Source organism: Streptomyces sp. NPDC045967 (genome assembly GCF_056430495.1).
This window is the reverse complement of record NZ_JBWKLE010000001.1, coordinates 483,503-596,232: the sequence shown is the minus strand read 5'-3', so window position 1 is coordinate 596,232 and position 112,730 is coordinate 483,503. Positions and strand designations below refer to the sequence as shown.

The 112,730-nt window shown below is 72.8% G+C and carries 106 protein-coding genes, 1 pseudogene and 2 riboswitches (1 of these 109 cut by a window edge); of the genes and pseudogenes, 43 read left to right on the top strand and 64 right to left on the bottom strand.

From position 1 onward, the window contains the following. Positions 1-804 carry the 5' portion of an ATP-binding cassette domain-containing protein gene (locus AC07FY_RS02900; protein WP_478999461.1) on the bottom strand. The gene continues 123 nt to the left of window position 1, outside the view, so only the first 804 of its 927 coding nucleotides appear in the window; the start codon lies at positions 802-804; the stop codon falls past the left edge of the window. Between the two features lie 172 nt (positions 805-976). On the opposite strand from AC07FY_RS02900, the gene AC07FY_RS02895 reads away from it, so the two are divergent. The 5 genes from AC07FY_RS02895 (at position 977) to AC07FY_RS02875 (ending at position 5,201) form a co-directional block, all read left to right on the top strand. After that, positions 977-1,459 (top strand): SAV_6107 family HEPN domain-containing protein, encoded by a 483-nt coding sequence (locus AC07FY_RS02895; RefSeq protein ID WP_478999459.1) that lies wholly within the window; start codon positions 977-979, stop codon positions 1,457-1,459. A gap of 118 nt (positions 1,460-1,577) precedes the next feature. Then, complete coding sequence (locus AC07FY_RS02890) at positions 1,578-2,336, top strand: methyltransferase (protein ID WP_478999457.1); 759 nt, start codon at positions 1,578-1,580, stop codon at positions 2,334-2,336. Positions 2,337-2,636: 300 nt separating this feature from the next. After that, positions 2,637-3,038: a DUF3040 domain-containing protein gene (locus AC07FY_RS02885; protein ID WP_478999455.1), complete on the top strand. Its 402-nt coding sequence runs from the start codon at positions 2,637-2,639 to the stop codon at positions 3,036-3,038. A gap of 88 nt (positions 3,039-3,126) precedes the next feature. Continuing rightward, positions 3,127-3,753 (top strand): DUF4126 domain-containing protein, encoded by a 627-nt coding sequence (locus AC07FY_RS02880; protein ID WP_478999453.1) that lies wholly within the window; start codon positions 3,127-3,129, stop codon positions 3,751-3,753. Between the two features lie 23 nt (positions 3,754-3,776). After that, entirely contained in the window at positions 3,777-5,201 is a 1,425-nt protein-coding gene (locus tag AC07FY_RS02875; RefSeq protein ID WP_478999451.1) for a phytoene desaturase family protein, read from the top strand. A 58-nt stretch (positions 5,202-5,259) separates the two neighbouring features. On the opposite strand, the gene AC07FY_RS02870 is transcribed toward AC07FY_RS02875, so the two are convergent. The 5 genes from AC07FY_RS02870 to AC07FY_RS02850 all read right to left on the bottom strand — a co-directional run bounded on the left by AC07FY_RS02870 (position 5,260) and on the right by AC07FY_RS02850 (position 9,614). After that, positions 5,260-6,156 carry a hypothetical protein gene (locus AC07FY_RS02870; protein ID WP_478999450.1) on the bottom strand — a complete coding sequence of 299 codons (897 nt, stop codon included), beginning with the start codon at positions 6,154-6,156 and terminating at the stop codon, positions 5,260-5,262. Between the two features lie 52 nt (positions 6,157-6,208). After that, complete coding sequence (gene metF / locus AC07FY_RS02865; protein WP_478999448.1) at positions 6,209-7,123, bottom strand: methylenetetrahydrofolate reductase [NAD(P)H]; 915 nt, start codon at positions 7,121-7,123, stop codon at positions 6,209-6,211. A 105-nt stretch (positions 7,124-7,228) separates the two neighbouring features. After that, the gene (gene thiE, locus AC07FY_RS02860) at positions 7,229-7,870 is read right to left on the bottom strand and encodes a thiamine phosphate synthase (protein ID WP_478999446.1); all 642 of its coding nucleotides are present in this window, start codon (positions 7,868-7,870) and stop codon (positions 7,229-7,231) included. A gap of 77 nt (positions 7,871-7,947) precedes the next feature. Then, a complete protein-coding gene (locus tag AC07FY_RS02855; RefSeq protein WP_478999444.1) occupies positions 7,948-8,313 on the bottom strand; it encodes an Rv2175c family DNA-binding protein in 366 nt (121 codons plus the stop codon). Between the two features lie 80 nt (positions 8,314-8,393). Continuing rightward, a complete protein-coding gene (locus tag AC07FY_RS02850; RefSeq protein ID WP_478999442.1) occupies positions 8,394-9,614 on the bottom strand; it encodes an NAD(P)/FAD-dependent oxidoreductase in 1,221 nt (406 codons plus the stop codon). An 80-nt stretch (positions 9,615-9,694) separates the two neighbouring features. Continuing rightward, positions 9,695-9,807, top strand: a riboswitch (TPP riboswitch). Here AC07FY_RS02850 and thiO point away from each other — a divergent pair. The 5 genes from thiO (at position 9,805) to AC07FY_RS02825 (ending at position 14,894) form a co-directional block, all read left to right on the top strand. Beyond that, positions 9,805-10,974, top strand: coding sequence for a glycine oxidase ThiO (gene thiO / locus AC07FY_RS02845; RefSeq protein ID WP_478999440.1), 1,170 nt, complete (start codon positions 9,805-9,807; stop codon positions 10,972-10,974). Its footprint overlaps the riboswitch before it by 3 nt. Beyond that, a complete protein-coding gene (gene thiS, locus AC07FY_RS02840; protein ID WP_384541019.1) occupies positions 10,971-11,171 on the top strand; it encodes a sulfur carrier protein ThiS in 201 nt (66 codons plus the stop codon). Before thiO ends, thiS begins: the two co-directional genes overlap by 4 nt. A 3-nt stretch (positions 11,172-11,174) precedes the next feature. Continuing rightward, positions 11,175-11,969: a thiazole synthase gene (locus tag AC07FY_RS02835; RefSeq protein WP_478999438.1), complete on the top strand. Its 795-nt coding sequence runs from the start codon at positions 11,175-11,177 to the stop codon at positions 11,967-11,969. Between the two features lie 147 nt (positions 11,970-12,116). Further along, entirely contained in the window at positions 12,117-14,018 is a 1,902-nt protein-coding gene (gene pknB / locus AC07FY_RS02830) for a Stk1 family PASTA domain-containing Ser/Thr kinase (RefSeq protein WP_478999436.1), read from the top strand. Positions 14,019-14,027: 9 nt separating this feature from the next. After that, on the top strand, positions 14,028-14,894 hold the full coding sequence (locus tag AC07FY_RS02825; RefSeq protein WP_478999886.1) for a deoxyribonuclease IV: 867 nt from the start codon (positions 14,028-14,030) through the stop codon (positions 14,892-14,894). A 34-nt stretch (positions 14,895-14,928) separates the two neighbouring features. On the opposite strand, the gene AC07FY_RS02820 is transcribed toward AC07FY_RS02825, so the two are convergent. Further along, complete coding sequence (locus AC07FY_RS02820; RefSeq protein WP_478999434.1) at positions 14,929-15,561, bottom strand: sulfite oxidase-like oxidoreductase; 633 nt, start codon at positions 15,559-15,561, stop codon at positions 14,929-14,931. Positions 15,562-15,752: 191 nt separating this feature from the next. Here AC07FY_RS02820 and bfr point away from each other — a divergent pair, with 191 nt between their 5' ends. After that, positions 15,753-16,229: a bacterioferritin gene (gene bfr / locus AC07FY_RS02815; RefSeq protein WP_478999432.1), complete on the top strand. Its 477-nt coding sequence runs from the start codon at positions 15,753-15,755 to the stop codon at positions 16,227-16,229. Positions 16,230-16,281: 52 nt separating this feature from the next. Here the strand turns inward: bfr and AC07FY_RS02810 are convergent, their stop codons facing one another. Continuing rightward, on the bottom strand, positions 16,282-16,554 hold the full coding sequence (locus AC07FY_RS02810; protein WP_478999430.1) for a (2Fe-2S)-binding protein: 273 nt from the start codon (positions 16,552-16,554) through the stop codon (positions 16,282-16,284). Between the two features lie 148 nt (positions 16,555-16,702). Then, positions 16,703-18,067: a class II 3-deoxy-7-phosphoheptulonate synthase gene (locus tag AC07FY_RS02805; RefSeq protein ID WP_478999428.1), complete on the bottom strand. Its 1,365-nt coding sequence runs from the start codon at positions 18,065-18,067 to the stop codon at positions 16,703-16,705. Between the two features lie 327 nt (positions 18,068-18,394). Here AC07FY_RS02805 and AC07FY_RS02800 point away from each other — a divergent pair, with 327 nt between their 5' ends. Continuing rightward, positions 18,395-20,257: an anthranilate synthase family protein gene (locus tag AC07FY_RS02800; RefSeq protein ID WP_478999426.1), complete on the top strand. Its 1,863-nt coding sequence runs from the start codon at positions 18,395-18,397 to the stop codon at positions 20,255-20,257. 85 nt (positions 20,258-20,342) lie between these two features. Here the strand turns inward: AC07FY_RS02800 and AC07FY_RS02795 are convergent, their stop codons facing one another. The 5 genes from AC07FY_RS02795 to AC07FY_RS02775 form a co-directional block, all read right to left on the bottom strand. Beyond that, positions 20,343-21,338 carry a 2-hydroxyacid dehydrogenase gene (locus AC07FY_RS02795; protein ID WP_478999424.1) on the bottom strand — a complete coding sequence of 332 codons (996 nt, stop codon included), beginning with the start codon at positions 21,336-21,338 and terminating at the stop codon, positions 20,343-20,345. 103 nt (positions 21,339-21,441) lie between these two features. Continuing rightward, complete coding sequence (locus AC07FY_RS02790) at positions 21,442-22,470, bottom strand: 6-phosphofructokinase (protein WP_478999883.1); 1,029 nt, start codon at positions 22,468-22,470, stop codon at positions 21,442-21,444. A gap of 140 nt (positions 22,471-22,610) precedes the next feature. Beyond that, positions 22,611-23,255 (bottom strand): response regulator, encoded by a 645-nt coding sequence (locus AC07FY_RS02785; protein ID WP_478999881.1) that lies wholly within the window; start codon positions 23,253-23,255, stop codon positions 22,611-22,613. A 27-nt stretch (positions 23,256-23,282) separates the two neighbouring features. Then, on the bottom strand, positions 23,283-24,491 hold the full coding sequence (gene macS / locus AC07FY_RS02780) for a MacS family sensor histidine kinase (protein ID WP_478999422.1): 1,209 nt from the start codon (positions 24,489-24,491) through the stop codon (positions 23,283-23,285). 33 nt (positions 24,492-24,524) lie between these two features. After that, the gene (locus tag AC07FY_RS02775; RefSeq protein ID WP_478999878.1) at positions 24,525-25,268 is read right to left on the bottom strand and encodes a lysophospholipid acyltransferase family protein; all 744 of its coding nucleotides are present in this window, start codon (positions 25,266-25,268) and stop codon (positions 24,525-24,527) included. A 170-nt stretch (positions 25,269-25,438) separates the two neighbouring features. Between AC07FY_RS02775 and AC07FY_RS02770 the strand changes: the two genes are divergently transcribed. Beyond that, the gene (locus tag AC07FY_RS02770; RefSeq protein ID WP_478999875.1) at positions 25,439-26,218 is read left to right on the top strand and encodes an alpha/beta hydrolase; all 780 of its coding nucleotides are present in this window, start codon (positions 25,439-25,441) and stop codon (positions 26,216-26,218) included. Continuing rightward, entirely contained in the window at positions 26,211-26,831 is a 621-nt protein-coding gene (locus tag AC07FY_RS02765; protein WP_478999420.1) for a hypothetical protein, read from the top strand. The genes AC07FY_RS02770 and AC07FY_RS02765 overlap by 8 nt, the downstream gene beginning before the upstream one ends. 172 nt (positions 26,832-27,003) lie before the next feature. On the opposite strand, the gene AC07FY_RS02760 is transcribed toward AC07FY_RS02765, so the two are convergent. The 6 genes from AC07FY_RS02760 to AC07FY_RS02735 form a co-directional block, all read right to left on the bottom strand. Next, positions 27,004-27,753: an endonuclease/exonuclease/phosphatase family protein gene (locus tag AC07FY_RS02760; RefSeq protein ID WP_478999419.1), complete on the bottom strand. Its 750-nt coding sequence runs from the start codon at positions 27,751-27,753 to the stop codon at positions 27,004-27,006. Positions 27,754-27,826: 73 nt separating this feature from the next. After that, positions 27,827-28,768 carry an ROK family glucokinase gene (locus AC07FY_RS02755; RefSeq protein ID WP_478999418.1) on the bottom strand — a complete coding sequence of 314 codons (942 nt, stop codon included), beginning with the start codon at positions 28,766-28,768 and terminating at the stop codon, positions 27,827-27,829. A 61-nt stretch (positions 28,769-28,829) separates the two neighbouring features. Further along, positions 28,830-29,294: a DUF5304 domain-containing protein gene (locus tag AC07FY_RS02750; RefSeq protein WP_478999416.1), complete on the bottom strand. Its 465-nt coding sequence runs from the start codon at positions 29,292-29,294 to the stop codon at positions 28,830-28,832. Positions 29,295-29,369: 75 nt separating this feature from the next. Further along, complete coding sequence (locus tag AC07FY_RS02745; protein WP_478999414.1) at positions 29,370-30,572, bottom strand: ArsA family ATPase; 1,203 nt, start codon at positions 30,570-30,572, stop codon at positions 29,370-29,372. Between the two features lie 10 nt (positions 30,573-30,582). Beyond that, positions 30,583-31,026: an SRPBCC family protein gene (locus AC07FY_RS02740; protein WP_478999412.1), complete on the bottom strand. Its 444-nt coding sequence runs from the start codon at positions 31,024-31,026 to the stop codon at positions 30,583-30,585. Positions 31,027-31,133: 107 nt separating this feature from the next. Continuing rightward, complete coding sequence (locus tag AC07FY_RS02735) at positions 31,134-31,961, bottom strand: metallophosphoesterase family protein (protein WP_478999872.1); 828 nt, start codon at positions 31,959-31,961, stop codon at positions 31,134-31,136. 244 nt (positions 31,962-32,205) lie between these two features. On the opposite strand from AC07FY_RS02735, the gene AC07FY_RS02730 reads away from it, so the two are divergent. Continuing rightward, positions 32,206-34,002: an AMP-dependent synthetase/ligase gene (locus AC07FY_RS02730; protein ID WP_478999410.1), complete on the top strand. Its 1,797-nt coding sequence runs from the start codon at positions 32,206-32,208 to the stop codon at positions 34,000-34,002. Positions 34,003-34,038: 36 nt separating this feature from the next. On the opposite strand, the pseudogene AC07FY_RS02725 reads toward AC07FY_RS02730, so the two are convergent. From AC07FY_RS02725 to AC07FY_RS02695, 7 genes and pseudogenes are all read right to left on the bottom strand, one after another. Next, positions 34,039-34,248: pseudogene (locus AC07FY_RS02725) on the bottom strand (GMC oxidoreductase); the annotation flags it as partial. Positions 34,249-34,728: 480 nt separating this feature from the next. After that, positions 34,729-35,871, bottom strand: coding sequence for a glycosyltransferase family 4 protein (locus AC07FY_RS02720; RefSeq protein WP_478999409.1), 1,143 nt, complete (start codon positions 35,869-35,871; stop codon positions 34,729-34,731). A gap of 32 nt (positions 35,872-35,903) precedes the next feature. Then, the gene (locus AC07FY_RS02715) at positions 35,904-37,025 is read right to left on the bottom strand and encodes a hypothetical protein (protein WP_478999407.1); all 1,122 of its coding nucleotides are present in this window, start codon (positions 37,023-37,025) and stop codon (positions 35,904-35,906) included. Positions 37,026-37,059: 34 nt separating this feature from the next. Continuing rightward, positions 37,060-38,103, bottom strand: coding sequence for a C40 family peptidase (locus AC07FY_RS02710; protein ID WP_478999405.1), 1,044 nt, complete (start codon positions 38,101-38,103; stop codon positions 37,060-37,062). A gap of 243 nt (positions 38,104-38,346) precedes the next feature. Beyond that, entirely contained in the window at positions 38,347-39,375 is a 1,029-nt protein-coding gene (locus AC07FY_RS02705) for a C40 family peptidase (RefSeq protein ID WP_478999403.1), read from the bottom strand. A gap of 252 nt (positions 39,376-39,627) precedes the next feature. Beyond that, positions 39,628-40,992 (bottom strand): NYN domain-containing protein, encoded by a 1,365-nt coding sequence (locus AC07FY_RS02700; protein WP_478999869.1) that lies wholly within the window; start codon positions 40,990-40,992, stop codon positions 39,628-39,630. A 40-nt stretch (positions 40,993-41,032) separates the two neighbouring features. After that, on the bottom strand, positions 41,033-41,272 hold the full coding sequence (locus AC07FY_RS02695; RefSeq protein WP_008738811.1) for a hypothetical protein: 240 nt from the start codon (positions 41,270-41,272) through the stop codon (positions 41,033-41,035). 125 nt (positions 41,273-41,397) lie between these two features. Between AC07FY_RS02695 and AC07FY_RS02690 the strand changes: the two genes are divergently transcribed. Next, on the top strand, positions 41,398-42,132 hold the full coding sequence (locus AC07FY_RS02690) for a rhomboid family intramembrane serine protease (RefSeq protein WP_478999401.1): 735 nt from the start codon (positions 41,398-41,400) through the stop codon (positions 42,130-42,132). Beyond that, the gene (locus AC07FY_RS02685; RefSeq protein WP_267798581.1) at positions 42,129-42,410 is read left to right on the top strand and encodes an Lrp/AsnC ligand binding domain-containing protein; all 282 of its coding nucleotides are present in this window, start codon (positions 42,129-42,131) and stop codon (positions 42,408-42,410) included. The genes AC07FY_RS02690 and AC07FY_RS02685 overlap by 4 nt, the downstream gene beginning before the upstream one ends. 311 nt (positions 42,411-42,721) lie before the next feature. Here AC07FY_RS02685 and AC07FY_RS02680 read toward each other — a convergent pair whose 3' ends face one another. From AC07FY_RS02680 to ctaE, 6 genes are all read right to left on the bottom strand, one after another. Beyond that, the gene (locus tag AC07FY_RS02680; RefSeq protein WP_478999399.1) at positions 42,722-44,134 is read right to left on the bottom strand and encodes an aminotransferase class V-fold PLP-dependent enzyme; all 1,413 of its coding nucleotides are present in this window, start codon (positions 44,132-44,134) and stop codon (positions 42,722-42,724) included. Between the two features lie 220 nt (positions 44,135-44,354). Further along, positions 44,355-44,471: riboswitch (SAM riboswitch) on the bottom strand. Positions 44,472-44,550: 79 nt separating this feature from the next. Continuing rightward, positions 44,551-45,615, bottom strand: coding sequence for an anthranilate phosphoribosyltransferase (gene trpD / locus AC07FY_RS02675; protein WP_478999397.1), 1,065 nt, complete (start codon positions 45,613-45,615; stop codon positions 44,551-44,553). Between the two features lie 153 nt (positions 45,616-45,768). After that, positions 45,769-47,400 carry a cytochrome bc1 complex cytochrome b subunit gene (qcrB, locus tag AC07FY_RS02670; RefSeq protein ID WP_478999395.1) on the bottom strand — a complete coding sequence of 544 codons (1,632 nt, stop codon included), beginning with the start codon at positions 47,398-47,400 and terminating at the stop codon, positions 45,769-45,771. After that, entirely contained in the window at positions 47,397-48,452 is a 1,056-nt protein-coding gene (gene qcrA / locus AC07FY_RS02665) for a cytochrome bc1 complex Rieske iron-sulfur subunit (protein ID WP_478999393.1), read from the bottom strand. Before qcrA ends, qcrB begins: the two co-directional genes overlap by 4 nt. After that, complete coding sequence (qcrC, locus tag AC07FY_RS02660) at positions 48,449-49,258, bottom strand: cytochrome bc1 complex diheme cytochrome c subunit (protein ID WP_478999391.1); 810 nt, start codon at positions 49,256-49,258, stop codon at positions 48,449-48,451. Before qcrC ends, qcrA begins: the two co-directional genes overlap by 4 nt. A gap of 76 nt (positions 49,259-49,334) precedes the next feature. Next, positions 49,335-49,955 (bottom strand): aa3-type cytochrome oxidase subunit III, encoded by a 621-nt coding sequence (ctaE, locus tag AC07FY_RS02655; RefSeq protein ID WP_478999389.1) that lies wholly within the window; start codon positions 49,953-49,955, stop codon positions 49,335-49,337. 199 nt (positions 49,956-50,154) lie between these two features. Between ctaE and AC07FY_RS02650 the strand changes: the two genes are divergently transcribed. After that, complete coding sequence (locus AC07FY_RS02650; protein WP_478999387.1) at positions 50,155-50,559, top strand: hypothetical protein; 405 nt, start codon at positions 50,155-50,157, stop codon at positions 50,557-50,559. A 101-nt stretch (positions 50,560-50,660) separates the two neighbouring features. Here the strand turns inward: AC07FY_RS02650 and AC07FY_RS02645 are convergent, their stop codons facing one another. The 4 genes from AC07FY_RS02645 to ctaC all read right to left on the bottom strand — a co-directional run bounded on the left by AC07FY_RS02645 (position 50,661) and on the right by ctaC (position 55,116). After that, positions 50,661-51,905 carry a L,D-transpeptidase gene (locus AC07FY_RS02645; RefSeq protein ID WP_478999385.1) on the bottom strand — a complete coding sequence of 415 codons (1,245 nt, stop codon included), beginning with the start codon at positions 51,903-51,905 and terminating at the stop codon, positions 50,661-50,663. 117 nt (positions 51,906-52,022) lie between these two features. After that, positions 52,023-52,421 (bottom strand): cytochrome c oxidase subunit 4, encoded by a 399-nt coding sequence (locus AC07FY_RS02640; protein WP_362596884.1) that lies wholly within the window; start codon positions 52,419-52,421, stop codon positions 52,023-52,025. Further along, on the bottom strand, positions 52,418-54,148 hold the full coding sequence (gene ctaD / locus AC07FY_RS02635; RefSeq protein ID WP_478999383.1) for an aa3-type cytochrome oxidase subunit I: 1,731 nt from the start codon (positions 54,146-54,148) through the stop codon (positions 52,418-52,420). Before ctaD ends, AC07FY_RS02640 begins: the two co-directional genes overlap by 4 nt. Next, positions 54,145-55,116 (bottom strand): aa3-type cytochrome oxidase subunit II, encoded by a 972-nt coding sequence (gene ctaC, locus AC07FY_RS02630; RefSeq protein WP_478999381.1) that lies wholly within the window; start codon positions 55,114-55,116, stop codon positions 54,145-54,147. Before ctaC ends, ctaD begins: the two co-directional genes overlap by 4 nt. 283 nt (positions 55,117-55,399) lie before the next feature. On the opposite strand from ctaC, the gene AC07FY_RS02625 reads away from it, so the two are divergent. Continuing rightward, complete coding sequence (locus AC07FY_RS02625; RefSeq protein WP_478999379.1) at positions 55,400-56,791, top strand: aminotransferase class V-fold PLP-dependent enzyme; 1,392 nt, start codon at positions 55,400-55,402, stop codon at positions 56,789-56,791. Positions 56,792-56,861: 70 nt separating this feature from the next. On the opposite strand, the gene AC07FY_RS02620 is transcribed toward AC07FY_RS02625, so the two are convergent. Beyond that, the gene (locus AC07FY_RS02620; RefSeq protein WP_478999377.1) at positions 56,862-57,836 is read right to left on the bottom strand and encodes a carbohydrate kinase family protein; all 975 of its coding nucleotides are present in this window, start codon (positions 57,834-57,836) and stop codon (positions 56,862-56,864) included. Between the two features lie 133 nt (positions 57,837-57,969). Between AC07FY_RS02620 and AC07FY_RS02615 the strand changes: the two genes are divergently transcribed. Together AC07FY_RS02615 and AC07FY_RS02610 are read left to right on the top strand one after the other, a co-directional pair. Continuing rightward, positions 57,970-58,218: a hypothetical protein gene (locus AC07FY_RS02615; RefSeq protein ID WP_478999375.1), complete on the top strand. Its 249-nt coding sequence runs from the start codon at positions 57,970-57,972 to the stop codon at positions 58,216-58,218. A 72-nt stretch (positions 58,219-58,290) separates the two neighbouring features. Then, entirely contained in the window at positions 58,291-59,766 is a 1,476-nt protein-coding gene (locus tag AC07FY_RS02610) for a hypothetical protein (RefSeq protein ID WP_478999373.1), read from the top strand. A 100-nt stretch (positions 59,767-59,866) separates the two neighbouring features. Here AC07FY_RS02610 and erpA read toward each other — a convergent pair whose 3' ends face one another. After that, the gene (gene erpA, locus AC07FY_RS02605; RefSeq protein ID WP_030010511.1) at positions 59,867-60,223 is read right to left on the bottom strand and encodes an iron-sulfur cluster insertion protein ErpA; all 357 of its coding nucleotides are present in this window, start codon (positions 60,221-60,223) and stop codon (positions 59,867-59,869) included. Between the two features lie 315 nt (positions 60,224-60,538). On the opposite strand from erpA, the gene nadA reads away from it, so the two are divergent. Further along, complete coding sequence (nadA, locus tag AC07FY_RS02600) at positions 60,539-61,726, top strand: quinolinate synthase NadA (protein ID WP_478999371.1); 1,188 nt, start codon at positions 60,539-60,541, stop codon at positions 61,724-61,726. An 88-nt stretch (positions 61,727-61,814) separates the two neighbouring features. Here nadA and AC07FY_RS02595 read toward each other — a convergent pair whose 3' ends face one another. The 3 genes from AC07FY_RS02595 to AC07FY_RS02585 form a co-directional block, all read right to left on the bottom strand. After that, entirely contained in the window at positions 61,815-64,946 is a 3,132-nt protein-coding gene (locus AC07FY_RS02595; protein ID WP_478999369.1) for an efflux RND transporter permease subunit, read from the bottom strand. A gap of 146 nt (positions 64,947-65,092) precedes the next feature. Then, complete coding sequence (locus AC07FY_RS02590) at positions 65,093-65,815, bottom strand: response regulator (RefSeq protein WP_478999367.1); 723 nt, start codon at positions 65,813-65,815, stop codon at positions 65,093-65,095. Positions 65,816-65,853: 38 nt separating this feature from the next. Further along, positions 65,854-66,675, bottom strand: a complete 822-nt coding sequence (locus AC07FY_RS02585; RefSeq protein ID WP_478999366.1) for an adenosylcobinamide-GDP ribazoletransferase — start codon at positions 66,673-66,675, stop codon at positions 65,854-65,856. Between the two features lie 70 nt (positions 66,676-66,745). Here AC07FY_RS02585 and AC07FY_RS02580 point away from each other — a divergent pair, with 70 nt between their 5' ends. Next, positions 66,746-67,540 carry a hypothetical protein gene (locus AC07FY_RS02580; RefSeq protein WP_478999364.1) on the top strand — a complete coding sequence of 265 codons (795 nt, stop codon included), beginning with the start codon at positions 66,746-66,748 and terminating at the stop codon, positions 67,538-67,540. Positions 67,541-67,677: 137 nt separating this feature from the next. Here the strand turns inward: AC07FY_RS02580 and pspAA are convergent, their stop codons facing one another. Then, positions 67,678-67,956, bottom strand: coding sequence for a PspA-associated protein PspAA (gene pspAA / locus AC07FY_RS02575; protein WP_478999362.1), 279 nt, complete (start codon positions 67,954-67,956; stop codon positions 67,678-67,680). Between the two features lie 13 nt (positions 67,957-67,969). Continuing rightward, positions 67,970-68,764: a PspA/IM30 family protein gene (locus tag AC07FY_RS02570; RefSeq protein ID WP_478999360.1), complete on the bottom strand. Its 795-nt coding sequence runs from the start codon at positions 68,762-68,764 to the stop codon at positions 67,970-67,972. A gap of 286 nt (positions 68,765-69,050) precedes the next feature. Between AC07FY_RS02570 and AC07FY_RS02565 the strand changes: the two genes are divergently transcribed. Then, a complete protein-coding gene (locus AC07FY_RS02565; protein WP_478999359.1) occupies positions 69,051-69,659 on the top strand; it encodes a DUF3043 domain-containing protein in 609 nt (202 codons plus the stop codon). Positions 69,660-69,718: 59 nt separating this feature from the next. Beyond that, a complete protein-coding gene (locus AC07FY_RS02560; protein WP_478999866.1) occupies positions 69,719-70,483 on the top strand; it encodes a class I SAM-dependent methyltransferase in 765 nt (254 codons plus the stop codon). 147 nt (positions 70,484-70,630) lie between these two features. Here the strand turns inward: AC07FY_RS02560 and AC07FY_RS02555 are convergent, their stop codons facing one another. Continuing rightward, entirely contained in the window at positions 70,631-70,843 is a 213-nt protein-coding gene (locus tag AC07FY_RS02555; protein WP_478999357.1) for a hypothetical protein, read from the bottom strand. A 93-nt stretch (positions 70,844-70,936) separates the two neighbouring features. Between AC07FY_RS02555 and AC07FY_RS02550 the strand changes: the two genes are divergently transcribed. The 5 genes from AC07FY_RS02550 to AC07FY_RS02530 all read left to right on the top strand — a co-directional run bounded on the left by AC07FY_RS02550 (position 70,937) and on the right by AC07FY_RS02530 (position 77,344). Next, positions 70,937-72,166, top strand: a complete 1,230-nt coding sequence (locus tag AC07FY_RS02550) for a bifunctional adenosylcobinamide kinase/adenosylcobinamide-phosphate guanylyltransferase (RefSeq protein WP_478999355.1) — start codon at positions 70,937-70,939, stop codon at positions 72,164-72,166. Between the two features lie 161 nt (positions 72,167-72,327). Continuing rightward, positions 72,328-73,392: a nicotinate-nucleotide--dimethylbenzimidazole phosphoribosyltransferase gene (gene cobT / locus AC07FY_RS02545; protein WP_478999353.1), complete on the top strand. Its 1,065-nt coding sequence runs from the start codon at positions 72,328-72,330 to the stop codon at positions 73,390-73,392. A gap of 82 nt (positions 73,393-73,474) precedes the next feature. Then, positions 73,475-75,367 (top strand): phosphatidylglycerol lysyltransferase domain-containing protein, encoded by a 1,893-nt coding sequence (locus tag AC07FY_RS02540; protein ID WP_478999351.1) that lies wholly within the window; start codon positions 73,475-73,477, stop codon positions 75,365-75,367. Continuing rightward, positions 75,364-76,062 carry a hypothetical protein gene (locus AC07FY_RS02535; protein WP_478999349.1) on the top strand — a complete coding sequence of 233 codons (699 nt, stop codon included), beginning with the start codon at positions 75,364-75,366 and terminating at the stop codon, positions 76,060-76,062. Before AC07FY_RS02540 ends, AC07FY_RS02535 begins: the two co-directional genes overlap by 4 nt. 106 nt (positions 76,063-76,168) lie before the next feature. After that, on the top strand, positions 76,169-77,344 hold the full coding sequence (locus tag AC07FY_RS02530) for a sensor histidine kinase (protein WP_478999863.1): 1,176 nt from the start codon (positions 76,169-76,171) through the stop codon (positions 77,342-77,344). A gap of 34 nt (positions 77,345-77,378) precedes the next feature. Here AC07FY_RS02530 and AC07FY_RS02525 read toward each other — a convergent pair whose 3' ends face one another. The 5 genes from AC07FY_RS02525 to AC07FY_RS02505 form a co-directional block, all read right to left on the bottom strand. Further along, a complete protein-coding gene (locus AC07FY_RS02525) occupies positions 77,379-78,194 on the bottom strand; it encodes an endo alpha-1,4 polygalactosaminidase (protein WP_478999348.1) in 816 nt (271 codons plus the stop codon). Then, entirely contained in the window at positions 78,191-78,841 is a 651-nt protein-coding gene (locus AC07FY_RS02520; RefSeq protein WP_478999346.1) for a spherulation-specific family 4 protein, read from the bottom strand. The genes AC07FY_RS02525 and AC07FY_RS02520 overlap by 4 nt, the downstream gene beginning before the upstream one ends. A gap of 99 nt (positions 78,842-78,940) precedes the next feature. After that, positions 78,941-80,467 carry a hypothetical protein gene (locus AC07FY_RS02515; protein ID WP_478999344.1) on the bottom strand — a complete coding sequence of 509 codons (1,527 nt, stop codon included), beginning with the start codon at positions 80,465-80,467 and terminating at the stop codon, positions 78,941-78,943. Further along, a complete protein-coding gene (pelF, locus tag AC07FY_RS02510; RefSeq protein ID WP_478999342.1) occupies positions 80,464-81,999 on the bottom strand; it encodes a GT4 family glycosyltransferase PelF in 1,536 nt (511 codons plus the stop codon). The genes AC07FY_RS02515 and pelF overlap by 4 nt, the downstream gene beginning before the upstream one ends. Before the next feature lie 96 nt (positions 82,000-82,095). Then, positions 82,096-84,105: a hypothetical protein gene (locus AC07FY_RS02505; protein WP_478999340.1), complete on the bottom strand. Its 2,010-nt coding sequence runs from the start codon at positions 84,103-84,105 to the stop codon at positions 82,096-82,098. A 362-nt stretch (positions 84,106-84,467) separates the two neighbouring features. On the opposite strand from AC07FY_RS02505, the gene AC07FY_RS02500 reads away from it, so the two are divergent. The 6 genes from AC07FY_RS02500 (at position 84,468) to AC07FY_RS02475 (ending at position 93,954) form a co-directional block, all read left to right on the top strand. After that, on the top strand, positions 84,468-86,009 hold the full coding sequence (locus AC07FY_RS02500; RefSeq protein ID WP_478999338.1) for a leucyl aminopeptidase: 1,542 nt from the start codon (positions 84,468-84,470) through the stop codon (positions 86,007-86,009). Positions 86,010-86,307: 298 nt separating this feature from the next. Further along, positions 86,308-87,696, top strand: a complete 1,389-nt coding sequence (gene lpdA, locus AC07FY_RS02495; RefSeq protein WP_478999336.1) for a dihydrolipoyl dehydrogenase — start codon at positions 86,308-86,310, stop codon at positions 87,694-87,696. Positions 87,697-87,749: 53 nt separating this feature from the next. Next, positions 87,750-89,573 (top strand): 2-oxoglutarate dehydrogenase, E2 component, dihydrolipoamide succinyltransferase, encoded by a 1,824-nt coding sequence (sucB, locus tag AC07FY_RS02490; protein ID WP_478999334.1) that lies wholly within the window; start codon positions 87,750-87,752, stop codon positions 89,571-89,573. A 219-nt stretch (positions 89,574-89,792) separates the two neighbouring features. Beyond that, positions 89,793-90,416: a GntR family transcriptional regulator gene (locus AC07FY_RS02485; protein WP_478999860.1), complete on the top strand. Its 624-nt coding sequence runs from the start codon at positions 89,793-89,795 to the stop codon at positions 90,414-90,416. A 220-nt stretch (positions 90,417-90,636) separates the two neighbouring features. Continuing rightward, positions 90,637-93,321 carry a pyruvate dehydrogenase (acetyl-transferring), homodimeric type gene (aceE, locus tag AC07FY_RS02480; protein ID WP_478999332.1) on the top strand — a complete coding sequence of 895 codons (2,685 nt, stop codon included), beginning with the start codon at positions 90,637-90,639 and terminating at the stop codon, positions 93,319-93,321. Positions 93,322-93,435: 114 nt separating this feature from the next. Continuing rightward, positions 93,436-93,954 carry a DUF4240 domain-containing protein gene (locus AC07FY_RS02475; protein WP_478999330.1) on the top strand — a complete coding sequence of 173 codons (519 nt, stop codon included), beginning with the start codon at positions 93,436-93,438 and terminating at the stop codon, positions 93,952-93,954. 3 nt (positions 93,955-93,957) lie between these two features. Here the strand turns inward: AC07FY_RS02475 and AC07FY_RS02470 are convergent, their stop codons facing one another. Beyond that, complete coding sequence (locus AC07FY_RS02470) at positions 93,958-94,728, bottom strand: SDR family NAD(P)-dependent oxidoreductase (protein ID WP_478999328.1); 771 nt, start codon at positions 94,726-94,728, stop codon at positions 93,958-93,960. An 87-nt stretch (positions 94,729-94,815) separates the two neighbouring features. Between AC07FY_RS02470 and AC07FY_RS02465 the strand changes: the two genes are divergently transcribed. After that, on the top strand, positions 94,816-95,469 hold the full coding sequence (locus AC07FY_RS02465) for a TetR/AcrR family transcriptional regulator (RefSeq protein WP_478999326.1): 654 nt from the start codon (positions 94,816-94,818) through the stop codon (positions 95,467-95,469). A gap of 64 nt (positions 95,470-95,533) precedes the next feature. On the opposite strand, the gene AC07FY_RS02460 is transcribed toward AC07FY_RS02465, so the two are convergent. Then, positions 95,534-96,190, bottom strand: coding sequence for a hypothetical protein (locus tag AC07FY_RS02460; RefSeq protein ID WP_478999324.1), 657 nt, complete (start codon positions 96,188-96,190; stop codon positions 95,534-95,536). A gap of 137 nt (positions 96,191-96,327) precedes the next feature. Then, positions 96,328-97,737 carry a type I glutamate--ammonia ligase gene (gene glnA, locus AC07FY_RS02455; RefSeq protein WP_478999322.1) on the bottom strand — a complete coding sequence of 470 codons (1,410 nt, stop codon included), beginning with the start codon at positions 97,735-97,737 and terminating at the stop codon, positions 96,328-96,330. A 186-nt stretch (positions 97,738-97,923) separates the two neighbouring features. On the opposite strand from glnA, the gene AC07FY_RS02450 reads away from it, so the two are divergent. Then, positions 97,924-98,391, top strand: a complete 468-nt coding sequence (locus AC07FY_RS02450; protein WP_478999320.1) for an RDD family protein — start codon at positions 97,924-97,926, stop codon at positions 98,389-98,391. A 139-nt stretch (positions 98,392-98,530) separates the two neighbouring features. Here AC07FY_RS02450 and AC07FY_RS02445 read toward each other — a convergent pair whose 3' ends face one another. The 5 genes from AC07FY_RS02445 to AC07FY_RS02425 form a co-directional block, all read right to left on the bottom strand. Further along, positions 98,531-99,229, bottom strand: a complete 699-nt coding sequence (locus tag AC07FY_RS02445; RefSeq protein ID WP_478999318.1) for a DUF4191 domain-containing protein — start codon at positions 99,227-99,229, stop codon at positions 98,531-98,533. Positions 99,230-99,239: 10 nt separating this feature from the next. Then, on the bottom strand, positions 99,240-99,437 hold the full coding sequence (locus tag AC07FY_RS02440; protein WP_478999857.1) for an SCO2195 family GlnR-regulated protein: 198 nt from the start codon (positions 99,435-99,437) through the stop codon (positions 99,240-99,242). 214 nt (positions 99,438-99,651) lie between these two features. Continuing rightward, the gene (gene lipA / locus AC07FY_RS02435; RefSeq protein ID WP_478999316.1) at positions 99,652-100,605 is read right to left on the bottom strand and encodes a lipoyl synthase; all 954 of its coding nucleotides are present in this window, start codon (positions 100,603-100,605) and stop codon (positions 99,652-99,654) included. Positions 100,606-100,726: 121 nt separating this feature from the next. Next, positions 100,727-101,524 carry a lipoyl(octanoyl) transferase LipB gene (gene lipB / locus AC07FY_RS02430; protein WP_478999314.1) on the bottom strand — a complete coding sequence of 266 codons (798 nt, stop codon included), beginning with the start codon at positions 101,522-101,524 and terminating at the stop codon, positions 100,727-100,729. Between the two features lie 43 nt (positions 101,525-101,567). Continuing rightward, positions 101,568-101,864 carry a hypothetical protein gene (locus tag AC07FY_RS02425; protein ID WP_478999312.1) on the bottom strand — a complete coding sequence of 99 codons (297 nt, stop codon included), beginning with the start codon at positions 101,862-101,864 and terminating at the stop codon, positions 101,568-101,570. A gap of 172 nt (positions 101,865-102,036) precedes the next feature. Between AC07FY_RS02425 and AC07FY_RS02420 the strand changes: the two genes are divergently transcribed. Further along, positions 102,037-103,476, top strand: a complete 1,440-nt coding sequence (locus tag AC07FY_RS02420) for a regulator (RefSeq protein ID WP_478999311.1) — start codon at positions 102,037-102,039, stop codon at positions 103,474-103,476. Positions 103,477-103,532: 56 nt separating this feature from the next. Here AC07FY_RS02420 and AC07FY_RS02415 read toward each other — a convergent pair whose 3' ends face one another. The 3 genes from AC07FY_RS02415 to AC07FY_RS02405 all read right to left on the bottom strand — a co-directional run bounded on the left by AC07FY_RS02415 (position 103,533) and on the right by AC07FY_RS02405 (position 106,760). Beyond that, positions 103,533-104,804, bottom strand: coding sequence for an FAD-dependent oxidoreductase (locus AC07FY_RS02415; RefSeq protein ID WP_478999309.1), 1,272 nt, complete (start codon positions 104,802-104,804; stop codon positions 103,533-103,535). Between the two features lie 233 nt (positions 104,805-105,037). Next, positions 105,038-105,925: a TIGR01777 family oxidoreductase gene (locus tag AC07FY_RS02410; protein ID WP_478999307.1), complete on the bottom strand. Its 888-nt coding sequence runs from the start codon at positions 105,923-105,925 to the stop codon at positions 105,038-105,040. Positions 105,926-106,022: 97 nt separating this feature from the next. Then, positions 106,023-106,760, bottom strand: coding sequence for a VIT1/CCC1 transporter family protein (locus AC07FY_RS02405; RefSeq protein ID WP_478999854.1), 738 nt, complete (start codon positions 106,758-106,760; stop codon positions 106,023-106,025). Positions 106,761-106,879: 119 nt separating this feature from the next. Here AC07FY_RS02405 and AC07FY_RS02400 point away from each other — a divergent pair, with 119 nt between their 5' ends. Next, a complete protein-coding gene (locus AC07FY_RS02400) occupies positions 106,880-107,965 on the top strand; it encodes a PP2C family protein-serine/threonine phosphatase (protein WP_478999305.1) in 1,086 nt (361 codons plus the stop codon). Between the two features lie 48 nt (positions 107,966-108,013). On the opposite strand, the gene AC07FY_RS02395 is transcribed toward AC07FY_RS02400, so the two are convergent. Continuing rightward, positions 108,014-108,265 carry a hypothetical protein gene (locus AC07FY_RS02395; RefSeq protein ID WP_478999303.1) on the bottom strand — a complete coding sequence of 84 codons (252 nt, stop codon included), beginning with the start codon at positions 108,263-108,265 and terminating at the stop codon, positions 108,014-108,016. 143 nt (positions 108,266-108,408) lie between these two features. On the opposite strand from AC07FY_RS02395, the gene AC07FY_RS02390 reads away from it, so the two are divergent. Continuing rightward, the gene (locus AC07FY_RS02390; RefSeq protein WP_478999301.1) at positions 108,409-108,780 is read left to right on the top strand and encodes an ArsC/Spx/MgsR family protein; all 372 of its coding nucleotides are present in this window, start codon (positions 108,409-108,411) and stop codon (positions 108,778-108,780) included. On the opposite strand, the gene AC07FY_RS02385 is transcribed toward AC07FY_RS02390, so the two are convergent. Next, entirely contained in the window at positions 108,777-109,652 is an 876-nt protein-coding gene (locus tag AC07FY_RS02385) for an alpha/beta hydrolase (RefSeq protein ID WP_478999298.1), read from the bottom strand. The two genes, AC07FY_RS02390 and AC07FY_RS02385, sit on opposite strands and share 4 nt — an antisense overlap. Positions 109,653-109,716: 64 nt before the next feature. Between AC07FY_RS02385 and AC07FY_RS02380 the strand changes: the two genes are divergently transcribed. Further along, positions 109,717-110,178, top strand: coding sequence for a MarR family transcriptional regulator (locus tag AC07FY_RS02380; protein WP_478999296.1), 462 nt, complete (start codon positions 109,717-109,719; stop codon positions 110,176-110,178). After that, positions 110,175-111,746 (top strand): MocR-like pyridoxine biosynthesis transcription factor PdxR, encoded by a 1,572-nt coding sequence (pdxR, locus tag AC07FY_RS02375; RefSeq protein ID WP_478999294.1) that lies wholly within the window; start codon positions 110,175-110,177, stop codon positions 111,744-111,746. The genes AC07FY_RS02380 and pdxR overlap by 4 nt, the downstream gene beginning before the upstream one ends. Before the next feature lie 73 nt (positions 111,747-111,819). Here the strand turns inward: pdxR and AC07FY_RS02370 are convergent, their stop codons facing one another. Then, on the bottom strand, positions 111,820-112,443 hold the full coding sequence (locus tag AC07FY_RS02370; RefSeq protein WP_478999292.1) for a DinB family protein: 624 nt from the start codon (positions 112,441-112,443) through the stop codon (positions 111,820-111,822). Positions 112,444-112,730: the final 287 nt, after the last annotated feature.

Below are 112,730 nucleotides of genomic sequence, written 5' to 3'. Positions count from 1 at the left end.
GGGTTCGTCGGCCCGGTCGGGCGCGGGTTCGTCCGGCGCGGTCCGGGCGTCGGTGCTCTCGTCGGACGCTGGCTCGTCGTCCCGCGGACCGTCCCCGCCGGCCGGTTCCGCCGGGCAGGTCCGCAGCACGAGCGCGTCGCCGGGGGCCTCGCTGCACACGGCGAGGACGGTGGTCCCGGCGGCGGCGATCGAGCGGAGCAGGGCCCACGCCTCGACGCGTTCGGCGTCCGAGAGCTTCATGTCGAGGTCGTCCAGGGCCAGCAGCCGGGGCGAGCCCAGCAGCGCGATGGCCACGGACAGCCGCACGGCCTCCAGGCGTTCCAGGTCCCGTACCGAGGTGCGCGGCCCCTTGGGCAGGGTCGCGAGGTCCAGTCCCGCCGCGTCGAGGGCGGCCTCGATCCGGGCCCTGCTGCTCGCGCGGCGTTCGCCCCGGCGGCGCAGCAGGGCGCGGACCGGGGCCTCGTAGCGGCGCTGGAGCAGGGCGCCTTCGCGCAACTGCTCGGCGACGGTGAGGGCCTGGTCGAGTTCGTTGACCCCGCTGACCGGTCCGAGCGCGGCGATCCGGCGGACCGCGGTCATCCTCTTCGGCAGCCGGTGCCGGCCCACCTCTGCGTGCCCCTCGGTGGGTTTCATCCGTCCGGTGAGGGCCAGGAGCAGACATGTGCGGCCGCTGCCGGACGGGCCTTCGATCGCGATCAGCGAGCCGGGCGCCGCGTCGATGCCGACGCCCCGGAAGGCCCAGCCGCGCGGCCCCTTGAGTCCGAAGTCCTCGGCCCTGACGGCCGCGCCGTGCGGGCTGTCCACACCGTCCCCCTTCTTTTTGAACTGACCGGTCAGTTCAAAAACTACCAGCTTTCCCCGCACCAGGCGCGCCCCGGGGGCCAGTTGCAGCCGCAGACCCCGCGCATCCCCAGGTCAGAGCGATTGTCAGTGGGGGTCGTCACGATGGAGGCAACGCATCGACAGGAGGTTCGTCATGGCCACACCGTCCCCGTCCCCTGTCCACCCCGTCCTGCGGAGGTCGGCGGCTCCGCCGGCCGCCCTCGACCTGCTCGACAAGGCCCACGCCGGCCTGGCCGAGGCCGCCCGGCTGTCCCGTCCCCACGAGCGCTACGCCACCGCCCACCTGGCGGCGCTGCGCACCGCCGCCGCCGTGCTCGCCGCCCGGGGCCGGCCCGAAGCGGTCGGCCCGCGTCGGCGGCCGAGGATCCGCAGCGCCTGGGAGGTGCTGCCGGAGATAGCGCCGGAGCTGGCCGAGTGGAGCGCTCTCTTCGCCTCCGGCGCCGCCCGCCGGGCCCGGGCCGAGGCGGGCATAGCCGAGGCGGCCGGCGACCGGGACGCGGACGACCTGGTGCGTGCGGTCTCCATGTTCCTGCGCCTGGTGGAGCGCATGCTCGCCGTCCGGCCGCCGCAGCAGCCCCTGCCGCAACCCCGTCCGGAACGGCCGGAGGCCGGATGAGCTGCCGGGGAACCGGCCCGGCCCGAAAGACGGGCCCAGGGCGCGGAAGGCAATAAGGTGGGGCGGGGCGGGGCACTGACCGCCCGCCCCTGCCTACCGCGCCGAGGAGCCATCAGCCGTGTCGGACACTTCCCGCCCCCGTGCCTCCCTCCGCACCGCCGTGGTGTGGGAGGTCCTCAAGGAGGCGCTCGACCGCCGCGTGAAGGCGACCGGCCGGGATGTCCTCGACGTGCTCGACACCGGCGGCGGCACCGGCAAGTTCGCCGTACCGGTGGCCCGCCTGGGCCACCGCGTCACCGTGGTCGACCCCAGCCCCAACGCCCTGTTCGGGCTGGAGCGCCGGGTGGCCGAAGCCGGTGTCGCCGACCTCGTCCGCGGCGTCCAGGGCGACGCCCAGGGCCTGCTGGACGTCGTCGAGCGGGACGCCTACGACGTCGTGCTCTGCCACGGCGTGCTGGAGTACGTGGACGAGCCGGCCGAGGGCGTGGCCAACGCGGTGGCGGCCCTGCGCTCCGGCGGCACGCTCAGCCTGCTGGCCGCCGGGCTCGGCGGCGCCGTGCTCGCGCGCGCCCTGGCCGGACACTTCACGGAGGCCCGTACCGCCCTCGCCGACCCGGCCGGCCGCTGGGGCTCCGGCGATCCGGTGCCCCGCCGCTTCACCGCCGAGACGCTCACCGAGCTGGTCGGCGGAGCCGGCCTGGAGGTCGGCGCGGTGCACGGCGTGCGGATCTTCGCCGACCTCGTCCCGGGGGTCCTGGTGGACACCGAGCCGGGCGCCGTGGAGGCACTGCTCCGCCTGGAAGAGGCCGCCGCCGAGCTGCCCGCCTTCCACGCGGTCGCCACGCAGTTGCACGTGCTGGGCGAGAAGCGGGCCTGATCTGCGATCTTCGGGGGACGGAGTCGGCCACTGACCCTCCGAACCCGCCCTCGGCCCCGTATGATCGGGACCAGTGACCGGCATGGTGGACGTGCCATTGGGGAATAAGCGCCTCAGTGGCCGCCCCCGCGGCGGCACTGATCGTTTTCGACCGGATCCACGACTGATCCATTCGGTATCCATTCGCGATCCATTCGAGAACGTGGCGTAGAGGGCGGGTATCACGGGGGCGATTCCCCGCCTATCCTGAAGGGGACCCCTGGTCGCCACCCCCGCGACCGACGGATGAGGAGGACTCCCGTGCCGCTCTCGGAGCACGAGCAGCGCATGCTCGAGCAGATGGAGCGAGCGCTGTACGCCGAAGATCCCAAGTTCGCGACAGCGCTTGAGGGAAGCGGGCTGCGCACGTACACCCGGCGACGGGTCTACCAGGCAGTCGCAGGCATTGTGGTGGGTATCGCGCTCCTCATGGCCGGTGTGATCTGGCAGGACGTGCTCTGGGTCAGTGTGGTGGGGTTCCTCGTCATGCTGGGCTGCACGGTCCTCGTGGTCACCGGTTGGCGCAAGGCCCCCAAGCCCGGCGAGCAGCCCGTCTCCGGAAGTGCAGGCGGTTCGGCCCGTGGCCGGAACCGGCAGCGTCGGTCGATGATGACCCGCATCGAGGAACGGTGGCAGCGCCGCCGGGACGAACAGGGGCAGTAGCCCCCGACGACGTGAGTGAGGGGACGGAAGCCCGCCGGCTTCCGTCCCCTCGCTGCTCCCCGCCGCGGCGCTGCGGCATGATGGGGGCGTGAGTGTGCTCCCCCTGGTCTTCACCAGCGGCTGGGCCAGCGGGATCAACGCCTACGCCGTGGTCCTCCTGCTCGGCCTCTTCGGCGCGACCGGCCTGACCGACCAGGTCCCGGCATCGCTGCAACGCCCCGACGTGCTGATCGTCGCGGGTGTGCTGTTCGTGTGCGAAGCCGTCGCCGACAAGGTCCCGTACGTGGACTCGGTCTGGGACTCGGTCCACACCGTGATCCGGCCGGTGGCCGGCGCCGTGGTGGGCGCGCTGCTGGCCGGCCAGAGTGGCTCCCTCCCGGACCTCGCCGCCGGGGCGGTGGGCGGTTCCACCGCCCTGCTCAGCCACTTCGTCAAGGCCGGCACCCGCATGGCGATCAACACCTCGCCCGAGCCGTTCAGCAACGTCGCCATGAGCGTCGCCGAGGACCTCGGCGTCGCGGGTCTGGTCACCTTCGCGATGTTCAACCCCCAGGCCGCCGCCGTCATCGCGGCCGTCCTGCTGGCCGCCGGGCTGGCCCTGCTGGTCTTCCTCTGGAGCCGGATCCGTCGCTTCCGGCGCCGCCGCGCCCAGCGCCGGGAGGAGGAGCGGCTGGCCGCCGAAGCCCGCGCGCACACCACCTCGCCACCTCACTGACCTCCCTCGATAGGCTCAGCCGCATGGCACGAATTGCGGTGATCGGCGCCGGGATGGGCGCGATGGCGACGGCGGCCCGGCTGGCCGTGGCAGGGCACCGGGTGACGGTGTACGAGCGCGGGGACACCTACGGGGGCGCGGTCGGCCGCTTTGAGCGGGACGGCTTCGCCTTCGACACCGGGCCCGGCCTGCTGCACCTGCCGGCCGTCTACCGCGACCTGTTCGTCAAGACCGGCAAGCGCACGCTGGAGACCTGCGTGGACATGGCGCAGGCGGATCCGGCCGTCCGCCACGTCCTGCCCCACCACGGCGTGGACGTCGCCCTGCCCGGCGCCTCCCGCGGCGGCGTGGCCGCCGCCCTCGACGGCGCCTTCGGGCCGGGTGCGGGCGAGCGCTGGAACGCCGTGCTGGGCCGCGCCCGGGACGCCTGGGACGCCACCCGCAGGCCCCTGCTGGAGGAGCCGCTGCCCGACGACCGCCGGGCCCTGGTCGCCGACCCGTACCCCGCCCTGCGCCGCAGCGGCCTCCTGCGCCGCCGGACCCCGACCCTCGCCGAGGTGGCCGACCGGGAGCTGGGGGGCGGTCTGGGGGAGGTGCTGGCCGGCCGGGTGCGGGCCTACGGGATCGACCCGGCCGCGGCGCCCGGCTCGGCCGCCGTGCTGCCGTACATGGAGCAGACCTTCGGCAGCTGGTACGTGCGGGGCGGGATGCGGGCGCTGGCCGGCGCCGTCCACGAGCGCTGCCGGGAACGGAAGGTGGAGTTCGTCTTCGGCGCGGAGGTCCGGGCGGTCCGTACCGCGGGGGGACGCGCCTGCGGGCTGCTGCTGGCCGACGGCCAGGAGGTCGAGGCCGACTCCGTCGTCTGCGGGATCGACCCCCGGCTGCTGCCCGACGCCTCCCTGCCCTGGCCGCGGGAGGCGGTCCCGGCCCGCGGGGACGGCCTGCCGAGCCGGCTCACCCTCTTCCTGGCACTGCGCGGCGCCCGCCCCCCGGGGACCGTCCACCGCACCCTGGTGCACTCCCCCGGCCTGGACGTGACCGTCCTGCGCCCGGACGATCCCGCCGGCCGCCCCGACGCCGGCCACGAGGCGGTCACGGTGACCGCCGTGTGCGGTCCGGGGAACGCGGCGGCCGTCTCCCCCGACCGGCTGCTGGAGGCGGCGGAACGGGCCGTGGAGGGACTGCGGGAGCGGCTGCTGTGGCAGAAGGCGCACACCCCCGCCGACATCGAGGCGGCCACCGGCGCCCTGGGCGGCGCAGTGCCCGCGCCCGCGCTCGCCGGGGCGGGCGGGCGGCTGCTCTATCCGGCCAACACCACGGCCGTGCCGGGGCTGTACTTGGCGGGCGGCTGGGCGCACCCGGGCGGCGGGCTGGCGCACGCCGGGATGACCGGGGCGCTGGTGGCCGGACTGATCGTGGAGGGCGCGCGGTTCCGCGGCTCCCGGTGACCGGCGGGCGACCGGCCGGGGCCCGGGAGCGGTGGCCGGCGGGTGGAGCGGTGGCGGCTCAGTAGCGGTACTGCTCGTACTCCCCCTGCTGGGGGTACGGGTACTGCTGGGGCCCGCCCTGCTCGTCCGCCGGGTAGGGCTGGGCGCCGCCGTCGGTGGAGCGCTGCTGCGGCACCCAGACCCCGCCGGGCGGGGTGTCGGTGGCGTACTGCTGCTGCCCGGGGTCGGGGTACGGGGAGTAGGCGGGGTACGGCGCGTAGTGGGTGTCGCTCGCGTAGTCGTAGGCCGCCTGCTGTCCGAGGCCCCCGCCCGTGCCGATGTACGGGTCCGAGTAGGCGGCGTAGACCTGCTGCCCGCCTTGCTGGTAGCCGGTGGACGGGTCCCATCCGCCGGCCTGGTCGTAGGAGGCGGCGTACTGGTGGGCGTCCTGCTCGGCCGTGGTGAACGGCGAGGCGAACGCGGCCGTCTGGTCCGCGGCGGTGGGCGCGAAGCTCTGTATCCCGTAGGAGCCGGTGTCCTCGGGCAGCGGCTGGGGGCTGAAGACCTCCTCGGCCGCGGCGAACTGCCGCTCCGGGCCGGGGCCTTCGCCGGCTTCCCCGGCGCCGTCCGCGCCCTCGTACTCCAGCGCGGTGACTTCCAGGGCCGGTTCGGGACGCGGGCCGCCGGAGCGGCGGCGCCCGGACTGCCGTTGGGGTTCCCCGCCGCGCCGCAGCGCCCAGCCGGCCACGAAGCCCTTGCGGAAGGAGAGCGTCACCAGGGTCTGGCCGGCGGCGAACGCGGCCGCGCCGGCGCCGATGACCGGCACCGACGGCAGGATCACGCCGGCGACGACCCCGAGGAAGCCGGTGAAGGCGAGCAGGCGCCAGCGGAGCCGGGCCTTGTACTGCATCAGGACCTCGGCAAGCAACCACAGCGCGACGAAGCCGAACGCGATGTAGAGGACCGTCATACCCATGCATGGCCCCTCTCGGTACGGCGGACCGCCCGGGGAAACGGGGGCCTGCCGGTCAGGCCCGCTGGTGCAGGCCCAGGTTCTCGTAGATCTCGAGGGTCGCCGTGGAGTTGTTCAGCGTGATGAAGTGCAGCCCTGGGACACCCTCGGACAGCAGCCGCGCGCAGAACTCCGTGGCGAACTCGATGCCAATGGAGCGTACAGCGGCCGGGTCGTCCTTGACGGCGAGCATGCGCTCTTTCACGTCCGCGGGGAAGACCGCGGTGCTGAGCTGGGGCAGCCGGTCGAGCTGCCTGATGCCCACAACAGGCATGACCTCGGGGATGATCGGGGTCTCGCAGCCCGCTTTTTCGACGCTGTCGCGCAGCCGGAGATAATTCTCCGGATCGAAGAACATCTGGGTGATCGCATAGTCGGCGCCCGCGCGGCACTTGTCCACGAAATGCCGGATGTCCGTATCCCAGTCCGTCGAACGCGGGTGCATCTCGGGGAAGGCGGCGACGCCGACGCAGAAGTCGCCGGACTCCTTGAGGAGTCGGACCAGGTCCGCGGCGTAGTGCACGCCCTGCGGGTGCGCCACCCAGTCGGCCATCGGGTCGCCCGGCGGGTCACCGCGCAGGGCGAGCATGTTGCGGATGCCGGCGTCGGCGAACTGGCCGATGACGTGGCGCAGCTCCGCGATGGAGTGGTCCACGGCGGTGAGGTGGGCGACCGGGGTGAGGGTGGTGTCCGAGGCGATCTGCTCGGTGGCCTTGACGGTGCCGCCGCGGGTGGAGCCGCCGGCTCCGTAGGTGACGGAGACGAAGCTCGGGGAGACCGCCTCGACCCGCCGCAGCGCGTTCCAGAGGTTGCGTTCGCCCTTCTCCGTCTTGGGGGCCCAGAACTCGAAGGAGTACGAGCGCCCGGACGCGAGGAGGTCGCGGACCGTGTGCGCACGATCCGACCAGGTGGAAGCGGTACCAGAGGCCATACGGGCAGGTTAGACGCGGCTCGGCGGAGCTCGAAGCCGCGTCCGCCCCTTGGACATGTTTTTGGACCATCGCTCCGCCGGGCGTCCGGGCCCGTCCGCGGGGGGTCAGGCGAGGCGGGCGCGGACGCGCTGGGCGAGCTCGGCGGCGGCCGCGCCGGGGTCGGCGGCCTCGGTGAGGGCGCGCACGACGACGACGCGGGTGGCTCCGGCGTCCAGCACCTCGTCCAGGTTGCCGCCGTCGATGCCGCCGATCGCGAACCAGGGCCGGTCCTGCTCCAGCGAGGCCGCGTACCGGACGAGACCGAGGCCGGGGGCGTGGCGGCCGGGCTTGGTGGGGGTGGGCCAGCAGGGGCCGGTGCAGAAGTAGTCCACGCCGGGCTCGGCGACGGCGGCGTCGACCTCGGCCTCGGCGTGGCAGGAGCGGCCGATGAGCACCTCGTCCGGGCCGCCGAGGATGGCGCGGGCGGCGGGTACGGGGATGTCGCCCTGGCCGAGGTGGAGCACGTCGGAACCGATGGCGTGGGCGACGTCGGCCCGGTCGTTCACGGCGAGCAGCTTGCCGTGGCGGCGCGCGGCCTCGGCGAAGACCTGGAGGTGTTCGAGCTCCTCGCCGGCCTCCATGCCCTTGTCCCGGAGCTGGACGATGTCGACGCCTCCGGACAGGACGGCGTCGAGGAACTCGGGGAGGTCACCCTGCCGCTTGCGGGCGTCCGTGCACAGGTAGAGCCGGGCGTCGGACAGCTGCATGGGTGTACCCCCGGGATGGAGGCGGTGTACGGACCCGCGGGGGTCCGTACACCGCGGTGGAGCGGATGCGGATCAGGTCAGAGGGCGAGCGCCTGGGCGCGGCGCTTGACCTCCGTGCCGCGATTCTCGCTCAGCGCCTGGGCGGGGGTGCCGGGCAGGGTCGGGTCCGCCGTGAAGAGCCACTCCAGGATCTCCGCGTCGGAGAAGCCGTCGTCGCGCAGCACGGTCAGCAGGCCGACAAGGCCCTTGACGACCTTGTCACCGTCGATGAAGGGCGCGGGCACCTGCAGGGCGCGGTTCTCGCCCCGGCGTACGGCGATGAGCTGCCCCTCCTTGACCATCTGGCGGACCCGGGTCACCTCGATGTCGAGCATCTCCGCGATGTCGGGGAGGTACAGCCACGAGGGGACAAGGGCATCGATCTTTGCGTCAATCTCGGTCACGGGGACAAGCCTGCCACCTCGGCCGGGCCGCCGGTACCGGGGCGACCCGTCCGTGGCCCGGGGCGGTGACCCGCCGGGCGTCAGGCGGCCGCCGACTTGAGCGGGGTCCCGGGGTCGCGGACCTTGGTCGGGTCCAGCGCCGTGCCGGTCTCGATCAGCCGGCGGCCCTGCGCCAGGTCGCGGGGGCGGCCGACGGCCAGCAGGGCGACCAGGGCGCCGTCCTTGAGCCAGCACACGGACCAGGACCGCTCCGCCGGGTCGCCCCGCCACAGCAGGGTGTCGGCCGCGCCGTGGTGGCCGGCGTACTGGACGAAGCGCCCGAACTGCTCGGACCAGAAGTAGGGCACCGGGTCGTACGCCTCTGCGGGCCCCCCGGCCAGGATGTTCGCGGCGACCGTGCGCGGCCCCTGGAGGGCGTTGTCCCAGTGGTGCACGAGCAGCCGGGCCCGGTAGCGGGCGGACGGGAAGGAGGCGCAGTCGCCGACCGCGTACACCCCGGGCAGCGAGGTGCGCAGGTGGGCGTCGGCGGTGACGGAGCCGTCGGGGCCGAGCTCGACGCCGGATCCGGCCAGCCAGCCGGTGGCGGGGCGGGCGCCGATGCCGACCACCACCGCGCCGGCCGGCAGGGCCCGCCCGTCCGCGAGCAGCACCCGGCCCTCCTCGATCCCGGCGACCTTGGCGCCGGTGACGAGTTCGGCGCCCGCCTCCGCGTACCACCGGGCCATGGGGGCGGCCACCTCGGCCGGCAGTGCTCCCGCCAGGACCCGGTCGGCGGCCTCGACGACGGTCACCCGGCAGCCCGCCTCCCGGGCCGCGGTGGCGAACTCGGCGCCGATCCAGCCCGCTCCGGCGACCACGACCGACGGCGCGGTCGCCAGGACGGGGCGCAGCCGCTGCGCGTCGTCCAGGGTCCGCAGCAGGTGTACGCCCGGGACACCGTCGGTGCCGGGCAGGGTCAGCGGCCGGGCGCCGGTGGCGAGGACCAGGACCCCGTACGGGACGGGTCCCGCCCCGGTGTCCAGTTCGCGTGCGGCGGCCCGCAACCCGGTGACCTCGGTGCCGAGCCGCAGTGCGATGTCCAGGGCTTCGAAGTCGACGTCGAAGGCCGAGTCCTCGGCCTTGCCGAGCAGGACCGCCTTGGACAGCGGCGGGCGGTCGTAGGGCTGGTGGGGTTCGGCGCCCAGCAGGGTCACGGGGCCGGCGAACCCGCCTTCGCGCAGGGCGACGGCGGTCTGCACACCGGCCATTCCGGCGCCGACGATGACGACGCCGCTCTCAGATGCTTCCGTCTGCTCGTTCACCCGGCCACCCTAATCACCTGATGTTCCGTCAGGAATGGGCGCCCCTTACCCGCCGTCGGCGGCGGGGTTAGTCTGGCCACCGTACCTATCGCGGGAGTCCGGGCGCACCGGGCTGAGAGGGAGGCTGGGCGGCCTCCGACCGTACGAACCTGATCCGGGTCATGCCGGCGAAGGGAGGGGCTGGACGCCCATGCACACGTCTCGGAAGGGATCCGACGTCCTCGTCATCGGGGGCGGGATCATCGGGCTCGCCACGGCCTGGCGGGCCGCCCGGCGGGGCCTGCGGACCGTACTGGCCGATCCGGCCCCCGGCGGGGGAGCCGCCCAGGTCGCGGCCGGCATGCTCGCCCCGGTCACGGAGCTGCACTACGGCGAGGAGGCCCTGCTGGGCCTCGGCCTGGACTCCGCCGCGCGCTACCCGCAGTTCGTCGCCGAGCTCGCCGCGGCGAGCGGCGGGCTGGACGTCGGCTACCGCGCCTGCGGCACCCTCGCGGTGGCCCTGGACGCCGACGACCGGCTCCACCTGCGCGAGCTGCACGCCCTCCAGCGCCGCTGCGGCCTGGACTCGCAGTGGCTCACCGGCCGCGAGTGCCGCCGCCTGGAGCCGATGCTGGCCCCGGGCGTGCGCGGCGGGCTGCGCGTGGACGGCGACCACCAGGTCGACCCCCGCCGGCTCAGCGCGGCCCTGCTGAGCGCCTGCGAGCGCGCCGGGGTGGGCGTGCACCGGACGGCCGCGGAGCGGCTGCTGGTCGCCGGGGACCGGGCGGCCGGCGCCGTGCTCGACGACGGCACGGAGCTGCGCGCGGACCAGGTGGTGCTGGCGGCGGGCTCGCTCAGCGGCCGGCTGGCGGGTGTGCCGCCGGAGGTGGCGGCGCCCGTACGCCCGGTGAAAGGACAGGTGCTGCGCCTGTCGGTGCCCCCGGCCCACGCGCCGTTCCTGTCGCGGACGGTCCGGGCCGTCGTGCGCGGCAGCCACGTCTACCTGGTGCCGCGGGAGAACGGCGAGCTGGTGATCGGCGCCACCAGCGAGGAACTCGGCTGGGACACCACGGTCACCGCGGGCGGCGTCTACGAACTCCTGCGCGACGCCCATGAACTGGTGCCGGGCATCACCGAACTCCCCCTGGTGGAGACCCGCGCGGGACTGCGCCCCGGCTCCCCCGACAACGCGCCGCTGCTCGGCCCGACCGACCTGCCGGGACTGCACCTGGCCACCGGGCACTACCGCAACGGGGTGCTGCTGGCCCCGCTCACCGGTGAGGTCATGGCGGACCTGCTGACCACCGGCGAACTGCCCGCCGTCGCCCGCCCCTTCACCCCCCGCCGGTTCTCCGCCGCACGTCAGGAGTCGTACGCATGACCATCTCCGTCAACGGGGAGCCGCGCGAGGTCGCGGCCGGCACCACGCTCGACACGGTGGTCGCCACCCTGACCGCGGCGCCCAGCGGGGTCGCCGCCGCGCTCAACGAGACCGTGGTCCCGCGCGGCCAGTGGCCGGCCACGCCGGTGGGCGAGGGTGACCGGGTCGAGGTCCTCACCGCGGTCCAGGGGGGCTGAGCCGTGGCGGACGACCTCTTCGCGCTCGGCGGCCGGACCTTCTCCTCCCGACTGATCATGGGGACGGGCGGGGCCCCGAGCCTGGACGTGCTGGAGCGGGCCCTGGTGGCCTCGGGCACGGAGCTGACGACGGTGGCGATGCGGCGGCTGGACCCGACGGTCCAGGGCTCCGTGCTGACGGTGCTCTCGAAGCTGGGCATCGCGGTCCTGCCCAACACGGCGGGCTGCTTCACGGCGGGCGAGGCCGTGCTGACGGCCCGCCTCGCCCGGGAGGCCCTGGGCACGGACTGGATCAAGCTGGAGGTGGTCGCGGACGAGCGGACCCTCCTGCCGGACGGCGTGGAACTGCTCGACGCGGCCGAGACGCTGGTGGACGAGGGCTTCACCGTCCTGCCCTACACCAACGACGACCCGGTGCTGGCCCGGAAACTGGAGGACGTGGGCTGCGCGGCGATCATGCCGCTGGGCTCGCCGATCGGTTCGGGCATGGGCATCCGCAACCCGCACAACTTCGAGCTGATCACGCAGCGGGCGGGGGTCCCGGTCATCCTGGACGCCGGCGCCGGAACGGCCTCGGACGCGGCCCTGGCCATGGAGCTCGGCTGCGCGGCGGTGATGCTCGCCTCGGCGGTGACCCGCGCCCAGGAGCCGGTGCTGATGGCCGGCGCGATGCGGGACGCCGTCTCGGCGGGCCGCCTCGCCTTCCGCGCCGGGCGCATCCCCCAGCGGCGCTTCGCCCTCGCCTCGTCCCCCGCTGCGGGCCTCCCCGCCCTGGACCCGGAACGTCCGGCGTTCTGACCTGCGGCTCCAGGGCCGGGCCGCGACGCACGTCCGGGCCTGGTGGCGGCGCCCCCGGCGACGGTGCGCGGGCGGGTGCGTCACAGGTGCGCTGCAAGGGGGCCCGCCCCCGGCGGGGGCGGGGTGGGGCGCCCATAGAATCGCGGGGTGGATACGACCCTGGATGACCCCCTCGTCGGGCGCGTGCTCGACGGCCGCTACCGCATCGACGCCCGCATCGCGGCCGGCGGCATGGCCACGGTCTACCGGGGCGTCGACACCCGCCTGGACCGCGTCCTGGCGCTGAAGGTCATGCACCCCGCCCTCGCCGCGGACGCCGCCTTCGTCGACCGGTTCATCCGGGAGGCCAAGTCGGTGGCCCGCCTCGCCCACCCCAACGTCGTCGCCGTCTTCGACCAGGGCACGGACGGGCCGTACGTCTACCTCGCCATGGAGTACGTCTCCGGCTGCACCCTGCGCGACGTGCTCCGCGAGCGCGGCGCGCTCCAGCCGCGCGCCGCGCTGGACATCCTGGAGCCCGTACTGGCCGCCCTCGGCGCCGCCCACCGGGCCGGCTTCGTCCACCGCGACATGAAGCCCGAGAACGTGCTCATCGGCGACGACGGCCGGGTCAAGGTGGCCGACTTCGGGCTGGTCCGGTCGGTGGACGCGGTGACCAGCACCACCGGCTCCGTCCTCGGCACCGTCTCCTACCTGGCCCCCGAGCAGATCGAGAACGGCGTCACCGACACCCGCGTGGACGTCTACGCCTGCGGTGTCGTCCTGTACGAGATGCTCACCGGCACCAAGCCGCACACCGGCGGCTCCCCCGCCCAGGTCCTCTACCAGCACCTCAACGAGGACGTACCGCCGCCATCGGCCACCGTCCCCGGCCTGCCCGTCGCGCTGGACGAGCTCGTCGCGCGGGCGACCGCGCGGAACCCGGAGCTGCGCCCCCACGACGCCGCCGCCCTGCTCGGCCTCACCCTCGAGACCCGCGCACAGCTCACCGACGCCGACCTGGACGCCCTGCCGCCGCAGGCGCGGGCCGGGGAGCGCACGGCCACCGAGGACCGCACGAGCGTGATCCCGCGTCCGGTCGTCGCGCACCAGCCGGTGCACCACACCTCCCGGCTGCAGAGTCCGCCGCCGCCCGCGCGGGACCCGTCGCCCGTGCGCCCGCCGCGCCGCGGCGTGCTGCTGGTCGTCGCGGGCGTCCTGCTCGCCCTCGGCCTCGGCACAGGGGTCTGGTACATCAACTCCGGCCAGTTCACCCAGGTGCCCAACCTGCTCGGGAAGACCGAGGAGCAGGCCAGATCGCAGCTCTCGGCGGCCGGGCTCGGCGTGAAGCGGGTCGAGCGGAAGTTCAGCACCGCCTTCGACCGGGGCACCGTGATGGACACCGACCCGCCGGGCGGCAAGCGGATCCGCGGCAACGGCGCTGTGACGCTCACCCTCTCCCGGGGGCCCGAGGTCGTGGCCGTACCGAACCTCAAGGGACGCCCGCTCGAGGCGGCCAAGGCGGAGCTGACGAAGGCGGGCCTGGCCCCCGGGCTGGTCACGCAGTCCTTCAGCCAGGACGTCGCACAGGGTTCGGTGATCAGTACCGACCCGGCCGGCGGCGAGAAGCGGGCCCCCGACACGGCGGTCTCCCTGATCGTCAGCAAGGGCCGCCCCGTCCCGGTGCCGAACGTGGCCGGCACCTCCTTCGAGCAGGCCCGATCCACGCTGCAAGGGCTCGGCCTGAAGGTCGCGACCGCGTCCGAGCAGGTCAACGCCCCCTCCCCGGCCGGTACGGTGGCCAACCAGTCGGTCGGCGCCGGAACCCAGGCCGCGGCCGGCGACACCGTGACGCTGACCCTCTCCAAGGGCCCCCGCCAGCTCCCCGTCCCGGACGTGACCGGGCAGGACGTGGACGCGGCCCGCAAGGCCCTGGAGGGCGCGGGTTTCGGGGTCAAGGTGGAGCGGCCGTTCCTCTCCTTCAGCAGGACCGTGGAGTCCCAGTCGGTGGCCGGGGGCCAGAACGCCCCCGAGGGCACCACGATCGTCATCCGGACCAAGGGGCTGTGAGCCGCAGTGATACGCAATCCGGTGGGCGGGCACGTGCCCGTCGCGGGCGGGCTGGCCTCGGTGGGGCTGACGTACGCCCGGGAGATGGGCGCCGAGGCCGTCCAGGTCTTCGTCGCCAATCCGCGCGGCTGGGCCACCCCGACCGGCAGTCCGGCACAGGACGAGCTGTTCCGGTCGCAGTGCGCCGAGCGGTCGATCCCGGCCTACGTGCACGCCCCGTACCTGATCAACTTCGGCTCGCACACCGAGGCGACCGTGGAGAAGTCCGTGGAGTCGCTGCGCCACTCCCTGCGCCGGGCACGGCGGATCGGTGCGCTCGGGGTGGTCGTGCACACCGGCTCGGCCACCGGGGGCCGCCCGCGTGAGGCGGCGTACGCGCAGGTCAGAGAGCACATGCTGCCGCTGCTGGATGAGCTGACGCATCAGGACGACCCGTTCCTGCTGCTGGAGTCCACGGCCGGGCAGGGCTCTTCCCTGTGCTCCCGCGCCGAGGAGTTCGGGCCGTACTTCGACGCGCTCGACCACCATCCGAAGCTGGGGATCTGCCTCGACACCTGCCACGTCTTCGCGGCGGGGCACGACCTGGCGGAGCCGGGCGGGGTGAAGCTGACGCTGGACCTGCTGGTGGACACGGTGGGCGAGGGCAGGCTGAAACTGATCCACGCGAACGACTCGAAGGAGGGGGTCGGCGCCCACAAGGACCGGCACGCGAACGTCGGCCGGGGCCACATCGGCCGCGACGCCTTCGCCGAGCTGTGCACGCACCCGGCGACGGCGGGCGTACCGCTGATCATCGAGACTCCCGGCGGCAAGGAGGGGCACGCGGCGGACGTGGCCCTGCTGAAGGAGCTGCGCGGATCCCACAGCCCGGGCTGACCTCCGTACGGCCGTCCGGGTGGTGTGCGGGCCGCTACAGCTCGGGGCCGTCCCCCGGCTCCTCCTGGTAGGAGTAGCGCTGCTCCCGCCAGGGGTCGCCGATGTTGTGGTAGCCGCGCTCCTCCCAGAAGCCCCGGCGGTCCGCGGTCATGTACTCGACGCCGCGGACCCACTTGGGGCCCTTCCAGGCGTACAGGTGCGGAACGACCAGGCGCAGGGGGAACCCGTGCTCGGCGGTCAGCAGTTCGCCGCCCTGGTGGGTGGCGAAGACGGTCCGCTCGGAGGCGAAGTCGGCCAGCCGCATGTTGGAGCTGAAGCCGTACTCGGCCCACACCATCACGTGCGTGACCTGCGGCGCGGGCGGGGCCAGGGCGAGGACCGTACGGGCCAGCACACCGCCCCATTCGGCCCCCGGCATGCTGAACTTCGTCACGCAGTGCAGGTCGGCCACGACCGATTCGAACGGCAGCGCCGCGAACTCCTCGTGGTTCCAGCAGTGCTTCTCGCCGTCGGCGGTCGCGCCGAAGACGCGGAACTCCCAGCGGTCGGGCTTGAACTTGGGTACCGGACCGTAGTGGGTGACCGGCCAGCCCCGCTGCAACCGCTGCCCCGGTGGAAGCTCCGGCTGCTCTGCTCCCGGAGATTCCCGGCTTTCCGGCTGACCCATGTCTCCATGGTGACAGACGCGGTGGGGTGGTCATGACCAGCTCCGGACCGATCCGGGCAACTCCCACTAAGGAGGCACTTACTGGACGCTCCACGGCGGCGGTGCAAGGATGCGCGCAATCCCCCGGGCCGCGGCCCGGGGAGGTATCCCAGCCCCGTCATTGATGACATTGCCTGGAAGGAGCCTCTGCGATGCAGGGCGACCCCGAGGTCCTCGAGTTTCTGAACGAGCAGCTGACCGGCGAGCTGACCGCCATCAACCAGTACTGGCTGCACTACCGCATCCAGGACAACAAGGGTTGGACCAAGCTCGCCAAGTACACGCGTGACGAGTCCATCGACGAGATGAAGCACGCGGACAAGATCACCGAGCGCATCCTCATGCTCGACGGCCTGCCGAACTACCAGCGCCTCTTCCACGTGCGCGTCGGGCAGACGATCACCGAGATGTTCCAGGCGGACCGCCAGGTCGAGGTCGAGGCCATCGACCGGCTCAAGCGGGGCATCGAGGTCATGCGGGGCAAGGGCGACATCACCTCCGCCCGCCTCTTCGAGGAGATCCTGGAGGACGAGGAGCACCACATCGACTACCTCGACACCCAGCTGGAGCTCATCGAGTCCCTGGGCGAGCCGCTGTACATCGCGCAGCTGATCGAGCAGCCGAGCTGACGGCTGCCGGACCGCAAGGCCGCGCCGCGGCGCGTCCCGGGCACAGGCTCCTCTACGCGGCTTCCGCGAGCGAGGGGGCCGGGACCGGAGCGGTCGGCACGTCCGCGGCGAGCACGGCCGCCGCGTTGCCCTTCTCCAGCAGGTCCCGGCGCGGGCAGGCACCGCGGCCGAGTATGCCCTGGATGGTGCGCACACAGGAGCCGCAGTCGGTGCCGGCCTTGGTGGCGGAGGCGATCTGGCGCGGGGTGCAGGCCCCGGCGGCCGCGTGGTCCTTGACCTGCTGGTCGGTGATCCCGAAGCAAGAGCAGACGTACACGCGGTTCACCTCCCTGAGCGGCGGACTGGTTCTGCGGAGCCACGCCGATTCGGTGAGGCTTACCTAACCGTACCGAAAGTTAGGGTCCCCTAAAAGACCCCGGTACGACGATGGGGCGCGGATCACATGGATCCGCGCCCCTCGTCGTAGGTTCCGCCTACTGGTCGCGGTACATCTCCGCGACCAGGAACGCCAGGTCCAGGGACTGGCTTCGGTTGAGCCGCGGGTCGCAGGCCGTCTCGTAGCGCTGGTGCAGGTCGTCGACGAAGATCTCGTCGCCGCCGCCCACGCACTCGGTGACGTCGTCACCGGTGAGCTCGACGTGGATGCCGCCCGGGTGGGTGCCGAGGCCCTTGTGGACCTCGAAGAAGCCCTTGACCTCGTCGAGCACGTCGTCGAAGCGGCGCGTCTTGTGGCCGGAGGCCGCCTCGAAGGTGTTGCCGTGCATCGGGTCGGTGACCCAGGCGACGGTCGCACCGGAGGCGGTGACCTTCTCGACCAGCTCGGGGAGCTTGTCGCGGACCTTGTCGGCGCCCATGCGGACGACGAAGGTCAACCGGCCCGGCTCGCGCTCGGGGTCGAGGCGGTCGATGTACGTCAGCGCCTCGTCCACCGTGGTGGTCGGGCCGAGCTTGATGCCGATCGGGTTGGCGATCTGCGAGCAGAACTCGATGTGCGCGTGGTCCAGCTGGCGGGTGCGCTCACCGATCCAGACCATGTGGCCTGAGGTGTCGTACAGCTTGCCCGTCCGCGAGTCGGTGCGGGTCAGCGCACCCTCGTAGTCGAGCAGCAGCGCCTCGTGGGAGGCGTAGAACTCGACGGCCTTGAACTCGGCCGGGTCGGTGCCGCACGCCTTCATGAAGTTCAGCGCGTTGTCGATCTCCCGCGCGAGCTGCTCGTAGCGCTGCCCGGACGGCGAGGTCTTCACGAAGTCCTGGTTCCAGGCGTGCACCTGGCGCAGATCGGCGTATCCGCCGGTGGTGAAGGCGCGCACCAGGTTCAGCGTCGAGGCCGACGCGTGGTACATGCGCTTGAGCCGCTCGGGGTCCGGGATCCGGGCCTCTTCGGTGAAGGCGAAGCCGTTGACGGAGTCGCCGCGGTAGGTCGGCAGGGTGACGCCGTCGCGGGTCTCGGTGTCCTTGGAGCGCGGCTTGGAGTACTGGCCCGCGATGCGGCCGACCTTGACGACCGGCACGGAGGCCGCGTACGTGAGGACGGCGCTCATCTGGAGCAGCGTCTTGAGCTTGGCGCGGATGTGGTCGGCGGACACGCCGTCGAAGGCCTCGGCGCAGTCGCCGCCCTGCAGGAGGAACGCCTCGCCCTTGGCGACGGCTCCCAGACGGGCGCGCAGCTGGTCGCACTCGCCCGCGAAGACGAGCGGAGGATACGACTCGAGGTCCGCGACGACAGCGCGCAGAGCCTCGGCATCGGGGTACGAAGGCTGCTGCGCCGCGGGAAGGTCTCGCCAGGTCGCCTTGGCGGCGGGGGCTTGGGTTTCAGCGTTCACGGTCACCTCGTACACATTACGGTGTCATTCGCCCCGTCCGGCCTGACGCCCACCTGATGAGACGCGGCCGACCCGGGGCGCGGGCCGCGTTCCGCGGGCCCGGACGTCCGGGCCGTCCCGGTCCTCGAGACGCCTGCGGCGCCCCGGCCGCGATCTGGGCTAGGGTGCGCTGCATGTACGCGCACACGAACCTGTCCTGGTGGTGGCCCGCTCCCGGCGGCCCACTCCTCGCGCGTACCTGAAGCACCGCACGACCGACGCGAAGGCCGCCCCGAGGGGCGGCCTTCCGCGTTCACGCGCCGGACCGGGGCCGCTCCTCCCATCCGAAGGACGCCGCTCCCGATGAATCTCGCCCGACTGCTCGACGACTCCTGCCCGCCGTTCGCCCTGCTGCGCAGGCGGACCCCCGGCCGCGACCACGACACCGTCGAGGTGCTGCTCGGCCCGGTGCACGAGGCCGCGCGCCTCGCCGACCTGCCCGTGCGCGCGCTGCCCACCCTCGCCCTGGTCCCCTTCCGGCAGATCCGGGAGCGCGGGTTCGACGTACGCGACGACGGCACGCCCCTGAGCGTGCTGGCCGCCGAGGAGGCGTACGAGGTCCCCCTGGCCGAGGCGCTGGCCGCGCTGCCCGCGCACGCCGTGCGGGTCGACGGGGGCGGCTTCGACGTCCCCGACGAGGAGTACGCGGCCGTGGTGGAGCGGGTCGTCGAGGACGAGATCGGCCGCGGCGAGGGCGCGAACTTCGTCATCCGGCGCACGTACGGGGGCCGGATCGAGGGCTTCGGCCGGGCCGACGCGCTGGCCCTGTTCCGGCGGCTGCTGGAGGGCGAGCGGGGCGCGTACTGGACGTACGTGGTGTACACCGGGGACCGCACCCTGGTCGGCGCCAGCCCCGAGGTGCACGTGCGGATGTCCGGCCGGACCGTCGTGATGAACCCGATCAGCGGCACCTACCGGTACCCGGCCGAAGGCCCTTCGGCCGAGTCGCTCCTCGCCTTCCTCGGCGACCGCAAGGAGACCGAGGAGCTGTCGATGGTGGTCGACGAGGAGCTGAAGATGATGTGCACCGTCGGCGACGGGGGCGGAGTCGTCGTCGGCCCTCGGCTGAAGGAGATGTCCCACCTCGCCCACACCGAGTACGAGCTGCGCGGCATCTCCTCCCTGGACGTGCGGGAGGTGCTGCGGGAGACGATGTTCGCCGCGACGGTGACCGGCTCCCCGGTCCAGAACGCCTGCCGGGTCATCGAGCGCTACGAGGCCGGGGGCCGCGGCTACTACGCGGGGGCGCTGGCCCTGCTCGGCCTGGACGCGGCGGGCGCCCAGAGCCTGGACTCCCCCATCCTGATCCGCACGGCCGACATCGACGCCGACGGGACGCTGCGGGTACCCGTCGGCGCCACCCTCGTACGGCACTCCGATCCGGCGGCCGAGGTGGCGGAGACCCACGCGAAGGCCGCCGGGGTGCTGGCGGCGCTGGGGGTGCGGCCGGCGGCGCCCCGACCGGCCTTCGAGGGGACCCGCCTGGCGGACGACCCCCGGGTGCGGGCGGCTCTCGCCGCCCGGCGCGCGGACCTCGCCCCGTTCTGGCTGCGCCTGCAGGAGCGGCCGGCCACGCCGGCCGGCCACGCGCTCGTCGTGGACGGCGAGGACACCTTCACCGCGATGCTGGCGCACGTCCTGCGGGTGGCCGGGCTGGAGGTGACCGTACGCCGCTACGACGATCCGGGCCTGCGGGCGGCGGCCCTGGCCTGGGAGGGCCCGGTCGTCCTCGGACCCGGCCCGGGGAACCCGGCGGACACGGCCGACCCGAAGATGCGGCTGCTGCGCGGGCTCACGGCCGAGCTGCTGGCCGGGCACCGCGGCGGGCTGCTCGGGGTCTGCCTGGGCCACGAGCTGCTGGCGGCGGAGCTGGGACTCCCGCTGGTCCGCAAGGCCGAGCCGGCGCAGGGGGCGCAGACGCGCATCGACCTGTTCGGGACGCCGGAGGTGGTCGGCTTCTACAACACCTACACCGCGCGCTGCGAGCCCGGCGGCGAGCCCGCCGGGGTGGAGGTCGCCCGCGATCCGGCGACCGGCGAGGTCCACGCGCTGCGCTGCGCGGCCGGCCGGTTCGCGGGGGTCCAGTTCCACCCGGAGTCCGTGCTCACCCTGCGCGGCGCGGATCTGCTGCGCGAGCTCCTGACGGGCGTCACAGCCCCGGTCTGACCACCGGGCGGTCCGCCGCGCGGGGCCGGGACCGGGGCCGGCGCCCGGCCGCGCGGCACCGGAGCGGCGGACCGTTCGGCGCGGGCTACGGCGCCGGGACGAGCGTGTTCTGCGAGCGGCGGCCGGCCAGGTAGTCGGCGACGTTGGCGACGGTGGCGTCGATGATCTGGCCCACCGCGTCGGTGGTGTAGTACGCCTGGTGCGAGGTCACCACCACGTTCGGGAAGGTCACGAGCCGGGCCAGGGTGTCGTCCTCGACGGCCTCCAGGGACTTGTCCAGGAAGAACACCCCGGCCTCGGCCTCGTACACGTCGAGGCCGACCCCCGCGAACCGCCCCGCCCGCAGCGCCCCGACCAGCGCGTCGGTGTCGATGAGCCCGCCGCGGCTGGAGTTCACCAGGATCGCGTCGTCGCGCATCAGCCGCAGCGCCGCCGCGTCGAGGAGGTGGTGGGTGGCCGCCAGCAGCGGCACGTGCAGGCTGACCAGGTCCGAGGAGGCGAGCAGCTCGTCCTTGTCCACGTACTTCATGCCGAGCTCCACGCACGCCGGGTTCTGCGCGACGTCCCAGCCCAGCAGGTTCATCCCGAAGCCGTGCGCGATCCGGGTGAACGCCTCGCCGATCCTGCCGGTGCCGAGCACGCCCACCGTACGGCCGCGCAGGTCCCGGCCCATCAGCCCGTTCAGCCGGAAGTCGAAGTCCCTGGTCCGGTTCGAGGCCCGGACGATCCGCCGGTTCACGGCCATCGCCAGGGTCCAGGCGAACTCGGCGACCGAGTAGGGGGAGTAGGAGGAGACCCGGCTGACCGTCATGCCCAGCTCCCGGGCCACGTCCAGATCGATGTTGTTGAAGCCCGTGGAGCGCTGGGCGATCATCCTCGTCCCGCCCGCCGCCAGGGTCCGCAGCACCCTGCCGTCGAGGTCCGCGTTCACGCTGCAGGAGACGATCTCGTACCCGGCCGCGATGGGCGCGGTGTCCTCGCTCATGAAGACGTCGAGGCAGCGCACCTCGTGCTGTCCGGCGAAGGCACGCTCCAGGAGCGGTCTCTCGTCGGCGGTCACACCGAATGCCAGGATCTCCACGCCGGCTCCCGAACCTCGTACCCATGGGTCGTTCGTCACCCTACGGCCCATGGGTGGGCCTCGCCCCGCGCCTCGCGGCTCGGGGCTCGGGGACCCCTTCCGCTCAGCCGAAGAAGACCCCGACCTCCCGGTACAGCTCCGGGTCCACCGTCTTCAGCCTCGCCGTGGCCTCGGCGATGGGCACGCGCACGATGTCCGTGCCCTTCAGCGCGACCATCTTGCCGAAGTCCCCGTCGCGGACCGCGTCGATCGCGTGCAGTCCGAAGCGGGTCGCCAGCCACCGGTCGAAGGCGCTCGGCGTACCGCCCCGCTGGATGTGCCCGAGCACCGTCGTGCGGGCCTCCTTGCCGGTCCGCGCCTCGATCTCCTTCGCCAGCCACTCGCCGACGCCCGACAGGCGGACGTGGCCGAAGGAGTCCCGGGTGGCGTCCTTGAGGACCAGCTCCCCGTCCTTGGGCATCGCGCCCTCCGCGACGACCACGATCGGGGCGTAGCTCGCCTTGAACCGGGAGGTCACCCAGGCGCACACCTGGTCGACGTCGAAGCGCTGCTCCGGGATGAGGATCACGTTGGCGCCGCCGGCGAGCCCCGAGTGCAGGGCGATCCACCCGGCGTGCCGGCCCATCACCTCGACGACCAGGACCCGCATGTGGGACTCGGCCGTGGTGTGCAGCCGGTCGATGGCCTCGGTCGCGATGCCGACGGCGGTGTCGAAGCCGAAGGTGTAGTCCGTCGCGGACAGGTCGTTGTCGATGGTCTTCGGCACGCCCACGCAGGGGATGCCGTACTCCTCGTACAGCTTGGCCGCGACCCCGAGGGTGTCCTCGCCGCCGATCGCGACCAGGGCGTCGACCTCGAACTTGGCGAGGTTCTCCTTGATGCCGCGGACACCGTTCTCCGCCGTGAACGGATTGGTGCGCGAGGACCCGAGGATGGTGCCGCCCCGGGGCAGGATCCCGCGGACGGCCGGGATGTCGAGAGGGACCGTGGCCCCCTCGACCACGCCGCGCCAGCCGTCCTTGAACCCGACGAACCCGTATCCGTACTCCTGCTCGCCCTTGCGGACGACCGCCCTGATCACCGCGTTGAGTCCCGGGCAGTCTCCGCCGCCGGTCAGCACTCCGACCTTCATTGCCTCTCCCTTCGTCATGACGGCCACGCTAGTGGTGACCCAGGTCACAGCGAGAGGTCCGGAAGAGTCAATTCGGACGGAAGAAAGGGGCGTTGCGTACCGCCGTTCACCCGGACGGCGACATAAGTACGACCGGCGCCCTACGCGTCGTCGAGGCCGCGTTCGATCGCGTACCGCACGAGCTCGACGCGGTTGTGCAGCTGGAGTTTCCCCAGGGTGTTCTGGACGTGGTTCTGCACCGTGCGGTGGGAGATGACCAGGCGCTCCGCGATCTGCTTGTAGGAGAGCCCCTTGGCCACCAGCCGCAGCACCTCGGTCTCCCGGTCGGTCAGCCGGGGCGCGGCCGCCTCGTCGGAGGCGGCCGGCGCCGGGTCGGTGGCGAGCCGCCGGTACTCGCCGAGCACCAGCCCGGCCAGGCCCGGGGTGAACACCGGGTCGCCGGCCGCCGTGCGGCGGACCGCGTCGATCAGCTCCTGGGCGCCGGCGGACTTGAGCAGGTAGCCGGTCGCACCGGACTTCACGGCCTCTAGGACGTCCGCGTGCTCGCCACTGGCCGACAGGACCAGCACCCGCAGCGCGGGGTCGGCGCCCACCAGCTCCTTGCACACCTGGACCCCGGGCATGCCGGGCAGGTTGAGGTCGAGGACCAGGACGTGGGGGGTGACGGCGCGGGCCCGGCGCACCGCCTCGGGGCCGTCGCCGGCGGTGGCCACCAGGTCGAAGCCGGCGGCGGCCAGGTCGCGGGCGACCGCGTCCCGCCACATCGGATGGTCGTCCACGACCATCACCTTGATCTCGTGCAGCTCGCTCACTTACGTCCTCCCCCTCGGTACTTTCAGTTCCACTTCGGTGCCCTGCCCGGGGACGGACACCAGCTCGGCGCTGCCGCCGAGGTCACGCAGCCGGCCGCGGATGGACAGGGCCACTCCCATCCGCCCCTCGCCCTCGGCCGTCTCGAGCCTGCCCGCCGGAATGCCCGGGCCGTCGTCCCGGACGGTCACGATCACCTCGTCGCCCCAGTCCTCCAGCAGGATCCAGGCCCTGGCCCCGTCCCCGGCGTGCCGGCGCACGTTGTCGAGGGCGGCGCCGACGGCGGCGGCCAACTCCCTGGCCGCGGGCACCGGCAGCGGCACCGCGGTGCCCGGCTCGGCGAAGCTCACCCGGGATCCGGCGTGCGGGGCGAGCAGCGTCCGCAGGTCCAGCTCGCCCTCGTCGGCACCCGGCTCCTCCACCTCGTACGCGTCGACCAGCGCGCCCCGCGACCCGTCGCGGGAGATCCGGGAGGGCCGCACCAGCCCGCTGCTGACCAGCGTGCGCAGCGCCACCTCCTGCTCCCCGGCCATCCGCCCCAACTCCGCCGCTTCGCCGCCCATTTCGCTGCCGCGCCGCTGGACCATGGCGAGGACCTGGAGGACCCCGTCGTGGATGTCGCGGGCGAGGCGCTCGCGTTCGCGGGTGGCCGCCTCGATCTCCAGGGCGCGGGCGAGCGTGGCCTCGCTGGCCCGGGCCACCTCGACGACGTAGCCGATGGCCACGGAGGCGACCCAGACGAGCAGGACGTTGTGCAGGGCGTCCCGGGTGGGCTCGCCGCCGTGGACGGCCGTGTTGGCCAGGGCGACGAAGGTGGAGGCGACGCACGCCCAGCGCCAGCCGCCCTTGATGGCGAAGGCGAGGACCGAACCGGCCGTCCAGATGCTCGGCAGCGTGGGGCCGCCGGCCGCGATCCGCTCGTGGGCGTCGGCGAGCGGGGTCAGCAGGATCCCCACCAGGGCGACGGCCAGGTCGGCGCCGAGGAACCGCTTGGTGCAGCTCGCCGCGTTCGCCACCTTGCGGTGCGTGGCCACGGTCCACACCGCGAGCACGGCGAGGTAGCCGGCCGCGACCCCGGGGCGGGGGAACCTCTCGTACGCGGCGCCGAACAGCACCACGGCATAGGCCATGGTCAGCAGCCGGTAGGCGGTCAGGGCGCGCCAGAGCGGCTGCTCGACCGACATGCGGACGACGCGTTCGCGTTGTGCCATCTCCCCCACCCCCCGCGGGCGGTGCGCCCGTCGCTACTCCGCCGTACCGCCGGCCTTCTCGGCCTGCTCGGCCTTCTCCGCCTTCTCGGCCCTGGCGGCGGCCTTCTCGGCGTCGGCGATCTGGCGCTTGGCCGCCGTCGCGTAGATGTCCACGTACTCCTGGCCGGACAGCTTCATGATCTCGTACATGACCTCGTCGGTCACCGAGCGGAGGATGAAGCGGTCGCCGTCCATGCCGTGGTAGCGGCTGAAGTCCAGCGGCTTGCCGATCCGGATGCCCGGCCGCATCAGCTTGGGGACCACCTTGCCGGGCGGCTGGATCTTCTCGGTGTCGATCATCGCCACGGGGATCACGGGGGCACCGGTGGCCAGGGCCACGCGGGCCAGTCCGCCGGGCTTGCCGCGGTAGAGCCGGCCGTCGGGTGAACGCGTCCCCTCGGGGTAGATACCGAACAGCTCCCCCCGCTCGATGACCCCGATGCCGCTCCTGACGGCGGCCTCGCCGGCTCCGCGCGCGCCGGAGCGGTCCACCGGGAGCTGGCCGACGCCCTTGAAGAACGCGGCCGTCAGCTTGCCCTTGACGCCCGGGGAGGTGAAGTACTCCGCCTTCGCGATGAAGGTGACCTTCCGGTCCAGTACGGCCGGGAGGAAGAAGGAGTCCGAGAAGGACAGGTGGTTGCTCGCGAGGATCGCCGGCCCCTCCGCGGGAATGTTCTCGAGGCCCTCCACCCACGGCCTGAAGGCGAGCTTCAGGGTCCCGCCGATGGAGAACTTCATTGCGCCGTAGATCAACTCGAAAGCCTTCCTGTGTCTGTCGAACAGACCATATCCCCTGGCTCTCCCGGCAGCGGCCCGACGACCCTGGTCGGTGTCACCCCGGTCGCGTACGGTGAAGTCACACAGAGCAACGCACCCACCTGATGTACATCATGATCAAGGAGACCCTGGTGCCCGTCCTCCCTGGAGCCGAGCCGTTCCGCCACGAGGGCGGAGAGGTCGGCGTCCTTCTCTGCCACGGTTTCACCGGTTCCCCGCAGTCGCTGCGCCCCTGGGCCGAGTACCTGGCCGGGCGGGGGCTCACGGTGTCGCTGCCTCTGCTGCCCGGGCACGGCACGCGCTGGCAGGACATGCAGCTCACGGGCTGGCAGGACTGGTACGCGGAGGTGGACCGCGCCCTGCGGGAGCTGCTGGACCGGTGCACGCGGGTGTTCGTCTTCGGACTGTCGATGGGCGGTGCGCTGACCCTGCGGCTGGCGGCCAAGCACGGGGACGCCGTCAGCGGCATCGTCCTGGTCAACCCGGCCAACAAGGTGCACGATCCCCTGGCCTTCGCCCTTCCGGTGGCCCAGCACTTCGTCCGCTCGACGGCCGGCATCACCAGCGACATCGCGAAGCCGGGGGCGGTGGAGGTCGGCTACGACCGGGTCCCGACGCGTGCCGCGCATTCGCTGCGCAGGTTCTTCAAGCTGGTGGACACCGAGCTGCCGCAGGTCACGCAGCCCGTGCTGCTGCTGCACAGCCCGCAGGACCACGTCGTGCCGCCGGCCGACTCGGCGCGGATCCTGGCGCGGATCTCGTCCACGGACGTCACCGAGACCCTGCTGGAACAGAGCTACCACGTCGCGACGTTGGACCATGACGCGGAGCGGATCTTCGCGGACAGCTATGCGTTCGTCGGCCGACTGGCGGAGAGCGTGGGCAGGGAGGGGGCGCAGGCGGGTGGCTGAGCACGAGGAGCAGTCGGGCGGGGTTCCGCCGCTGGACGAGGAAGCGGCATGGGCGGCGATCGTCGCCGGGTACGGGCAGGAGCCGCCGGACCCGCCGGGGTCCCGGCCGTTCAAGCCGATCGAGAACCTTCTGCTGCCGGAGGAGGACGTGAAGCCGTTGCCGACGGAGCCGGAGCCGCGGCCCGAGGCGGCGTCGAAGCCCGAGGCGCTGAAGCCGGAGGCGGCGAAGCCCGAGCCGGAGTCGAAGCCCGCGGCCGAGCCCGCGCCGGATCCGGAGCCCCCGGCGGCGCTGGGCAGCTCGGTTGTCTTCGCCCCGGGCGTCGGCGCGGGCCCGCGTGACCACGCGCTCGCGGAACCGACGGACGAAGGCCACTTCGTGCCGCCGGAGCCGGAGCTCCCCGAGGCGGACACCACGTCGAAGTTCGCCTGGCTGGCGGTGGTCGGCGGTCCGGTGCTGCTGCTCCTGGCGGTGCTGTTCCAGTGGGAGATGACCTGGTGGCTGACGACACTGGGCGTCGGCGGCTTCCTGGGCGGCTTCGCGACACTGGTCGGGCGCATGTCCCAGGGCGACGACGACGAGGACGACGAACCGGGCCGCGGCGCGGTGGTCTAGCCCACACCCCCTGACACCGACGGGCACCCCCGCTTCGGGGGCGCAGCCCCGCCGACGGCCGGGCCCGCACCCCAGCCCCGCCGACGGCGGAGCCCGCACCCCAGCCCCGCCGGCGTTTGAGGCGCGGGGGCTCGGGGGCGGAGCCCCAGACACGGCGGGGCAGCCGGCGGGGCTACCGCGCAGCGGGAAGGCGGAGGACCGCCAGGACCGGCAGGTGGTCCGTGGCCGCCGCCAGATCCCCGGCGCTCACGCCCGCCACCCCGGCTGGGACCCCGCAGGCCAGCACCTCCACCCCCTTCGTCGCGAACACCGCGTCGATGCGCCGCTCCGGCGCCGCCGCCGGGAACGTCCGCTCCCCACCCCAGGGGGCGACCGACCAGCAGTCCTGCAGGGTTCCCGCGAGCTCTCCGAACGCCCCGCCGTCGGGGCCCTCGTTGAGGTCACCGGCGACGATCGCGTACGGCACGTCCATGTCCCCCACCCGCTCCAGGAGGAGACCGGCCTGGACCCGGCGCTCCGCCCGGTCCAGGGACAGGTGCGCGCAGACCAGGCCCGCCCGGACCCCGCCGATCCGGACGACCGCCGTCGCGAAGCCACGCCGGTGCAGGCCCGGGGTGCGCGGCAGCAGTACGTCCTCGGTGCGCTCCACGAACGCCCGCAGCGAGCACATCAGCAGCGGCCCGGCCGCCGTGGCACCCCCGCCCAGCACCACCAGGTCGCACTTCGCGGCCAGTCTCGCCGCGTGCTTGCGCCAGCGGAAGAACCGCGGCGCCTCCTGCACGAACACGAGGTCCGGCGCGCAGGCCCGGATGACCCGGGCCAGCGCCTCCTCGTCGTCGCGCATCGAGCGGATGTTGTAGCTGAGCACCCGGATCACGGCGGACCCGTCGGACTCCGTACGGGACTTCGGCAGCTGGTCCATGACCGGCAAGATATGACGCCGCCCGCCGCTCCCCCAAGGGGCGCGGCGGGCGGTCGCCCACGAGCTGTGCGGGTCAGCCCTGGCGCGCCAGGTCCGCCGCGCCCACGAGCCCGGCCTTGCCGCCCAGCTGCGCGGCGAGCACCTGCGCGTGCGGCCGCCAGGCACCGCCGACGAGCCAGCGCTTGAAGGACTTGCGGATCGGGTCGAGGACGAGGTCGCCCTCGTCCGAGACCCCGCCGCCGACGATGAACGCCGACGGGTCGAAGAGGGACGCGAGGTCGGCCAGCCCCGCACCGGCCCAGCGGGCCAGCTCGCGGAAGGCGTCGATGGCGACCAGGTCACCCGCGCGCGCGGCCTCGCTGATGTGCTTGCCCTCGATGCCGTCGGCGGTGCCGTCGCCCAGCGAGAGCAGCACGGCCGCGTTCTCGGGGGTGGCGTTGGCGCGCTGCTTCGCGTACCGGACGAGCGCGCGCCCGGAGGCGTACTGCTCCCAGCAGCCCTGGCTGCCGCATCCGCACAGCAGGCCGTCGGGGACGACCCGGATGTGGCCGAACTCGGCGGCCACGCCGAAGCGCCCGCGCCGCAGCTTGTTGCCGATGATGATGCCGCCGCCGAGGCCGGTGCCGAGCGTGATGCAGATGACGTCGTCGTGGCCCTGGCCGGCGCCGAAGCGGTACTCGCCCCAGGCGGCGCAGTTCGCGTCGTTCTCGACGACGACCGGCAGGCCGATGCGCTGCTCGACCTTGTCCTTGAGCGGTTCGTGCCGCCAGTTGATGTTGGGGGCGAAGAGCACGGTGGCGCGCTTGTCGTCCACGTAACCCGCGGCGCCGATGCCGACGGCCTCGATGCTGTGGTTGCTGCTGACTTCGGAGACGGCGGCGCAGATGGCCTCCGTCACCCCGTCCGCGGTCGGCGGGGTGGGCACCTTGTACGTGTCAAGGATCGTGCCCTCTTCGTCGACCACGCCGGCCGCGATCTTCGTGCCGCCGATGTCGACGCCGATGGTGAGTCCCATTAGTCCCTCGGTTTCCGGTCAAACCCCGCCACGGCCCACCGTACCCGAGGGCGGCCGGGGTTCAGTCGAGATCGATCCGCTCGGCCGGGCCCTCGGCGGGGCCGTCGTCGCGCGGATCGCGCCCGGCGGGCGCCTGCCGGGGGGCCGGGGCCTCGCCCTGCGTCCAGCGGCGTTCGTGGCCCTCGACGGCCGAGCGGTAGGCGGCGAGCAGCTCGGACCCGGCGGCCGCGAGGTGGTCGAAGACCTCCGGGTTGCGCTCGACGACGGGCTTGGCGGCGGTCTTCGCCTGGTTGACGAACTGGCGCACCGCGCCCTGTGCCGCGCCGGCGATGAGCGGGTTGTTCAGCCCCGAGACCTTGTCGGCGACAGCCTCGAAGAGTCTGAACAGCTCCTCGGCGGCGGTTCCGGTGGCCCGGCCCCCCGTCCCCTGCTGCCCGCGCAGGCGCTCCTTCTCGGCGGCGAGGTCCTCGGCGCAGGCTTTGGCCCAGGCGTCGTCGTCGGTGGGTCGGTCGGTGGCCTCGCTCATGGCGGACTCTCCTGCGGCGGCTGCGGTGCGTGGCGTTATGGCTACCTTCGACGGTACCCGAACGGCGTACGCGGATCAGGACGTGCGGGGCCACAGTCCCGGGTCGGGGGTGAAGCGGATGCGCAGGCCGCCTTCGGCCAGTGCGGCGCCCGAGACGGCGCAGCGGCGCAGCGCTGCGGGCAGCGGAACGATCCTGCGGTACGGGCCGACGGTGAGCAGCAGCTCGTCGCCCCGGCGGACCAGGTCGAGCTCGCGCTTGTGCGCGCCGGGCAGCGGTACCACCCAGACGAGCACCCCGTCCTCGGCGAGCCGGTCCTCCACCGTCCAGGCCCCGCGGGGTGCGGGCGGCCGCGGGAGGAGTCCGTCGACGGCGGCGAGCGGTCCCAGGTCCTGCGGGCCGCGCGGATCGTGGCCGAGGTGGTCGAGCCGGACCACGGGAAGTTCCCCGGCCCACTGGGAGGCGTACTTCTCCTGCTGAGCGGCGAGCCCGGCCAGCCAGGGGTCGGCGGAGCCGCCGGGGAGCAGGCGGTTGGCGACGACGTCGGCGACGGGCAGCTGGTGGAGGGCGAGCCCGAGGCGCCCCGCCCGGAGCGCGTCGGCGGCCGCCGGTCCCGGTTCGGCGACCAGCCGGACCCCGGTGGTGTCCGCCTCCATGACCTCCTGGACCGCGGCGAGCTCCTCGTCCCACCGGGCGGCGGCCTCGTAGAGCCACTGCGCGGGCATGGGCACGCCCGCGAGCTGGGCGAGGACGGGCCGCAGGGCGCGGGCGGCCTGCCGCTGCGCGGGGAGTAGCCGGGCGAGGTAGCGGCGCAGCTGGGCGGGGAGGGCGAGGGTGGCCAGGGCCTGGTGGAGCGGGGGCAGGTCGACGACGACGAGGTCGCACCCGGGTGCGGAGGCGGCCCGGCGCAGGGCGCGCAGCAGGGCGAACTGCTCGGCGCCGGGCAGCTCGGTGAGCTCCTCGGCGCCCAGCGGCCTGGCGCCGAGCATGCCGAGGAGGGCGGATCCGCGTTCCTGGAGGGCGACGAGCTCCGCGCGGAACTCCTCGCCGGAGTCCACCCGGGCCACCCGGAACCCGCCGTCCACCGGGACGGCCGGGAGTCCGGGGGCGGCCTCGGCCGGCTCCCCGACGGGCTCCCCGGTGAGCGCCGAGAGGGGGTCCAGGGCGTCGCCGGACAGCAGCAGCACCCGCCGCCCCTGCCGGGCCGCGGCGAGGGCGGTGGCCGCGGCCACGGTGGTCCGTCCGGCCCCGCCGGGGCCGGTGATCAGCAGGATGTGCACGGTTCGGGGCTCAGCCGGTCGATTCCACGCGCTTCTTCAGGCCGGCCAGGGCGCGGTCGATGATGACCTTCTCGGCCTTGCGCTTGATCATGCCGAGCATGGGGATCTTGACGTCCACGGTCAGCTGGTAGGTGACCTCCGTGCGCCGGCCTCCGTCGAGGGGGGCCAGCCGGTAGGAGCCGTCCAACTGGCGCAGCATCTGCGACTTGTCCAGGGTCCAGCCGACCTCGTGCTCGCCCTGCCAGCTGTAGGACAGGGTGTGGTCGTCCTTGATCGCGCCCGCGTCGAGCAGCAGCCGCACCTTTTCGGCCCGGCCGTCGGCGCCGGCGGCCAGTACCTCGGCCTCCTTCACCTCGCCGGTCCACTCCGGGTAGCGGGCGAAGTCTGCGATCACGGCCATCACCTCGGCCGGCGCAGCCTCGATCGTGATGCTCGAGCTGGTGTGTTCCGCCATCGCAGTCGATCCTCCGTCTGGGGGCACCTCCCAGCGTTCAGCTGGGGGAATTCGAGGAAGTGTGCGGCCTCCGGCCGCCGCCTCGAAGGCTACCGTGCGTGCGGGGCTCACCACTCCAGGGCCCAGGGCCTCCCGGTCGCCGCGAAGTGCCCGACGTTCACGCACTCCGTGCCGCCGATCCTCATGCGCCGGGCCAGCGGCTGGTGGACGTGCCCGAAGAGGGCGTAGCGGGGGCGGGTGCGCCGGATCGCGGCGAGCAGGGCCTCGCTGCCCCGTTCGAAGCGGCGGGCGACCGTGTCGTAGCAGAGCTCCGGCACTTCCGGGGGGATGTGCGAGCACAGTACGTCGACTTCGCCCAGCGCCTCCACCTTGGCGGCGTACTCCTCGACGTCCACCTCGTAGGGGGTCCGCATCGGCGAGGGCAGGCCGCCTCCGACGAAGCCGAAGACCCGGCCGCCGATCTCCACGCGCTGCCCGTCGAGCACGGTGAGGCCGGGCCGGTCGGCGTACTCCGGCCACAGGGACGGGATGTCGACGTTGCCGTAGGTGGCGTACGTGGGGGTGGGGAAGGCGGCGAACATCCGCGCGTACTGGCGGCGCACCGCCTCCTCGATCAGCCGGTCCCGGTCCCGCCCCGCCCACAGCTCCCGCCCGAGGTCGCGGGCCTCCTCGAAGCGGCGCGCGGTGCGCAGCTCGACGATGCGGTCGGCGTTCTCGACGCCGAAGAGGTCGGGGAAGATCCCGCGCGAGTGGTCGGCGTAGTCGAGGAAGAGGACGAGGTCGCCGAGGCAGATCAGCGCGTCCGCGCCGTCCCCCGCCCGGGCGAGGTCCTCGGTGTTGCCGTGGACGTCGCTCACGACGTGGACGCGGGTGCGGGCCGGGGAACGGCCCCCGGCGCGGCTCGATCCGCTCGTGTCCGACGTCCCGCCCCGCATGCTGCCAGCCATGCGGGTCACCCTAGGGCCGCGAGGGCCTCCGCGGGCAGTGGGGGTGCCGGATGACGGCCGGACCTGCGGTTACTTCCGAGTCGCCGACGCGGTCGACTACTGTCGGCGGGAAAGGGCCGGGGCATGTGACGCAGGGAACATCTGGCCGGTTCCCTCTATCCGGAACCCACTACCGGTGGGTAACGTCCGGTCGGTCCACATGGTGGCGATGGCGCCCAGAGGAGCAGCAGTCTTGCGCGAGTTCAGCCTTCCGGCCCTGTACGAGGTCCCGTCGGACGGGAACCTGACGGATCTCATCCGCCGCAACGCCGCGCAGCATCCCGACACCGCCGTCATGAGCCGCAAGGTCGACGGCCGGTGGCAGGACGTGACCGCGACCGAGTTCCTGGCCGAGGTCCGGGCCGCGGCCAAGGGACTGATCGCGGCGGGCGTGCGGCCCGGCGACCGGGTCGCCCTGATCTCCCGCACCCGCTACGAGTGGGTGCTGGTCGACTTCGCGATCTGGACCGCGGGCGGCGTCACCGTCCCGGTGTACGAGACCAGCTCCCCCGAGCAGATCCAGTGGATCCTCGGCGACTCCGGCGCCGTCGCCGCGGTCGTCGAGAGCCCCGGGCACGGCGCGGCCGTGGCCTCGCTACGCGACCGGCTGCCGGACCTGCGCGACGTCTGGGAGATCGAGCAGGGCGCCCTGGAGGCCCTGAAGGCCGCGGGCGCCCAGGTCACCGACGCCGAGGTCGACGAGCGCAGCAGCCTGGCGTGCGCCGACGATCCGGCCACCATCGTCTACACCTCCGGCACCACCGGCCGCCCCAAGGGCTGCGTGTTGAGCCACCGCAACTTCTTCGCGGAGTGCGGCAACGCCGTCGAGCGGCTGAAGCCGCTGTTCAGGACCGGCGAGTGCTCGGTCCTGCTGTTCCTCCCTGCGGCGCACGTCTTCGGCCGCCTGGTGGAGGTGGCGGCCGTGCTGGCGCCGATCCGGCTGGGCTGCGTACCGGACATCAAGAACCTGACCGACGAACTGCAGTCCTTCCGGCCCACCCTGATCCTCGGTGTGCCGCGCGTCTTCGAGAAGGTCTACAACTCGGCGCGCGCCAAGGCGCAGGCCGACGGCAAGGGCCGGATCTTCGACGCGGCGGCGGAGACGGCCATCGCGTACAGCCGGGCCCTGGACACCCCCCGCGGGCCGTCCCTCGGCCTGAAGCTGAAGCACAAGGTCTTCACCAAGCTCGTCTACGGCAAGCTGCACGCGGTCCTCGGCGGGCGCGGCGAGTACGCCATCTCCGGCGGCGCGCCGCTCGGCGAGCGGCTCGGGCACTTCTTCCGCGGCATCGGCTTCACCGTGCTGGAGGGCTACGGCCTGACCGAGTCCTGCGCGGCGACGACCTTCAACCCGTGGGACAAGCAGAAGATCGGTACGGTCGGCCAGCCGATGCCGGGCTCCGTGGTGCGCATCGCGGACGACGGCGAGGTCCTGCTGCACGGCGAGCAGATCTTCTCCGGGTACTGGAAGAACGAGACGGCGACGGCCGAGGCGCTCACCGACGGCTGGTTCCACACCGGCGACGTCGGCACCCTCGACGAGGACGGTTACCTCACGATCACCGGGCGCAAGAAGGAACTCATCGTCACCGCGGGCGGCAAGAACGTCGCGCCCGCCGTGATCGAGGACCGGATCCGCGCGCACGCACTGGTCGCGGAGTGCATGGTCGTCGGCGACGGGCGGCCGTTCGTGGCCGCGCTGGTCACCATCGACGAGGAGTTCCTCGGCCGGTGGGCCGCGGAGAACGGCAAGCCGGCCGGTGTGACGGCGGCGGAGCTGCGGGACGACGCGGAACTCAACGCCGCCGTCCAGCAGGCCGTCGACGACGGCAACGCGGCGGTCTCCAAGGCGGAATCGGTGCGGAAGTTCCGCATTCTGCCCGCCCAGTTCACAGAGGAGTCAGGCCACATCACGCCTTCGCTGAAGCTCAAGCGGAACGTGGTCGCCAAGGACTTCGCGGACGAGATCGACGCCCTGTACCGGGGTTAGCCGGCGTCGGCCGCGAGCCGGGGCCCGTCCGGCGGGTCAGGGCCGGGCGGGCTGGTCCTCGGCGAGGATCCGGGGCATGTTCCGCTCGGCGAAAGCGATGACGGTGACGGTGACGGTGACGAACGGGTTCGCGCCGAGCGAGCCGGGGATCAGCGTGCTGTCCACCACGTACAGCCCCGGGTGGCCCTCGACCCGGCCGAAGAGGTCGGTGGCCCCGCCGAGCACGCAGCCGCCGAGCGGGTGGTACCGCGAACTCGGCTGCGCGCGACCCTTCCTGGGCGCCGGGACGCCTCGGCACCACCGAGCTCCCGCTGCGCGCCCGCGAAACGGGGACAGGCGGACTCCAGGCCGATCCGGGTGAAGCCGAGTGCGGCGGCAGTCGTCAGTGCGCCGGGGCCCAGGAATTGACGCTGCGTCAGGTTGGGTGTCATGGCCGCATGACGGGCGGAATCAGCCCCTCCACCCCTACGCCACCCTGCCGGACAACTGAGAGGCAGTCAGCCATGGCTGCCGGGCCGGACCGGGTCGGCGTGCGCGCCGCCGCCGCTGTCGGGGCGCCACCCCCGCACCCCGCGCCTCACACGCCGGCGGGGCCGAACGCGGCCCCGGCGACGGCGCCGCACCGACCCGGCGGCCGGGTGGGGCCCAGGGAGGCCGGAGCAGGGCGCGGGGCGGGTCAGGCGTGGGGCGGGGGCCCGCAGGCGCGGCGGGTCCCGCAGGCGGGGGTCAGAGCAGGTCGCGGAGGCGCGTGGCCAGGAGGTCCCAGCGCCAGCGCTCCTCGACCCAGGTCCGGCCCCGCTCGCCCATCCGGGCCCGCAGGTCCGGGTCCTGGAGCAGGGCCACGATCCGCTCCGCCGCCTCGTCGGGGGCTCCGCCCCGGACGACCCAGCCCGTCTCCCCGTCCAGCACGGCGTCCGGCGCCCCGCCGGAGTCGCCCGCGACCACCGGCAGCCCCGTGGCCGACGCCTCCAGGTAGACGATGCCCAGACCCTCGACGTCCAGCCCGCCCCGCCGGGTCCGGCACGGCATGGCGAAGACGTCCCCCGCCCCGTAGTGGGCGGGCAGGTCGGACCACGGGACCGGCCCGGTGAAGACCACCGCGTCCGCGACGCCCACGGACGCCGCCAGCGCCCGCAGATCGGACTCGTACGGACCACCGCCCACGATCAGCAGCGCCGCGTCGGGCACCGCCGCCCGGATCCGCGGCATCGCCTCGATCAGCGTGTCCTGGCCCTTGCGCGGCACGAGCCTCGACACGCACACCACCACCGGCCGGTCTGCCAGCCCGAGCCGCGCGCGGACCCGGGCCCCGCCCGACTCCGGGTGGAAGGTCTTTTCGTCCACCCCCGGCGGCAGCTGCACCATCCGCTCCGCCGCCGCGTCCGTCAGCGCCGAGGCGATCCGCGAGCGCGTGTACTCCCCCAGGTAGGTCAGGGTGTCGGTGCCCTCGCCGATCCGGCGCAGCAGCTGCCGCGCCGCCGGCAGCTGGGCCCAGCCCGCCTCGTGCCCGTGCGTGGTCGCCACGATCCGCCGGGCGCCGGCCCGCCGCAGCGCCGGCCCCATCAGCCCGAGCGGGGCGGCCGCGCCGAACCACACGGACTCGCAGCCGTGTTCGCGCAGCAGGCCCACAGCCCGCCGCGTCACGCGCGGGGTCGGCAGCAGCATCGTCGTGGGGTCGCGCACCACCGGGAAGGGCTGCTCGGCGTCGAAGGCCGCGGTGGCCTCGCGACCCTCCGCGGACCGCTTCCACGTGGAGGCGTAGACGACGACCCGGTCGGGATCCAGCCGCAGCGCCATATTGTGCAGGAATGCCTGGATGCCGCCCGGTCGCGGGGGAAAGTCGTTGGTCACGATCAGCGTCTTGTGCATGGCCTGCCGACAGTACCGGACGGGCGCCGCGCTCAGCGGAGCCAGTCGCCAAGGGCCTCCTGCCAGGCCCTCGTGAGCCCTGCCGGGTCCATGCCCAGTGCCCCGTCCAGGGCCGTCGGCAGCGGCTCGCGGCCCGCCCGCTCGTACAGGCCGACCAGCGCCTCCGGGCCCCACCTCTCGGCGATCAGACGGCAGGCCAGCCACGCGCCCTCATACGCCCGGGACAGTGCCTGCGGGTCGCCGCCGAAGGCGAAGTCCCCCGTCGCGGGCAACGCGGGGGGCACCTCGCCCCGCCGTACGGCCCGGGCCAGCGCCGGGGCGCCCTGCTCGGGCGTGGTGGAGCCGCCGCGGTACGCCGCCCAGTCCGCGAAGCCCTCGGAGAGCCACAGCGGGGTGCCGGCCGTGGTCGCCGCCCGGGTGGCGACGTGCGTGACCTCGTGGGTCAGCACGATCCGCCGGCCCGCCTCGCCCAGCTCGGCGTACCCCTCGGGGTTGACGACGACCCGGTCCGCGGGGGCGGGCCCCGCGCCCACCCGGCCGGTGGTGACCGCGCCCAGGCCCCGGTAGGCGTCGGCCGGGCCGCCGAGCAGCTCCGCCATCCGCTCCAGCGAGCCGGGGACCAGCACGACCACCCGCCCGGCCCACGGCCGGGGCCACGCGGCGCTCGCCGCCGGCACCGCCCCGTCCGCCACGGCGGCGATCTCCCGCAGGGCCTGCGGGCTCTGCCCGGCGCCGCCCAGCACCAGCGCGTGCGCGCCCCGGACCACGGACACCGGCCCCTGGTCCCACAGCTGCGGCGGCGTGCCCGGGGCGGGCCGCTCGGCGGCGACCCGCCACCTGCCGCCCGCCTCCCGCAGTTCAAGCTCCCGGGCCGAGCCGGCCGGGGCCGGGTCGTAGCCGGTGATCCGGTAGCGCAGCTCGGCCCGGACGAGGGCCCGTACGCCGTCCCGCCGCACCGAGGCGACCTCGTACGCCCAGCCCTCCACGGGGATCCCGGCGAGCCGCTCGGGCGGCGTCCTCGACCACTCGGCCACCGCCCGGCGGACGTCCCCGGCGGCCGTGTCCGCGGGCCGTACCGCGCAGCCGGCCGCCAGCAGGCACAGCAGGAGCGGCAGGAGCGGCAGGGCGCGGACGGGACGGCGGGGCGGGGGCATCAGCCGATCGTACGCAAGGGCGCCCGCCCCGGGCTCAGGGCCGGGTCACGGCCGACACCGGCATCATCCCGACCGGGTCGTAGCGCACCCGGGCCCCGGGGTAGGGGGCGTGCACCACCTGACCGTTGCCGACGTACATGCCGACGTGGCTGGCGTCGGAGCGGTAGGTCACCAGGTCGCCGGGGCGGGCCTGCGACAGCGGCACCTGGCGGCCGGCGTGCCGCTGGGCCTGCGAGGTGCGCGGCAGGGAGACCCCGGCCTGCCGGTAGGACCAGACCATCAGGCCCGAGCAGTCGAATCCGGACGGGCCGGTGGAGCCCCACACGTAGGGGCGGCCGACCGCGGCCCGGGCCGCCATCACGGCCGCCGCGGCGCGGCCGGAGGAGGGACCCGCGGACGACAGGTCGGGCAGCGCGTCCGGGCGGCCGCCCGAGCGGGAGGCACGCTCGAAGTCGGCCCTCTCCTCGGAGGGCATGGCGTTGAGCAGCCGCTGGGCCGCCGCGAGCTTGGCCGTGACCGAGCGCTTGTGGCGGGCCACGTCGGCGCGCAGCGCTTCGAGGTCGGCGAGTTTGCGGGAGGCGGCGCGGCGCTCCTGGCCGAGCCGGCGCTGCTCCTCGCGCAGTGCGTCCAGCTGCCTCGCCTGACGGCCCGTCAACCGGTCCAGGGCGGCGGCCCGCTCCAGGTACGCGTCGGGGTTCTCGGCCAGCAACAGGCCGACGGCGGGGTCGATGCCGCCACTGCGGTACTGGGCTCCCGCGAAGGTGCCGAGCACGCCCCGCATGGTGTTGATGCGCTCCTGACCGCGGGCGACGGCGTCCTGCGCCCGGTCGACCTCGGCACGCAGCCGGTCGGCCTTCTCACCGGCCTCGTTGAAGCGCTCGGTGGCCTGCTCGGCCTCCTCGAAGAGCCGGTCGACCATGGCCCGCGAGCCCGCGGCGGGGTCCTGCGGCAGGCCGGGGGCCGCGAGGGCGGGTGCACCCGCCATGGCGACCGCTGCGGTGGCCGCGGCGGCGGTGAGGACGGTGACCTTCGTGTTCCGGTCGAGGCTGCCGGGCCCGGGCCGGCGATGGGACGCCACGTGAAACCGCTCCCTTCCGCTGGGCGTGGCCCGGGTCCGCCCCCCGTGGACGGACGTGTGCCGGGGTACGCGCTGGCAGACAGTAGCCGCGCCGGTGGGCACCGGCCAACGACCGCCGGGGGGCGCACACACGGACGCCCCGCCGGAGATGCAGGTCACCGGCGGGGCGCGGGGTCGGGGCGGCGCCCCGCAATTCGCCCGGATGGGCGGTGTGCGGGGCGGCTCGTGCGGGGGCTCGGCGGGTCAGCCGATGCGCACGCCGAACTGGAACGGCATGTTGTCCATCGACTCGTACTTGACGCCGCCGCGCGGGTTCGAGGCGTGCAGCGTCATGTTGTTGCCGGCGTAGAGGCCGACGTGGTGCAGGTCGCCGTAGAAGAAGACCAGGTCGCCGGGCTGGAGCTGGCTGCGGCTGATGCGCGTGCCGTCGTTGGCCTGCGTGTAGGTCACGCGGCTGATGCTGACGTTGGCCTGGGCGTAGGCCCACTGGGTCAACCCGGAGCAGTCGAAGGAGTTGGGGCCCTCGTGTCCGGATATGTAGGCGCTGCCGACCTTCGTCTTGGCGGCCGCGAGGGCGGCCCCGGCGCGGCCGGAGGCCTTGACGTTGCCGAGGTCGACGCGCTGGCCGTCGGCGCGGCTCGCGCGGGTCTCCTCCTCCTTGAGGGCGGCACGCTCCTGCGCGGTCAGGGAGTTGAGCAGGGCCTGGGCCGCGGCCAGCTTGTCCGTCGAGACCTTCTTCTTCTCGGCGAGCTCCTTGCGGGTGGCGTCGAGGTCGGCGAGCTTGCCGGCGGCCTCCTGGCGCTGCTGCGCGAGGGTGCGCTGCTTGGCCTGGATCTTGTGGACCGCCTCGACCTGCTTGCCGCTCAGGTGCTCCAGGGAGGAGGCCTTTTCGAGGTAGCTGTCGGGGTCCTCGGACAGGAGGAGGGCGAGCGACTCGTCTATGCCGCCGTTGCGGTACTGCGCGCTCGCCATCGAACCGAGCGTGCCCCGCAGCTCGTTGAGGTCGCCCTGACCGCGGGCCACCTGGTCCTGGAGCTGCCCGATCTCCTTCTCCAGGGTCTCCTGGCGCTCCTTGGCCCCGTTGAACTTCTCGGTGGCCTGCTCCGCCTCTTCGTAGAGGGCGTCGACCTGGGCCTTGACCTCGTCCTTGCTCGGCTTGCCGGGAGCGGCGGAGGCGTTCTGGGAGAAGAGGGCGACGGCCGCGGCGGCGGTCGCCGTCACCACGGTCACACGAGCGCGGTTCGGCTGCTTGGGTCGACGGTGGGACGCCACGAAGGCGAGCTCCTTCTTCCTCGAGCCGCCGAAGAACGCAACTCGGCAGCACCTCCGCCGCCACCCCGAATGGGTGATCCACCGCACGAAGGTTTGAGCAGACCCTAGTGACCCATCTGTGATCAGTTCAAATCCTGTCGGCAAAAAAGTCGGTCTCCCACCAGCTTCTTTACCTACAGCGCACGCTCTGTGCCGGGCACTTGACGGTACGTTCCCCAGCACCCCCGTCAATTCGGGCATGCGGGGCAGGAGTTACGAAACGCGCGAAAGCCGCTTCAGCAGCAATGCGGACGCCACCGGTCGCGCACCCGCCTTGGCCACCCCGTCGGCGACCTCCCGGTCGGTCGAGACCACGACCACCGGGCGCCCGGGCGGCTCGGCCCGCACCAACTGGCGGATCAGCTCGTCCGCCGTCACCCCGGCCTTGGAGAACAGCACCCGCACCCCGCGCGGCGGCGCGAGCAGCACCGGGGCGGCCAGTTCCGCCCCGTCGAAGACGCACGTCATCTCGGCGCCCGTCTGCGCGGCCAGCATCGACAACCCGCCCAGCAGCCGCAGCCGCTGCTTCTCCAGCGGCATCGTCGGATAACCCGTCTTGGTCACGTTGTAGCCGTCGACCACCAGATGGGCCTGCGGCAGCGCCAACAGCTGGTCCAGCAGCGCCGGATCGGTCTCCGACAGGGCGCGCGCCGCGATGTCCTTCGGCGTCATCCGCCCCGGCTCCACCGCGTCCACCGTGTCGGCCGGCCGGGTGTTCACCGGCGGCAGTGCCAGCTCGCGGCGCAGTCCCGCCGCCGCGTCCAGCACGGTGTCCAGCAGCAGCCGCAGCCGCATGTCCTCGATGCTGCGCCCCTCGCGGGTGGCCCGGCGCGAGGTCTCCAGGGACGCTTCCACCTCCGCCAGCCGGGACTTCAGCCGCCGGGTCTCGCTCTCGGCGGCGGCCACCCGGGCGGCCGCCTCCCCGCGGATCCCGTCGATCTCCGCGTTCACCTTGCGCAGGGCCGCCTCGCCGCGCTTGACGTCGCTGAGCGCGCTGCGCAGTTTGCGCTGAAGCGATTCGGCTTCCCTGCGGGCCTCCTCCAGATCGGCCCGCACCTGTTCACCGCCGGACCGCTGCAGGTCCCGTACCTGCTCCAGCTCCTCGCGCAGCCGGTCCAGCTCGCGCCGGGTCTCCTCGCCGACCCGCTCGGCGTCGGCGCGCTGCGCCTCCTCGCCGGCGGCGGCCACCAGCTTGACCCAGCCGACGGGGCGCAGGACGTACGCGGCGGCCGCCACGTCCAGCGGGTCCGCGGCGGCGGGCGGCGCACCGGACTCCAGCGCGCCGGCCAGCTCCGCCTGCGCCTCGCGCAGCTTCTCGGCGACCCGGCCGCGGAACACCGGGTCGGTCTCCACCGCCGCGGCCATCGCGTTGCCCGCGAACTTGGCGCGCCGGGTCGGGGTGAAACGGGCGTACTGGCGCAGCTGCGCCGGGAGGTCCGCGACCGTCAGTCCGCCGAAGGCGTCCGAGACGAGCGCGACGACCCGGCGCCGCACACCTTCCGGCAGCGGGCGGTCGAGCACCTCGGCGGCGTCGCCGGCCGCACCGGCCGGCTCAGCGCCGCTTGCTGGCTCCACAATCCGTCACCCCTACCGTGTTCTCCCTGTGGGCGGGGCTCCGTCAGGAGTCCGCGCCCGGCCTGTCCACGAGCTCGATCTGGTCCACCGCGTTGCACCAGCGGCAGCGGACCGACTCGATGGTCTCATTGACCACCTCTCGCTCCTCGACCTTGGGCTCCCCGGCGAGGTCCAGGTGGACGTACTCCACGACCTTCGACGATCGGGTGACGTCGAAGCGCGTGAGGTTGCCGCACAGGGTGCAGCGCCACCGGGTGGTGTCGGTCGGCAGGGGAACCGTCATCAGGCCGCTCTCTCCTTCGTAGCTGTTTCAATTAAAGCCGTCTGCTGAGCCGTCCGCGCCGATTGGCCGGACGCCGGCTCGTAACCCTACGGCCTGCCACCGCCCCGGGAGAGGTCGGTTGCGTCATGCTCTGTCACATGATCGTAAGGTGGCAGGCCGTCCGCGAGGCCGCCCGGGGACCCGTCGTCACCCATGCGCTGATCGCGGGCTGCGCCGTGGTGTTCGTCCTCGGCCCCGCGTCGGGCCTGAACCCGGCCTACGGGACGGGCGAGGGACTGCTGGCCGCCGGGACCGACTACTTCCAGCGCTGGGGCGTGGTCCCCGACGAGTTGTTCAGCGGCCGCCCACGGGCCTGGCTGACCCCTCTGACGGCGCTCTTCGTCCACGGCAGCTGGCTGCACCTGCTCGGCAACATGCTCTTCCTCTACGTCTTCGGCGCGATGGCGGAGGAGCGGATGGGCCGGCCGGCGTTCCTCGTCTTCTACGTCGGGACGGGCTACGCGGCCCTGGCGGTGTACGCGGCGGCGAACGCGGGGTCCTCGCAGACGCTGGTCGGGGCGTCCGGGGCGATCTCCGCGGTGCTGGGCGCCTTCCTGTACCTGCTGCCCCGGGCCAGGGTGACGAGCCTGTTCCCGTTCCTGTTCTTCCTGCCGCTGCGGTTCCCGGCGTGGCTGGTCCTGCTGTTCTGGTTCGCCCTCCAGGGGGTGGCCGCGCACCGGGCAGGCAGCGGTCCCGGGGTCGCCTACCTGGCCCACCTCGTGGGCTTCTCCGTCGGCTTCCTGTACGCGTGGGCGCGTTATCGGGCTACGACTACAGTGGTGCGACCAGCGACGGCCATCGAGGGAGACAGCCAGCCGTGATCACCGCGATCGTGCTCATCAAGACCAGCGTGGACCGCATCCCCGAGATCGCCGAGTCCATCGCCGCGCTGGACAGTGTCAGCGAGGTCTACTCCGTCACGGGGACCTACGACCTGATCGCGCTGGTCCGCGTGGCCCGCCACGAGAACCTGGCGGACATCATCCCGGGAAGCATCAGCAAGATCCCGGGCGTCGAGGCCACGGACACGCACGTGGCGTTCCGCACGTACTCCCAGCACGACCTGGAGGCGGCGTTCGCGATCGGCCTGGACGCTTAGCGCCGGGCTCCGGCCGGTCTCCCGGGGCTCCGCCCCGCACCCCGCGCCTCAATCGCCGGCGGGGCTGCACTTCCCGGCCCTGGTCTCGGCCTCCCCCGCCCCACGCCGCGGCGTGGGGCGGGGGTGCGCAGGAGGGTCCCCGCAGGACGAGCGCGCAACCGGGGTTTCCCGTGCGAAGCCGGCGCGAAGTGCGCGAGCCGAGGAGACACTCCGGAGCGGCCCCGCCCCACGGGCGAAGCCTGGGCCAATCAAGCCCCCGCCGGCAATTGAGGCGCGGGGTGCCGGGCGGAGCCCCGGGACGGTCGGCGGGATCAGACCGCGGGGACGCAGCGGCCCTCTTCCGTGCGGTACTGCCACTTCGCGCCGTCCGCGACCAGTTCCCGTACCGCCCGCACGAAGCGCTCGACGTGCTCGTCGGGCGTGCCCGCGCCGAAGCTGACGCGGATCGCGTTCAGCGAGCGCTCCCCCGGCGCCGCCTCGGGGGCTCCGCACTCGCCCTGGGCCTGCGGCTCGCTGCCCAGCAGGGTGCGTACCAGCGGGTGTGCGCAGAACAGGCCGTCGCGGACGCCGATGCCGTACTCCGCGGAGAGCGCCGCGGCGAAGTGGGAGCTGTTCCAGCCGTCCACCACGAAGGAGATGACGCCGACGCGCGGGGCGTCGTCCCCGAAGAGGGACAGGACGCGGACCGCCGGAACCTCGGCCAGGCCCTCGCGGACCCGTCCGATCAGCCGGCGCTCGCGGGCGACCAGCGCGTCGAAGCCCGCCTCCGTCAGGGCGCGGCAGGCGGAGGCGATGGAGTAGACGCCGATGACGTTCGGGGAACCGGCCTCGTGGCGGGCGGCCGTGGTGTGCCACTCGACGTCCACGCCGCCGTCCCCGCGCCGGGCCACCTTCCGCGAGGCCCCGCCGCCCGCCAGGTACGGCTCGGCCTCCTGCAGCCAGTCCGCGCGGCCGGCGAGCACGCCCGAGCCGAAGGGGGCGTAGAGCTTGTGGCCGGAGAAGGCGACCCAGTCCACGTCCAGGTCACGGACCGAGACGGGGTGGTGCGGGGCGAGCTGCGCGGCGTCCAGGACGATCCGCGCGCCGTGGGCGTGCGCGGCCTCGGCCAGCTCCTTGACCGGCCACAGTTCACCGGTGACGTTGGAGGCACCGGTGACGCAGACCAGCGCCGGGCCTCGGCTCGAGGAGCCGGGCGACGGAGCGCGGTCGGCGAGCGCCCGCTCCAGCGTGGCGACGGCCTCGTCCGGGGTGCGGGGCGCGTCGAGGTAGGTGACCTGGGCGTCGGTCCACGGCAGCAGCGAGGCGTGGTGCTCGGTCTCGAAGACGAAGACCTGGCAGCCGGCCGGCAGGGCGGACGCGAGCAGGTTCAGGGAGTCGGTGGTGGACCGGGTGAAGACGACCTGGTCGGCGGGGCGGCAGCCCAGGAACTCGGCGACCGTGGCGCGGCTCTGCTCGAAGAGGTCGGTGGAGAGCTGCGAGAGGTATCCGGCGCCGCGGTGGACGCTGCCGTAGTACGGGGCGTACGCCGCCACGTCGTCCCAGACCCGCTGGAGGGCCGGGGCGCTGGCCGCGTAGTCGAGGGCCGCGTAGGTGACCTCACCGCCGGTGACGAGCGGGACGGTGACGTCCCGGCCGAGGACCGGCAGCGGTTCGGCACAGGCCGGTCCGTCGGTGGACGGGGCGGCGGGGACGGCGGTGGCGGCGGCGTTCAGGGAAGCGGACATGGCGGAATCTCCCGGCAGGCAGGGGTGAATGGCTTCGGTGTGCCCGTACGCGGCCGCGGCGCGACGCCGTGCGGCGCAGTACGGGAAGTCCTCGGGCCGGACGGGGGTACGCGGAAGCGACCCGCGGTCCGAGGGGGAAGAAGGGGCGTGAGTCGCCCTATCGCATTCGCTTGCTCACGGAAAAACGCTCCTCGAGAGACCAGGACCCCTGGTGTCGAGGGATCCGCGCTTGCCGTAGACCTCGCTGCCTACGGCCTGGTCATCACCCGGGGCACCCCGCCACGGAAGGAGGGTTGCCGGACAGCAAGCCGGGGCCTAAACGCTGTCACTCGTGACCTGGTCAGCATCCTGCCACAAGATCCCCCGCGCGCAAGACCCCGGTCCAGCATGCGGACCGGGGTCGTGGGCGGGAGCGCTCAGGCGTTGCTGGCCGCCACCCACCGCTCCAGGGCGGCGCGGGCCGCGCCCGAGTCGACCGACTCGGCCGCCCGGGCGATGCCCGCCCGGATCTGCTCCTCCAGCGTCCCGGTGCCTGGGTCCAGCGCCACCAGGGCCGCCGCGGAGTTCAGCAGGACCGCCTCGCGGACCGGTCCGCCCTCGCCGGCCAGCAGGCGACGGGCGACATCGGCGTTGTACGAGGCGTCCGCGCCGCGCAGCGCCGACACGTCGACCAGCGGGACGCCCACGTCGCGCGGGTCGAAGGACTGCTCGCGGACCTCGCCGTCGCGGACCCACCACACCCGCGAGGTGGCCGTCGTGGTCAGTTCGTCGAGCCCGTCGTCGCCGCGGAAGACGAGCGCGGAGGAGCCGCGTTCGGCGAGCACTCCGGCCACGATCGGGGCGACCCGGGGGTCGGCGACACCCGTGGCCTGCGCGCGGACCCGGGCCGGATTGGTCAGCGGGCCGAGGAAGTTGAAGGTGGTGCGGATGCCCAGCTCCTTGCGGGCCGCCGCGACGTGCCGCAGCGCCGGGTGGAACTTCACGGCGAAGCAGAAGGTGATGCCGGCCTCCTCCACGACCTCCGCCACCCGCGCGGGGGTGAGGTCCAGGTTGACGCCGAGCTTCTCCAGCACGTCCGAGGAGCCGCTCGCGGAGGACGCCGCCCGGTTGCCGTGCTTGACCACCTTGGCGCCCGTACCGGCCACGACGATCGCGGACATGGTGGAGATGTTCACCGTCTTGGCCCCGTCGCCGCCGGTGCCGACGATGTCCACCGTCCGGCCCGGCACCTCGATGAGGTTGGCGTGCCCGTACATGGCGCGGACCAGGCCGTTGATCTCGGCGACCGTCTCCCCCTTGGCCCGCAGCGCGACCACGAAGCCGGCGATCTGCGCGTCCGTGGCCTCGCCGCGCATGATCCGGTCCATGGCCCAGGCGGTGTCCTCGGCGCTCAGGTCCCGGCCGCTGAGCAGGGCGTCGAGCAGGCCCGGCCAGCCGCGGGCCGCCACGCTGTCGCCGCCTGCCGGGGTCGCAACGTTCATGGTCCGCTCCTGCTGGTCGTCGGGGGTTCCACGGCGAATGGGAAGGGCTTCAGCCTATCCAGCCCGCGAGACGGCGAAGAGCCCCGTCCAGACACTGGACGGGGCTCTCGCCGTGGCGACACCGGGGCCGGCCGTGACCGGCCCCGAGCGGGATCAGTGGTGGCCGTGGCCGCTCTGGATCTCCTTGTACTCCTCCACCGTGGGCTTCGGAATCTGGTTGTTCTCGGCGTAGAAGCCCTTGCTGAGCTTCGCGCGCAGCTTCTCGCCGAGCTTCACCTTGCGCTCGACGCCGTTCTCGTCGACCGTCGGGCCGACCTCGATCGGCTGGTACTGCGTGTACGAGGTGAGGGTGTGCAGCTTGTCCTGCGAGAGCGGCTCGTGGACCTCGACGAACTCACCGTGCGGCAGGCGCTTGATGATGCCGGTCTCGCGACCGTGCAGCACCTTGTCCCGGTCCCGGCGCTGGAGGCCGAGGCAGATCCGCTTGGTGACGATGAAGGCGAGGACCGGGACGACGAAGAAGCCGATCCGGACGAACCAGGTGATCGAGTTGATCGAGAGGTGGAAGTACTGCGCGAACATGTCGTTTCCACCGCCGATCAGCAGGACGATGTACTCCGCGATCCAGGCGACGCCGAAGGCCGTACGGGTCGGGACGTTGCGCGGGCGGTCCAGCAGGTGGTGCTCGCGCTTGTCACCGGTGACCCAGGACTCGATGAACGGCCAGACCGCGATCGCGCCCAGCACCAGCGGGAAGAGCACCAGCGGGATGAACACGCCCAGCACGAGCGTGTGGCCCCACATGTTGATCTCCCAGCCGGGCATGGCACGGATCAGGCCTTCCGGCATGCCCATGTACCAGTCGGGCTGCGCACCGGTGGACACGTGGTCCGGGCGGTACGGGCCGAGCGCCCAGATCGGGTTGATCGAGGCGATCGCCGCGACGGCCGCGATGACACCGAAGACCAGGAAGAAGAAGCCTCCGGCCTTGGCCATGTAGACCGGCAGCAGCGGCATGCCGACGACGTTGTTGTTCGTCTTGCCGGGGCCGGGGAACTGGGTGTGCTTGTGGTAGAAGACCAGGATCAGGTGGGCCACCAGCAGGCCCATCATGATGCCGGGCAGCAGCAGGATGTGCACCGAGTAGAACCGCGCGACGAAGTCGCCGCCCGGGAACTCCCCGCCGAACAGGAACATCGACAGGTAGGTGCCGACGACCGGGACGGACAGGATGGCGCCCTGCATGAAGCGGACACCGGTACCCGAGAGCAGGTCGTCCGGCAGCGAGTAACCGGTGAAACCGGTGAACATGCCGAGGACCAGCAGCAGGAAGCCGAAGATCCAGTTGACCTCGCGGGGCTTGCGGAACGCGCCCGTGAAGAACACGCGCATCATGTGCACGATCATCGCCGCGACGAAGATCAGCGCGGCCCAGTGGTGGATCTGACGGATGAGCAGACCACCGCGGACGTCGAAGCTGATGTCCAGGGTCGAGGCGAAGGCCTCGGACATCATGACGCCCTGCATGGGCACGTACGAGCCGTGGTATTCGACCTCGTTCATGCTCGGGTGGAAGAACAGCGTCAGGTACACACCCGTGAGGATGATGATGATGAAGCTGTAGAGGCAGATCTCACCCAGCATGAAGGACCAGTGGTCCGGGAAGATCTTGCGCATGTTGGCCTTGGCGAGGCCGTAGATGCCCAGGCGGCCGTCCGCCCAGTCCGCCACGCGCTCGCCGGCCGGCGCTTTGCGCGCCTTGGTGTCAGTGGTCGCAGTACTCATCCGCGCTCCCAGAATGCAGGGCCGACGGGCTCTTCGAAGTCGCCGAGCGCTTCGAGGAAGCCTTCGTCATTGACACCGATCCGCAGCTGCGGAAGCGCGTGACCGGCCGGGCCGAAGATGACACGGGCGCCGTCGGAGAGGTCGAAAGTGGACTGGTGGCACGGGCAGAGCACGTGGTGCGTCTGCTGCTCGTACAGGCTGATCGGGCAGCCGACGTGGGTGCAGATCTTGGAGTAGGCCACGATCCCGTCGTGGGACCACTCCAGCTCCCGCTTGTCCTTGATGTCGTCCGGCTGGATGCGGACGATCATCAGGGCGGCCTTGGCGATCTGGACCTGGAAGTCGTGCTGGTGCTCGTCCAGGCCCTCCGGCATGGCGAACGTCAGCGAACCGACGAGCACGTCCTCGGGACGCAGCGGCTCCATCGTGTTCTGGTTGATGAGCAGCTTGCCCTTGGCCCACAGGGTCTTGCGCAGCTTGTCCTCGGGCAGCGGGCCCAGGTCGCGCATGATCACGACGGCGGAGAGCGGCAGCATGGCCAGCGCACCCAGCAGGGTGTTGCGGATCAGCGGGCGGCGGGCGATGCCCGACTCGGACGCGCCGTCCCGGAAGTCCTGCATGACCTGCGCCTTGACCTCCGGCGGAGCGGCGATCTCGTGGCGCTCGGCGGCGACCTCGACGTCGGACATCAGGGTGCGGGCCCAGTGGACCGCGCCCGCGCCGATGCAGAACAGCGCCGTGCCCAGCGTCATGCCCAGGGCGAAGTTGAGCGCGCTCACCTTCCCGATCGGGAAGATGTACACGATCTTGTCGACCGGGAAGATCACGTAGGAGGCGATGAAGGCCACCGTGGCCAGCATCGACAGCGTGAACAGCATCGCGACGGTGCGCTCGGAACGCTTCGCGGCCCGCTCGTCGATGTCCTGGATGCGCGGCTTGTGTACCGGCAGGCCGGGGTCGGCGAACGGGTCGTCCGCGACGGCCACGGCACCGTGGTGCGCGTCGCCCTGCTCGCTCGGCAGGTGCTTCTCTTCGGGAATGTCTTGACTCATGACTTCTTGGCCTTAGCGGTGTGGGCCGCGACCCAGACGGCAACGGCGATCAGCGCACCCAGACCGAAGATCCAGCCGAACAGGCCCTCGGAAACGGGACCGAGGCCGCCGAGCTTGAGGCCACCGGGGTTGGTGGACTTCTCGCCGTTGACGTTCTCGAGGTACGCGATGATGTCCTTCTTCTGCTTCTCCGGCATGGTGCTGTCCGGGAAGGAGGGCATGTTCTGCGGGCCGGTCAGCATGGCCTCGTAGATGTGCTTGGGCGAGACGTCCTCAAGGTTGGGGGCGTACTTGCCGTTGGTCAGAGCGCCGCCCTCGCCGGTGAAGTTGTGGCACTGCGCGCAGTTGTTGCGGAACAGTTCGCCACCGTTGGCGACGTCGGCGCCCGCCGGGTCGTACTGCTTCTCGGTCGGCGTGATCGGACCGGCACCGAGGGAGGCGATGTACGCCGCCAGCTGGTCGATCTGCGCCTGCGAGTAGACGACGGGCTTCTTCGGCACCTGGACGCCGGGCTGCTGGGCGGGCATGCGGCCCGTGCTCACCTGGAAGTCGACGGCCGCGGAGCCGACGCCGACCAGGCTGGGGCCGTCAGTGGAACCCTGACCGCCGGTTCCGTGGCAGCTTGCGCAACCCACGGCGTAGAGCTTCTTGCCCTCCTCGATGGCGAGGGACTGGGCGGTTTCATCGGCCTGCGCCTTGCCCGCGGGCGCGAAGGCGGCGTACAGCCCCCCAGTGGCCGCCAGCGCGAGGAGTAGAACGACGACCGCCGCCAGCGGATGGCGTCGTCGTGCGGAGAGCTTTTTCACGGATTACCCCGGTGTCAGGATCTTCTGCGTCGGTGTGTCTGGATGGAGTGCCGGGTCGCGCCCGGTGACGTTTTCGCTACTTGATCAGGTAGATCGTCGCGAAGAGGCCGATCCAGACGACATCGACGAAGTGCCAGTAGTAGGACACGACGATGGCCGACGTGGCCTGTTCGTGGGTGAACCTCTTGGCCGCGTACGTCCGGCCGAGGACCAGCAGGAAGGCGATGAGACCGCCCGTCACGTGCAGACCGTGGAACCCGGTGGTCAGGTAGAAGACCGAGCCGTACGGACCGGACGAGAGGCTCATGCCTTCGTGCTTGACCAGCTCGGTGTACTCGAACACCTGGCCGCCAATGAAGATCGCACCCATGACGAACGTGATGATGAACCACGTCCGGAGCTTCTTCACGTCACCGCGCTCGGCGGCGAACACGCCGAGCTGGCAGGTGAGCGAGGAGAGCACCAGGATCGTCGTGTTCGTCGCCGAGAAGGGCAGGTTCAGGCTCGCGGCCTGTTCTGTCCAGTACTCGGCGCCCGTCACGGATCGCAGGGTGAAGTACATCGCGAAGAGGGCCGCGAAGAACATCAGCTCGGAACTCAACCAGATGATGGTTCCGACGCTGACGAGGTTCGGCCGGTTGACCGTCGGGTGCGCGTGCCCGGTATCTACTGTCGTTGCTGTCGCCACGACCGACATTATGTCGGTCGCTTATCCCGCCCTCACCCCGGGGGGTGCCGTTCGGAGTGTCCGGGGCGTGTGCAAGGCCCGAACGGCCCATCAGATGAGCCAATGAGCGTCTCGTGCGAGGGTGGTCGAAGCGATGTTGACGGCGCAGCGGGAGGAGTAGCATCCCGCGCAACATCAACGTGATTCACGTGACACGTGGAGGAACGAAATGCGGGCGACTGCGCGGGTTCTGGTCTACAGCGATGACGCGGGCACCCGGGAGCAGGTGCGGCTGGCGGCAGGGCGCAGGCCGGCCGCGGACCTGCCGCCGGTGGAGTTCCTGGAGTGCGCGACGCTGCCGGCGGTCCTGAGCGAGCTGGACGCGGGCGGCGTGGACCTGTGCGTCCTGGACGGCGAGGCCGTCCCGGCCGGGGGCATGGGCGTGTGCCGGCAGATCAAGGACGAGATCTTCCGGTGCCCGCCGGTGCTGCTGCTGATGGGGCGCCCCCAGGACGCCTGGCTGGCCACGTGGAGCCGAGCGGACGCCGCCGTCACCCTTCCGGTGGACCCGGTGGAGTTCCCGGCCGCCCTGGCGGCCCTGCTGCGCTCCCGGCTGTCCTCCTCGGCGGCCTGACCGCGCGTCGGCCGCCCGGCGGGGCGTCCGCGGGCCCACGGGGTTCCGCGGGCCCGCCGGCGGGCCGGGGCGGGGTCGGGGGGCGGGCCGGTGGGCCCGGGTCAGACGGTGGGCCGCAGACGGGCCTGGTCGACGGGGCTCCGGCCTTCCTCGGTGCCCTTGAGGAGGGCGCTGCCCTGGCGCCAGTCCTTCCAGTCCATGTTCCAGTCGCCGAAGCCGTTGCCGAAGATGTCCATGTCGTCGCCGATGCTGTTGATCACCTCGACGACATCGCCCTCGGTGATGTTCTCGTAGAACCAGGCGGCGTTGCCGGTGCTCATGCCGGTGCAGCCGTGGCTGACGTTCGCATAGCCGTGCGAGCCGACGGACCACGGCGCGGCGTGGACGTATTCACCACTCCAGGTGACGCGCGTGGCGTAGTAGACGGGCAGGTTGTAGTACTCGCTGCCGCCGATGCCGACGGTGTCCCCGCGCATCTGCACGTAGTACTGCTTGCCGAGCACGACCTTTTTGCCGTTGCGGGTGGAGAAGCCGGGCTTGCCGGTGGTGACCGGGATGGAGTTGACCACTTCCCCGTTGCGCTTGAAGGTCAACCAGTGGGACGCGGCGTCGGTGGTGACCTCGACGCGGTCGCCGATCTGCAGCTTCAGCGGCTTGGCCGCGGCCCCGTAGAGGCTGTCGTGGATCCTGACGCCCTCCAGGTTGCTCCGTACGGAGACCTCGCTGTGGGCGGGCCAGTACTCCTTGGGCCGGTAGTGGAGCTTCTTGTCGTCGACCCAGTGCCAGGCGCCCTCGACGCCGGCGGGGGCGTCGACGATCAGGCCCCGTTCGATGACGCCGCGGGCGGCCTTGTCCTTGACGGGCTCGCTGAGTTCGGCCGTGAGGGGCTGTCCGACGCCGTACTTGCCCTCCTCCGGCCCGAATTCGACCTTCAGGACGCCTTTGGCCGGGGTCGTCTCGAACGAGAGCGTGCGCTGCCCCGGGGCGCCGTCGGCGTTCTCGGTGCTGACCGTGACCGTGTAGCGGACGCCCGCGGCCATGGACACCGTGTTGTGCCAGCGGTCGCCCTTGGCGGACAGTTCGCCCGCCAGGCGGCGCCCGTGGGTGTCCACGACGGTGACGTCGGTGATCCGTGACTCGCCCCCCTTCGTCGTGATCTCGAGGGGCTTGCCCGGGTCGATCGGGCGGCTGCCGGCGGCCTGGTTGAAGGCGATGTGCCCACCCGCGTCGTACGGACGGGCTGACAGCGGGTTGTCGCCGGACCCGCATGCGGTGGCGCCGGCCCCGAGGGACGCGACCAGCAGGGAGCAGCTGAGTACCGTCCAAAGACGCGGTGAGTGCTTCATGGAGCCAACGCTATGAAGATATGACAATTACGGCGCGCGGGGTGACTGCAAATGAGGGGCCCGGACTCCTCCGAAGAGGTGTCCGGGCCCCTGGTGCACCGCGTGTCGCAGGTCTCGCTACTGGTTCTGGTTCTCACCGCGGTAGTACTCGTACACCCAGCCCCACAGGCCGATCATGATGATCGGGGCCGAGAAGTACATGAGCCACCAGCCGAAGATGACGCCCATGAACGCGAGCGCGCCACCGATGCCCAGCGAGAGCGGCTGCCAGCTGTGCGGGGCGAAGAAGCCCAGCTCGCCGGCCTCGTCGGCGACGTCGGCCTCCAGGTTGTCCTGGGCCATCTCGTCGACGCGCTTGGCCGTGAAGGCCAGGTAGTAGCCGATCATGACGCTCAGGCCGAAGGCCAGGAAGAGCGCGGTGGTGCCGACGGGCTCCTTCGACCACACGCCGTACACGACGGCCATGATCAGGATGAAGAAGGAGAGCCAGAGGAACATCTTGCCCTGGATCTTCACTTGCCGGCCTCCTTGCCGCTGGTGACGGCCTCACGCCCGGCGTGGTCCTCGAGGTGGTCGAGGGCCGCGATCTCCGGGTGGTGCAGGTCGAACGCCGGGGACTCGGAACGGATCCGCGGCAGGGTGAGGAAGTTGTGCCGCGGCGGCGGGCAGGAGGTCGCCCATTCGAGCGAACGGCCGTAGCCCCACGGGTCGTCGACGTCGATCTTCTTGCCGTACTTCGCCGTCTTCCAGACGTTGTACATGAAGGGCAGCATCGACATGCCGAGCAGGAACGAGCTGATCGTGGAGATCGTGTTCAGCGCGGTGAACCCGTCGGCGGCGAGGTAGTCCGCGTAACGGCGCGGCATGCCCTCGGCGCCCAGCCAGTGCTGCACCAGGAACGTGCCGTGGAAGCCGATGAACAGCGTCCAGAAGGTGATCTTGCCCAGGCGCTCGTCCAGCATCTTGCCCGTGAACTTCGGCCACCAGAAGTGGAAGCCGGCGAACATCGCGAAGACCACGGTGCCGAAGACGACGTAGTGGAAGTGCGCGACGACGAAGTACGAGTCGGAGACGTGGAAGTCCATCGGGGGCGAGGCCAGGATGACGCCGGTCAGGCCACCGAAGGTGAAGGTGACCAGGAAGCCGATCGTCCAGAGCATCGGGGTCTCGAAGGACAGCGAGCCCTTCCACATGGTGCCGATCCAGTTGAAGAACTTCACACCGGTCGGTACCGCGATCAGGAAGGTCATGAAGGAGAAGAACGGCAGCAGCACACCGCCGGTGACGTACATGTGGTGGGCCCACACGGTCACCGAGAGGCCGGCGATCGCGATCGTCGCGGCGATCAGGCCGATGTAGCCGAACATCGGCTTGCGCGAGAAGACCGGGATGATCTCGGAGACGATGCCGAAGAACGGCAACGCGATGATGTACACCTCCGGATGCCCGAAGAACCAGAAGAGGTGCTGCCACAGCAGCGCTCCGCCGTTCGCGGCGTCGAAGATGTGCGAGCCGAACTTGCGGTCGGCCTCCAGCGCGAAGAGCGCCGCGGCCAGCACCGGGAAGGCGAGCAGGACCAGGACACCGGTCAGCAGCACGTTCCAGGTGAAGATCGGCATGCGGAACATCGTCATGCCGGGAGCGCGCATGCAGATGATCGTGGTGATGAAGTTGACCGAGCCGAGGATCGTGCCGAAGCCCGAGAAGGCCAGACCCATGATCCACATGTCGGCGCCGATGCCCGGCGAGCGGACCGCGTCCGACAGCGGGGAGTAGGCGAACCAACCGAAGTCGGCGGCGCCGTTCGGCGTCACGAAACCGGCCACCGCGATGGTCGAGCCGAAGAGGTACAGCCAGTACGCGAACATGTTCAGCCGCGGGAACGCCACGTCGGGCGCGCCGATCTGCAGCGGCATGATCCAGTTCGCGAAGCCCGCGAAGAGCGGGGTGGCGAACATCAGCAGCATGATCGTGCCATGCATGGTGAACGCCTGGTTGAACTGCTCGTTCGACATGATCTGCGTGCCCGGACGGGCCAGCTCGGCGCGCATGAAGAGCGCCAGCAGGCCGCCGATGAGGAAGAACACGAACGAGGTGACCAGGTACATCGTGCCGATGGTCTTGTGGTCGGTGGTGGTGAGCCACTTCACGACCACGTTGCCCGGCTGCTTGCGCCGTACCGGCAGCTCGTTCTCGTACGAGTCGGCTGCGGCGGCACCCTGGGATTCGTTGAGGATGCTCACAGTTTGTTCACTTCCGCATTCCGGGCCGGGTCGGTCTGCTGGATGCCGGCGGGCAGGAAGCCGGTCTGGCCCTTCTCGGCCAGCTCCTTCAGGTGCGCCCGGTACTTCTCGGGCGAGACCACCTTGACGTTGAAGAGCATCCGGGAGTGGTCGACGCCGCAGAGCTCGGCGCACTTGCCCATGAAGGTGCCCTCTTGGCTCGGGGTGACCTCGAAGACGTTGGTGTAACCCGGGATGACGTCCTGCTTGAACAGGAAGGGCACCACCCAGAAGGAGTGGATGACGTCGTTGGACGACAGGATGAAGCGGACCTTCTCGCCCTTGGGCAGGACCAGGGTCGGGCCCGGGTTCCCGGTCTGCGGGTTCCGGTCGCCCGGAACGCCCTTCTGGTAGACGCCTTCGGCGCCCGCCGGGAAGTCCTTGGTGTAGCGGTCCGGGAGGGAGGCGAGCTCCTTCGGGACCTCACCCGCCTTCGGGCTCGCCGTGTTGCCGTCGACGTCCTCGATGTAGTTGAAGCCCCAGCTCCACTGGAAGCCGATCACGTTGATCGTGTGCGTCGGCTTCGAGAGGGCGAGCAGCTTCGACTCGTCACGCGCGGTGAAGTAGAAGAGCACCGAGACGATGATGAGCGGGACCACGGTGTACAGCGCCTCGATGGGCATGTTGTACCGGGTCTGCGGGGGGACCTCCACCTTCGTCCGGCTGCGCCGGTGGAAGATGACACTCCAGATGATCAGGCCCCAGACCAGGATGCCCGTGATCAGCGCGGCCGCCCAGGATCCCTGCCACAGGGAGAGGATGCGCGGCGCCTCCTCGGTGACCGGAGTCGGCATTCCGAGGCGGGGAAAGTCTTGCCAGTTAAGCGAGCAACCAGTGGCGGTCGCCAGGACCGCGCCCGCAGTCAGCGCCTGCAGCAGCTTCCGCCGCATCGGGCGCCGCGGCGAGCGGTCGGAGCCGTAGGGACTCACGTAGCGCCTTCCCGAGAGTCTCGGCCCGCGCGGCCGGCCGCGGCCGTGTTCGGGTCGGTCGCCGGCCCTGACGCAGGCAGGGGTTTGGATGTTTATGCGGACCAAACCCTACTGGACGCTATTTGGGGTCGCGCGGGGAGGGTGCCCAACGCGCCGCTACTGCCCCCGAAGGGATGGATCCGCCGTCCGGGGGATGCTGCGAGTGACCCCGGACGGCGGCCACATGGAGCCATCTGACGGCCCCTGACCTCGGTCTCTCCCGGCCGCCGGTTAGCGTGCGCGTATGCCGTACTTCGACACCGCCTCCGCCGCCCCGCTGCACCCCGTGGCCCGGCAGGCCCTGCTGGCCGCGCTGGACGAGGGCTGGGCCGACCCCGCCCGCCTGTACCGGGAGGGCAGGCGGGCCCGGCTGCTGCTGGACGCGGCGCGGGAGGCGGCGGCGGAGGCCGTGGGCTGCCGGCCCGACGAGCTGGTGTTCACTCCTTCGGGGACGCACGCGGTTCACACGGGGATCGCGGGGGTCCTCGCGGGCCGCCGGCGCGTGGGCGGCCATCTGGTCCTCTCGGCGGTCGAACACAGTTCCGTGCTGCACGCGGCGCAGGCGCACGAGGACGCCGGGGGCACCGTCACCGAGGTCCCGGTCGACCGGTACGGCGCGGTGACGGCCGCCGGCTACGCGCAGGCCGTGGGTCCGGCGACCGCGCTGGCGTGCCTGCAGTCCGCCAACCACGAGGTGGGCACGGTCCAGCCGGTGGCGGAGGTGGCCGGGGTGTGCGCGCAGGCGGGGGTGCCGCTGCTGGTGGACGCGGCGCAGTCGCTCGCGTGGGGGCCGGTGGAGGGGGCCTGGTCGGTGCTGGCCGGCAGCGCGCACAAGTGGGGCGGCCCGCCCGGGGTGGGGCTGCTGGCGGTGCGCAAGGGCGTCCGGTTCTCCGCCCGACACCCGGCGGACGAACGGGAGTCCGGCCGCTCCCCCGGCTTCGGCAACCTGCCCGCGATCGTGGCGGCGGCGGCGTCCCTGCGGGCCGTGCGGGCCGAGGCCGGGGCGGAGGCGGCCCGGCTGCGGATCCTGGTGGACCGGATCCGGCGGCGGGTGGTGCGGCTGGTCCCGGACGTGGAGGTGGTCGGCCATCCGGACCACCGGCTGCCGCACCTGGTCACCTTCTCCTGCCTGTACGTCGACGGCGAGAGCCTGCTGCACGAACTGGACCGGGCCGGCTACTCGGTCTCCTCGGGCTCCTCCTGCACCAGTTCGACCCTGACCCCCAGTCATGTGCTGCGGGCCATGGGGGCGCTGTCGGAGGGCAACGTACGGGTGTCGCTGCCGCCGGGGACCACGGCGGAGGAGGTCAACGGGTTCCTGGAGGTGCTGCCGGGGGCGGTCTCCGGGGTGCGCGAGCGGCTGGGCGCGGCCCCGGCCGCCCCGGCGGACCCGGAGCCCGGGACGGGACCGCGGGACCTGGAACTGGACGCGCTGGGGCTGCGGTGTCCGCAGCCGGTGATCGAGTTGGCCGCGGCGATCGGGCGGGTGCCGGTGGGGGGCACGGTCACGGTCGTCTCCGACGACGAGGTCGCCCGGCTGGACATCCCGGCGTGGTGCTCGATGCGCGGCCACGCCTACCTCGGCGAGTCCGAGCGCCCCGCGGGCACCGCCCACACCGTCCGCCGCCTCGTCTGAGCCCGCCGTCGTCCCGGGGCCCGGGAGCGGAGCGCCGTGCGGCGGCTCCGCCCCGGGCGGGGTGCGCCGGCTACGACAGGTAGGACCGGACCTCGGCCGCGGCCTCGTCGCCGTACGCCTTGGTGAAGCGCTCCATGAAGTGGGCCCGGGCCAGGGTGTACTCCTGCGTGCCCAGGGTCTCGATCACGAGCGTGGCCAGCATGCAGCCCACCTGCGCGGCGCGCTCCAGGCCGACGCCCCAGCCGAGCCCGGTCAGGAAGCCCGCGCGGAACGCGTCGCCGACGCCCGTCGGGTCGACCTTGGCGTTCTCCTCCGGGCAGCCGACCACGACGGGCTCCTCGCCGGCCCGCTCGATGCGGACGCCGCTGGAGCCCAGGGTCGTCACCCGCGTGCCGACCTTCGCCAGGATCTCCGCGTCCGTCCAGCCGGACTTGGACTCGATGAGGCCCTTCTCGTACTCGTTGGAGAAGAGGTAGGTCGCGCCCTCCATCAGGGTGCGGATGTTCTCGCCGTCCATGCGGGCGATCTGCTGGGAGAAGTCGGCGGCGAAGGGGATGCCCCGCGTCCGGCACTCCTCGGTGTGGCGCAGCATCGCCTCGGGGTCGTCCGCGCCGATCAGGACCAGGTCGAGCCCGCCCACGCGGTCGGCGACGGCCTTCAGCTCGATCAGGCGGGCCTCGCTCATCGCGCCCGTGTAGAAGGAGCCGATCTGGTTGTGGTCGGCGTCCGTGGTGCAGACGAAGCGCGCGGTGTGCAGCACCTCGGAGATGCGGACGGACTCGGTGTCGACGCCGTGCCGGTCGAGCCAGGCCCGGTACTCGTCGAAGTCGTAGCCGGCGGCGCCGACCAGGATCGGGCGGCTGCCGAGCTGCCCCATGCCGAAGCAGATGTTCGGGCCGACACCGCCCCGCCGGACGTCGAGGTTGTCGACGAGGAAGGAGAGGGAGACCGTGTGCAGCTGGTCCGCGACCAGCTGGTCGGCGAAACGGCCGGGGAAGGTCATGAGGTGGTCGGTGGCGATGGAGCCGGTGACTGCGATGCGCACGGCGTGACGCTCCTGCGGAGGACGGCAAGGGGGGACAGTCAAAACTACCCGGTGGACGGCCCCGCGCCGACCGGACGGAACTACCCCGTAGTAGGTCTTTCTTCCCGCGGGGCAGGGTGCCTACGGTGCCTTCATGACCTCTACCGACGGTTACGGCTACCGCGAGTACTCCGACCACACCCCGGAGGGACGCGGCGCGGACGGCGCACGGCGGCCCGGCTGGGACGGGTTGCTGGGCGACTGCGCGCGCATGGCCCCGCACTGGGCGGCGGACGCGGCTCCCCGGCCGGCCCGCGTGGCGCCCTCGCAGATCCACGGGATCAGCGTGCCCCCGGCTTCGGCGCGCCTGATCGCGTCGACCGCCGCGTACGGGGACCAGTAGGGCGGGAACCGGTTGCGCCCCTGTTCCGTCCCATCCGCATCAGGCAGGACGGACAGGTGAAGGAGCGATGCGGTGACCAGCGAACAACCCGGCACATCACGCGGCACACGACGGCGGCCGGCCTGGGCCGTCGGCTCGATCGCGGCCGCCGTCCTGCTGGCCGGCGGCGGGACGGCGTACTGGGCGTCCACCGCCCACGGCGACGGCGCGGGAACCGCCGCGGAGCGCACCGCGGCCTCGGCTCCGCGGGGCGCGGGCGAACCGACGGGGCCCGGGATCGCACCCGGTGAACCCGATCCGTCCGGTGGGGGCGTGGTCTACCGGGCCGAGGTGCGGCTGCCGGACGCTCCGGCGTCCGCGCCCTCCTTCAAGGCCGCCGGGGAGGTCTCCTCGGCGGAGGTGGCCCGCCTCGCGGCGGCCCTGGGCGTGCCCGGCACGCCGCGGCTGAACGGGGACGTCTGGCTGGCCGGGGAGGCCGCCGACGGGGCCGGGCCCCGGCTCACGGTGACCCGTACGGCCCCGGGCACCTGGAACTTCAACCGCTACCAGGCGGGCGGGGGCACCGGGGGCGGCGACGACTGCGTCCGCGGCAGGGACACCTGCGGCCCCGCCACCCTGCCCCGCGACGCGGGCGGCGCCGAGCCGGGCGCGCCGGGCGCGGGCAGTGCGGGCTCCGGCGGGCCGGTCTCCGAGGAGGACGCGAAGGCGGCGGCCCGCCGGGTGCTGGCCGCGGCCGGCCAGGACGGGGCCGCGCTGGACGCCCGGCTCACCCAGGGCCCGGTACGGGTGGTGAGTGCGGACCCGGTCGTCGGCGGGCTGCCCACGCAGGGCTGGTCCACCAAGGTGAGCGTCGGCGGTGACGGCTCGGTGGTGGCGGGCGGCGGCGAGCTGTCGGCGCCGGTCCGGGCAGCCGACCAGCCGGTGGTCGGGGCGGTGGAGGCGCTGGCGCGGCTGAACGCGAGGTCGGGCGGAACGGAGGGCTCCGGCACCGGCCCGAGCGGCTGCGCGACCTCGGTCCCGCTGGATCCGGACCACCCGGTGGAGGCCACGGACACGCCGCCGTGCAATCCGGAGCCGCGGCCGATGAAGCCGCCGCGTACGGAGACGGTCAAGGGGGCCGTGCTGGGCCTGGCCGCCGGGACGGTCGACGGGGCGCGCGGGCTCGTCCCGGCCTGGCTGTTCGAGGTGGCGGGCAAGGGCGGCGCCCCCGGCCACACGGTGGCCGAGCCGGCCGCTGCCGCCGGGGACGGCGCCGGCGCACCGACGCCCGGGCCCAAGGACGGCCGGACCGTGCCCGGGTTCTCCTACGCGGAGGCCGACCGGAAGCTGACGGTCAACTTCTGGGGCAGCCCGTGCAGCAGCTACGCGGCGTCGGCCCGGGAGTCCGCCGAGTCGGTCATGGTGAAGATCACGGACACGCCGCACCAGCCGGGGCAGGCCTGCATCATGCTGGCGCAGGAGATGTCGGTCACGGTGGCGCTCGAGAAGCCGCTGGGCGGGCGCGCGGTCGTGGACACGGGCACGGGCAAGCCGCTCCCGCGGCAGTAGCGGCGGTCTTCCGGCAGCCCGGTCGTCCGCCGGACACGCACGAGGGCCCGCCCCCGGTCGCCTGCGCGGCCGGGGGCGGGCCCTCGTGCTCGTTCGGGGTCTAGCTGAACGAGTCGCCGCAGGCGCAGGAGCCCGTGGCGTTCGGGTTGTCGATCGTGAAGCCCTGCTTCTCGATGGTGTCGACGAAGTCGATGGAGGCACCGTGCAGGTACGGGGAGCTCATCCGGTCGGTGACGACCTTCACACCGTCGAAGTCCTTCACGACGTCGCCGTCGAGGGAGCGCTCGTCGAAGAAGAGCTGGTAGCGCAGGCCGGAGCAGCCGCCGGGCTGGACGGCGACGCGGAGCGCCAGGTCATCGCGGCCTTCCTGCTCCAGCAGGGTCCTGACCTTCTCGGCGGCGGCGTCGGACAGGAGGATGCCGTCGCTCACAGTGGTCTTGTCGTCCTGTACGGACATCTGCATTCACTCCCGAAGTGGGCGGCTCCCCGCCGGGAGGCAGGGAAACGTCGGACTCTTGCCGTCGGTGGCAACGAGCGGGACCGCGGATTCATTCCGGGACCCGACGCTTGTTTCAGATATTCATGCTCGCACATCGCGGATCGGGCGGGCCGCTGTGCGGCGACGGGGTGATGCGTCACATTGACACTATCGGCATCGTCAAAGTGACGTGAAGCGGTTATGATAGATAGCGTCAAATAGACGAGAAGTCGCACCGGCGTCAGCAGAAGTCCTCGTCAGTCCCTCGTCAGTCCTCGTCGCAGAACAGAAAGGGTGCGTGTCGTGACCACCGCCCAGCCTTTGGACGTCCAGCCGACGCCCCTCGCCCTGCTGCTGCTCGGCCGCGAGGCCGACCCCAAGAGCGAGCGCGGGGTGGAATGCCCCGGCGACCTGCCCTCGCCGTCGGACCCGGACCTCGTGGCGCGCGCCCGCGCGGCCAAGGAGAAGCTCGGGGACAAGGTCTTCATCCTCGGCCACCACTACCAGCGTGACGAGGTCATCGAGTTCGCCGACGTCACCGGTGACTCCTTCAAGCTGGCCAGGGACGCGGCCGCCAAGCCGGAGGCCGAGTACATCGTCTTCTGCGGCGTGCACTTCATGGCCGAGTCCGCGGACATCCTCACCTCGGACGACCAGAAGGTCGTCCTGCCGGACCTGGCCGCGGGCTGCTCCATGGCCGACATGGCCACCGCCGAGCAGGTCGCCGAGTGCTGGGACGTGCTGACCGAGGCCGGTGTGGCCGGGGCGACGGTTCCCGTCTCCTACATGAACTCCTCCGCCGACATCAAGGCCTTCACCGGCAAGCACGGCGGCACGATCTGCACCTCGTCCAACGCGAAGAAGGCCCTGGAGTGGGCGTTCGAGCAGGGCGAGAAGGTCCTCTTCCTCCCGGACCAGCATCTGGGCCGCAACACCGCCGTCCGCGACATGGGCATGTCCCTGGACGACTGCGTGCTGTACAACCCGCACAAGCCGAACGGCGGTCTGACGGCCGAGCAGCTGCGGAACGCCAAGATGATCCTGTGGCGCGGGCACTGCTCGGTGCACGGCCGCTTCTCGGTGGACTCCGTCAACGACGTCCGCGCCCGCATCCCCGGCGTGAACGTCCTGGTCCACCCCGAGTGCAAGCACGAGGTCGTGGCGGCCGCGGACTACGTCGGCTCGACGGAGTACATCATCAAGGCGCTGGAGGCGGCTCCGGCCGGCTCCAAGTGGGCGATCGGCACCGAGCTGAACCTGGTCCGGCGCCTGGCGAACCGATTCGCCTCGCAGGACAAGGAGGTCGTCTTCCTCGACAAGACGGTCTGCTTCTGCTCGACGATGAACCGCATCGACCTCCCCCACCTGGTGTGGACCCTGGAGTCCTTGGCCGAGGGCAACCTCGTGAACCGGATCCAGGTGGACAAGGAGACCGAGAGCTTCGCGAAGCTGGCGCTGGAGCGGATGCTGGCGCTTCCGTAGCCGCCCGTGCCGAACGGTGAAAGGGGCACCCCGAGGGGTGCCCCTTTCGTCTGCCCGCGCCCCGGTCCAGGAGCGCTCCCCCGGTCGGTCAGACCGTCGCCGGGGTCTCGTCGTCCTTGCCCGACGCGGGGTTCGGCACCACCGTCAGACGGGACTCCCGCCTGGCGGCGCGCTTCGCCCGGCGGCGCTCCTTGCGGAGCTCCACCATCGTGTACAGGGTCGGCACCAGCAGCAGGGTCAGCAGCGTCGAGCTGACCAGCCCGCCGATCACCACGACGGCGAGCGGCTGCGAGATGAAACCGCCCTCGCCGGTGACGCCGAGCGCCATCGGCAGCAGCGCGAAAATCGTCGCCAGGGCCGTCATCAGGATCGGGCGCAGCCGGTGCCGACCGCCCTCGACGACGGCTTCGACGACGCCCAGGCCCTGGGCGCGGTACTGGTTGACCAGGTCGATGAGCACGATCGCGTTGGTCACGACGATGCCGATGAGCATCAGCATGCCGATCATCGCCGGGACGCCCATCGGGGTGCCGGTGGCGATCAGCAGGCCGAGTGCGCCGGTCGCCGCGAACGGGATGGAGACCAGCAGGATCAGCGGCTGGACGAGCGAGCGGAACGTCGCGACGAGCAGCATGAACACGATCGCGATGGCCGCCAGCATGGCCAGGCCGAGCGAGGCGAAGGCCTCGTCCTGGTCCTCCGAGACACCGCCGATGGAGGCCGTGGCGCCGTCCGGCAGGTCCAGTGCCTTGAGCTTCGCCTGGAGCTGCGCGCTGACCGCGCCGGTGTTGTCGCCGAGCGGCTTGGCGGTGATCGTGGCGGCGCGGGCGCCGTCGATCCGGGTCATCGCGACCGGGCCGGGGACGACCTTGACGTCGGCGATGTCACCGAGCCGGACCGGGCCGACCGGCAGGGCCTGGAGTTCGGCCAGGGTGGTGGCCGGTTGCGCGGACCTGATGACGATGTCGCGCTCGGTGTCGTCCAGGACGGCCTTGCCCGCCGGGTTGCCCCGTACGGCCTGCGCGACGATCGCGCCGAGCGCGGCCTGGTTCACACCCGCGTCCGCGGCCGCGGGGGTCGCGGTCACGGAGATCCGGGGCACCGACTGGGACAGGTCGCTCTGGACGTCGGTGACGTCCTCCAGCTTCGCCACCTCGGCGCGGACCTGCTCGGCCGCCCGGGCGAGGACGTCGGCGTCACCGGCCTTGACGACGACGCTGAGGTTCTGGCTGCCGAAGCCGTCGCCCGCCGCGATCCGGGTCTCGCCGATGCCGTCGAGGGCGGCCAGCCGGCCCTCGATCCGCTTCCTGACGGCGTCGGCCTCACCCGAGTCCTCCAGGGTGACCTGGTAGGACGCCTGGTTGGAGCCCGTGCCGCCGCCGAAGGCAGCGAGGAAGCCGGAGGAGCCGACGGTCACCTGGTAGCTCTTGACGCCCTCGACCGAGGCCAGCGCCTGCTCCACCTTGCGGCTCGCCTCGTCGGAGGCGGCCAGCGAGGTGCCGGGGGCCAGCTCCTGCTTGACCGTCAGGAGGTCCTGCTCGCCCTGGTCGAAGAAGTTGGTCTTCAGCAGCGGGGTCATCCCGAAGGTGCCCACGAGGACGACCACCGCGATGGCCACGCTGGTCAGGCGGCGCCGGGTGGCGAAGCCCAGGACCCGCACGTAGAAGCGCTGGAGCCGGCTGCGCTCCTCCTTCTCCTCGGCTTCGCGGCGGGCCTTCGCCGGATCCTCGGCGGCGCCCTTGGGCGCGCGCAGGAACCAGTAGGAGAGGACCGGCACGACCGTCAGCGAGACCAGCAGCGAGGCCAGCAGGGCCGCCGTCACGGTCAGCGAGAAGGAGCCGAAGAGTTCGCCGATCATCCCGCCGGTGAGACCGATCGGCAGGAAGACGGCGACAGTGGTGAGGGTGGAGGAGGTCACCGCTCCGGCGACCTCCCTGACCGCCGTGATGATGGCGGCCTCGCGCTCCTCGCCGTAGCCGAGGTGGCGCTTGATGTTCTCCAGGACCACGATCGAGTCGTCGACGACGCGGCCGATCGCGATGGTGAGAGCGCCGAGCGTCAGCATGTTGAGCGAGAGGTCCCGGGTCCACAGCACGATCAGGGCGAGCACCACGGACAGCGGGATGGAGACCGCGGTGACCAGCGTGGAGCGCAGCGAGGCCAGGAACACCAGGATCACGATCACGGCGAAGAGCAGGCCGAGCATGCCTTCGGTGGTGAGGCTGGAGATGGACTTCGCGACGGCCGGGCCCTGGTCGCTGACGACGGTCAGGTCGGCGCCGGAGCCGAGCGCGGAGCGCAGCTCGGGCAGCTCGTCCTTGACGGCGTCGGAGATGGCGACGGCGCTGCCGTCCTTGTCCATCGTCATGACGAGGGCGAGGCTGGGCTTGCCGTTGGTGCGGGTGATCGAGACCGCCTTGGCGGCCTCCTGCTTCACGGTGGCGATGTCGCCGAGGCGGACGGCCGGCTTGCCGGGGCCCGGGCTCAGCCGCAGGTCCTCGATCTGGGCCAGGGAGGTGTAGCCCGTGCCGACGCGGACGGTCCGGTTCTTGCCCTCCTCGTCGAAGGAGCCGGCGGGTACGGTCGCGCCGCCCGCCTGGAGGCCCTGGGCGAGGGCGGCGCCGTCGAGGCCGGCGGCCGCGAGCCGCGCGTTGTCGGGGGTGACGGCGACCTGCAGGTCCTGGACCCCGTCGACGGTGACCTGGCCGACGCCCTCGATGTCCGACAGGACGGGGACGACGGAACGTTCCAGCTGATCGGCGAGGGCCTGCTGGTCCTTGTCCGAGGTGACGGCGAGGACGACGGTCGGGATGTCGTCGGTGGATCCGGCCACCACCTGCGGGTCCACCTCGGCGGGCAGCCGGACGCGGGCCCGGTTGACGGCCTGCTGGACGTCGGCGACGAGCTGCTTGGTGCCGCTGTCGCCGTAGTCGAAGGTGGCCATGACGAGGGCGTTGCCCTCGCTGGCGGTGGAGGTGATGCCGGTGATGCCGTCGACGCCCTTGAGCATGGCTTCGATCGGCTCGACGACCTGCTTCTCCACCACGTCGGGCGAGGCGCCCTGGTACGGCGCGAGCACGGACACCATCGGCAGTTCGATGGAGGGCAGCAGCTGCTGCTTGAGCTGCGGGACGGCTATGGCGCCGAAGAGGAGCGCGACGATCGACACGAGGCCGACCAACGCCCTTTGGGCAAGGCTGAAGCGGGACAGCCAGGACATGGATGGGGATCTCTCTGCTGTGACGTCGGGCGAAGGGCACCCCAGCCTCGCGCATGCCGGGACGCCGCCGCGTCGCTCGCAGGTCCCGTCCTTATGTGCGGCATACCGCGTCCGTAGTACGCCGTACTACTGCGCGCCGTGCCGGATCACTCGGCGCGGGGCCGGACCAGTCCCGATTCGCAGGCAATGACCACCAATTGGGCCCGGTCACGGGCGCCGAGCTTGGCCATGGCCCGGTTCACGTGCGTCTTGACGGTGAGCGGACTGACCTCCAGCCGCCCCGCGATCCCGTCGTTGGACAGTCCCGCGGCGACGTGGACGAGGACCTCGCGCTCCCGGACGGTCAGTGCGGCGAGCCGTTCCGCGTGGGATCCGGCCGCGGCGGCGCCGGCGTCCGGGTCGGCGCCGCCGCCCTGGGCGAGGAAGGTGGCGATGAGCCCCTTGGTGGCGGCCGGGGAGAGCAGTGCCTCGCCGGCGTGCGCGACCCGGATGGCGCTCAGCAGGTCCTCGGGCTCGGCGCCCTTGCCGAGGAAGCCGGAGGCGCCGGCCCGCAGGGCGGCGACCACGTACTCGTCCACCTCGAAGGTCGTCAGCATCACCACGCGCACCGCGGCGAGTTCGGGATCGCCGCTGATCATCCGGGTCGCGGCGAGGCCGTCGGTGCCGGGCATCCGGATGTCCATGAGGACGACGTCGGCCAGGGTCTGGCGGGCCAGCGCGTAGGCCTGCGCGCCGTCGGACGCCTCCCCGACGACCTCCATGTCGGGCTCGGAGTCGACGAGCACCCGGAAGGCACTGCGCAGCAACGCCTGGTCGTCGGCGAGCAGCACCTTGATGGGCGGGGCCGGAGCCGCCGGAGTGTGGTCCACGGGCTGAGCGTACGCGGGCCCGCGCGGCCGGCTTCCGGTCAGCCGAGGGCGAGGACGACCAGGGCGGTGGTCGCCGAGACCTCCGCCAGGGCTCCGAAGACGTCACCGGTGACCCCGCCGAAGCGCCGCACGCAGCGGCGCAGCAGGAGCTCCGAGGCGAGCAGGGCGGCGGGGACGGCCGCCGCGTACCGGACGGCGGCCGGGAGGCCCAGGGGGAGGGCGGCGGCCGCGGCGAGCAGCACGGCCGCGGCGGTGAGGCCGGCGGCCGCGGCGCGCGGGACCACCCCGGCGACCGCGGCGCCGAGCCCTTCGGGACGGGCGGCCGGGACGCCCTCGCGGGAGGCGAGGGTCATCGCCAGGCGGGCGGTGACCGCGGCGACGAGCGCGGCCAGGGCGCCCCGGGTCCAACTGTCGGCGTAGGCGTCGGACAGGGCGGCGACCTGCACCAGCAGGACGAGCACCAGGGCCACGACACCGAAGGGGCCGATGTCGGACTTCTTCATGATCCGCAGGGCCTCGTCGGCCGGTTTGGCGCTGCCCAGGCCGTCCGCGGTGTCGGCGAGCCCGTCCAGGTGCAGGCCCCGGGTGAGCGCGGCCGGCACGGCGACGGTGACGGCCGCAGCGAGCAGCGGACCGCCGCCCCCCGCCAGCAGCAGCACCCCGGGGACGGCCGCGAGCAGGCCGACGGCCAGCCCGGCGAGGGGGGCGCAGGCCATGCCGGTACGGGCGGCCGGGCGGTCCCAGCGGGTGATGCGGGCGGGCAGCACGGTGAACGTGCCGAACGCGAAGCGGATGCCGTCGCGGAAGGAGGCGCGGTCCGCCGGCGGCACCGGGGGCGGGTCGTCGAACGAATCTGTCATCGGCGCGAACGCTACCCGCCCACCGCGACCGGTAAATTGCCCATTACGGATCAAATAGGGAGTCAGTGGGATGGGTCACTGGTGGTATCGGAACATCCTCGAGCCGGGGAAGCTCCCCATGCTCCTCGCGCTACTCTCCTTCGTGACGTCGTTCCTGGTCACCCGGGTGATCACGCGGATGATCCGGGCCGGCCGGGGGCCCTTCAAGAACATCACCCCGGGCGGTGTGCACGTCCACCACGTGGTGCCCGGCGTGGTCCTCGTGATCATCGGCGGTTTCGGCGCCGTCGGCAGCGCCCGGCACGGCTTCGGCGCGGGACTCTCCGCCGTCATCTTCGGCCTGGGCGCGGGCCTGGTCCTGGACGAGTTCGCGCTGATCTTGCATCTCGACGACGTGTACTGGAGCGAGCAGGGCCGCAAGAGCGTGGAGGTCGTGGTCCTCACCGCCGCCCTGGTGGCCCTGGTCCTCGGCGGGTTCGTGCCCTTCGGGGTGAACGACCTGACCGCCGACGAGCGGCAGAGCCGCGGGCTGGTCGCCGTGAACACGGCCACCAACTTCTTCCTCGCCCTGATCGCCCTGTGGAAGGGCAAGGCGCGCACGGCCGTCTTCGGCGTGGTGATCCCCTTCGTGGCGCTGGTCGGGGCGCTCCGGCTGGCCCGGCCCGGATCCCCCTACGCGAAGAGGTTCTACGCGAACCGTCCGCGCGCCCGGGCCAGGGCCGGCCTGCGCGCCTTCCACCACGACCGGCGCTGGGCGGGACCGCGGCGCAGGATCGAGAACTTCATCGGGGGAACCCCGGACCCGCAGCTGCCCGCCGTCTCCCTGCGCAAGGGCGAGCGGCACGAGGAGCCGCCGACCCGCTGAGCGCCGACGGACCCCGGCCGGACGCCGACGGGCCCGCCCCGGAACGCGGGGGCGGGCCCGTCGGTGTGTCGGTGCGGCACGTCGGCGTGTCGGTGCGGCCCCGGGCCCGGTCCGTTCGCCGGTCCGGGTTTCCCGGCTCAGCCCGGGATCAGTCCGTCGTCGCCGAGCATCTCCCTGACCTCGTCCAGCGTCGCGTCCTCGGCGGGCAGGATCAGCTCGGACGGCTCCAGCGCCTCGTCCGGGAGGGGCTCGCCGAGCCGCCGGACGGCATCGAGCAGGGCGCCCAGCGTGCGCCGGAAGCCCGTCTCGTCGCCGCTCTCCATCTCCGCGAGCAGCTCGTCGTCCAGCCGGTTGAGCTCGGCGAAGTGGCCGTCGGCCACCTCGACCTGGCCCTCCCCCATGATGCGGACAATCATCACCGACTCCGTCCTACTGCTTGTCGAACCGGTGCTGGCCCTGGGGCTGCTGGGCGGTGCCCGGGGCGCCGCCTTCGATGGCCTGCTGCTGTGCGGACGGGCCGCCCGCGAGCTCGGCCTTCATCCGCTGGAGCTCCAGCTCCACGTCCGTACCGCCCGAGAGGCGGTCCAGTTCGGCCTGGATGTCGTCCTTGGCACCGAGCCCGCTGCGGTCGTCGAGCGCGCCGGAGGCCAGCAGCTCGTCGATGGCTCCGGCCCGCGCCTGGAGCTGGGCGGTCTTGTCCTCGGCCCGCTGGATGGCGAGGCCGACGTCGCTCATCTCCTCCGAGATGCCGGAGAACGACTCCGCGATCCGGGTCTGGGCCTGCGCGGCCGTGTAGGTGGCCTTGATGGTCTCCTTCTTGGTGCGGAAGGCGTCCACCTTGGCCTGGAGGCGCTGCGCGGCCAGCGTCAGCTTCTCCTCCTCGCCCTGCAGCGTCTGGTGCTGCACCTCCAGGTCGCTGACCTGCTGCTGCAGCGAGGCACGGCGGGACAGCGCCTCGCGCGCCAGGTCCTCGCGGCCCAGGGCGAGGGCCTTGCGGCCCTGGTCCTCCAGCTTGCCGGACTGGTTCTGGAGCTGGTTCAGCTGCAGCTCCAGGCGCTTGCGGGACGTCGCCACGTCGGCGACCCCGCGGCGCACCTTCTGGAGCAGCTCGAGCTGCTTCTGGTAGGAGTAGTCGAGGGTCTCGCGCGGGTCCTCGGCCCGGTCCAGGGCCTTGTTCGCCTTCGCGCGGAAGATCATCCCCATACGCTTCATGACACCGCTCATGGGCTTCGCGCGCCCCCTTCTAGACGGACTGTGCTCCAGGTCACCAACAGAACCCACAGTACGGGCCCTGTCTCCATTACCGCACTGTTCGAGTACGGATGCGCTCCTCCTCCAGGACGAGTACCTCCCCGCCCTGTCAGGCGTGAGGAGGAGGGGCGACCCCGACCGGTGCGGGCGGGCCCGCAGAGCGAGCGGACCACCGCGCGCTCCCCGCACAGGGGAAGACGCCCGCCGTTGCCGGATCGTTCCCCACGGGGGTGGGGGCCGTGCCCGCGACCACGTAGGCTTGGGTTTTGTGTTTGGTAGCCGCTCCTCCAAGGAAGAGAAGGCCGCCGCCACCGACAAGGTGAGCGCCGACCTCTCGCAGCCCCGTGACCCGCAGGCCCCGAAGGGCCGCCCGACGCCGAAGCGTGCTGTGGCCCAGTCGCAGCGCAAGGCCGTGGTGGCCTCGACCGGCAACCGCAAGGAGGACGCCAAACGAGCCCGTGAGCGCCGACGTGTCGAGATGGCCAAGCAGCGCGAGGCGCTGGCCAACGGCGACGAGCGCTACCTGCCGGTGCGCGACAAGGGCCCCGTCCGCAAGTTCGTCCGCGACTACGTGGACTCCCGCTTCTCCGTCGCCGAGATGTTCCTGCCGCTGGCCGTGATCATCCTGGTGCTGAGCATGGTGCGGGTCCCGTCCATCCAGAACATCGCGCTGATCCTGTGGATGGGCGTCATCGCGCTGATCGTCCTGGACTCGATCGGCCTGGTCTTCCGCCTCCGCAAGTCCCTGAACGAGCGCTTCCCGGACGAGCCGCGCCGCGGCGCCGTCGCGTACGGCCTCATGCGCACCCTCCAGATGCGCCGGCTGCGCCTGCCGAAGCCGCAGGTCAAGCGCGGGGAACGGCCCTGAGCCGAGGGGCGCCCGGAGTGTCGGGGGAGGCTTTGGCCTGGGGACCGGGGGGAGCCCGGCTGTGGCTCGAGGGCCTGGGCGGACTGCGCAACGCCGTCCGGCAGGAACTGGTCGGCCGGCAGGTCGACGAGCAGATCGCGCAGCGCTTCCCGGTCGGGCAGCGGCTGCGCGTGCTCGATGTCGGCATGGGCCAGGGCACCCAGGCGCTGCGCCTGGCCCGCGCCGGGCACAAGGTGACCGGCCTGGAGAAGGACCCGGGGATGCTGGCCGTCGCCCGCGAGGCGCTGGAGGCGGAACCCGCCGGGATCCGCGACCGGGTCCGGCTCATGGAGGGCGACGGCCGCGAGACCGGCGCCCATTTCCTGCCGGGCAGCTTCGACGTGGTGCTGTGCCACGGGGTGCTGATGTACGTGCCCGAGCCGGACGCCATGCTGGCCGGGCTGGCCCGGATGCTGGCGCCCGGCGGACTGCTGTCCCTGCTGGTGCGCAACGGCGACGCGCTCGCCATGCGGCCCGGGCTCGGCGGCGACTGGACGGCGGCGCTGGCCGCCTTCGACAGCGTCGACTACCGCAACCGGCTGGGCCTGGACGTCCGGGCCGACCGGCTCGCCGGGCTGACGGCCACGCTGTACGGGATCGGGGCCCCGCTGCAGTCCTGGTACGGCGTACGCGTGTTCACCGACGGCACCGAGGCGGGCGACGGCCTGCCGCCCGAGGACGAGCTGGAGCGGCTGCTGGCCGCCGAGGACCGTGCCGGGCGCACCGACCCCTACCGGGGCGTCGCCGCGCTGCTGCACCTGTGCGGCGTACGGGGCGGGCAGTAGGGCCGTCCGGCTGCCGCCGGAGCCCGGCGGCAGCCGGGGCCGACGACCGGTTGACCGCTTCGTGCCGACCGGTGCGCGGCGCTCGATGCGCGGCGCTCGATGCGCGCCGACCGGGGCCCGCGACGCGGCGGGGCCCCGGCGCGGGGGCTACGCGTCCAGGGCGGACCGCAGACTCATCGTGTACAGCTCCGTACCTCCGTCGTCGGACAGCTTCACCTGCTCGACGCCCCCCTCCAGCAGCTCCTTCCAGACCTCGCCGATCCAGGACTCCGCGTCCCCCTGCGTGGTGAACTCCTCCGGCTGCACCGCCGGGTTGGTCTCCGCGCCCTCGGCCGTCTCGAACCGCCACGTCCACGCCATGTCCGCCTCCGTTGCTCGTCCGCTGCTCGCCTTGAGTCTGCCCGCAGAGTAGCCGGGCGCGCACCACTCCCGGCGACGCGGGAGGATCTCCCTGTGGAACTCACTCTGCTCGGCACCGGCACGCCCGAGGGCCTCCCCCGACCCGGCTGTCCCTGTGCGGCCTGCGCGGTCTCCGTCGGCACCATGGCGCGCGCCGCCACGGCCGTCCTCGTCGACGGCGCGCTGCTGCTCGACCTGACCCCCGGGGCGGTGCTGGCGGGCGCCCGCGCGGGGCATTCGCTGTCCGGCGTGCGCCAGGTCCTGCTGACGCACCCGCACGACGGCCCCTCCGTGGAGCTGCCGCCCGGGCTGCCGGCCGCCGGGCGGGTCCCGGACGGCCGCGAGCTGGCGGTGATCTCGGGGCACCGGGTGCGGGCGGTGCCGATGGACGCGCCGGGCACCGGATACGAGGTGACGGGCCCGGACAGCGGCCGGCTGCTGTACCTGCCGCCCGGCGGTGCCCCCGCGGGCTGGGGTTCCTCCCGCACGGAATCGGGGCCGGGAACGGCCGGGCAGCGTCCGTACGACATCGTCCTGGCCGATGTGCTGGGGCGGCCCGAGGCCCTCGCCCGGCTGCGGGCGACCGGCGCGGTGGGCCCGGCCACGGACGTGATCGCCGTCCACCTCGACCACGGCACGCCGCCGGGCCGGGAGCTGGAGCGCCGGTGCCGGGCGGCCGGGGCCCGGGTGGTGCCGGACGGGACGACGGTGACCACCGGCGAGTACCGCGCGGCCCCGGACCTGCCGCGCCGGACACTGGTGCTGGGCGGCGCCCGCTCGGGCAAGTCCGTCGAGGCGGAGCGACGCCTGGAGTCCTTCCCCGACGTGGTCTACGTCGCCACCGGCGGCAGCCGCGACGGGGACGCGGAGTGGGCCCAGCGGGTCGGGCTGCACCGGGAACGGCGACCCGCGAGCTGGCGGACGGCGGAGACCTGCGACTTGGTCCCGCTGCTCGCCGACACCGGCCCGCCGCTGCTGATCGACTGCCTGGCGCTGTGGCTGACGGACGCGATGGACCGGGCCGGGGCCTGGGACGACGGGGTATGGGCCAAGGGTGGGCAGCACGAGCTGCGCGACCGGGTGGCCGAGCTGGCGGCGGCCGTCCGCGCGACCGGCCGCCGGGTGGTGCTGGTCAGCAACGAGGTGGGGTCGGGGGTCGTCCCGGCGACGGCCTCGGGCCGCCGGTTCCGCGACGAGCTGGGCCGGCTGAACGCGGCGGTCGCGGCCGAGTGCGAGCAGGTGCTGCTCGTCGTCGCCGGGCTGGCCGCGGTCCTCAAGGACTAGGTGTACCGACCACGCCTGCTGGGGGAGACCGGCCCCCGGCCGGCCCTCGGACCGACCCCCCGGGCCGGCCTGGGAACCCGCCCCGCCGGGGCCGGAACCGGGCCCCCGCGGCCCGAACCCGCAGCCTGAGGGAGGGCCTTACCGGCTGTACTCTCTGGCAGATGAGCACGCTGAATCTCGACGACTTCTCCGATCTGATCGAGCGTCCCGACGGGGGCGTGCGGCGTGACGCCGAGGAACGCCGTGAACGCCTCGCCGTGCCGCCCGGCGCGCTGGGCCGGCTGGACGAACTCGCCGAGTGGCTCGCCGCCGCGCAGGGCCGGGTGCCGGTCAACCCGATCGAGCGGCCCCGGGTGGTGCTGTTCGCCGCCGACCACGGCATCGCCTCCGAGGGAGTCTCCGCCCGGGCCGCCTCCAGCGCCCACGAGCTGGTGCGCGGCGTGCTGGACGGGGACAGCCCCGTGGCGATCCTGGCCCGCCGACTCGGCGCGGGCGTACGGATCGTCGACGCCGGACTCGACTGCGACCCGGAGCTGCTCCCCGAGGACGTGGTCCGCCACCGGGTGCGGCGCGGCACCGGCCGGATCGACAAGGAGGACGCGCTCACCCTCGACGAGGCCCGCGCGGCCCTCGAACTGGGCGTCCGCATCGCCGACGAGGAAGCCGACAGCGGTACGGACCTCGTCGTCCTCGGCGACCTCAGCGTCGGCGGCACCACGGCGGCCGCCACGCTCGTCGGTGCCCTGTGCGGGACGGACGCCTCGGTGGTCACCGGCCGCGGCGGCCTGCCCATCGACGACCTGACCTGGATGCGCAAGTGCGCGGCGATCCGCGACGCGCTGCGCCGGGCCCGGCCGGTGCTCGGCGACCAGGTCGCGCTGCTGGCCGCGGTGGGCGGGGCCGACCTGGCCGCCATGACCGGTTTCCTGCTCCAGTGCGCCGTGCGCCGCACGCCGGTCATCCTGGACGGGGTCGTCTCGGCGGCCTGCGCCCTGGTGGCCCAGCGGGCCGCGTTCCGCGCCCCCGACTGGTGGCTCGCCGGCCAGGCGAGCGGCGAACCCGGCCAGTCGAAGGCGCTGGACCGGATGGCGCTCAACCCCGTGCTCGATCACGGCGTCACTGTGGGGGAAGGTACCGGGGCGCTGCTGGCCCTCCCCCTGGTCCAGGCGGCCGCGGCGCTCGCGGCCGAACTCCCGGAACAGGCGGTGCAGGAGCCGGCGCGGTGAGCCGCCGGGAGCCGCGGTCCTGACCAGCCCGCGGCCCCGGGCCCAGCCACTGCCGACGGCAACGCCCCATAAGATCGCTTTCATGGGAGAGGTCCGTTTGAGCAGGGCAGAGACCGACCGCGGCACCGTACGGGTTCCCGGGCCGGCATCGGGTGGCAGTCGGACCGGCGGCGATCCCGCCGGCAGGGGGGCGGCGGGCGGCCGGGAGACGGGGCGGGGGAGCGCCCGCTCACGGCGCGGCGCCGCGTTCGCCGTCTGGTACCTGCGGGTTGTCACCTTCGTCAACTTCCTGAGCGCGGTGTGGGTTTCGCTCGGGCAGGACCTGCGCCGGCACAACGCCGCGGACTTCTACACCCCGTACCTGCTGACGGCCGGCTTCGCCTCCGGGCTGTTCTGCCTGGTGCTGGCCGTCACCATGGGCCGCCGCAAGCGGGCCGCCTGGATCCTGAACCTCGTCCTCGCCGGGATGCTGCTGCTCGACTTCGTCCGCGCGGCCCTCGTCCCCTGCTCGTGGGGGTCCGAGGTGTGCTACCCGCAGTTCCGCGAACACCCGCAGAACTGGGTCTCCTTGGGGCTGACGGCGGCCTTCGTCGTCGCCCTGCTGCTGGGCCGCCGGGAGTTCTACGCGAAGGGCGACCGCTCCAACCCCGCCCTCGCCACCCTCGTCGCCGCCGTGGGCCTGCTGGTCACCTCGCTGGTCGCGGCCCTGCTCGTCGGCGCCACGAACAACGCGGCGGACGGCGCCGACGCCACCTTCCTGACCCGCTGGCGGTACGGGGCGATGCGGCTGGTCACCCTGGACCCCGACGCCCGCGCCTACGGCACCATCGACACCCCCGGCTGGGTGGACGTGTTCGTCAACGTGATGTCGATGCTGCTGCTGCTCGCCGTGCTGTTCGCGGCGTTCCGCTCGCGCCGCGCCGTCGACCCGCTCTCCGAGGACGACGAGGAGCGGCTGCGGGCGCTGCTCGCCCGGCAGGGCGACCGCGACTCGCTCGGCTACTTCGCGCTGCGCCGCGAGAAGTCGGTCATCTGGTCCCCCACCGGCAAGGCCGCCGTCACCTACCGCGTCGTCGGCGGGGTCTCCCTGGCCTCCGGCGATCCGATCGGCGATCCCGAGGCGTGGCCCGGCGCCATCGAGCCGTGGCTGGCCGAGGCCCGCGAGCACGGCTGGGTGCCGGCGGTGATGGGGGCGAGCGAGGAGGCCGGGCAGATCTACGCGCGGCACGGCCTGGACGCGCTGGAGCTCGGCGACGAGGCGATCGTGGAGACCGCCGAGTTCACCCTGGAGGGCCGCGCCATGCGGACCGTCCGCCAGGCGTACAACCGCGTCAAGCGGGCCGGGTACACGGTGCGGATCCGCCGGCACGCCGACATCCCGGCCGCCGAGATGGACGAGCTGGTCGAGCGGGCCGACGACTGGCGCGACGGCGCGACCGAGCGCGGCTTCTCGATGGCGCTGGGCCGTCTGGGCGACCCGGGGGACGGCCAGTGCGTGATGCTGGAGTGCACCGACGGCGCCGGCGAGCTGCGGGCGGTGCTGTCCTTCGTGCCGTGGGGGGCGCGGGGCCTGTCGTTGGACCTGATGCGCCGTGACCGGGACTCCGAGAACGGCCTGATGGAGTTCATGGTGATCGAACTCCTGGAGCGCGCCCGGGAGATCGGCGTCGGCCAGGTCTCCCTGAACTTCGCGATGTTCCGGTCCGTCTTCGAACGCGGGTCCCGGCTCGGCGCGGGTCCGGTGCTGCGGATGTGGCGCTCGCTGCTGAGCTTCTTCTCCCGCTGGTGGCAGATCGAGTCCCTCTACCGGGCCAACGCCAAATACCGGCCGATCTGGGAACCCCGGTTCATGCTCTTCGAGAAGAGTTCGGACCTGCTGCGGATCGGTATCGCGGCGGGCCGGGCCGAAGGTTTCCTGGAAGCCCCCGGCCTGCCGAAGTGGCTGCACCGCAGACACCTGGAGACCCGCCGTTGACCGTGTGGATCACCTCCGCACCCGGCCGGTTCGCCCGCCGGGAGTGGGGGCCCCTGTTCCGGACCGTCCGGGACGCGCTCGTCCGCGACCGGTGGCGGGCGGCCCCCATGACCGTCGGCGCGGTCTGCCTGACCTCGGTCTTCCAGATCGTGCAGAACACCCCCTGGGGTTTCCAGCCGGTGCAGGACCTGGGGTCGGTCAAGGCCGTCGACCCGTTCTGGCTGGCCCTGCTGCGGACGCCCCTGTCGTTGTTCGTACCCGCCCTGGACCTGCCGGTGTGGGGCGCGCTCGCGCAGATCCTGCTCGTCTTCGGGATCTCGGAGCTCTGCATCGGCTGGTGGCGCACGCTGCTGATCGGCTACGTGGCGACGCTCGCCGGGACCACATACGCCCGGATCGGTCTCGCGCTGGGCCCCGACCATCCCCTGGGCCTGCCGGTGTCCGACCGGATCGTCAACGACACCGGGCCCTCGGCGGCGGTGGTCGGGCTCGCCGTCTACCTCTGCTGGCGCTATCGGGCCTACCTCACCGGGACGGTCGTGGTGCTGGCGATGATCGGCGAGGTGCTGGTCAAGGACAACCTGGCCGGCAAGGAGCACCTGGCGGCCATCGCCGCCGTGATGGCCCTGTGCGTGGTCCGGGCGACGTGGGGGCGGCCCCCGTCGGGGACGGCGTTCGGCGGGCACCCGCCGTAGGTGGACGCCCGGCCGCGATGAGGCGGCCGGACGGGCCGTGCGGAACAGGCCGTACCGTATCGGGGTGACGACAGACCCCGGGCCCTTCGCCTCCACCCGGCAGTGGATGCGGGCCCATCCGCTCGCCACCGATGCGGTGCTCGCGTTCGGGGCGCTCGTCTGCATGGTCCTCGGCTCCTTCGCCGATCCGCACGGTCCGCACGGGCCCACCTTCGGGACGCGCGCCCCCGGCCCGCTCTCGCTGCTGCTGATGCTGCTCGGCGCGGCCGTCCTGGTGTTCCGGCGCCGGCGGCCGCGTGCCGTGCTCGCCGTCTCCTGCGGGCTCTCGCTTTTGGAACTGACCACCGGGGAGCCGCGGGCACCCGTCGCCATGTGCACGGTGATCGCCCTGTACACGGTCGCCGCGTGCACCGACCGGCCCACGACCTGGCGGATCGGGCTGCTCACCATGGCCGGTCTGACGGGGGTGGCCATGCTCGCCGGGCCGCTGCCCTGGTACGCGCAGGAGAACCTCGGGATCTTCGCCTGGATGGGGATGGCCGCCGCCGCCGGGGACGCCGTGCGCAGCCGGCGGGCCTTTGTCGACGCCATCCGGGAGCGGGCCGAGCGGGCCGAGCGGACCCGGGAGGAGGAGGCGCGGCGGCGGGTCGCCGAGGAGCGGCTGCGGATCGCCCGCGACCTGCACGACGTGGTGGCGCACCACATCGCGCTGGTCAACGTCCAGGCCGGGGTGGCCGCGCACGTCATGGACAAGCGGCCGGACCAGGCCAAGGAGGCGCTGGCGCACGTACGGGACGCCAGCCGGTCGGCGCTGAACGAGTTGCGGGCCACGGTGGGGCTGCTGCGGCAGTCGGGTGACCCGGAGGCGCCGACCGAGCCCGCACCCGGGCTGGCCGTCCTGGACGAGCTGGTGGACACCTTCCGGCACGCCGGGCTGCCGGTGCGGGTGATCGTCCAGCTGGGTCCCGGGCCGGGCCCGCTGCCGGCCGCGGTGGACCTGGCGGCCTACCGGGTGGTCCAGGAGGCGCTGACCAACGTGCGCAAGCACGCGGGGCCAGGCGCCCGGGCCGAGGTCAGCGTGGTGCGGGTGGGGCAGTCGGTGGAGGTCACGGTGCTGGACGACGGCGGCGACTGCGCGGGCGGCGCCCCCGCTCCGGCGGACCCGGGCGGCGGCCACGGCCTGCTCGGGATGCGCGAGCGCACCGGCGCCCTGGGCGGCTCCTGCTTCGCCGGGCCCCGCTACGGGGGCGGCTACCGGGTCCACGCGGTCCTGCCCGCCTGACCCGGCCCGCCCGCGCGAGGATCCGGCGGCGGGTTCAGCAGGTGCGGCGCCACGCGTCGAGGTCGTAGCGCTTCTGCAGGGAGCTCAGGCCCAGCGCCCGGGAGCGCGCGCAGAAGCGGTCCACGGACATCTCGTACTCCGCGTGGAAGACGGCCTTGCCCGCCTCGATGAACGGGGTCAGCCTCTCGCATTCGCGGTACTGCGCGCACTGCTCGTTGACGGCGAAGTCGAACTCGCCGACGAGTTCCGGGATCTGGTCGAGGTCGTTCTTCAGGCCGACGGCCAGGCCCCGGTCGTGGGCGAGCTTCGCGATCAGCCGGTTGTAGCGCAGCTGGTCCTCGGCCGTCAGGGGGAAGCCCGAGGTGTTGCGGTAGCCGTCCATGTTGTCGGGCTCGATCGCGTCGAAGCCCTTGTCCCGGCACATGTCGAACCGCTTGGCCATCAGCGGTTCCAGCTCGGCCAGCCGCCGGACGTCCAGCCAGCGCTCGCCCTCCCAGCCGTTGCCCTTGCCGAGCAGCGCCTCGGGGAAGGCGTCCGCGTCGGGCCGGAAGTCCTCCCAGGCTCCGGTGGACAGGTAGCAGATGGTCTTGCGTCCGGCCTTGCGGAGGGCGGCGACCTCCTCCTCGGTGGTGGTGAACCCGTCCACGTCGTACACCGGCGCCTTCACCGAGAGGTCGAGCTTCCCGGTGAGCTGCCACTGCCAGCCGACGCCCACCGGGGGCTGCCAGCGCTCCCCCGGTGCCTGCTCGGGCCACGGGTAGGGCTCGTCGTCGGTGTCGTCCCGCGGTTCCGCCGTACAGGCGGTGAGCAGCAGCAGCACCGTGACCAGCAGGGCGGCGAAACGCTTCATCCGGCTGCCTCCAGGGCGTACGGCAGGGTCCCCCACGGGTGCGCGCCCGTGCCGGGGACCGCGCAGTGCACACCCGCCCGCCGCTCCTGGGCGAGTTCCGCGGCGGGCGCGTCCGGCGGGACCGCGTACACGAGGTGGCAGAACCGGTGGGCGGGGTGGTCGGCGGTCCAGGGCGGCGCGGTGGCCGCCTCCCGGTAGGCGTCCCAGGGGCCCTCGAAGGTGACGAGCAGGTCGGCGAGCCCGGCGTACCCGGGGTGCGGGTGGACGCCGTGGTTCAGGACGAGGGTACGCGCGCCTGCCGCGCGGGCGGCGACGGCGAGCCGCCCGTAGTGGGGCAGGAGTTCCGGATCGGCGGAGGCCTGGTCGAGGAAGGCGCCGTCGGCCGCGTACCAGTCGCGGTGGCGCAGCAGGTCCTGGACGACCTCCGCGTGCGGGCGCCGCCCGTAGTCGGTGTCGACGTAGCCGAGGACGGGCACCCCGGCGTCGCGCAGCCGTCCGGCCACGGCGGCGAACCGTTCGTCGGGGGCCGGGCCCGGCCCGCTGTCGGGGTTGAGCACCACGGAGTGCAGCCGCCCGGCGGAGCGGATGAGCAGCTCCCACTCCTCGGGCCGGTCGGCGGGGTGCTCGTAGAGCGGCACCAGCAGCATGGGGTCCTTCTCGTACGGTCACGGGGTCACGGGTCACACGGTCATGCGGTCATGCGGTCGTGCGGTCACGGGATCGGCGGGGCGTCCGCGGCCGGCGCATCAGCGGTGCGCCGTCGCCCGGCCGAGCAGCAGGCAGACCAGGACGGCCAGCGCCGCGGCCGCCGCGCCCGCCACCGCGAGCTGGACCAGCCGGGGCTGACCCGCTCCGGTCAGCAGGGCCAGGCTCTGGGCGACGGCGGCCGAGGCGACGACGGCGGCTGCCGGCCGGACGGCGCCGAAGGACTGGAGCAGCAGACCGGTCCACATCACGGCGCCGAGCAGGAGCAGGGTCGCGCCGCGCGCCCCGGTCAGGGCCGGTGCTCCCGGCCAGAGCAGGGTGCCGGCCACCCCGAGGGCGAGCAGCACCCCCAGGTAGGTGCCGAGGCACCGGCCCAGCGTGGTGAGCATCCGGCGCCGGAAGGAGCGGGGCGAGCGGGCCGCCCGCAGCCCGGCGAGGCTGCCGCTGCGGAAGCGGTGCAACAGCCATTCGGCGGGGCCCATGCTGAGGGTGAGGGCCACGGCCGAAGGGGCGGCGACGGCCTCGGCGGGGCCCCCGGCGAGCACCTCGCCGAGGGCGGCGTACAGCACGAGCAGGCCGGTGCCGAGGCCGAAGACCCCGTAGGGCACGGAGTCGCCCAGCCGGGGCCCGCGCGCCGCGTACTCCTCCTCGGCGCCCCGCAGCATCCGCCAGCGCACCGGACCGGTGCCGGGCCTGCGGACCCACCAGCCGCGGACGCGGGTGACGGCCGCCCGGGCGCTGTCGGCCAGCGGGAGTTCCCGCAGGGCCAGGGTGCAGGCGGCCAGCAGGGAGGCTCCGAGCAAGGTCGTCCGCACCGGCAGGGGCAGGTCCACGAAGAGCGTGAGCAGGGCCCCGGCGGCCATCGGGCCGAGCGCCGCCAGCAGCACCCGCTCCCGGCCGAGGACGAGCAGGACGGTGGCGGCCCCGACGTAGAGGGCCTGTCCTGCGGCGAAGGCATAACTGAACGGCGGCCCGCCGGGCACGGCCAGCGCGGCGGCGGTGCCCAGCAGGGATCCGGCGGGGGCCCCCGCGAGCAGGGTCCGCCCGGCGGCGGCCCGGTCGCCCAGCCCGAGCCAGGAGTAGGCCCGGTGGGAGAGCGTCTGGTCCCAGACCCAGCCGATGAGCGCGCCCGCGAGCAGGGTGAGGGTTCCGGCGGGCAGGCCGAGCCGGTCGGGCGGCCCGTCGAGCAGGGGTGCGCCAAGGAGGTAGGCCAGCCCGGGCAGGGCGAAGATGACGCCGCGCAGGAGGCAGGCGGTGAGGGAGACCTTCCAGGGGTCGGGGGTGTCCTCCGGCTCCGGGAAGGAGCGGGGCACCCGGGCGTAGAGCTCCTCGGCGAGGGCGAAGGAGTCCCGGCGGCCGTAGGTGAGCCGGATGTACTCGTCGGTCATGCCGTCGGATTCGAGGACGGCGGCGATCTCGTCGGGGTGGACGGCCGCGGCCGCCAGCCCGTCCAGCCGGGACAGCAGGTCGTCGAGGGGATCGACCGCCGCCGGACCGTCGCGGCGCGGCCTGGGGATCGCGGGCAGGGTGTCGCCGCCCGGGGCCTTCAGCCAGAGGGATCCGCTCACCACAGGCTCCCGTCGGCCGCGAGTTCCCGGTACCAGGGGTCGGCGAGCCGCTGGGTCCACTCGTCGCCGGGGCGGACGGGCAGCACGGGCTGGCCGGCGAGTTCGCGGTAGATGTGCCGGAAGCCGTCCACGGACTGGTGGAGGGTGAACTTCTCCACCACCCGCTTGCGGGCAGCCCGGCCGAGCTCGGCGCGGCGTCCGGGATCGCGCAGCAGGGCGAGCGTGGCACGGGCCATCGTCTCGGGCTCGCGCGGCGGGACGACCAGGCCGGTGTCGCCGACGGCCTCGCGGACCCCGCCCACGTCGGTGGAGACGGTGGTGCGGCCGCAGGACATCGCCTCGATGATGCTGAAGGGGAAACCCTCGCTGATCGAGGAGAGCATCACGATGCTGCCCGCCGCGTAGGCCCGGGCGACCTGCTCGATGCGGCCCTCGTACGAGATCCCGTCCGCGACGCCCAGGTCGGCGGCGAGTTTCTCCAGCCGCAGCTTGTACTCCTCGCAGCCGGCCGGGACGGGCCCGAAGAGGCGCAGGCGCAGCGCCGGCAGCTCCTCGCGCAGGAAGGCGTAGGCCCGGATGAGGGTTTCGAGGTCCTTGATGGGGTCGATGCGGCCGCACCAGCTGAGGGTGGGCACGTCGGGTTCGGGGCCGGCCTCGGGGAAGGCGTGCGGGTCGACTCCGTTGTAGACGGTGCGGATCCGGTCGGAGGCGGCGCCCCCGCGCTCCTCCCAGCGGCGGTTGTACTGGTTGCAGGGGGTGATCAGGTCCGCCTGCCGGTACCCCTCGGTGTTGAGCTCGCGGTAGAAGCCGAGCAGCAGGGCCTTGACGGGCCAGCGCTGGGCGGCCGAGCGGTAGCCGAGGTAGCGCTCGCGCAGGTAGATGCCGTGCTCGGTGAGGAGGAACGGCACCTCGTCCAGGTACTTGGCGGCGAGGGCCGGCAGGGTGGCGAGGCCGCTGCTGACGGCGTGCGCGACGCTGTCGGGCGGGATCCGGACGCAGAGCGGGCGCAGCGCGTGCTCCAGCAGGTCGGTGGCGGTGAGCGCGTCGTGGATGGTGGGGGCTGCGGCCGCCGTGGCCAGACCGGGCCGCGTCCACAGGGTCATCAGCAGCCGCAGGACGGACTCGGAGCGCAGGGCCGGGGCGAGGCGCCCGGCGCGGGCCAGGACGGCCAGTTCGCGCAGGGCCTCGGAGAAGCGGCGGTCGCCGGGGCCGGGCGCGGGTTCGAGCAGGGACAGCAGGAAGGTTTCGTAGACCTCGGTGAAGCGGCGGTGGGCCTTGCCGCGCAGGGCGGTGCGGCGGACCCGCCGGCCACTCGACGGAAGGGCGCCCCAGAGCGGTACGGAGGTGTGCCGGTAGACGTTGCGCGGCAGTTCCCAGGTGACCGGCTCGCGTCCGGAGCCGGTCAGGGCTATGAGATTGAAGTCGACCTCCGGCATGCCGCGGACCAGCTGGTCGCACCAGGTGCTGACGCCCCCGTGGACGAGCGGGTAGGTGCCTTCGGTGAGCATGGTGACATGGCGCCCATGGCTCATGCGGTGTGTCCCCCCAGGACGTGAAAGGGGCCGGCGCCCGTGGATTCGCGGAGCGCCGGCGCTTGTGTTGCTCGGCTTGCGGAAAGGCCCGTTGGGTCAGCTGGGCAGCTTGAGCGTGACGGCGCTCTGCAGCAGTTCGGGCGCGGTCCAGGTGGAGCGGGTGCCGGCGTAGGCGGTGCCGAAGTCGGCGGTGCCGAGGAGCATCTGCTTCCTGGTGCCCTGGGGAGCGGTGACCGGGGCGAGGACTCCGGAGGGCGCCTTGACGGTGACGGCGGTGCCGATCCGGTAGGCGGTGACCTTGCCCTCGGCGAGCGCCTTGTCCCAGGCCGCGCGGCGCTGGAGCTCGACGCCGGTGTCCTTCATGCTCTGGTTGACGATCGGCGCGCTGGGCGCGTAGAGGGCGCGGTAGGTGTCGAGGACCCGGTCGAGCACGGGGTAGAGGGTCCGGTCCTCGGCGAGGTTGGACTGGTGCACGTAGTGCGGCCGCGGGTCGTTGGCCAGGACGTGCCGCAGGGCGGTGCGGGCCTCGGCCGGGACGATGTGGTCGCGGTAGCCGGTGGTGACGTCCAGCGGGGCCGGCAGGCAGGTGGAGGTCGCCGGGTTGTCCTCGCAGACGCCGCTGCCGCCGTGCGCGCGGCTGGTGTAGATCCAGTTGTACTCGTCGGCCATCTCGGCGTCGGTGCCCGTGTTGTAGTAGACGTTCATCGGGTGCCGGGGGACGGTGAGCGCGGAGCCGAGCGCCCGCTGCGCCGGTTCGCGGGAGTTGTCGCTGCCGGCCCACTTGACCCCGTTGTCGGCGAGGGCGCCCGCCAGGTTGGGGTTGTCCACGGGCTGCTGGGGAGCGGTCTTGAGGCCGGAGTGCTCCCCGGTGACGAGCTCCGACCGGTCGAGGGCGATCCCCTTCGCGGCGGCCCAGTTGTTGTTGTCCCGGATCTGGGCGGAGATCTCGGCGCGGCTCATGTACTGGACGGCGCCCTGGGCGTTCTTCGTGCAGGTCCAGGGGACGACGGCGGTGTTCTGCACGCAGCCGAGGAACGGGTGGGTGTAGGTGTGGTTCATCCACCGGTACTTGGCCCGGTCGGCGACGAGCTGGGCGGTCAGCGCGTCGACACCGCCGTTCTCGGCCTTCCACTCCTCCCCGGCGCCGCCGTTGAAGAGCATGTCGAGCTTGAAGTCCTTGGCCGTCTGCCACTGCGCCGCGTACACGGCGTCGGCGGCGGTCATCCGGATGGTGCTCTCCTTGCCCTCGCCGCCCGGGCAGGCGTAGTCGCCGGGCGTGCAGTTCAGCTCCTTGTTCCAGCGGGCGTCCGGCGCGAAGACGTCGTCGACGTGGACCGCGAAGTAGTTGCGGCTCTGGCCGAGGTGGACGCCCTGGGTGAGCCAGTCGACGATGCCGCGGGCGAGCAGCCGGAACTGCTGCTGGTGCTGGTTGTAGCCGAAGGTGACGACCAGCTCGCTGCGCCCGTCGTGGGCGTACTCGCCGACCAGGGAGGCCCGGCCGCCGCCGACGGGCGCGTCGACGTAGCTGGTGTAGCCGGGCCGCGGCTTGCCCATGAATCCGAAACTTTCCGGAACCAGGGCGGAGTTGTCCTCGAAGACGACTTGTCCTCCGAGGTAGCCGAAGGGGCCCGTCCGGCCGGCCGCGGTCACGGCGGCCTGGGTGCCGTCGAGCTGGCCGCTGTAGCCGCCGTTGTCGGTGTACTCCAGGCCGACGCCGGGGTGCGCCCAGGTGTAGGCGTCGACCTGGCGGACGCCGTACGCCGTCTCGTACGCGGCGAGCGCGGCCATCTCGGCGGAGCCCTCCCCGAAGGGGTTCTCGTTCGGCAGGACGACGCCCTGGTACTTGGCCCGGGGACGGCCGTCCACCGTGTCGGCGAGGAAGCCCGCGTCGATGACCGGGCGGCTGCCGCTGCCCAGCTGGACGCGGGTGAACGGCACCCCGGTGTCCCGGAGTTCCGCGGTGATCGCCTCGACCGAGCTGCCGCCGTCGTCGACGACCAGCACCTTCAGATCGATGCGCGGTGCCGTGGCCGCGTGGGCGGTCGCGGCGGGTACTGCCACGGAGAACAGGGCCGCCGCGGCCATGGCAGCGGCAAGCCTGTTCATCCGGTTCTCGTTGACCATTTCGGCCTTCCCCCCGCAGGCATCCCTCGACACGGCCCATGGCGGTCGGCCGGGCCGGGGAGGCTCTGTGGAAATCATGCAAAGGAACCCCGCGTCCCCTTGCGAGAGTGGACCGAGTCTTTCGGACCTCGTCAGGTCTACGGGGCAAACCTGGAGCAGAGTCCACGGATGGGTGAATCTCCAGGCGTCCTGATCGAACAACTTGCCAAATCTTCGAGTGGCGTACGGCAGAGTCCGTACGCGTAGGCTCGTTTCTGGCAACCGTCGGGCCCGAATACGATCGCCTCGGATGGCCGTCCACCCACTCGGCCCACACACACAAACGGAAGCGAGACTTCACCACCGTGACTGCTCTGACTCTCAGCACTGCCGGCGCGGCGACGCTGCGCGCCGACGCCCTCGTCGTCGGTGTCGCCAAGGGCCCGAAGGGTCCCGTCGCCGCCGCGGGCGCCGAGGCCGTGGACAAGGCGTTCGACGGTAAGCTCGCCGCCGTACTCGACGCCCTCGGCGCCTCGGGCACCGAAGGCGAGATCACCAAGCTGCCGGCCCTCTCGGGCCTGAAGGTCCCGGTCGTGCTGGCGGTCGGACTCGGCTCCCTCCCGGAGGAGGACGAGTCGTTCGACGAGGAGGTGCTGCGGCGCGCCGCCGGCGCCGCCGCCCGCGCCCTACACGGCTCCAAGAAGGCCGGCTTCGCGCTCCCCCTGGACGACGCCTCCGCCGTCACCGCCGTCGCCGAGGGCGCGCTGCTCGGTGCGTACGCCTTCACCGCCTACCAGGGCGGGGAGACGAAGACCGCGAAGAACGCCGACAAGAACGACGGCCCCAAGCGGCCGCTCGACGAGATCGTCCTGCTCGGCGCCAAGCCGCGCGACAAGGAGCACAAGGCCGCGGCCGAGCGCGCCATCGTGGTCGCGACCGAGGTCAACATCGCCCGCGACCTGGTCAACACCCCGCCGAACGACCTCACCCCCGAGGCCTTCGCCGCCGTCGCGTCCGCGACCGCGAAGGAGAACGGCGTCAAGGTCCAGATCCTGGACGAGAAGGCCCTGGTCAAGGGCGGCTACGGCGGCATCATGGGCGTCGGCAAGGGCTCCGAGAACCCGCCGCGCCTGGTGCGGCTCTCCTACACCCACCCCAAGGCGGACAAGACCCTCGCCTTCGTCGGCAAGGGCATCACCTACGACTCGGGCGGCATCTCCCTGAAGCCGGCCGGCCACAACGAGACGATGAAGTGCGACATGGCCGGCGCCGCCGCCGTCTTCGCCTCCGTCGTCGCGGCCGCGAAGCTGGGCCTGCGGGTCAACGTCACCGGCTGGCTCGCGCTGGCCGAGAACATGCCCTCCGGCACCGCCACCAAGCCCGGCGATGTGCTGCGCATGTACAGCGGCAAGACCGTCGAGGTCCTCAACACCGACGCCGAGGGGCGGCTGGTCCTCGGTGACGCGCTGACCCGCGCCTCCGAGGAGAACCCCGACGCGATCGTCGACGTCGCGACCCTGACCGGCGCGATGATGGTGGCCCTCGGCAACCGCACCTTCGCCATCATGTCGAACGACGACGCCTTCCGTACCTCGGTCCACGAGATCGCCGAGGAGGTCGGCGAGTCCTCGTGGCCGATGCCGCTCCCCGCCGAGCTGCGCAAGTCCATCGACTCCCCCACCGCCGACATCGCGAACATGGGCGAGCGGATGGGCGGCGGCCTGGTCGCCGGCATCTTCCTGAAGGAGTTCGTCGGCGAGGGCGTCACCTGGGCCCACCTCGACATCGCCGGCCCGGCCTTCCACGAAGGCGCTCCGTACGGCTACACCCCCAAGGGCGGCACCGGCGCCGCCGTCCGCACCCTGGTGCGGCTGGCCGAGCGCACGGCCACCGGCGACCTGGGCTGACCGGCCCCGCGGCACCGGATGTGACATGCCTCAAGCCCTGGTCGCCACTCGACCGGGGCTTGAGGCGTGTTCACCCACAACGAAATCCGTAGGTTTCTACGCACTGGTAACCCCTGCTTCGGGCGGAACCGCCTGCCACATCGTGGGCCCGGCGTCCCGCGTTCCGCCGACAAATGCGAAGATGGGTTCTCGGCAGGACAGGGCCCCCACCACAGGGCCGAAGAACTAGCGGCCGATTATCAGCCGCCGCCCGGTCACAGAGGACCGGTGCCCGGCGCACATGCATGGAGGACGTGACGTGGCGAACGACGCCAGCACCGTTTTCGACCTAGTGATCCTCGGCGGTGGCAGTGGCGGTTACGCCGCGGCGCTGCGCGCATCCCAGCTGGGTCTGGACGTTGCCCTGATCGAGAAGAACAAGCTCGGTGGCACCTGCCTGCACAACGGCTGCATCCCCACGAAGGCTCTGCTGCACGCGGGCGAGATCGCGGACCAGGCCCGTGAAGCCGCCCAGTTCGGTGTCAAGACCTCTTTCGAGGGCATCGACATCGCGGGGGTCCACAAGTACAAGGACGAGGTCATCTCGGGCCTGTACAAGGGCCTGCAGGGCCTGGTCGCCTCCCGCAAGGTGACCTACATCGAGGGTGAGGGCCGCCTCTCCTCGCCGACGTCCGTCGACGTGAACGGCCAGCGCGTCCAGGGCCGCCACGTGCTCCTGGCGACCGGCTCCGTGCCGAAGTCGCTGCCGGGCCTGAACATCGACGGCAACCGGATCATCTCCTCGGACCACGCCCTGGTCCTGGACCGCGTGCCCGAGTCCGCCATCGTCCTGGGCGGCGGCGTCATCGGCGTCGAGTTCGCCTCGGCGTGGAAGTCCTTCGGCACCGACGTGACCATCGTCGAGGGCCTCAAGCACCTCGTCCCGGTCGAGGACGAGAACAGCTCCAAGCTGCTGGAGCGGGCCTTCCGCAAGCGCGGCATCAAGTTCAACCTCGGCACCTTCTTCGACAAGGCCGAGTACACGGAGAACGGCGTCCGCGTGACGCTGGCCGACGGCAAGAGCTTCGAGGCCGAGGTGCTCCTGGTCGCCATCGGCCGCGGCCCGGTCTCGCAGGGCCTGGGCTACGAGGAGCAGGGCGTCGCGATGGACCGCGGCTACGTCCTGGTCGACGAGTACATGCAGACCAACGTGCCGACCATCTCGGCCGTCGGCGACCTCGTCCCCACCCTCCAGCTCGCGCACGTCGGCTTCGCCGAGGGCATCCTGGTCGCGGAGCGTCTGGCCGGTCTGAAGACCGTCCCGATCGACTACGACGGTGTCCCGCGCGTCACCTACTGCCACCCCGAGGTCGCTTCCGTCGGCATCACCGAGGCCAAGGCCAAGGAGATCTACGGCGCGGACAAGGTCGTGGCCCTGAAGTACAACCTCGCGGGCAACGGCAAGAGCAAGATCCTCAAGACCGCGGGCGAGATCAAGCTCGTCCAGGTCAAGGACGGTGCCGTGGTCGGCGTCCACATGGTCGGTGACCGGATGGGCGAGCAGGTCGGCGAGGCCCAGCTGATCTACAACTGGGAGGCCCTGCCGGCCGAGGTCGCGCAGCTCATCCACGCGCACCCGACCCAGAACGAAGCGATGGGCGAGGCCCACCTGGCCCTCGCCGGCAAGCCGCTTCACTCCCACGACTAATCGTCACGGGCGCGACGACCACTTCCGCACATTCGTTAGGAGCAACTGAAACCATGTCGGTTTCCGTAACCCTTCCGGCGCTCGGAGAGAGCGTGTCCGAGGGCACTGTCACCCGCTGGCTGAAGGCCGAGGGCGAGCGCGTCGAAGCCGACGAGCCGCTGCTCGAGGTCTCGACCGACAAGGTCGACACCGAGATCCCGTCGCCCGTCGCCGGCATCCTGGCCTCCATCAAGGTCGCCGAGGACGAGACCGTCGAGGTCGGCGCCGAGCTGGCCGTCATCGACGACGGTTCGGGCGCCCCGGCCGCCGCCGAGGCTCCGGCCGCCGCCGAGGCCCCGGCCGCCGAGCCGGCCGCCGCCGAGGCCCCCGCCCCGGCCGCCCCCGCCGCCGAGGCTCCGGCCGCTCCGGCGCCGGCCGCCGAGGCCCCCGCCGCCGCTGCCGCCCCCGAGGGCGCCGCGTCCGGCACCGACGTCGTGCTGCCCGCGCTGGGCGAGTCCGTCACCGAGGGCACCGTCACCCGCTGGCTGAAGCAGGTCGGCGAGTCCGTCGAGGCCGACGAGCCGCTGCTCGAGGTCTCCACGGACAAGGTCGACACCGAGATCCCCGCGCCGGTCGCCGGCACCCTGCTGGAGATCCTCGTCGGCGAGGACGAGACCGCCGAGGTCGGCGCCCGGCTGGCCGTCATCGGCGTCGCGGGTGCGGCTCCCGCCGCGGCCCCGGCCGCCGCCGCCCCGGCTCCGGCCGCCGCCCCGGAGCCGGCTCCGGCCGCCCCGGCTCCGGCCGCCGCCCCGGAGCCGGCCCCGGCCGCTCCGGCCCCGGCCGCTCCGGCCCCGGCCGCCGCTCCGGAGCCGGCTCCGGCCGCTGCTCCGGCTCCGGCTGCCGCGCCGGCCCCGGCTGCCGCCCCGGCTCCGGTCGCGCCCGCCGCCCCCGCCGCCCCGGCTTCCGCCGGTGACGAGGGCGCGTACGTGACCCCGCTGGTGCGCAAGCTCGCCACGGAGTCCGGCGTCAACCTGAACACGGTCACGGGCACCGGTGTCGGCGGCCGCATCCGCAAGCAGGACGTCCTGGCCGCCGCCGAGGCCGCCAAGACCGCCGCCGCGGCCCCGGCCGCCGCCGCTCCCGCCGCCGCGAAGGCCCCGGCCGCCGCGGTGTCCGAGCTGCGCGGCCAGACCGTCAAGATGACCCGCATGCGCAAGGTCATCGGCGACAACATGATGAAGGCCCTGCACTCGCAGGCGCAGCTCAGCTCCGTGGTCGAGGTGGACATCACCAAGATCATGAAGCTGCGCGAGAAGGCCAAGGCCGGCTTCCTCGCCCGCGAGGGCGTCAAGCTGTCCCCGATGCCGTTCTTCGTCAAGGCCGCCGCCCAGGCGCTGAAGGCCCACGCGGTCGTCAACGCCCGGATCAACGACGACGAGGGCACCATCACCTACTTCGACTCGGAGAACATCGGCATCGCCGTGGACTCCGAGAAGGGCCTGATGACCCCGGTCATCAAGGGTGCGGGCGACCTCAACCTGGCGGGCATCTCCAAGGCGACCGCCGACCTGGCCGCCAAGGTCCGCGGCAACAAGATCACGCCGGACGAGCTGTCGGGCGCGACCTTCACCATCAGCAACACCGGTTCGCGCGGTGCCCTGTTCGACACGGTCATCGTGCCGCCGAACCAGGTCGCCATCCTGGGCATCGGTGCCACGGTGAAGCGCCCGGTGGTCATCGAGACCGCCGAGGGCACCAACATCGGCATCCGCGACATGACGTACCTGACCCTGTCCTACGACCACCGCCTGGTGGACGGCGCGGACGCGGCCCGGTACCTCACGGCCGTCAAGGCCATCCTGGAGGCCGGCGAGTTCGAGGTCGAGCTCGGCCTGTAGGGCTCGCGCCCCCAAGCGCACCAGCCGTTCGGCGCCCCTGTCCGGAAGACCCCTTCCGGACAGGGGCGCTGTCGTGCCCGGCCCCGCCGACCGGGTGACCGGCGCTGTAACCAGCCTCACCCTGCGTCCCTGGACGCGAACGCTTCGCGCCGGGCGACTGCGCCGTATTGTCTACGCATCAGAGCTGCGCATGCCCCCACAGGAGATGAAGCCCGGATGATCACCCCACCCGTCGTGCACTCGCTGCGCGAGCAGATCCGCGAGCACATCGTGGAGGGGATCGTCAGCGGGCGCTGGAAGCCCGGCGAGCGGATCGTCGAGCGCCGGATCGCCGTGGAGCTGGAGGTCAGCCAGACGCCCGTGCGCGAGGCGCTGCGCGAGCTGGAGACGCTCCGGCTGATCGAGTCGGCGCCGAACAAGGGCGTGCGTGTACGGAACCTGTCCGCGGCCGACCTGGAGGAGATCTACCCGGTCCGGGCCGGCCTGGAGCAGATCGCGGCCGAACTGGCGGCGCCGCGCCTGGCGGCGGACTGTTCGGCGCTGGAGCCGCACGTCGCCGCGCTCTGGGAGGCCGACCGCACCGAGGACGGCACGGCGCAGGTGCGGCACACCGTGGGCTTCCACCGGGAGCTGGTGCGGGCGGCGGGGAACAGCGTCCTGCTGCACACCTGGGAGAGCCTGGGCATCGAGGTGTTCACGGCCCTGTCCATCCGCTGGCTGGGAACCGTCCAGAAGTCCTACGCCGAGGAGCACGAGGCGCTCGTCGAGGCGTTCCGCAGCCAGGACCCCGAGATCGGCCTGCTCGTGAAGCGGCACGTCCTGGGATGCGCTCCGCGGGCGTGAGCCGCCCGTAATACCCCCGTCTGACCGGCACCGGGTGCCTGATCCTCTGGCACGCGGTGCCGACTTTTGTCAGATCGACGTTTCTTCGTCACTTTTATTTGATCGATCATCGATCAGGGATTTACAGTCGTCGCGGACCTCAACCAGGTCCGCCGACCCTGTCCTGCCCGTCAGGGATTTCTTCACCACCTCTCCTTTGTCCGGAAGGCGGCGCACACCGATGTCCGACCCCGTAGGAAAGCTTCCGAGCGAGCTCGACCAGCTCCCGGACCGCGACACCGAAGAGACCGCCGAATGGGCGGCCTCCCTCGACGCCGTCGCCCAGGCCGCCGGTACGCGCCGCGCCGAATACCTGCTCCGCCGCACGCTCCAGCACGCCGAGGCCGCCGGCCTCGCCCTGCCGAAGCTGCTGGAGACGGATTACGTCAACACCATCCCCACCTCCGCGGAGCCCGAGTTCCCGGGCGACGAGGCGATGGAAGCCAGGATCACCGCGTGGAACCGCTGGAACGCGGCCGCCATGGTGACCCGCGGCTCCAAGTACGGCGTCGGCGGCCACATCGCCACCTTCGCCTCCGCCGCGTGGCTGTACGAGACCGGCTTCCAGCACTTCTTCCGCGGGAAGGAGGCCGACGGATCGGGCGACCAGCTCTACATCCAGGGCCACGCCTCCCCCGGCATCTACGCCCGCGCCTTCCTCGACGGGCGCATCTCCGAGCAGCAGCTCGACCACTTCCGCCAGGAGTCCGGCGGCAACGGCCTGCCGTCCTACCCGCACCCCCGGCGCCTGCCGTGGCTGTGGGAGTTCCCGACGGTGTCCATGGGCCTCGGCCCGCTGTCCGCGATCTACCAGGCGCGCTTCAACCGCTACCTGCAGAACCGCAGCATCAAGGACACCGCGAACTCGCACGTCTGGGCCTTCCTCGGCGACGGCGAGATGGACGAGCCGGAGTCGACCGCCGCCCTGGCCCTCGCCTCCCGCGAGCAGCTCGACAACCTGACCTTCGTCGTCAACTGCAACCTGCAGCGCCTCGACGGCCCGGTCCGCGCCAACTTCCGCGTGGTCCAGGAGCTGGAGGCCCAGTTCCGCGGCGCCGGCTGGAACGTCATCAAGTCGCTGTGGGGCTCCGCCTGGGACGAGCTGTTCCAGCTCGACACCACCGGCGCGCTCGTACGCCGCCTGCGCGAGGTGCCGGACGCGCAGTTCCAGACCTACGCGACCCGCGACGTGGCCTACATCCGCCAGCACTTCTTCGGCGCGAACGCCGAGCTCGTGCAGCTGGCCGGCGTGCTGTCCGACGCCAAGATCGCCGAGTGCTTCCACAGCTCCCGCGGCGGCCACGAGCCCCGCAAGGTCTACGCCGCGTACAAGGCCGCCCTGGAGCACAAGGGCGCGCCGACGGTCATCCTCGCGCAGACCGTCAAGGGCTACACCCTGGGCGCCGGGTTCGAGTCGAAGAACGCGAACCACCAGATGAAGAAGCTGACGGTCGACGAGTTCAAGGACATGCGCGACCTCCTCGGCCTGCCGATCCCGGACAGCGCCTTCGAGGGCGGCCAGGTCCCGTACGGCCACCCCGGCGCGAACAGCCCCGAGGTCCGGTACCTGCACGAGCGCCGCGCGGCCCTCGGCGGCCCCGCCCCGGCCCGCAAGGTCCACCACGTGGCCCTGCCCGCCCCGGCCGACCGCTCCTTCGCCCCGCTGCTCAAGGGCTCCGGCAAGCAGGAGATGGCCACCACCATGGCCTTCGTCCGGCTCGTCAAGGACCTGATGCGGGACAAGGAGACCGGCAAGCGCTGGGTGCCGATCGTCCCCGACGAGGCCCGCACCTTCGGCATGGAGTCCCTCTTCCCGTCGGCCGGCATCTACTCGCCGCTGGGCCAGACCTACGAGCCGGTCGACCGCGACCAGCTCATGTACTACAAGGAAGCCAAGGACGGCCAGATCCTCAACGAGGGGATCACCGAGGCCGGCGCCATGGCCGACTTCATCGCCGCCTGCACGTCCTACGCGACGCACGGCGAGCCGATGATCCCCTTCTACATCTTCTACTCGATGTTCGGCTGGCAGCGCACCGCCGACCAGATGTGGCAGCTCGCCGACCAGCTCGGCAAGGGCTTCATCGTCGGCGCCACCGCCGGCCGCACCACCCTGACCGGCGAGGGCCTGCAGCACGCGGACGGCCACTCCCACCTGATCGCGTCCACGAACCCGGCGTCGCTCAACTACGACCCTGCCTTCGCGTACGAGATCGCGGTGATCGTCAAGGACGGTCTGCGCCGGATGTACGGCGAGCAGCCGGAAGACGTCTTCTACTACCTGACGGTCTACAACGAGCCGAAGGTGCAGCCGGCCATGCCCGAGGGCGTGGAGGAGGGCATCCTCAAGGGCCTCTACCGCTTCAACACGGCGGCGGACCTGGCGGAGGCGGCCCCGGCGGCCGACGCCCCGAAGATCCAGCTCATGGCCTCGGGCACGGCGATCCACTGGATCCTGGAGGCCCAGAAGCTGCTCGCCGCCGACTGGAACGTGGCCGCCGACGTCTGGTCCGCCACCTCCTGGGGCGAGCTGCGCCGCGACGCGCTCGAGTGCGACGAGGCCCTGCTGCGCGGCGAGGTCCGCACCCCGTACGTCACCCGCGCCCTGGAAGGCGCCGTCGGGCCGGTCCTCGCCGTGTCCGACTGGATGCGTCAGGTCCCGGACCAGATCAGCCAGTGGGTGGAGCAGGACTACACCTCGCTCGGCACCGACGGCTTCGGCCTGTCGGACACCCGTGAGGGCGCCCGCCGCCACTTCGGTGTCGACGCCCAGTCCATCGTGGTGGCCGCGCTGGCCCAACTCGCCCGCCGCGGCGAGGTACCGGCGTCCTCCGTCAAGGAGGCCCGGGAGCGCTACGGCCTCTGAGCCCGGCGAACCCGCGCGGACACGGCCGGTGTCAGCCCCTCGGGGGGCCGACACCGGCCTTTGGCCGTATGCGCGGTGGCGGCGCGGGGGCGAACCCGTGATGCTGGAGCGGTGATGGACGAGACGGAGTTCTGGGAGATCGTCGACCGTACCCGCGAGGCCGCCGACGGCGACCCCGAGGAGCATGCCGAGCTGCTCGTGGAGCGGCTGGCCCAGCTCGACCCCGACTCCGTCCTGGACTTCGCCCGGCACTTCGAGTCGCGGTACAACCGGGCCTACACCTGGGACCTGTGGGGCGCGGCCTGGGTGCTGCTCGACGGGGCCAGCGACGATGCCTTCGACTACTTCCGCTGCTGGCTGATCGGCCAGGGCCGGGAGGTCTTCGAAGGCGCGGTGCACGACCCCGACCAGCTCGCGGAGCTCCTCGGTGAGTTCGACGAGGAGATCGACGGGGACGGCGAGGAGCTGGGGTACGCGGCGGACGAGGCCTACGAGCAGCTGACCGGGTCGGTGGCGCCGGACCTGGGCGTTCCCCTCCAGCCGGCGGAGCCGCAGGGCACCCCGCTGGACTTCGAGGACGAAGCCGTGCTGGCGGAGCGCTTCCCCCGGCTGTGGGACCGCTTCAGGGCCTGAGTCTCACGCGTGCGTGCCGCCGTCGATGCGGATCTCCGTACCGGTGATGAACGCGCCGTCCTGCGAGCCCAGCATCGCGACGACGCCCGCCACGGTCTCGGGACCGGCGAAGCCCTGGCCGATGGCCGGGGCGAGCTTGGCGAAGAGGGACCAGTCGGTGTCCTCCGGCAGGCCGGGGCCGTTGCCGGTGGTCATGCCGCTCTCGATGGAGCCGGGCGCGACGGCCACGAAGCGCAGGCCCTGCTTGCCGTACTCGGCGGCCAGGGCGTGGGTCATGGACTGGATGCCGCCCTTGCTGGCCGCGTAGGCGGACATGTAGGGGTGGGCGAACGACGCGGAGGTGCTGCTGAAGTTCACCACCACCGGCTTGTCGCCCGCCAGCAGCGCCGGGAGCGACTCGCGGATCATCAGGAAGGTGCCGGTCAGGTTGACCCCGATGACCTGGTTCCACAGGTCGAGCGTGGTCTGGTGGGTGTGCGCGGAGCGCAGGATGCCGGCGGCGTTGACGAGTACGTCGAGCCCGCCGAGGGCGTCCACCGCGGCGGCCACGCCCTGCCCGGCCGCCTGCTCGTCGGATATGTCCAGCAGGGCGGTGGTGAGGCGGTCCCGGTGGCCCTCGGCCGCGGCCCGGTCGGCGGTGACCGCGAGGCCCGCCTCGCTGACGTCGACCGCGTGGACGCGGCCGCCCTCGGCGAGGATCCGGTGGACGGTGGCCCGGCCGATGCCGGACCCGCCGCCGGTGATGAGGACGCGACGTCCTTCGTAACGGTTCATGGGCCGAGCGTAGCGAACCAGTGACACGTTTTGCCAGGGTGTCAAAGTATGTGATACCCCTCGTCCGCCAGGGGTACGCTTCCCTGCGTGAGATCCCCGCGTCCGTACTCCCCCCCGGCAGACCCCGCGACGCAGACGCTGACCGAGCGCCGCAAGGCCGCCACCCAGCTCGACATCGCCCGGGCGGCCTGCGAACTCTTCGCCGCACACGGCCCCGACGGCACCACCGCCGAGGACATCGCCCACCGCGCGGGTGTGGCACTGCGCACGTTCTACCGCTACTTCCGCAACAAGCAGGAGGCGGTCGCCCCGCTGCTCGCGGTCGGCGGCGACGCCTGGCGCGCCCTCCTCGCCGAGGAGGAACCCGGCACCCCGCTCGCCGAAGCCCTGGAACGCGCCGTCCGGCGGACGCTGAGCGAGCCCCAGGCGGTCGAGGAGGGGCTGGAGGTCACCCGCGGCCTGCTGCGCGCGGCGGCCGACGACCCGGCGCTGCGGGCCGTCTGGTACCGCGTGAACCAGGACTCCGAGGAACGGCTGGTCCCGGTCGTCGCCCGGCTGGCCGGCCCGGACGCGGAACTCCTGGACGTACGGCTGCTCGCCGCGGCGGCGACGGACGCGATCCGGATCTCGCTGGAGCTGTGGTCGGGCACGGACGCGCCGGTCTCCGGGCCCGGCTCACCCACCGAGCTCGCGGTGCGCTGCCTGCGCGACCTGACGGGCGCGATGCCCCTGCTCCGCTGAGGACAGCGGAACAAGGGCATCGCCACGGGCCCGCGGCCCGGGTCGAGACTCGGCGTCACGTCATTCAGCGGCCGCCGCCCCAGCCACCGCCACCGTTGCCGCCGCCGCCCCCGTTACCGCCACCCCAGCCACCGTTGCCGCCGCCCCCGTTGCCGCCGCCCCAGTCACCGTTGCCGCCGCCGCCCCCGTTGCCGCCACCATTGCCCCAGTCGCCGTTGCCGCCGCGGCCGTCACCGTGGCCCCAGTCGCCGTTGCCGCCGCCCCCGTTGCCGCCCCCGTTACCCCAGTCGCCGTTGCCGCCGCGGCCGTCACCGTGGCCCCAGTCGCCGTTGCCGCCACGGCCGTCACCGTGACCCCAGTCGCCGTTGCCACCGCGGCCGCCGCCCCAGTCAGCGTGGCCCCAGTCGCCGTTGCCGCCCCGCCCGGAGTCGTTCCAGTTCCAGTTGCGCCAGTCGGCGTCGCGCCAGTGGTCGTTGTATCCGCCGACTCCGCCCTGGTTCCAGCACCAGTCGGGCACGTCGCGCCAGTCGCGGTTGCAGCAGTAGTCCCAGCGGGCGTCGGAACGGTGCGACGGGTACCGGTGGCAGTCGTAGCCGCCGTCCCCGCCCCCGCCGCGCCCGGCGACGACCGAAGCCGAGGCACCGGCGACGGGCAGCAGACCTATGGAGATTCCCGCGGCGCCCGCCATGGCGGCCGCAACGATCTTACGGCGCATTGTCATGCACCTCCGTACATGTCTCGCTTATCCAGCCTTTAGGACATTTCCACCCTTACCCGTAGCGGCGGCGCTGTCAAAAGCAGAAAGGCCCCCCGCCGCACTCCGTGGAGTGCGGCGGGGGGCCTCCCATCAGGCATTTCCTAGAGGTCGAAGTACAGCTCGAACTCGTGGGGGTGCGGGCGCTGCGCGATCGGGGCGATCTCGTGCGTGCGCTTGTAGTCGATCCAGGTCTCGATCAGGTCGGGGGTGAAGACACCGCCGGCCAGGAGGTACTCGTGGTCGGCCTCGAGGGCCTTGAGGACGTCCTCGAGGCTGGTCGGGACCTGCGGGACGCTCGCGTGCTCGTCGGGCGAGAGCTCGTAGAGGTCCTTGTCGATCGGCTCCATCGGCTCGATCTTGTTCTTGATGCCGTCGAGGCCCGCGAGGAGCAGCGCCGAGAAGGCGAGGTACGGGTTCGAAGACGGGTCCGGCGCGCGGAACTCGACGCGCTTGGCCTTCGGGTTCGAGCCCGTGATCGGGATGCGCATCGCGGCGGAGCGGTTGCGCTGCGAGTACACCATGTTCACCGGCGCCTCGAAGCCCGGCACCAGGCGGTGGTACGAGTTCACCGTCGGGTTGGTGAAGGCGAGCAGCGACGGGGCGTGCTTGAGGATGCCGCCGATGTAGTAGCGCGCGGTGTCCGACAGGCCCGCGTAGCCGGCCTCGTCGTAGAACAGCGGCTCGCCGCCGGCCCACAGCGACTGGTGCACGTGCATGCCCGAGCCGTTGTCACCGAAGATCGGCTTCGGCATGAAGGTCGCGGTCTTGCCGTTCTTCCAGGCGACGTTCTTCACGATGTACTTGAAGAGCATCAGGTCGTCGGCCGCGGCCAGCAGCGTGTTGAACTTGTAGTTGATCTCGGCCTGGCCGCCGGTGCCGACCTCGTGGTGCTGGCGCTCGACCTGCAGGCCCTGGGCGTCCAGCTCGAGGGAGATCTCGGCGCGCAGGTCGGCGAAGTGGTCGACCGGGGCGACCGGGAAGTAACCGCCCTTGTAGCGGACCTTGTAGCCGCGGTTGTTCTCCTCGGAACCGGTGTTCCAGGCGCCGGCCTCGGAGTCGATGTGGTAGAAGCCCTCGTTCGCGGTGGTCGCGAAGCGCACGCTGTCGAAGATGTAGAACTCGGCCTCGGGCCCGAAGAACGCGGTGTCGGCGATGCCGGTGGAGGCGAGGTACGCCTCCGCCTTCTTCGCGATGTTGCGCGGGTCGCGGCTGTAGGCCTCGCCCGTGATCGGGTCGTGGATGAAGAAGTTGATGTTCAGCGTCTTGTCACGGCGGAACGGGTCCAGGCGCGCGGTGGTGATGTCGGCACGCAGCGCCATGTCGGACTCGTGGATGGCCTGGAAGCCGCGGATCGAGGAGCCGTCGAAGGCGAGCTCCTCCGCCGGGTCGAACGCCCGCGCCGGGATGGTGAAGTGCTGCATCACACCAGGCAGGTCGCAGAAGCGGACGTCAACGAACTTGACGTCGTTCTCCTCGATGTACTGCTTCACTTCGTCGGCGTTCTGGAACATCCAACTCCTCCTACTCCCGGCCCCGGGGCAGGGACGGGTTGTATAGCTCGTGGCGCGTCAGTGCGGTGCCGCACGCTGACCCGACCATAAGCAGACGGGATTTCTCAAGCATGACCCATTTGTTTCGCACAAGTTAACCAGGGTCCCCGACCGGGGGCCGCGAGGCCGCACCGGTACCGTGGTCGGGTGGACAACAGGCAAGCAATCGGATCGTGGCTCTCCGGCCCCCGCGCGGCCGCGGAGGAGATGGGTGTCGACTTCGGCTACCCCGGCCAGCGGCTCGGTCTGCCGCAGCAGGGACCCGGTTCGTTGGCCCGCTTCGGCCGCCGGCTCGGGGCCGTCGTCCTGGACTGGGCCGCCTGCCAGCTGATCGCGTACGGGCTCATCACCGGCGGGAGCGTGGGCGCGGCGGGCAACTGGACGCTCGCGCTGTTCGTGGCCCTGAGCCTGGTGACGGTCGGGACCGTGGGCTTCACGCCCGGCAAGCGGATCGTCGGGCTTCGGGTGGTCGCGCAGGACGGCGGCCGCCTCGGCATCGCCCGCGTCCTGCTGCGCACGGTCCTGCTGGCCCTGGTGATCCCGGCCCTGGTCTGGGACCGCGACGGCCGGGGCCTGCACGACCGCCTCGCCCGCGCGGTCCAGGTCCGCATCTAGGACGCAAGGCCGGCCGCGATGGGCCGGCGGGGCACACGGCGTACGACACAGGGACGCCCCCCGGGCCGGTGGCCGGTTCGGGGGGCGTCCCTGTGTCGTATACGAGAATCAACCGGGCGGGTCAGCGCATCCGGGCGGGTCAGCGCATCTTTCCGCCGCGCGGCATCCGCATGCCCTTGGGCATGGGGCCCTTCGGCAGCGGCATGTTCGACATCAGGTCGCCCATGGCGCGCAGCTTGTCGTTGACCGCGGTGATCTGCGGGCCGGTCAGGACGCGCGGCAGCTTGAGCAGGGTGGTGCGGACCTTCTTCAGCGGCACCTCGCCCTCGCCCGTGCCCACGATGAAGTCGTGCACCGGCACGTCCGGCATGATCCGGGCCAGCTTCTTCTTCTCGTTCGCGAGCAGCGGCTTCACCCGGTTCGGGTTGCCCTCCGCGATCAGCACGACGCCGGCCTTGCCGACGGCCCGGTGGACGATGTCCTGCTGCCGGTTCATCGCGACGGCGGGGGTGGTCGTCCAGCCCCGGCCCACGTTGTCCAGCACGGCCGCGGCCGCTCCCGGCTGCCCCTCCATCTGCCCGAAGGCAGCCCGCTCGGCCCGTCGTCCGAAGACGATCGCCATCGCGAGGAACGCCACCAGGAAGCCCAGGATGCCCAGGTAGACCGGGTGGTCGATCAGGAAGCCGATCGCAAGAAAGACACCGAAGGTGACGATTCCCACGCCCGCGACGATCAGACCGACCTTCGGGTCGGCCTTGCGCGTCATCTTGTACGTCAGGGCGATCTGCTTCAGTCGCCCGGGGTTCGCAGCAGTCTCTGCGTTTGACTTCCTCGCCATACAGCGAAGTTTACGTGGCCTGCGGGGTCCGGGTCGCCGCGGCCTCAAGTACGTGTTCGGTTTCGACCCGGTCCTGGGCCCTGCGGCGGTCCTCCAGGACGGCCGTCCACGCGTTGCGCCGGGCGCCGCTCATGAGCAGCGACTCGATGCCGCGGAAGGCGTCGGAGAGGGTCGGGATGGCAATGGCGCGTACGGGCGCGGCCTGCATGATGTAGATCCCTTTCACGGTGCTCACGTGTGCGGGCGGTGTCAGCGGTGTGTGCGGTGCGTGGACCCATCGTCACTGAATGGTGTTACCAGCGCATGACCGGCCGGTCAAACGTTGCGGAAAACATCGACGCGGCCCGCCGGAACTCTTCCCACGAAGAGCCTAGGGGCCGCGCCGATGCGGGGTTACTGCTTGGTAGCTTTTGTGCGCGAGTTCACACGGCCGCAGCGCCGCGCTTCTCCATCGCCTGGGCGTACAGCCGCCCCGCCCGGTACGAGGACCGGACCAGGGGGCCGGACATCACACCGGAGAAGCCGATCTCCTCGGCCTCCTTCGCCAGCTCCACGAACTCGGCCGGCTTCACCCAGCGCTCCACGGGGTGGTGGCGCGGCGAGGGCCGCAGGTACTGGGTGATGGTGATGAGCTCGCAGCCGGCCTCGTGCAGGTCCTTCAGGGCCTGCGAGACCTCCTCGCGCTCCTCGCCCATGCCGAGGATCAGGTTCGACTTGGTGACCAGGCCGTAGGCGCGCGCCTTCGTGATCACCTCGAGCGAGCGCTCGTAGCGGAAACCGGGGCGGATCCGCTTGAAGATCCGCGGCACCGTCTCGACGTTGTGCGCGAAGACCTCGGGGCGGGAGGCGAAGACCTCCTCCAGCAGCTCCGGGACCGCGTTGAAGTCGGGGGCCAGCAGCTCGACCTTGGTGTGCCCGCTCGCGCGGCCCGCCGTCTGCTGGTGGATCTGGCGCACGGTCTCCGCGTACAGCCAGGCACCGCCGTCGGGCAGGTCGTCGCGGGCGACGCCGGTGATGGTGGCGTAGTTCAGATCCATCGTGACCACGGACTCGCCGACCCTGCGGGGCTCGTCCCGGTCCAGGGCCTCGGGCTTGCCGGTGTCGATCTGGCAGAAGTCACAGCGCCGGGTGCACTGGTCCCCACCGATGAGGAAGGTGGCCTCGCGGTCCTCCCAGCATTCGTAGATGTTGGGGCAGCCGGCTTCCTGGCACACCGTGTGCAGTCCTTCGCCCTTCACCAGGGCCTGCATCTTGGTGTACTCGGGGCCCATCTTCGCCCGGGTCTTGATCCACTCGGGCTTGCGCTCGATGGGGGTCTGGCTGTTGCGGACCTCCAGGCGCAGCATCTTGCGTCCGTCGGGTGCGACTGCGGACACGACCGGCTCCCTGTGACTTCGATTGTTCGGGCGCCCACCAGGGTACGCCCGTAATTTCGTACGCTCTTACGTCAGCCAACCTGCGAGGGCCCGGTCCCATTCCCGGGCGGCTCCCGGGCGGCTAGCTCGCGGCCGGCTCCACCTCGCGGGGCTTCAGCTCCGCGTGCTCCAGTACGTCCCTCAGGTGCCGCTCGACGACCGGCAGCACCTCGGCGATGGTGATCTCCCGGCCCAGTTCGCAGGAGAGCGAGGTCACACCGGCGTCGCGGATCCCGCAGGGCACGATCCGGTCGAACCAGGTGTTGTCGGGGTTCACGTTGATCGCGAACCCGTGCATCGTGACGCCCTTGGCGACGCGGATGCCGATGGCGGCGAGCTTGCGGTCCTCGCGCCGCTGACCGGCGTTGGAGGGGGCGTACTCGGGCCCGTTCAGGCGGGCGTCGAACTCGTCGTCGTGCAGCCGGGGGTCGAGGTCGAGGGAGAGCCCGCCGATCATGGGGCGGTCCTCGACGGGGTCGCCCAGCACCCAGACCCCGCTGCGGCCCTCGACCCGGGTCGTCTCCAGGCCGAACTCGGCCGCCGTGCGGATCAGCGCCTCCTCCAGGCGGCGGACGTGGGCGACCACGTCCACCGGCCGGGGCAGCTTCATGATCGGATAACCGACCAGCTGGCCCGGGCCGTGCCAGGTGATCTTTCCGCCGCGGTCCACGTCCACGACGGGCGTGCCGTCCAGGGGGCGCTCACTGGGATCGGTGCGCCGGCCGGCGGTGTACACCGGCAGGTGCTCCAGCAGCAGGCAGGTGTCCTCGATCTCGTCCGCGAAGCGGGCCGCGTGCACCCGGCGCTGCTCTTCCCAGGCGGCGGTGTACTCGACGGACTCCGGTCCGAAGCCCAGATGGACAAACCCAAGCTCAGCCACCGCAGCGCCTCCTCGTTGAACCTGCTGTGTGCACGTACCGCACTCAGCAAGGGTACGGCGGCTCCTGCGCGGACTCCGGCGGGGTCCGCGCCGGCCCCCGCGGCCGCCGCCGGCCCTTCGCCGGCCGGTCCGGGTCCTCGGCCGCGCGCGGCAGGCGCCGGTGCCCCTCGGAGTGGTCGTTGACCCAGCCGCACACCCCGCACGCGTACCGGCCGTCGAGACCCGCGATGTAGGTGCCGCACCGCCGGCACTCCGCCTCGGTCAGCTCGGGCGCGGGAAGCGGAGCGATCGATTCTGGGCGCTCCTCGGGTCGGTGCGTCCGAAGGGGCGGGCGGGTCATGGGCGCAGCGTACGCGCGCGAAGCGGGTCAGGCCGTAAAGCGCCCCACCGATTCTGCACACGATCGGATGAATGTGGGGCAGAGAGGGCGGCATCAGCGGAGTTCGCCGCTACATTCACGCCGTTCACAGGGCCGGGACCCCGGTCCGTCACGTCAGGAAACCGTGGAGCCGATGACGGAACGACCTGCCCAGCGCGTCCCCAACAGGCAGCTCGCGGCGCTGATCGCCGAAGCGGGGTTCTCCAACGCCGGGCTCGCCCGCCGCGTGGACCAGCTCGGCCTGGAACACGGTCTCGATCTGCGGTACGACAAGACCTCCGTGACCCGGTGGCTGCGCGGGCAGCAGCCGCGCGGGACCACCCCCGCGCTGATCGCCGAGGTCTTCACCCGGCGCCTCGGGCGCCGGCTCTCCGCCCAGGACCTGGGCCTGGACGCCTGCGCGCCCGTCTACGCGGGCCTGGAGTTCGCGGCCACCCCGGAGGAGGCCGTGGACATCGCCAGCGGGCTGTGGCGCAAGGACTCCGGATCACACGCCGAGCTGCGGAAGATCGCCTTCACTCCGGCCGGGCTGGTCGTCCCCAGCCGGGACTGGCTGATCGGGCGGGCCGACGAGCGGGTGGCCCGGGGCGCGGACCCGGGGGTGGCCCGGGTCCCCGTGCAGGGCCGGACCACGGTGCCCCGGCAGCGGCAGATCGACCGCGGGCCCGGACAGCGGGTGACCGGCGGGGACATCGCCGCCCTGCGCTCGGTCAGCGAGTTGTTCCGCACCCTGGACCACGCCTACGGCGGCGGGCACGCCCGCCAGGCCCTGGTGCGGTACCTGGAGCACGAGGCCGAACCGATGCTCCGCGGGACGTACGGGGAGACGACCGGGAGGCGGCTGTTCTCGGCGGCTGCCGACCTGACCCGGCTCGCGGGCTGGACCTCCTACGACATCGCCGCGCACGGTCTCGCCCAGCGCTACTTCGTCCAGGCGCTGCGGCTCGCCCAGGCCGCCGGGGACCGGCCGTACGGCTCGTACGTACTGGTCACCATGAGCCGGCAGGCGGTCTACCTGGGCCACGGCCGGGAGGCGGTGCAGCTGGCCCGCGTCGCCCAGCAGGGGGTCGGCTCGAGCCCCCCGCCGGTGGTGCAGGCGCTGATGCACTCGGCGGAGGCGCGCGGGCACGCGGTGCTCGGCGAGGTCCGGGCGTCGACGGCCTCGCTGGTGCGGGCCGAACGGGCGCTGGGGGCGGCCCGGCCGGGTGACGACGTGCCGCACTGGGCGCGGTACTTCGACGAGGCGCAGCTGGCGGACGAGTTCGGGCACTGCCACCGGGACCTCCAGCAGTACCGGGCCTCGGCGCAGCACGCGGAGCGGTCGCTCCAGCTGCGGTCGCCGGCGTACGCGCGCTCCCGGCTGTTCTGCCGGGTGGTGCTGGCCACGGCCCGGCTGGGGCTGGGCGAGCTGGACCAGGCGTGCACGCTGGGGGCGGAGGCGGCGCAGCAGGCGATGGAGATGCGGTCGGTGCGGGCGGTGGAGTACGTACGGGACTTCGAGCGTCGGCTGGAGCCGTACCGGGACGCGACGGCCGTGCGGACCTACCGGGACCGGGTCGCCGCCCTGCTGTGACCCGGCGGCCCGGTGCGGGGTGGCTCCACCCCGCACCGGGCGGCCGGGCGCGGTTCTCAGGCCGCGACCGGGAGGGCGGGCTCCCGGGTCGACGGCAGGGGGATGCCGAAGTCGCGCAGGACGGCGTGGGTGGCGCGGCGGGCCGAGTGCAGGGCGCCCTGGACGGTGTTGGTGTCCCGGTGGTCCCCGCACACGTACAGCCCGGACACGACGCGCACCGGCCGCCGTACGTCGTAGGGCGGCGGCATGGCCGGCACGGCCTCCGGGGTGTGGTGGACGGCCAGCACCTCCCAGTCGCGGGTGGCGGTGTCGTAGAGCCGGGCGAGCCGCGAGGCGACCGTGCGGGCCGGGGGCGGCGGGCCGAACACGGTCGTGGTGACCAGGCTCCGGCCGGCCGGGGCCCGCGTCGGGTCGACCGCACTCATCACGGCGGTGTGCCCGACGGGCCAGGCCGGATCCCCGTCCAGGAGCAGCGAGCCGTCCCAGGGCAGGGGGGCGGCGGTGGCGTGGTGCAGGACGGTGACCTCGTGGAAGGCGGGCACGCGCAGGCCGGGCAGGAGTTCGGCGGCGGCGCGGGCCCCGGTGGCCAGGAGGACCGAGCGGCAGCTGAAGTCGCCGTGCTCCTCGGTGGTGACCAGGTTGGTCGCCACCGACCGGACCCGGACCCCGGTGCGGACGGTCCCCGGCGGCAGCCCGGCCGCGAGCCGCTCCGGCAGGGCCGCGGCCCCTCCCTCGGGCACGGCGAGCCGGCCGCGGGCGAAGGTGCGCAGGGCCAGGTCGGCGACCCGGCTGGAGGTGCCGAGCCCCGGGTCGCGCAGCAGGGCGGAGAGCAGCGGGCGCAGCACACCGCTCACGGTGCGCGGGGGCAGGCTGCGCGAGCGCAGGGAGGCCAGGGCGGTGCGTTCCGGCCGGGCCAGCAGGCGTTCATCGGGCAGGGCGGCGAGCCGGCCGAGCGCCGCGCTCAGCCGGGCCTGCTCCAGGGAGCCGCTGGCCAGGGCGCGGGCCGGGGTGAGGGCCCCGGCCCGCAGCTGCCTGCCTTCGGTGTGGACGAGCACCCCGGGCGCGAAGCTGCGCAGGCGCAGGCCGGCCAGGCCCGGGGTGCGTTCCAGCTCCGGGTAGGCGGTGTTGAGCAACTGGCCGATCCGGTCCAGCCGGAACCCGTCGGCCGACTCGGTGGCCATCCGGCCGCCGGGGTCGTCCGCGGACTCCAGCACGATGGCCGTGACCCCCGCTGCGATCAGGTGGTGCGCGGCCGCGAGTCCTGAGACCCCGGCTCCTACGATGACGACGTCCGCGTGGTGTGCGGAATGGTGTGAGCTGCTGAGCACGTGCCCCTCCCCGAGGTCGGCGCGGCTGTGTCACGACCTCCTTCCCCAACCCGGCTCCACCGGAACCCGAGTGGGCCGGGGTATGGCGAGATTGTGGTCAACTCCGGTCGCACAGTGGTCGCATACGGCTCACAAACGGTCGCACGTCGGTCGCACGGCGGTGGCAGGCCGGTGGCAGGGCCGCCGCACGGCCGGCACAGGGCCCCGGCCCCGGCGGCGTGTTCCGCCCCGGGCTACAGGGCGGCCCGGATCGCGTCCTCGATGCCGGGGTGGCGGAAGACGAAGCCCGACCGGAGCAGCCGGGCCGGCCGGGCCCGCTGGCTGCCGAGCACGTCCCCGGCGAACTCCCCCAGCGCGATCCGCAGGGCCGGCGCCGGTACGGGCAGCAGCGCGGGCCGGTGCAGCACCCGGCTCATGGCCGCGGTGACCTGGCGGTTGGTCAGCGGCTCGGGGGCGGTGAGGTTGACCGGGCCTTCGAGCCCGGGGGTGTCGATGATGTGCCGCAGCGCCGCGACCTCGTCGTGGAGGGAGATGTAGGACCAGTACTGCCGCCCGTTGCCGAGCCGGCCGCCGACGCCGGCCCGGAAGACAGGGAACAGCCTGCCCCAGGCCCCGCCCTCGCGCGCGACGACCAGGCCGGTACGGGCGAACGCGGTGCGGATCCCGGCCGCGCGGGCGGGTTCCGCGGCCGCTTCCCACTCCACGCAGACGGACGGCAGGAAACCGTGCCCGGCGGGGGCGTCCTCGTCCACGACCCGGTCGGCGGTGTCCCCGTAGTAGCCCACGGCCGAACCGCTGACGAGCACGGCGGGCGGCTCGTCGAGCGCGGCGAGGGCCCGGGCCAGGGCAGCGGTGCCGAGCACCCGGCTGTCGCGGATCACCTTCTTGTACGCCGGAGTCCAGCGGTGCTCGCCCACCCCGGCCCCGGCCAGGTGGACGACCGCCCGGCATCCGGCCAGCCCGGCGGGGTCGACGTACCCGCGGGCGGGATCCCACCGCGCCTCGTCGCCCGCGGCGGGCGGGTGGCGCACGAACCGCACCACCTCGTGGGCGTCCGCCCGCAGGGACCGTACGAGGGCACTGCCGATGAGGCCGGTCGAACCGGTGACCGCGATGCGCATGCCCCCATCCTGCCGTGCCACCGCCCCCACCCGCACGACCCGGCCCCACGCCGCGCGCGCCGCCCGGCCGGGGGCCCGGGCGAGGCCCGCCCGGGGGTCAGCGGGTGCCGATCCAGGTGCCCACCGCGTACGTGACCGCCATGGCGAGGGCGCCCCCGGCGACATTGCGCAGCACCGCGCGGAGCACGGGCGCACCGCCCAGCCGTGCGCTCAGCACCCCGCACAGGGTGAGCGCCGCCAGCACGGCCGCGGCCGTCAGCGGAACCCGTACGGACGGTCCCGTCAGCACGATCGCCAGCAGCGGCAGCAGCGCGCCCACCGTGAACGCGACGAGGCTGGCGAAGGCCGCGTGCCAGGGGTTCGCCAGCTCGTCGGGGTTGATGCCGAGCTCCACCCGCGCGTGGGCCCGCAGCGCGTCCCGTTCCGTCAGCTGCTCCGCGGCCTCGCGGGCCACCTCCCGGCTCAGCCCGCGCGCGGTGAGCAGGGCGGCGAGCTCCTCCAGTTCCGCCTCCGGCTCCTCCGCCAGTTCGCGGCGCTCCATGTCCAGCGCGGCGCGCTCGGAGTCCCGCTGCGAGCTGACCGACACGTACTCCCCCGCCGCCATCGACAGCGCGCCCGCCAGCAGCCCCGCGACGCCCGCCGCCAGGATCGCCGCCCGCGAGGTGGTGGCCCCGGCCACGCCGACCACCAGGCCCGCGGTCGAGATGATCCCGTCGTTGGCGCCGAGCACGCCCGCGCGCAGCCAGTTCAGGCGCGTGCTGATGTCCGCGCTCGCCGAGCCCCCACCGGCGCCACCGGCGCCGCCGCCGTGCGCCTCGGTGTGCGCCCCGGTCATGGCCTTGCCTGAGGCATCGTCTTCCGTCACGCCCCCACTTTCCCGGTCCGGGACGCCCCGGACCACCCGGCAGGCCGGTCCGGGGTGCGCGCGCCCGCGCCGCGTACCAGGGTGGAGGGGTGAGACGCGGACGCGAGGAGCGGGGTCGACTGCGCGGAGCGCCGCCGCCGCGCTGGGCCCGGTTCGCGCCCGCGACGGCCCTCGTGGTGCTCGTCCTGGTGCAGGTGCTCACCCCGGGCGACGTGGAAGTCGGCTTCTTCCTGGCCGGTCTGCCGCCCGTGGCCGCCTTCGCCTACGGGGCGGCCGGCACCGCGTTCTTCGCCGCCCTCGTCCTCGTCCTGCTCGGGGTGGACAACCTCGGCGTCGCCCAGGCACAGGGCTCGGACCTGGCCACCGTGGCCACCATCGGGCTGCTGAGCGTGGTGATCGCCTGGGTGCGCCGACGCCGGGACGCACAGCTCGTCAGCGTACGGACGGTGGCCGAGGCGGCGCAGCTGGCGGTGCTTCCGCCGGTGCCCGAACAGGTCGGACCGGTGCGCTGCTCCGGCCTCTACCGGGCGGCGCAGCGCGGCACCCTGGTCGGCGGCGACCTGTACGACGTACGGGCCGGGCCGTTCGGGGTCCGGGCGCTGGTCGCCGACGTACAGGGCCACGGCCTGGCGGCGGTCGGCACGGTCGCGGCGCTCCTCGGCGCCTTCCGCGAAGCGGTGCTGGACGACGTGGAGCTCGTGGCGGTCGCGGCCCGGCTGGACCGGCGGCTGACGTGTGACGCGGCGGCCGCCCCCGACGGGCATCCGGAGCTGTTCGCGACGGCCCTGCTGCTGGAGTTCCCGCCCGGCCTGGACCTGGTGCGGATCGTCTCCTGCGGGCATCCGCCCGCCCTGCGCCTGCGCGGGCCGAGGGTCGATGAGGTCCCCGTCGAGCCCGGCCCGCCGCTGGGACTGGGCCTCGCGGGGCCCGACCCGCCCGCGGTGGCGGAGCTGGCGGTGCACGCCGGGGACCGCTTCCTGCTGCACACCGACGGGGTGACCGAGGCACGGGACGCGGCCGGGCACTTCTACCCCCTCCAGACGCGGCTGACCGTGGTGGGGCGGGACCCTGCGGACCTGGTCCAGGCGGTCTGGCGGGACCTGGTCTCCTTCACCGACGGCGGGCCGGGCGACGACGTGGCCCTGCTGCTGCTGTCACCGGACGGCCCGGCATGACCGACCGGGCCGTCCGGCGCTCTCGCGCTGCGCGAGGGTGCGGCCGGCTCAGGCCGCTTGGATGAAGGCGCGCACCATCTTGCAGGTGACATTGGACGGGCGGTGGACGCCCGTCCGGACCGCCATCGTCCGGATCTTGCGGTTGGTGGCGCGCCGGGCGTCATACGTCCCCGAGTCGAGCAGGGATATCGCCAGGCGCATCGCCTTGAGACGGCGGTTGTGGCTCTCGTACCACTCGCGGGGCAGACCCGCCGGCAGCGGCTTCTTCTTCACGTTCTGCATGGTGGTGGCAGTGGCCATCTACAGCCTCCCAAACGGTAGTTGGCGTCCCCTCGTTCTCCCTCGATTTTACCGGGCAGCACTGACAAAAGCCCTGGCCCGACCAGCACCGGACGGGCTTGGGGCGAGCTCGCTCCCCGGGGCCGCTGGATAGGCTGGGCGGCATGGAGATCTGGATCAACCCCGCCTGCTCGAAGTGCCGCAGCGCCCTCACTCTGCTGGACGCCGAGGGCGCCGACTACACCGTGCGCCGCTACCTGGAGGACGTGCCCTCCGAAGACGAGATCCGCGAGGTCCTCGGCCGCCTCGGGCTGGAGCCGTGGGACATCACGCGCACGTCGGACCCGCTGGCCCGGGAGACTGGCGTGCGCGATCTGCCGCGCGAGGAGACGGACGCCGCGCGGGGGCGCTGGATCGCGCACCTGGCGGCGCACCCGAAGCTGATCCAGCGCCCGATCATCACCGCCGAGGACGGCACCGCGGTGGTCGCCCGCTCCGAGGACGCGGTCCGCGAAGCCCTGTCCCGCAAGGGCTAACCGGCCGCGATCAGACGGGCGATCTCCCCGGCCGCCGTCAACGGCAGCGCGTGGTGCGAGACGCCGGTCAGTACGTCGATCCGCGCACCCGGGAGCACCCGCCGCGCGGCCCGCGCCACCCGGTCGGCGTCATGGCAGCGGGCGCGGCCGGCGAACAGCAGGTCCGTACGCCCGGTCAGCCCCTCACGACCCGTCAGGTCCGGGCGCGGACCGGTGACCGGCCGGACGGCCGGAAAGCCGGCGGCCTCGTCCTGGAGCCGCAGCCAGGCCGGATCGAGCGCGGCCCCACCGCTCTCCCAGGCGAGGAAGGAGCGGATCCGCTCGGGGGTGGGCCGCACCAGCACGGGCAGTGCGCGCAGTACGTAGCCGGGGCGGAGCCCGGCGAAGACCTGCGTCGGGTCGAGCAGGACGAGACGGCCGATCCGGGCGGGTCGCGAAGCCGCGTAATGGGCCGCGATCCACGCCCCGTACGAGTGGCCGCCGAGGATGACGGGGCCGCGCGGGCCGAGCCCGTCGATCACCGCGTCGAGCCATCCGACGAGGTCCCCGGCGGTCCGAACCGCCCGCCCGGGTTCCGGGACGCTGAGGCCGGGATCCCCCACCAGGTCCACCGCGTGCATCCGGTGGCTGCCCGCGAGCCCGGCCTCCGCGCAGGCCCCCCACACCGTGGAGGTGGCTCCGGCGCCGGGCAGCAGCACCAGCGCCGGAGCCCCGGCCGGGCCGCAGCTGTTGACGCGGGTGAGGCCGTACGGGGTGGGCAGGTCGACGGAGTCGACCCGTTCGGGCCACCGGGCCAGGACCGCGTCGTAGGCGGTACGGAAGTCGGCGGCGCGGGAGTCGGCGGTACGGGCGGTGCGAGGTGTCCGGGACACGGCTGGCTCCAATACCTCGTCGGGCGATAATCTCGCTTGGCGAGAGATATTAGACGGAGGCGATGTGAGCGACAACGGGGAACCCGAGAATCTGCGGCTGGTGCACCTGCTGCGCGCGGTGACCGTCGAATTCGGGCTGCGGCAGGCGGAGTTCGCCGCCCGCAACGGCATGCACCCCACCGATGTCCGGGCCCTGATCTGCCTCCTCGACGCCGCCCGCGCCGGCGAGGCGGCCACGGCCGGCCTGCTCGGCGCCCGGCTCGGCCTCAACTCCGCGGGCACCACGTCGGTGATCGACCGGCTCGAACGGCTGGGGCACGTGGCGCGGGTCCGCGACGACCGCGACCGGCGCCGGATCCTGCTGCGCGTGGAACCGAACGCGGTACGGCTCGGCCAGGAGTTCTTCGGCCCGCTGATCGACGGGGTCCTGCGGGTGCTGGACTCCCTCGACGACGGCGAACGGGACACCGTCCGCCGCTTCCTGACGGCCACCCACACCGTCTTCTCCCCCCGGGCGGACGCGTGACGGCGCACGACGACGGCGCCGGCTCGAGCGCCGGAGCCGACCTGCATCTCGACCTCCCCGTCGAAGGAGCCCGCCGGACCGCCCTCGCGCAGGCCCTGCGCGCCGCCGTCCGCAGCGGGCGACTGGCCGCCGGGACACGGCTGCCGCCCTACCGCACCTTGGCCGCCGACCTCGGGCTGGCCCGCAACGCCGTCGCCGACGCCTACGCCGAACTCGTCGCCGAGGGCTGGTTCACCGCCCGGCAGGGCTCCGGCACCCGGGTGGCGGAGGGTGCGGTGGAGTGGGCGGGAGAGCGGCCAGAGGAGGGGGTCGAAAGGGCGGGCGAAAGGCGGGACAGGGGACGGAGCCCAGGGCGGGACGGGCGCCGGGGGGTCGAACGAGACGGCGAGACGGGCGCCGGCCGGGGCCGGCCGACCGCGGCACCCCACTACGACCTGCTCCAGGGCAAGCCCGACCCGGCCTCCTTCCCCCGGGGCCCGTGGGCCGCCAGCGCGCGGCGGGCCCTCGCCGAGGCGCCCACCGAGGCCTTCGGCCCCGGCGATCCGCGCGGCCGCCCCGAACTGCGGCACGCCCTGTCCGCCTACCTCTCCCGGGCGCGGGGCGTGCGGACCGGCCCGGACAACGTCGTGGTCTGCTCCGGCTTCGCCAACGGACTGCGGCTCCTCGCGTCCGTCCGGCCGCGGGACTGGGCCGTGGAGGCGTACGGACTCCCCTTCCACCACGGCATCCTGAGCGCCGCCGGGGTGCGCGCCCACACCGTCGCGGTCGACGAGGACGGCGCGCGGACGACCGCGGACCTCGCGGAACTCCCCGCCCGGGTGCGCACGCTGCTCCTCACCCCGGCGCACCAGTTCCCCACCGGGGGCCGCCTGCTGCCCGCACGGCGCGCCGCCGCCGTGGAGTGGGCCCGGGCCACCGGTGCGGTGATCGTGGAGGACGACTACGACGGGGAGTTCCGCTACGACCGCAAACCGGTCGGCGCGCTCCAGGGCTTGGCGCCGGAGCACGTGGTGTACGCGGGCTCGCTGAGCAAGAGCCTCTCCCCGGCGCTCCGCCTCGGCTGGCTGGTCCTGCCCGACCGGCTGGTCGAGAAGGTGCTGGCGGCGAAGGGGCAGCGGGAGTCCTGGGCGAGCGCGCTGGACCAGCTGGCGCTGGCCGACTTCATCGCCTGCGGCGCCTACGACCGGCACGTACGCCGCATGCGGAAGCGGTACCGGGACCGCCGTGACCAGCTGGTTTCCGCACTGTCCGCAGGGGCGCCCGACATCAGGGCGACGGGGATCGCGGCCGGGCTCCACGCGGTCCTGGAACTGCCTCAGGGCAGCGAGGCCCGGACCCTGGAAGCGGCCCGAGCAGCGGGCCTCGCCCTGGACGGCCTGTCGTCCTACCAGCACCCAGCGGACCCGACCCCACCCCGCGAAGGCTTGGTGGTGGGCTACGCGGCGCCCCCGAACGCGGCGTTCGGCAGGGCGGTGCAGGCGTTGGCGGACGTGCTGGTGCGGATGGCGGGCGTGGGCAGCGCGAGTCGGACGACGGGGGGAGCGGAGGAACCGCCCCTCATGTCGTAGCGTCCGACGGCCGTTTGCGGCTGGGGAAGAGGCACAGGACAGCCGACAGGAAGGCGCTTGGGGGTGGCGGCGATCAGTACGAGTGGTGACGGTCCCGGTGGAGGTCCCGGAGGAGGGCGATCTCGGCTCCGTGGTGCAGTACTTCCTGGTTGACCCACCAGGCGATGTCGATGAAGGGATCTTCCGCATCGCTGCCATGTGGGTAGGTGCAGTAGCCGACGGTGTCGAGGGCGTCGTCGTCGACGCTCAGAAGTGCCTGCTTCCACGCACGGGCGGCGGTGTCGAAGGCGGCGACCGCCTCATCGACGTGCCCGCAGACGGGGACGTCGTCCCGGGTCCGCGTGCGGGTGCCGGCCGTGTGGTCGGCGCGCAACGTCAGCATTTCGGTGAGGTGACTCAGACGCCAGGCGATCGTGGTGAACGGCGGCGGCCAGGGGTGCGGGTACGCCGCCGCGTCGCGACCCCAGTCACCCGTGCCGGCCAGCAGCGTGGCCCGCGGTCCGGGTCCGTCGGTTCGCCGCCGCACCGACCAGCATCCCCGCACCGGCTCCCAGAGGAACTCCTCGCCGGTCATGGGCCCGACCTCGGTGTCCGACCCGTCACCACTGTCCATGACGGGCCCGGCCATGCGGTTGGCGAGGCGCTCGCACGCGAAGTCGAACTGCTGCACCAGCGGAACCAGGCGGGGCGGGATCACGGTCAATCACTCCTGTGACGAACTGCAGGACGGCAGGACAGCGGGCCGGCGTGCCAGCCTGCCAGCCTGCCAGAGCAGGCCAACCACCGCGTCCTCATTTCCACCCCTGAACCCGTCGAAGTCGTGGCTGATGGCGGCTTCCCCCTCCCCAGACGCCGTCGGACGCTGAGCCGTGCGGGACTGCGCAGCGATCCGATGCGTGCGCCCTCGGGGGCGCCGGGGCCGGGGCCGGGGCTGGGAGCCGGGCGCTGCCCGCTGCGGGCCGGGCCGCCCCGAAGGCCAGGAGT

Excerpts from the sequence above, each read along its gene's own strand:
- AC07FY_RS02410 (WP_478999307.1), bottom strand. The coding sequence starts at position 105,925 with ATGCGCATCGCGGTCACCGGTTCGACCGGCCTCATCGGCAGTGCCCTC.
- pspAA (WP_478999362.1), bottom strand. The coding sequence starts at position 67,956 with ATGATTGTCCGCATCATGGGGGAGGGCCAGGTCGAGGTGGCCGACGGC.
- AC07FY_RS02680 (WP_478999399.1), bottom strand. The coding sequence starts at position 44,134 with ATGTCCGCTTCCCTGAACGCCGCCGCCACCGCCGTCCCCGCCGCCCCG.
- AC07FY_RS02800 (WP_478999426.1), top strand. The coding sequence starts at position 18,395 with ATGAATCTCGCCCGACTGCTCGACGACTCCTGCCCGCCGTTCGCCCTG.
- thiE (WP_478999446.1), bottom strand. The coding sequence starts at position 7,870 with ATGCAGCTGTCCGACGCCCGGCTCTACCTGTGCACGGACGCCCGCAAG.
- AC07FY_RS02555 (WP_478999357.1), bottom strand. The coding sequence starts at position 70,843 with ATGGCGTGGACGTGGCGGTTCGAGACGGCCGAGGGCGCGGAGACCAAC.
- metF (WP_478999448.1), bottom strand. The coding sequence starts at position 7,123 with ATGGCCTCTGGTACCGCTTCCACCTGGTCGGATCGTGCGCACACGGTC.
- glnA (WP_478999322.1), bottom strand. The coding sequence starts at position 97,737 with ATGTTCCAGAACGCCGACGAAGTGAAGCAGTACATCGAGGAGAACGAC.
- sucB (WP_478999334.1), top strand. The coding sequence starts at position 87,750 with ATGTCGGTTTCCGTAACCCTTCCGGCGCTCGGAGAGAGCGTGTCCGAG.
- AC07FY_RS02755 (WP_478999418.1), bottom strand. The coding sequence starts at position 28,768 with ATGGGACTCACCATCGGCGTCGACATCGGCGGCACGAAGATCGCGGCC.
- AC07FY_RS02460 (WP_478999324.1), bottom strand. The coding sequence starts at position 96,190 with ATGACAATGCGCCGTAAGATCGTTGCGGCCGCCATGGCGGGCGCCGCG.
- AC07FY_RS02540 (WP_478999351.1), top strand. The coding sequence starts at position 73,475 with ATGGGAGAGGTCCGTTTGAGCAGGGCAGAGACCGACCGCGGCACCGTA.
- thiS (WP_384541019.1), top strand. The coding sequence starts at position 10,971 with ATGACCATCTCCGTCAACGGGGAGCCGCGCGAGGTCGCGGCCGGCACC.
- AC07FY_RS02525 (WP_478999348.1), bottom strand. The coding sequence starts at position 78,194 with ATGAAGCGTTTCGCCGCCCTGCTGGTCACGGTGCTGCTGCTGCTCACC.
- AC07FY_RS02740 (WP_478999412.1), bottom strand. The coding sequence starts at position 31,026 with ATGGCGGAACACACCAGCTCGAGCATCACGATCGAGGCTGCGCCGGCC.
- AC07FY_RS02530 (WP_478999863.1), top strand. The coding sequence starts at position 76,169 with ATGCGGGCCCATCCGCTCGCCACCGATGCGGTGCTCGCGTTCGGGGCG.
- macS (WP_478999422.1), bottom strand. The coding sequence starts at position 24,491 with ATGGCACAACGCGAACGCGTCGTCCGCATGTCGGTCGAGCAGCCGCTC.
- AC07FY_RS02750 (WP_478999416.1), bottom strand. The coding sequence starts at position 29,294 with ATGAGCGAGGCCACCGACCGACCCACCGACGACGACGCCTGGGCCAAA.
- AC07FY_RS02650 (WP_478999387.1), top strand. The coding sequence starts at position 50,155 with ATGCGGGCGACTGCGCGGGTTCTGGTCTACAGCGATGACGCGGGCACC.
- AC07FY_RS02760 (WP_478999419.1), bottom strand. The coding sequence starts at position 27,753 with ATGGACCAGCTGCCGAAGTCCCGTACGGAGTCCGACGGGTCCGCCGTG.
- AC07FY_RS02405 (WP_478999854.1), bottom strand. The coding sequence starts at position 106,760 with ATGACCGGGGCGCACACCGAGGCGCACGGCGGCGGCGCCGGTGGCGCC.
- erpA (WP_030010511.1), bottom strand. The coding sequence starts at position 60,223 with ATGTCCGTACAGGACGACAAGACCACTGTGAGCGACGGCATCCTCCTG.
- AC07FY_RS02720 (WP_478999409.1), bottom strand. The coding sequence starts at position 35,871 with ATGCACAAGACGCTGATCGTGACCAACGACTTTCCCCCGCGACCGGGC.
- AC07FY_RS02820 (WP_478999434.1), bottom strand. The coding sequence starts at position 15,561 with ATGGGTCAGCCGGAAAGCCGGGAATCTCCGGGAGCAGAGCAGCCGGAG.
- AC07FY_RS02690 (WP_478999401.1), top strand. The coding sequence starts at position 41,398 with ATGCTCTGTCACATGATCGTAAGGTGGCAGGCCGTCCGCGAGGCCGCC.
- trpD (WP_478999397.1), bottom strand. The coding sequence starts at position 45,615 with ATGAACGTTGCGACCCCGGCAGGCGGCGACAGCGTGGCGGCCCGCGGC.
- AC07FY_RS02790 (WP_478999883.1), bottom strand. The coding sequence starts at position 22,470 with ATGAAGGTCGGAGTGCTGACCGGCGGCGGAGACTGCCCGGGACTCAAC.
- AC07FY_RS02615 (WP_478999375.1), top strand. The coding sequence starts at position 57,970 with ATGACCTCTACCGACGGTTACGGCTACCGCGAGTACTCCGACCACACC.
- AC07FY_RS02580 (WP_478999364.1), top strand. The coding sequence starts at position 66,746 with ATGGGTCACTGGTGGTATCGGAACATCCTCGAGCCGGGGAAGCTCCCC.
- qcrA (WP_478999393.1), bottom strand. The coding sequence starts at position 48,452 with ATGAGTCAAGACATTCCCGAAGAGAAGCACCTGCCGAGCGAGCAGGGC.
- AC07FY_RS02585 (WP_478999366.1), bottom strand. The coding sequence starts at position 66,675 with ATGACAGATTCGTTCGACGACCCGCCCCCGGTGCCGCCGGCGGACCGC.
- AC07FY_RS02595 (WP_478999369.1), bottom strand. The coding sequence starts at position 64,946 with ATGTCCTGGCTGTCCCGCTTCAGCCTTGCCCAAAGGGCGTTGGTCGGC.
- AC07FY_RS02445 (WP_478999318.1), bottom strand. The coding sequence starts at position 99,229 with ATGGCGAGGAAGTCAAACGCAGAGACTGCTGCGAACCCCGGGCGACTG.
- AC07FY_RS02645 (WP_478999385.1), bottom strand. The coding sequence starts at position 51,905 with ATGAAGCACTCACCGCGTCTTTGGACGGTACTCAGCTGCTCCCTGCTG.
- AC07FY_RS02420 (WP_478999311.1), top strand. The coding sequence starts at position 102,037 with ATGACGGAACGACCTGCCCAGCGCGTCCCCAACAGGCAGCTCGCGGCG.
- AC07FY_RS02875 (WP_478999451.1), top strand. The coding sequence starts at position 3,777 with ATGGCACGAATTGCGGTGATCGGCGCCGGGATGGGCGCGATGGCGACG.
- AC07FY_RS02475 (WP_478999330.1), top strand. The coding sequence starts at position 93,436 with ATGGACGAGACGGAGTTCTGGGAGATCGTCGACCGTACCCGCGAGGCC.
- AC07FY_RS02695 (WP_008738811.1), bottom strand. The coding sequence starts at position 41,272 with ATGACGGTTCCCCTGCCGACCGACACCACCCGGTGGCGCTGCACCCTG.
- thiO (WP_478999440.1), top strand. The coding sequence starts at position 9,805 with ATGCACACGTCTCGGAAGGGATCCGACGTCCTCGTCATCGGGGGCGGG.
- AC07FY_RS02395 (WP_478999303.1), bottom strand. The coding sequence starts at position 108,265 with ATGGCCACTGCCACCACCATGCAGAACGTGAAGAAGAAGCCGCTGCCG.
- AC07FY_RS02470 (WP_478999328.1), bottom strand. The coding sequence starts at position 94,728 with ATGAACCGTTACGAAGGACGTCGCGTCCTCATCACCGGCGGCGGGTCC.
- aceE (WP_478999332.1), top strand. The coding sequence starts at position 90,637 with ATGTCCGACCCCGTAGGAAAGCTTCCGAGCGAGCTCGACCAGCTCCCG.
- ctaE (WP_478999389.1), bottom strand. The coding sequence starts at position 49,955 with ATGTCGGTCGTGGCGACAGCAACGACAGTAGATACCGGGCACGCGCAC.
- AC07FY_RS02735 (WP_478999872.1), bottom strand. The coding sequence starts at position 31,961 with ATGCGGGGCGGGACGTCGGACACGAGCGGATCGAGCCGCGCCGGGGGC.
- AC07FY_RS02870 (WP_478999450.1), bottom strand. The coding sequence starts at position 6,156 with ATGGGTATGACGGTCCTCTACATCGCGTTCGGCTTCGTCGCGCTGTGG.
- AC07FY_RS02895 (WP_478999459.1), top strand. The coding sequence starts at position 977 with ATGGCCACACCGTCCCCGTCCCCTGTCCACCCCGTCCTGCGGAGGTCG.
- AC07FY_RS02775 (WP_478999878.1), bottom strand. The coding sequence starts at position 25,268 with ATGAAGTTCTCCATCGGCGGGACCCTGAAGCTCGCCTTCAGGCCGTGG.
- AC07FY_RS02715 (WP_478999407.1), bottom strand. The coding sequence starts at position 37,025 with ATGCCCCCGCCCCGCCGTCCCGTCCGCGCCCTGCCGCTCCTGCCGCTC.
- AC07FY_RS02390 (WP_478999301.1), top strand. The coding sequence starts at position 108,409 with ATGGAGATCTGGATCAACCCCGCCTGCTCGAAGTGCCGCAGCGCCCTC.
- AC07FY_RS02425 (WP_478999312.1), bottom strand. The coding sequence starts at position 101,864 with ATGACCCGCCCGCCCCTTCGGACGCACCGACCCGAGGAGCGCCCAGAA.
- bfr (WP_478999432.1), top strand. The coding sequence starts at position 15,753 with ATGCAGGGCGACCCCGAGGTCCTCGAGTTTCTGAACGAGCAGCTGACC.
- qcrB (WP_478999395.1), bottom strand. The coding sequence starts at position 47,400 with ATGAGTACTGCGACCACTGACACCAAGGCGCGCAAAGCGCCGGCCGGC.
- AC07FY_RS02570 (WP_478999360.1), bottom strand. The coding sequence starts at position 68,764 with ATGAGCGGTGTCATGAAGCGTATGGGGATGATCTTCCGCGCGAAGGCG.
- AC07FY_RS02785 (WP_478999881.1), bottom strand. The coding sequence starts at position 23,255 with ATGGTCGTGGACGACCATCCGATGTGGCGGGACGCGGTCGCCCGCGAC.
- AC07FY_RS02505 (WP_478999340.1), bottom strand. The coding sequence starts at position 84,105 with ATGAACAGGCTTGCCGCTGCCATGGCCGCGGCGGCCCTGTTCTCCGTG.
- AC07FY_RS02440 (WP_478999857.1), bottom strand. The coding sequence starts at position 99,437 with ATGCAGGCCGCGCCCGTACGCGCCATTGCCATCCCGACCCTCTCCGAC.
- AC07FY_RS02520 (WP_478999346.1), bottom strand. The coding sequence starts at position 78,841 with ATGCTGCTGGTGCCGCTCTACGAGCACCCCGCCGACCGGCCCGAGGAG.
- pelF (WP_478999342.1), bottom strand. The coding sequence starts at position 81,999 with ATGAGCCATGGGCGCCATGTCACCATGCTCACCGAAGGCACCTACCCG.
- cobT (WP_478999353.1), top strand. The coding sequence starts at position 72,328 with ATGAGCACGCTGAATCTCGACGACTTCTCCGATCTGATCGAGCGTCCC.
- AC07FY_RS02625 (WP_478999379.1), top strand. The coding sequence starts at position 55,400 with ATGCCGTACTTCGACACCGCCTCCGCCGCCCCGCTGCACCCCGTGGCC.